This is a genomic window from Enterobacter cloacae complex sp. IR5458 (genome assembly GCF_049238025.1).
Classification (GTDB): Bacteria; Pseudomonadota; Gammaproteobacteria; order Enterobacterales; family Enterobacteriaceae; genus Enterobacter; species Enterobacter kobei.
On record NZ_JBMKIF010000014.1, the window covers coordinates 1 to 113512 of the forward strand.

Sequence of the window (113512 nt, forward strand, 5' to 3'; positions counted from 1 at the left end):
CGGACTATATCGTTGGATATTACAGCGCACTAAGACCGCACGAATATAATGGTGGGTTAACGCCAAACGAATCAGAAAACCGATACTGGAAAAACTCTAACGCGGTGGCCAGTTTTTGTTGACCACTTCATATTTGTCTTTCTCTTCTGTTGAGGAAGCTGGAGTTGAAGGTTTGTTCGAAGATAAGGAAAGCTCAATCCCTAAAACAGTAAACACTCTGAATAGCCTTTCAAAACTGGCACTCGATGGATTGGATTCGAAACGTGCATAAGCTTGCTGTGACACTCCTAATCGCTCTGAAATAGCTTTCTGTGTGAGTCCATTAACTTTGCGAAAACCAATCAATATTGGACGTAAATGATCAAGATGCTTTATCGGATAGGCTTTATTCATTTTGAGATAACCACGCGTTGTTGCGTCTGAAACATGCTTCTGGAGTCTCATTTAACAACGTACAGGGTGTTAAAACAAGAATACAAACTATAGATTGTTAAACAAACATGTAGTAGCGCTTAAACCCTTATTGAAAGGGCTTTCTGCATGATGCTCGACTCAGAGAACATTATGAGTATGTTGCAGGATCTCTAAAGGTGAATCGTTCGTTTGCGAGAACTTAAGCTGTATGGAGGAAGAGGTCCTGAAAGAAGGCGTGGAGTGCGATCACTCGTGAAAATGGATAGCGCCTGCGTCCTTGTTGCCTAAGGATGGAGAATAGCGCAAGTCAGCCGCGCCTTGTGCGTATCGCGTGGGCAGTTCTCACTACCAGTTAAACTTTCTGCCGGTTAGCAGGGCAAGCGCTGTGACCGGCGTAACGACGAAGCACTTCCCCTATGGATAGACAGATAAGTTCTCTGATAGAAAGCAATTTATTATATTTAAAACACCATCCAATAATTTACAAAATAAACATTAAAAGACTCTCTAAATTAAATTCAGAGTCTCGTCATGAGATTTACAAATACATGATTGAAATGAATCGCTTTGAAACTGGCTGTTCAGACCTGATTAAACCTGCAAATTGTTTTTGCTCAGGGTGTCCCTAAGTGAAAAACTACTCACAAGTACATGAACAGGCTCTGTTTTTTATTATCTGGATAATTTGCCATTTCCTTTCAAAAGTTAGAAATCAAACCCAAATAACTCTTCCTTTTTTTATCCAGAAATGAGATTGACAACCATCTTTTAGCCATACAGAAGGATACAGGGAAGGTAAACTGTTATCGTCAAGAGCATAATCCCATCTGGGGTTGGCTTCTTCTATAACCAGTAACTCAATGGTTCGCTCACATCCACAGGGACACTTAAATCCAATACACCAATCCTCCGTGCCCTCTCTGGCGAGAATTATGGAACGAAGAGGCATCTTATCCGGTAATGAATCCTCATTAACGATGATCAGTTGCCTTGCCGGAAGTAAATATTCAAACTTGCGTAGAAAATAATAAAGAACCTTGTTGAAAAAAGACATTACATATCTCCCAGTTCAGGAATACCCAAAAGTGGTTCTTTCCTGCCAGCGGCTATACGGGGATTGGGAGCCCTGGCAATTGCATCTTCATCGATATAGTCCTCTTCAACGCCAGAAAGACTGAACAACGTTCGCGCATATCCCTTGTTAGGGTATTCACGAAAAGGGAAACATCTGGCGATATATTCCAGTACACATGCTGCCGCTGCCCTCATGTTCAGTGTTATTACAGCTGGAGCCTCTTCCTGTAGCCCTGTGATGTAACCTCTTTCGACTTGCTCGTCATACTCTTCTTCGCTCAGGTTTTCACGGTAGATAAGCTCCGGGGTGTATACATGCCGATCAGATAACGTAGAGCCACCGGGTTTTACATAGTCTATCCGTCCCGTGACATCCGTAATTTTTCTTCCATCCTCAGGATCAACATGCGTTGGTATTTTTACACCCACATCAAGCAGTGGGATTAAAAATGACGAAGCAATGCGATCTGCAATCATCCGAGCCTGGAAAGTATCAACACAGCAAAAAATCACATCTGCATTTGCCGCTGACAGAACGGCTTCTCGCGAGAAGATGGTGTCCTGAATGGGTTGGGCAATATCTTTTCCTCGTATATTGCGAATAGCTTGCGCAAACATATCAACCTTCGACCGGCCGCTCAGGGCATCATCAAGAGTCGAGTTCAGGATCCTGTTCAGATTTTTCTTTTCAATATGATCATGATCAATAAGAACTATTTCCCCAAATCCTAGCCGGGCAACCTGTTCGGCCACAATTGAACCTGTGCCAGATACACCAATGATAGCTGCGGTAAGTTTGTTAAAGGTGTCAGTCATACCCGATGTAAAAGCTATCGGTTGCTGGCTTAACTCATAAATACCATCCCACCAGTAGTGAATATCATCACCTGCGACAGTTACTAAATCCACATTCTCAGCGTATTTCCCCTTACGATAGAGCCGTGCACGCATGCTTCCTTCAGAGACCATAATTGCTGAACCATGAACAGTGTCAACGCCCTGATAAAGAGAAAGCATCGTCTGAGCATCACTTGCATCATCCGTATCCGAGAATTCAAGCAAACCGCCGGGATGTGAATGTACAAGAATAACTGTCATTAAAGTTTCTTCAGCGGCATCAATGGCTTTCTCCAGATAGCTACCAGGCCATGATATAAAGTCACTCGTCCTGGATACGCACTCTTCATATGGAACCGGAATTAGCTCCTTTGCCATGAGCTTCAGACGAACTCCTTCATAACGGTTACACACCAGGATTGCAGCCGCCTCTTTTCCGTCTCCTGGAAAAAGATGTTTCTTCAGAGAAGTATGGAGTTCCTGAGTTAAGATTAGACGACTTCCGTGGCTCATTGCTCCACCTCCTTTTGCAGACAACCATCAGCCATGGCCAGTTGAGAAATAACTGAATCGGTCTCAGGATCCCATGAGCGATGGCGAGACCATCGCTGATACGCAACACTATCAATAACCGCCGTAGCTTCCGTAGCCGGAATGTTGACGCCATTGACCCGAGCCAATGGTGGATAGACATAAAACATATCCAACATGTTTACGGGATAGCCAGATGTTATCGACAGTGCCAGATTTACCTGTTGATGATTATATCCTTCCGGCACCTCAAAACCGTGAATAATCAGCCATCGTGCATTGCCGTTCAGGCTGGTCTCCCAAAAATACCCCATTTCGTTAAGATAGCGCTCATCACTGGGCAGAAGACTGAACTCACGGCGCTTGGCAGGGGACTCTTCGCCATTGTTCACATCTTTCGGCGTAAGTCGCAGTTTCTCTATCCCGGGCGTGCGCAAATCGATGATATCATCAATATTCTTCTCAACTTTTGGCTGCCCTTCAACTTTGAGAAAGATATGCCATGCCTGATTGGGATTCAGCCCTGCCCGGATAACAGCATCCCGGATGACAACGGTCGGGGTATCAAAAGTAAATTCCTTACCCTGAACATTCAGCTTCCACGTTGCCTTTCTGCTGATGAAATGCTCAATCCCATCACCATCCAGATCGATAATCTGGTCATTTTGTATTTCAAGATCGGCTTCGTCTTCACGTTCAAGAAGAAGTTTTTTATTGTCGTCAATGTTTCCGAGCTTACGGACGTTATAACCAGTGATTAAGCGGCATGGCCACTCAAGACGTGCCCCGTCAATTGTAAAAAAATACGTGCGATCTGATTCAATAACGATGAAACGGCGAACATCAGAGCCAAGATGGACAACTTCATCAGGACGGATATCTTCCAGTGAACCATTCGGAAGAAACATCAGGACAACAGGCATTTGATCTGGTTTAAAACCTGATGCAGCAGAAATCTGTGAACCGTTTGGTGTACGGTCCTCAAGCGCGACCTGACGGAAAACGAGATGTTCATCTGCCACCTCAATGAAGTGGTCGTGGGGGTATTGGGAACGAATCTCTTGCATAAATATCTCCAGGAGTTCTTCAGCAGTAGCGCTTCAGAATCTCATTAAATAAAGCTGTTTAACCAGGTGTCAGAAAAAAACTGAACCACTGCGAAAACTATACATGCAGCAATCTGGTTAAATCAAGCTGTTTAAGCGGAAATATTTGGACCGGAGTATATAAACTCAATGCCTCCTGTTGGTGAGGACACTTCAGACCTCATGATAACCCCTTCACTGGAAAGTTTTTTAAGCCTTGTGCTCGCATTTTGAACTGATATGTTGAGAGACTTAGCGACATTTGCCGTACTAACGCCATTACGTCCTAACACGACGTCAAGCAACGCCTTTGTCGAGCTTTTCGCTTCAGGGCCAATAACCCGCACTCCGCCAGCCAAAACCACTATCATAGACTGTTGCTTTGCAATGGCAGCATAGTCCCAGTTATCGATGAGATCTGTTGAGCTGACATCGGTGATAAAGAAATACTTTTCCCCACAAAGCTGCTTTGCAAGCGCAATGACACTTTCACGTGGAAAAGAGGAATCGGTAGCCACAATTCCTTCAAGAGAGATTTCAAAAGACTTGCAGCCAGGGTTTGAGTCAACGACATTTTGAAGTCGCTTAAACACTTCCCGCCCCAAAACATTTCCAAATGGATGGTTATTGTTTTCAGTGAGTTCCAGCAGTTTGACTTTCATACAATCCTGCTTCTTATGGTTAATTTAAGGAGATGATACTAATCATAGCCCAGGAAAAAATCAAAGCAAACTTGTGTGCCCTTAATCAACGCGAGCCTTTTTTTGCTGGTAATTTCAGTTATAACACCATTCTTGTAGGTAATTCTCAACTCAAAGTCAGGTTGTCGGACAAGAACAACAGCATCATATTTTGCGGCCAGATCCTGAGAACGCTTCAGACCCAGTCCCCGAGCTGCCTCGTCAGGTGCAGACCCAAATTGGCTCAACCCACCATTTTTAAGCGCATGGGTAACCAAGAATAAATCAGCATCTTCGCCTGATGACTCCAGTTCCTCGAAAATTTCAGGATAATGTTTTTTAAGATTACGTTTCAATGTCGTGGCAATACCCAAACCACTATCTGAAATGACGGTCTGAATGTGGCGCCGCTTACCTTTATATAACTGTAACGCTGCAAACCCAGGAATCGGGCTCTCACTGTGATCCCGGACATTACCAATCAGCTCTGAAAATATGGTGAACACCGCCATGTAGTACTTTTGGCCGGCATGGACTACAAACTTCTTAGTTAACTTTACAGGGATAGAGTTATCAAAATCATCAAGGTCTATAGAGGCTATCTCAACCAGATTGTCACTGTTTCCCTGATAGCGTTGTGCCCTTGAATTCGTTGGTCTCTCAGGCTTGACTAACACATCAGGATGCAAATGATCAAAAAAACCTAACCGGTTCAGGTAGTTTTTCGCAGAAGGGCATTTGCTAAAATCGAGTTCTATGGATTTTCCAGAATATGCAGCCTGATTTGCCAATGCAATTATCCTTGCTCCAGCCGCCAATAAAATAGAGCAACTTTCCGGGAAGCTTATGCTGCATCTGCGCGCAGAGGCGCTCAACAGACATCCCGAAGCTGATAAGTTAGCTTCAAAAATATTTTCATCGATCCAAGCGTCGCCATCCAGAACCAGAACATATTCATCGTCAACATACCATTTCCATTCGACCCGTTTGAGTCCCTCTGCATGGCTATATAAAAATGAATTCAGGGCTGACTTGTCAGCATATCCGAGAGTTTTAGCTATCTGTTTGCCTGTCAGGCCGGGAGATTCCCGAAGCAGCTCTTTGATTTTCTCTGTATCGAACAGCATTCGATAAAATCCTTAAAGAGAAATTATTCCTTTCCCTGTCCGGCAACTACCGGCCCCCTGTAAAGATTCACAGGCTGAGAAAGAGCAGAGGGGTGCATCTGATGTAACAAAGCGATAATTATATGTGGTGCTCCGGTTCGAGGTAAACAGCCGACAGGATAAAAATGCAGATCCTGCGAGTCCTTTACATCTCAGCGCCTGGAGTATCTGTCGAAACACTTCATATCAATATCAACTGATGAGTAGACGAGGGATGCCTGTTTAGTGACCTGAGTGCATTTTACGCATGGGATCTGAATAAATGTGATGAAGAATTGCGAGCAATAGAGCAGAAAATTTGAGGGAGATATGCATATAAAAAATCATTATTAGGCAACACGTCGGACTGAGTTATTGTCGCCTAATAATAATGATATTCATTTAGCTTGAATGTGAATAGCTACATTATTAAGACACAATAGTAAGGTGTATGAGGCAGCAGGACCGCCACCTTTGAAATTTTTAGGAAGAAAATCGTACACACCGCTATACACAGTGTGTACATCTTAAGATGTAGGCCAAAACATTAATATGTAATCATTATTTTCAAGTCACAATCAATAAACACCCTATTAACTGTATACTCAAGTATGCTGGCTTTTTTTTGTTTGGAACCGCTTACACACAACTCCATGCACCTCGCTTTCGGAATAATCTCTTTGCGTGATGGCATTTCTTGTGCTGTTACATTTCCTTTCAGTTAAGTCTGAAATGTATTCTTTCGCGATGCATATCACCTCATTTACCTCTATATTTTCAAAGCTTTAATAATTTTTACGGTTACACACCAGTGTAACCGATTACACCAATGTGATTAATCTCACATATTTTTACGGGTCACTCACCTACCCTTAACATCAATAAAACTGATAACCCAACTGGAGGGCATAATGCCTGACAATAAAAAACAGGGGCGTACGTCCAACAAGGCGATGACATTCTTCGTCTGCTTCCTCGCCGCCCTGGCAGGTTTACTTTTTGGCCTGGATATCGGCGTGATTGCTGGCGCCCTTCCCTTCATCGCAGACGAATTCCAGATTAACGCGCATACCCAGGAATGGGTGGTCAGCTCGATGATGTTTGGCGCAGCGGTTGGTGCTGTCGGCAGCGGCTGGCTCTCCTTCAAGCTCGGACGTAAAAAGAGCCTAATGATTGGTGCCATTCTCTTCGTCGCCGGTTCACTCTTCTCTGCTGCCGCCCCTAACGTTGAAGTGCTTATTCTTTCCCGCGTACTGCTGGGGCTGGCCGTCGGCGTCGCGTCCTACACCGCCCCGCTCTATCTCTCTGAAATTGCGCCAGAGAAAATTCGCGGCAGTATGATTTCGATGTACCAGCTGATGATTACCATCGGTATTCTCGGGGCTTATCTTTCCGATACCGCGTTCAGCTACAGCGGGGCATGGCGCTGGATGCTTGGCGTGATCATCATCCCGGCCATTTTGCTGCTGATTGGCGTCTTCTTCCTGCCGGACAGCCCACGCTGGTTTGCCGCAAAGCGCCGCTTCGTTGATGCCGAACGGGTGCTGCTGCGCCTGCGCGACACCAGTGCGGAGGCGAAAAACGAGCTGGAAGAGATCCGCGAAAGCCTGAAGGTGAAGCAATCTGGCTGGGCGCTGTTTAAAGAGAACAGCAACTTCCGTCGCGCAGTATTCCTCGGCGTGCTGCTGCAGGTGATGCAACAGTTCACCGGGATGAACGTCATCATGTATTACGCGCCAAAAATCTTTGAGCTGGCGGGTTATACCAACACCACCGAGCAGATGTGGGGCACCGTCATCGTCGGCCTGACCAACGTGCTGGCGACCTTTATCGCGATCGGCCTGGTGGACCGCTGGGGACGTAAACCTACCCTGACGCTGGGCTTCCTGGTCATGGCGATCGGTATGGGCGTGCTGGGCACCATGATGCACGTCGGCATCCACTCCCCAACCGCACAGTATTTTGCGGTAGGCATGCTGCTGATGTTTATCGTCGGGTTCGCGATGAGCGCCGGTCCGCTGATTTGGGTACTGTGTTCTGAGATCCAGCCGCTGAAAGGGCGTGATTTTGGTATCACCTGCTCAACTGCAACCAACTGGATTGCCAACATGATCGTCGGCGCGACGTTCCTGACCATGCTCAATACCCTGGGCAATGCCAACACCTTCTGGGTCTACGCCGGTCTGAACATCTTCTTTATTGTGTTGACCATCTGGCTGGTTCCAGAAACCAAACATGTTTCACTGGAACATATTGAACGTAACCTGATGAAAGGTCGTCCACTGCGCGAAATCGGCGCACACGACTAATCCTCTTGCGGGAGGCGCCTCTTGCGCCTCCCCGCTTCGCGCTTTATGCTCTGCCCCTATGAAAGCTCCCCGTCTCCCCATCGCCCTTCAGCAAGCCGTTATGCGCAGCCTGCGGGAAAAACTCGCCCAGGCGAACCTGAAGCTCGGTCGGAATTACCCTGAACCGAAGCTGGTCTATCAGCAGCGTGGCACCGCGGCGGGTACTGCCTGGCTGGAATCGTATGAGATCCGCCTGAACCCGGTGTTGATGATGGAAAACCAGCAGGCGTTTATTGAGGAAGTGGTGCCGCATGAGCTGGCTCACCTCCTGGTGTGGAAACATTTTGGTCGCGTCGCGCCGCACGGAAAAGAGTGGAAGTGGATGATGGAGGCAGTACTGGGCGTTCCGGCGCGCAGAACTCATCAGTTCGAGCTGGAATCTGTACGTCGCAATACGTTCCCCTACCGCTGCCAGTGTCAGCAGCATCAGCTTACCGTCCGCCGCCATAATCGCGTGGTCCGCGGCGAGGCGACCTACCGCTGCGTCAAATGCGGCGAACCGCTGATTGCGGAGTAATCATTTGAACATTCAGGAACTTTCCTGATCTGACTGATTGCATACAGGAAAAACATTCGTTACGTTGCGGGCTCGTTTTGACACGGAGTGTAAGATGTCCCGTAATTTTTCTCTCGCGGTCGCCTTTCTGACGACAGCGTTCTCAGGCCATGCTCTGGCCGATGGTATCAACAGTTTTTCCCAGGCCAAGGCAGCAGGCGTGAAGGTGAACGCCGATGTGCCGGGCGATTTCTACTGCGGCTGTAAAATTAACTGGCAGGGTAAAAAAGGGGTCGTGGACCTGGAGTCCTGCGGCTATAAGGTGCGTAAAAACGAAAACCGCGCCAGCCGCATCGAATGGGAACATGTCGTTCCGGCATGGCAGTTTGGCCACCAGCGCCAGTGCTGGCAGGATGGCGGTCGTAAAAACTGTTCTAAAGATCCTGTCTACCGCCAGATGGAAAGCGATATGCATAACCTGCAGCCCGCCGTGGGTGAAGTGAACGGTGACCGCGGCAACTTTATGTACAGCCAGTGGAACGGTGGCGAAGGCCAATATGGCCAGTGCGGCATGAAGGTGGATTTTAAAGAAAAAGTCGCCGAGCCGCCTGCCCGCGCGCGCGGCAGCATCGCCCGCACCTACTTCTACATGCGTGACCGCTACGACCTCAACCTCTCCCGTCAGCAGACGCAGCTGTTCAATGCGTGGGATAAGCAATATCCGGTGACTGAGTGGGAATGTCAGCGCGACGAACGCATCGCCAGAGTCCAGGGGAATCATAACCCGTACGTCCAGCGGGCTTGCCAGGCGCAAAAGAGCTAACCTACACTACGGCAATTCGCTTATCTCGCATGACATATGGAATTTCTGACTATGCGCATTCCTCGCATTTACCACCCTGAACTGATTACCGCAGGTCGCGAAATCGCCCTGTCTGACGACGCCGCCAACCACGTTGGCCGCGTGCTGCGCATGGGGGCTGGCCAGGCAATACAGCTTTTCGACGGCTCTAATCAGGTTTTCGAGGCGGAAATCACCCGGGCGGATAAAAAAAGCGTGCATGTGAATGTGTTGCGCGGTGAAGTGGACGATCGTGAATCGCCGCTGCACATCCACCTGGGCCAGGTGATGTCGCGCGGGGAAAAGATGGAATTCACCATTCAAAAATCCATTGAGCTGGGTGTAAGCCTCATTACGCCACTTTTTTCCGAGCGCTGTGGCGTTAAACTGGATGCGGAACGTCTGAACAAAAAGATCCAGCAGTGGCAGAAAATTGCCATTGCGGCGTGTGAACAGAGCGGCCGCAACCGCATACCGGAGATCCGCCCGGCAATGGACCTGGAGGACTGGTGTGCCGAAGAGGAGAGCGGACTGAAGCTCAATCTTCATCCGCGCGCCAGCGCCAGCATTAATACGCTGCCGCTGCCCGTTGAACGTGTACGCCTGCTGATTGGCCCCGAAGGCGGCCTGTCGGCGGAAGAAATTGCGATGACGGCGCGTTACCAGTTTACTGATATTCTGTTGGGACCTCGCGTTCTGCGCACTGAGACAACGGCACTCACGGCCATTACCGCGCTACAGGTACGGTTTGGCGATCTGGGTTGAAGTATAAACGGAGAAGAACATGATTAAGCTCGGCATCGTGATGGACCCCATCGCAAACATTAACATCAAGAAAGATTCCAGCTTCGCTATGTTGCTGGAAGCGCAGCGTCGCGGCTATGAGCTCCACTATATGGAGATGAACGATCTTTACCTGATCAACGGTGAAGCCCGCGCGCGTACCCGCATCGTTAACGTCGAGCAGAACTACGACAAATGGTACGAGTTTGGCACCGAGCAGGATATTGCCCTGGCCGATCTCAACGTTATTCTGATGCGTAAAGATCCGCCGTTCGACACCGAATACATCTACTCCACCTATATCCTTGAGCGTGCCGAAGAGAAAGGGACGCTGATCGTCAATAAGCCGCAGAGCCTGCGCGACTGCAACGAGAAGCTTTATACCGCCTGGTTCTCAGACCTGACGCCTGAAACGCTGGTGACCCGCAGTAAAGCTCAGCTGAAGGAATTCTGGCAAAAACACGGCGATATCATCATGAAGCCGCTGGACGGCATGGGCGGCGCGTCTATTTTCCGCGTGAAGGAAGGCGACCCGAACATTGGGGTGATTGCCGAAACCCTGACCGAACTGGGTACCCGCTACTGCATGGCCCAGAACTATTTGCCCGCCATTAAAGATGGCGACAAACGCGTTCTGGTCGTGGATGGCGAACCCGTACCTTACTGCCTGGCACGTATCCCACAGGGTGGCGAAACGCGCGGTAACCTGGCGGCCGGTGGACGCGGTGAGCCGCGCCCGTTGACCGAAAGCGACTGGGAAATTGCCCGCCGCGTTGGCCCAACGCTTAAAGCCAAAGGCCTGATCTTTGTTGGCCTGGACATCATTGGCGATCGCCTGACGGAAGTGAACGTCACCAGCCCAACCTGCATTCGCGAAATCGAAGCGGAGTTCCCGATCTCGATCACCGGAATGCTGATGGACGCTATCGAAAAACGTTTACAGAAATAATCTGTGACAGCGCCCGGCTTTATCCCCATACTGGGCGCTGTCGCTTTTTAAACCAGGAAACAGTACCTCTGACAATGAATTTACAGCATCACTTTCTTATTGCCATGCCTGCTCTCCAGGATCCGATTTTTCGCCGCGCCGTGGTTTATATTTGTGAATACAATGAAGACGGCGCGATGGGCATTATCATCAATAAGCCGCTGGAAAACCTGCAGGTTGAAGGGATTCTGGACAAGCTGAAAATCCCGGCTGAAGCACGACTGCCGGAGATCCGGCTTGATAAGCCGGTGATGCTGGGTGGACCACTTGCAGAAGATCGCGGCTTTATCCTGCATACCCCGCCGGTATTCTCTTCCAGTATCCGCATCTCCGATAACACCGTGATCACCACCTCGCGCGACGTGCTCGAAACGCTGGGTACCGCAGAACAGCCTTCCGAAGTGCTGGTGGCGCTGGGTTACTCGTCGTGGGAGAAAGGCCAGCTTGAGCAGGAAATCCTCGATAACGCCTGGCTTACCGCACCAGCGGACATGAATATTCTGTTTAAAACCCCGATAGCCGATCGCTGGCGCGATGCGGCAAAACTGATTGGCATTGATATTCTGACCATGCCTGGTGTCGCGGGGCACGCCTGATGAGCGGAACACTTTTGGCCTTTGATTTTGGTACCAAAAGCATTGGCGTCGCTGTGGGTCAGCGCATCACCGGTACCGCGCGTCCACTCACGGCCCTGAAGGCCAACGACGGCACGCCTGACTGGAATCTTATCGAACGTCTGCTGAAAGAGTGGCAACCGGATGATGTTATCGTTGGGCTGCCGCTGAATATGGACGGCACCGAACAACCCCTTACCGCCCGCGCACGTAAGTTCGCCAATAAAATCCATGGCCGCTTTGGCGTCTCCGTGAAGCTTCACGACGAGCGTCTTAGCACCGTCGAAGCGCGTGCTGGCCTGTTTGAGCACGGCGGCTTCCGGGCGCTCAACAAAGGCAGCGTAGACTCCGCCTCTGCCGTCATCATCCTCGAAAGCTATTTCGAACAGGGCTATTAATCTCAGGGGCCTATAGCCGCCCCTGCGCCCGTCTCTCCGCCACGCTTTGATCAAAGTTCTGCATTCCCGCCTGCTGGCCTGTTTGAATGATACCGGGCAGTTGCCACGTTTTTCCTTCACGAATCAGATTTGCCGCCGCCGGGGTATTCACCAGCAGTTCATACAGCGCGACACGCCCACCCTGCAGGTCGGGAAGCAGCCTCTGTGCCAGCACCGCACGCAGGCTACCGGCCAGCTGGTTACGTACCGGGTCTTTCTCCTGCGCCGGGAAGGTGTCCACCAGCCGCTCAATGGCCTGCGAGGCACCCCGCGTATGCAGTGTCGCCAGCACCAGATGCCCGGTCTCCGCCGCCGTCAACGCGAGACGGATCGTCTCTGCATCACGCAGCTCCCCCAGCAAAATCACATCTGGATCCTCGCGTAACGCTCCGCGCAGCGCCTCGACAAAAGACGGGCAGTGCTGACCTATTTCCCGCTGCTGAATCAGGCAGCGTTCGCTCCGGTACAGATACTCCACCGGATCTTCAAGCGTGAGGATATGCCCGTCAGTATGGTGGTTGAGAAAATCGACCATCGCCGCCAGAGTGGTGGATTTGCCGCTGCCGGTCGCCCCCGTCACCAGAATCAACCCGTTGTCACTGGATAACAGTTCCGGAATGGCACGCGGCACGCCCAGCGAAGAGAGTGGCGAACAGGTGCGTGGCAGCAACCGCAGGGCGATGGACACCCCGTTAATCTGCTTAAACGCACTCCCGCGCAGACGCTGGCCTTCTGCCACCGTCACGGCAAAATCGACCTGACCGTGAGCCCACCAGCTTCCCTGCTGCTCATCATTCAGCCACGCTTTTAATAACGCCCCGACATCTGGCGGCGGAAACGGCGCGGGTTCAAGGCGTCCTGACCGGCGCCAGCGGGGTGGCGAATCACTGCACAGGTGTAGATCGGAGACGTTATGCTTTACACTAAGGGCCACCATTTCTTCCACATCCATATACTACTCCTCGGAAAATGAACGACATTGCGCATAACCTGGCACAGGTCCGGGACAAAATCTCAGCTGCCGCAACGCGTTGCGGCCGTGCTTCAGAAGAAATTACGCTCCTTGCAGTCAGCAAAACCAAGCCTGCGAGCGCCATCGCAGAAGCGATTGATGCAGGCCAGCGCGCATTTGGTGAGAACTACGTGCAGGAAGGCGTGGATAAAATTCGCGACTTCCGGGAAAAGGGGAATACGGATCTTCAGTGGCACTTTATTGGTCCACTGCAGTCGAACAAAAGCCGTCTGGTGGCTGAGCACTTCGACTGGTGCCATACGATTGACCGTCTGCGCATTGCCACACGCCTGAACGAACAACGCCCGGCAGAGATGCCAGCGCTTAACGTGCTGATACAAATCAACATCAGCGACGAAAACAGCAAGTCTGGCATTGCGATGAGCGAGCTGGATGCGCTGGCCGCAGACGTGGCCGCCCTGCCACGCTTAACCCTGCGTGGGCTGATGGCTATTCCGGCGCCAGAGTCAAGTTATGAAAGGCAGTTTGCCGTGGCACAGCAAATGGCTGTAGCATTTGAGGCGCTTAAAGTGCGCTACGACACGGTAGACACGCTTTCTCTGGGCATGTCGGATGATATGGAAGCCGCCATCGCGGCAGGCAGCACTATGGTGCGCATCGGTACCGCCATTTTCGGTGCGCGCGACTACTCCAAATAATAAGGAAACCTGAGGAACGCCATGAAGACGTTGACTTTCCTGCTCTCAACGGTCATTGAGCTGTATACGATGGCGCTTTTGCTGCGCGTCTGGATGCAGTGGGCCCGTTGTGATTTTTACAATCCGTTCTCCCAGTTTGTCGTGAAAATCACGCAACCTATTGTCGGGCCCCTGCGCCGTATTATCCCGGCCATGGGTCCCATCGACAGCGCTTCGCTGCTGGTAGCGTTTATTCTTAGCGTTATCAAAGCCATCGTGCTGTTTATGGTCATCACCTTCCAGCCGATTATCTGGATTGCCGCCGTGCTGATTCTGATCAAAACCGTCGGTCTGCTGATTTTCTGGGTGCTGCTGGTGATGGCCATCATGAGCTGGGTGAGCCAGGGGCGTAGCCCGGTAGAGTATGCCCTGATTCAGCTGGCCGAGCCGCTGCTGCGTCCGATCCGTAACTTACTTCCCTCTATGGGCGGCATCGACTTCTCCCCGATGATTCTGGTTCTGCTGCTCTATGTGATCAACATGGGGATCGCTGAACTGCTGCAGTCTACGGGCGACATGCTGTTGCCGGGGCTGTGGATGGCGCTATGAGTGCCGTAAGCACCTGCGCTGACGGGCTGGTTTTGCGGCTGTATATTCAGCCGAAAGCCAGCCGTGACAGTATTGTTGGACTGCATGGCGACGAGTTAAAAGTCGCCATCACCGCCCCGCCGGTTGACGGTCAGGCAAACGCGCATCTGACCAAATATCTGGCAAAACAGTTTCGCGTGGCCAAAAGCCAGGTCATCATTGAAAAAGGCGAACTGGGGCGGCATAAACAGGTAAAAATCCTCAACCCGCAATCCATCCCGACGGAAGTCGCGGCTTTGACAGAACAGGACTAAACCATGCAGAAAGTTGTTCTCGCGACCGGCAACGCCGGTAAAGTGCGCGAGTTGGCCTCGCTATTAAATGATTTTGGGCTGGATGTGGTCGCTCAGACCGATCTTGGCGTAGATTCTGCCGAAGAGACGGGGCTGACGTTTATTGAAAATGCGATCCTGAAAGCACGCCATGCCGCGCAGATTACCGGTCTGCCCGCCATTGCCGATGACTCCGGTCTGGCCGTCGATTTCCTTGGCGGCGCGCCGGGGATTTACTCTGCTCGTTATTCCGGTGTTGATGCAACCGACCAGCAGAATCTGGAAAAGCTGCTTGTTGCCCTGAAAGACGTACCGGACGAACAGCGGACCGCACAGTTCCACTGCGTGCTGGTCTATCTGCGTCACGCAGAGGACCCGACGCCGATCGTCTGCCACGGTAGCTGGCCGGGCGTGATTACCCGTGAAGCTGCGGGCAACGGCGGTTTTGGCTACGACCCGATTTTCTTTGTCCCGTCCGAGGGCAAAACCGCAGCGGAACTGACCCGCGAAGAGAAAAGCGCGATTTCCCACCGTGGGCGCGCACTGAAACTGTTACTGGAAGCACTGCGTAATGGCTAATTTGCCACCTCTGAGTCTTTATATTCACATCCCGTGGTGCGTGCAGAAATGCCCGTACTGCGATTTCAACTCGCACGCGCTGAAAGGTGAAGTGCCGCACGATGACTACGTTGCGCATCTGCTGGCTGACCTGGACGCCGATGTACCTTACGCACAGGGACGTGAAGTTAAGACCATTTTCATTGGTGGCGGTACGCCGAGCCTGCTGTCAGGCCCGGCGATGCAGACGCTGCTGGACGGCGTGCGTGCGCGCCTGAGCCTGGCCGCGGATGCTGAAATTACGATGGAAGCCAACCCCGGTACCGTTGAGGCCGATCGTTTTGTCGAGTATCAGCGTGCAGGCGTGAACCGTATTTCCATCGGCGTGCAGAGCTTTAGCGAGCCAAAACTGAAGCGCCTGGGGCGCATTCACGGTCCTGAGGAAGCAAAGCGTGCGGCAAACCTGGCGACAGGACTGGGTCTGCGCAGCTTTAACCTCGATTTGATGCACGGCCTGCCGGACCAGTCGCTCGACGAAGCGCTGGACGATCTGCGCCAGGCGATTGAACTTAACCCGCCGCATCTGTCCTGGTATCAGCTCACCATTGAGCCCAACACGCTGTTTGGTTCCCGTCCTCCGGTTCTGCCGGATGACGACGCGCTGTGGGATATTTTCGAGCAAGGCCACCAGTTGTTAACCGCTGCGGGGTATCAGCAGTACGAGACGTCTGCGTATGCGAAACCGGGGTATCAGTGTCAGCACAACCTGAACTACTGGCGTTTTGGCGACTACTTGGGAATTGGCTGCGGCGCGCACGGCAAGGTGACTTTCCCGGACGGTCGCATTCTGCGTACCGCCAAAACCCGCCACCCGCGAGGGTATATGGAAGGCCGTTATCTCGAGCGCCAGCACGACGTTGAGGCGGCGGATAAACCGTTTGAGTTCTTTATGAACCGCTTCCGCCTGCTGGAAGCCGCGCCGCGCGCGGAATTTGCGCGTTACACCGGTCTGCCGGAGTCAGTGATTCGTCCTCAGATTGACGAGGCGCTGGCGCAGGGGTATCTGACTGAGTGTGAAGATTACTGGCAGATCACCGAGCACGGCAAACTGTTCTTAAATTCCCTTCTTGAGCTGTTCCTCGCCGACGATTCCTGAAGGCTAATTCAGGTTTTTGCATCCCGTTCTGCCGGCTGAAGGAAAAGCTGGCAGAGTGTGGGGATGGAAATTACGCGATCATACGCTAAACAGCTCAGACGCGAGCTGACGAAGGAAGAAAGACGGCTTTGGTATTTATTACGAAGCCGCCGTTTCGAAAATTATAAATTTCGCCGACAGCATCCGGCAGGAAACTACATCCTGGATTTCGCATGCTGTGCGGCTCGCCTGGCCATTGAACTGGATGGCGGACAGCATGATGAAAATCAGGAATACGATCGTCAAAGGTCGAAGTGGTTACACCAAAAGGGCTGGTATGTCATTCGCTTCTGGAACAACGAACTCTGGAAAAACGAAGAGGCTGTATTAGAAAAGATCCTTGAAACACTGCAAATGCTGCAACCCTCACCCCGGCCCTCTCCCTGAAAGGGAGAGGGAGCAAACCATCCCCTCGCCCCTTTGGGGAGAGGGTTAGGGTGAGGGGCCCAGCGCACAGAGGATTACTTCAACGTCCCCACCAGCGCCTTCCGGCTATCTTCCAGCGACACCACGCGTTTACACACGTCTTTGCCGAACTGCTGGAAATCATCTTCCTGGTTCTTCCACTCGTTCTGAATTGAGGTCTGCAAGCCACCCAGACTGCCCAGCACGCCCTGCAGCGGGTTACCGCCGCCCTTCAGGACCGCTTTAGCCCCCATCTCGTTGATGCTGTCCTGCAGGATGCCGCCCATCGCCTGGTTCACCAGCTGCTGTCCGTCAGCACGGACCTGATCAATCGCCTTGTAGTGGAACGTCAGGCCATCAGAGCGCGTCTCGATAATCCGGTTCATCTGCTCTTTGAGCTGCTTATCGAGCTTCGTCAGGCGGGAGCGCATATTGCTGCTCTCCCCCACCTCTTTGGTAATGATCTTATCCAGTGCAACACGGCTTTTTTCGACGCGCGTCAGGGCTCCTTCATTAATCCATGGCAGCGCGGTACGCAAATCGGCCTGATAGTCTTTCGCCTGCTCACGCTGTGCGGCTGTCAGATTGTACTCTTTGCCGTTAAAGGTGACGTTCCCTTGCGGCGTAATCACCAGATTGCCGTTCTCGCCTTTGACCTGCACGGTTTGCGGGCTTAACACCACGTCATCACGCGGGGTGACGCTACATTTATACTCCGCATGGGCGGTGAATCCGGTTGCCATCAAAGCAACAGCCAGCAACGTTTTGCGCATCTTAAACACTCCCTCAGACAAAATGGGCCAGCTAATGCTGGCCCCGTACTTGCTTTATTAGTCCCACCAAACGTCGAAAAGTTCGCTGACGCGGACATCTTCCAGCTTGTGGTCTTCAAGCCATTTACGAACCAGCGCCTGATGTTCTTCGGTGCATTTACCCACTTCCTGGGTGCAGATCAGACCTTCCCACGCCAGGTAACCGCTACCGTCGAAGGCCAGCTTGTTGGGCTCAATCACGTCGTTGATGAAGGCATCCACGTCCTGATCGATCTGTTCTACACTGGTGCCTTCCGGGAAACGCCACGCAACGGAGAAACCCACTTCCTGGAATTCTTCGATGTGCATTTTTTTACGCAGACGACGGCTACGATTCTTTGCCATTATTTCACCCTCTCGAACATTAAGTCCCATACACCGTGACCAAGACGATGGCCACGCTGTTCAAATTTCGTTACCGGACGTGAATCCGGACGCGGAACATAGTCGTTGCTTTCAGACTGGTTTTTATACCCGTCCAGAGACGACATCACTTCCAGCATATGTTCCGCATAAGGTTCCCAGTCGGTCGCCATATGGAAGACGCCGCCCAGTTTCAGCTTGCTTTTCACCAGCTCGGCAAACGGTGCCTGAACGATACGGCGTTTATTATGACGTGCTTTGTGCCACGGGTCAGGGAAAAAGAGCTGAACCATGGTTAAAGAATTGTCAGGAATCATTTTGTGCAGCACTTCCACCGCGTCATGACACATTACGCGCAGGTTCTCTACACCCTCTTCATGGGCAGTTGCGAGACACGCGCCGACGCCCGGGGAGTGCACTTCAATACCGAGGAAGTTCTGCTCCGGGCGAGCTTGCGCCATGGTCACCAGAGAGGTGCCCATACCAAAACCAATCTCCAGCGTGACTGGCGCTTCGCGGCCAAACAGCCCGGCAAAGTCCAGCGGCTGCTCGCTGAACTCAACGCCCATCACCGGCCAGTAGTTGTCCAGCGCATGTTGCTGCCCTTTTGTCAGGCGGCCCTGACGACGGACAAAGCTGCGAATACGGCGCAGCGGGCGACCGTTTTCATCAAATTCCGGTGAAATGACGTCGTTTTTCATAAAAGAGTTGTCTGCTTGTGAGAATGTTCGGGAAACGGGCATTATCCAAAGTTAAGGCGTCTATGCAAGCATGGGAAAGATCCGGTTTACAGCAGATTGACGCTGTGCTGCAATCTGCGTCCCTGATTATGTGAATCGATGACCATGCAAGCCTCTCAATTTTCAGCCCAGGTGCTGGACTGGTACGACAAATACGGGCGTAAAACCCTGCCCTGGCAAATTGAAAAAACGCCTTACAAAGTATGGCTCTCCGAAGTGATGTTGCAACAAACGCAGGTCGCCACGGTGATCCCATACTTTGAGCGTTTTATGGCACGCTTCCCGACGGTGACAGACCTGGCGAATGCCCCGCTGGACGAGGTATTGCACCTGTGGACAGGCCTGGGCTATTACGCCCGCGCGCGTAATCTGCACAAGGCCGCGCAGCAGGTCGCCACGCGCCACAACGGTAAATTCCCGGAAACTTTCGATGAAGTGGCAGATTTACCCGGCGTCGGGCGTTCTACGGCGGGAGCCATTCTCTCTCTCTCTTTGGGTAAGCATTTCCCGATCCTCGACGGCAACGTGAAGCGCGTGCTGGCACGTTGCTATGCCGTGGACGGCTGGCCCGGTAAAAAAGAGGTTGAGAAACGTCTGTGGGAGATCAGTGAAGCGGTTACCCCGGCCAACGGCGTCGAACGTTTTAACCAGGCGATGATGGATCTGGGTGCGATGGTTTGCACGCGCTCAAAACCCAAGTGCGAACTCTGCCCGCTCAATACTCTCTGCGTGGCCTACGCTAACCATTCGTGGTCGCAATACCCGGGGAAAAAACCGAAGCAGACGCTACCGGAGCGCACCGGTTACATGCTGCTGATGCAGCACGGCGACGAGGTGTTCCTGGCCCAGCGTCCACCGAGCGGCCTGTGGGGCGGTCTATACTGCTTCCCACAGTTTGAAGATGAAGATTTGCTGCGTGAATGGCTTAAACAGCGCGGTATTGCTGCCGATAACCTGACGCAGCTGACCGCGTTTCGCCATACCTTCAGCCATTTCCACCTGGATATTGTGCCGATGTGGCTTCCCGTGTCCTCATTTGCCTCGTGCATGGATGAAGGCACCGCTCTCTGGTATAACTTAGCGCAACCGCCATCAGTCGGGCTGGCGGCTCCCGTGGAGCGCCTGTTACAGCAATTACGTGCCGGTGCAATGGTTTAGCATCGACAAGAAAAAGAGGAATGAGTATGGCCAGAACGATTTTTTGTACTTTCCTGCAGCGTGACGCTGAAGGCCAGGATTTCCAGCTTTATCCGGGTGATCTGGGTAAACGCATTTATAACGAGATCTCCAAAGAAGCCTGGGGACAGTGGCAGAAAAAGCAGACCATGCTGATTAACGAGAAAAAGCTCAGCATGATGAACCCGGAACACCGCAAGCTGCTGGAACAGGAGATGGTGAACTTCCTGTTTGAAGGCAAAGACGTGCACATCGAAGGCTATACGCCCCCAGAAAAATAATATTGAGCGGCTGTTGCCGGGTGGCGCTTCGCTTACCCGGCCTACAAAACCGTAGGCCCGTGCAAGCGAAGCGCCGCCGGGCAATAGCAACGACTAAGCAAACACAACACGCACGCCCGGAATGATGAAAAAACTTTTAGCGCTAGCCCTTGTTGCGCCGTTGCTGGTCTCCTGTTCGTCAAAAAAAGGCGATGATTACAACGAAGCCTGGATCAAGGACACCAACGGTTTTGACATTTTGATGGGGCAGTTTGCCCACAACATCGAAAACATATGGGGATTTAACGAAGTTCTTATTGCCGGACCGAAGGACTACGTTAAGTACACCGACGCCTATCTGACCCGTAGCCACATCAACTTTGATGAGGGTACGATCACCATTGAAACCATCGCGGGTACTGACCCTGCGGCACGACTGCGTCAGGCGATTATCAAAACCCTGCTGATGGGTGACGACCCGGGATCTATCGATCTCTACTCCGATGCCGACGATATCACCATCTCGAAAGAGCCGTTCCTGTACGGTCAGGTTGTCGATCAAACCGGCCAGCCAATCCGCTGGGAAGGTCGCGCCACGAAATTTGCCGACTATCTGCTGCAGACGCGACTGAAGAGCCGCTCTAACGGCCTGAAGATAATTTATAGCGTCACCATCAACCTCGTGCCGAACCACCTCGACAAGCGTGCGCATAAGTATCTTGGCATGGTGCGTCAGGCATCACGTAAGTACGGCGTGGATGAGTCGCTGATCCTGGCGATTATGCAGACCGAATCGTCGTTCAACCCTTACGCAGTTAGCCGTTCCGACGCCCTGGGGCTGATGCAGGTAGTCCAGCACAGCGCCGGTAAAGATGTCTTCCGCGCGCAGGGCAAATCCGGCACGCCGAGCCGTAGCTATCTGTTCGATCCCCAGAGCAACATTGATACCGGCACGGCCTATCTGGCGATGCTGAACAATGTCTATCTCGGCGGCATCGATAACCCGACCTCACGCCGCTATGCCGTAATCACCGCCTATAACGGCGGCGCGGGCAGCGTGCTGCGCGTCTTCTCGAACGACAAAGTGCAGGCCGCAAACATCATCAACAGCATGGCGCCGGGGGATGTTTACTCAACCCTCACCACCCGCCACCCATCAGCGGAGTCCCGCCGCTATCTGTATAAGGTCAATACGGCGCAGAAGAACTATCGTCGTCGCTAAAAAACTCCCCCTCACCCTAACCCTCTCCCCAAAAGGGAGAGGGGACTTGAACACCCATACGAAAATGTTATTTGCATCACAATCCAAACTGCAAATTAATGTGGATTGCATTTTTTTGCGGGAGGTAACAAAACATATCGTTGCCAACTGATAGAATTGCATCAAATAACAACCCTGAATGTTCCAAAAACAACATATCTCCCGCTCACTTGTGAGGAAAGTAACATGAACCTTAAGCTGCAGCTTAAAATATTGTCGTTTCTGCAGTTCTGCCTGTGGGGTAGCTGGCTGACTACACTCGGCTCCTATATGTTTGTGACGCTCAAGTTCGATGGTGCGTCAATCGGTGCCGTCTACAGCTCGCTGGGTATCGCGGCGGTCTTCATGCCAACACTGCTCGGTATCGTGGCGGATAAATGGTTAAGTGCGAAATGGCTGTACATGCTTTGCCATCTGGTGGGCGCGGGGACGCTGTTTATGGCGGCCGAAGTGACCACGCCAGGGGCAATGTTTATGGTGATCCTGCTTAACTCGCTGGCCTATATGCCAACGCTTGGGCTGATCAACACCATCTCTTACTACCGCCTGAAATCTGCCGGGATGGATATCGTGACCGATTTCCCGCCAATCCGTATCTGGGGCACCATCGGCTTTATCATGGCAATGTGGGGCGTGAGCTTCGCAGGCTTTGAACTGAGCCATATGCAGCTCTACATCGGTGCCGCGCTCTCCGTGCTGCTGGCGATCTTCACCCTGACGCTGCCAACCATTCCGGTTTCAAACCAGCAGAAAAACCAGAGCTGGAGCACCATGCTCGGTCTGGACGCGTTCGCGCTGTTTAAAAACAAACGGATGGCGATCTTCTTTATCTTCTCCATGCTGCTGGGCGCAGAGCTGCAGATCACCAACATGTTCGGCAACACCTTCCTGCACAGCTTCGATAACAATCCGCTGTTTGCCGGAAGCTTTATCGTTGAGCATGCGTCGGTGATGATGTCGATCTCTCAGATCTCTGAGACGCTGTTCATCCTGACCATCCCGTTCTTCCTGAGCCGCTACGGCATCAAGAACGTCATGCTGATCAGTATCGCGGCATGGATGTTGCGCTTTGGTCTGTTCGCCTACGGCGACCCGAGCGCATTCGGCACCGTACTGCTGGTGCTGTCGATGATTGTTTACGGTTGTGCCTTCGACTTCTTCAACATTTCCGGTTCCGTATTCGTGGAAAAAGAAGTGAAGCCTGAAATCCGCGCCAGCGCTCAGGGCATGTTCCTGATGATGACCAACGGCTTCGGCTGTATTCTGGGCGGCGTGGTGAGCGGTAAAGTGGTAGAGATGTACACCACCAACGGCATCACCAACTGGCAGCCGGTGTGGCTGATCTTCGCCGCATACTCGCTGGTGCTGTTCTTCGCGTTCATCGCGCTGTTCAAGTACAAGCACGTGCGTGTGCCGAACGGTGCGCAGCCGATCGCGCACTAATCTTTGGTGTGTTGTGCCCGGTGGCGCTAACGCTTACCGGGCCTACAAAACCCAACCGTAGGCCGGGTAAGGCGAAGCCTCCACCCGGCTATTTTATTCCAGACAGCACCCACCCCACCGACAGCAAATCCGCGCTGCCGCCCGGACTCAGATTGCGTTCTATCAATGCGATATCCATTTTAAGCAACGCTTCGCGGTCCCAGCCGTTAGCCAGCAATTCCCGCGCGTAGTCCTGAACGTAGCGCAGCCCTTCCATGCCACCGCGCGACACCAGATTGCTGTCCTGATTGACTGACATCAGGCGTAACAGCAGGCTGTGAAGCGACCGTCCGTTCCACTGAGCCAACGCCTTACGCACCGTGGCAAAGCCGCTTTCCGCCTCACCGCGCGCGCCGGTTAAGCCGTACTGCTGAAACTGCCGCTCGCCCGCCGTCGCCTGCCCGCTGCGCGCGGCCAACTCTCGCGACACCAGCCCGCGGCAGATGTTACCCACCTCACAACAGAGGCTGTCCGCAGAAAGATTGTTCACACGCCCGGCGGCGAAGCACAGTAAACCCAGGGCAAAAATCCCGCCCTTGTGGGTGTTCACTCCGTTCGTCGCGGCGTACATCGCCTGCTCGCAGGCCATCCCCATTGGGCGGATAATCCGTAGCTGTGCGTCAGCAGGTTTATCCACATGCGCACTACCCAGCTCGGCAAAACGCGCAAACCACGGCGTAATCGCCGCAATGCTGCGGGCAAACAGCGCGTGGTCCATATCGCGGTGGGAACCGTTATTGAGCTTGTCCACCAGCCCCGGTTTGGGCGTCAGCTCCAGCTCCTGCCACAGTGCCGCTTCGGCAAGCGCGGGCACGTCCGCAATGCGGGGTTTAGTCGCGAGCAAACCAGTCATCAATCATCTTCTCCACCCGGGAAACCACCTGCTCAACGGGATGGTTCCGCGAGCGGGAACAGGCATGCGCAGGTTCGTCGCAGATCAGGCAGCGTCTGAGATTTGCCCCCAGCGAATGACGCCCGACGTGGCCATGCTGAGGGCAGATAACATCCAGATCCCACAGCCTGCCGAGCGGGTGCGTCTGCTCCAGATCCGCGCAGTGCGCTTTAATTTCCGCTGCCGGATGAGCCACGCACCACAGGGCCTCGGGCCCGGTCGGAAGCCACAGCACCTGACGGTCCAGCACCTGCCAGCGGTTCTCCCATAGCAGCTGGTCGCACGTCTGGAGCGCTACGCCCATGGTGTTGCGATAGCGCAGGCTGTCTTTAATTTCCCCTGGCGTGACCAGCGTGAGGGAAATCACCGGTTGTTGATAGTGCTCAAGCATGTCAGCCTGACGCGCTGCGCGGCGCTCTTTCGCCGCCAGCAGTTCGTCCAGGCTGACACCCGTCCGCACGGGTGTCGCTACTGTCATAATCACTCCTTCACCTGTCGCACTGTGTCGATCACGCTGCCGTCGCGGTAGCGGATCACCCCGACGATTTTGTCGGTAAACTCAATCGGCTTCGGTACGCCCGTCAGCGATATCGCCCGTTCATAGAGCGCGTTGATATCCACAATCTTCAGCCCGGCAGCCATCAGCCGCTCACGCACCTCCGGGCGCGCCGGGTTAACCGCAATGCCGTGATCGGTGACCAGCACGTCGATGCTCTCACCCGGCGTGAGGCGCGTGGTGACGCGCTTCACGACCGTCGGAATGCGGCTGCGCAGCAGCGGCGCAACGACGATGGTGAGGTTCGCCGCAGCGGCCACGTCGCAGTGTCCGCCGGACGCGCCGCGCATCACGCCGTCGGAGCCGGTGATGACGTTGGCGTTGAAATCAACGTCGATTTCGAGGGCGCTGAGGATCACCACGTCGAGCTGGTCGCAGCTTGCCGCCTTGCTGCCGGGGTTGGCGTAAACATTGGTGGAGATCTCCACGTGGTTCGGGTTGCGCGCCAGAGACGCCGCCGCCTGGCCGTCAAAGCACTGGGTGTCGAGCAGCTTTTCGATGAGCCCCTTCTCGTGCAAATCCACCAGGCTGCCGGTGATGCCGCCAAGCGCGAAGCGCGCCTTCACGCCGCTGCGCTCCATTTTCTCTTCCATAAAACGCGTGCAGGCGGTCGCCGCCGCGCCGGAGCCGGTCTGCATTGAGAAGCCCGGGTTAAAGTAGCCGGAATGTTCAATCACGTCCGCCGCATAGCGGGCGATCATCAGCTCGCGCGGGTTGCTGGTGACGCGCGCCGCGCCAACGCTGATTTTCGCCGGGTCACCGACGCTCTCAACCTGCACGATGTAGTCCACCTGGTCCTGCACCAGGCTGGCAGGCATATTGGGGAACGGCACCAGTTCTTCGGTCAGCAGCACCACCTTGCGGGCAAAGTGCGCATCCACCATGGCGTAGCCCAGCGAGCCGCAGCAGGATTTACCGTGGGTGCCGTTGGCGTTGCCAAACTCATCGCTGCACGGCACGCCGAGAAACGCCACGTCGATATTCAGCTCGCCGTCCTGCAAGAGCTTTACGCGCCCGCCGTGGGAGTGAATTTGCACCGGCTCGTCCATCAGCCCGTGGGAGATGGCATCCGCCAGCCTGCCGCGCATTCCGGAGGTGTAAATCCGGGTGATGACGCCGCTTTCAATATGCTCGATCAGCGCGTCATTGCAGGTCATCAGCGAGCTGGAGGCCAGCGTCAGGTTTTTGAAACCCATTCGCGCCAGCAGCGCCACGACGGTGTTGATCACCCGGTCGCCTTCGCGAAACGCGTGGTGGAAAGAGATGGTCATCCCGTCCTGCAGGCCGCAGCGCTTCACCGCCTCTTCAACGGAGGCGCAGAGTTTGCGGCTGTGCTTCGCGTCAGCATCCGCCAGCCACGGCGTCGCGCTGTGGGCGGTATCAAACGGTTTTAAGCCCCGCAGATGGGGGAAATTCATATGGAGAAGTTCAGTCTGGTTCATTCTGTCATCCTTACCGACGCACGCCGGAGGCCGCCGCGCGCTCCAGCACCACCTGCGCGTGGTTAATAATCGGTGCATCCACCATTTTGCCGTTGAGCGACACCACGCCCAGGCCGTTACGCTCGCCCTCTTCTGCCGCCTCAATCACTCGCTTCGCGTGTTCCACCTCTTCCTGCGTCGGGGCGTAAGCGTTATGCAGCAGGTCAATCTGGCGCGGGTTAATCAGCGATTTGCCGTTAAAGCCCATCTTGCGGATCAGATCGACCTCGCGCAGGAACCCGGCCTCGTCGTTAACGTCTGACCACACCACGTCGAAGGCGTCGATGCCCGCCGCACGGGCGGCGTGCAATACGGCGCAGCGGGCGTAGAACAGCTCGGTGCCGTCGCCGCGCTCGGTCTGCATATCCATCACATAATCAAAGGCGGCCAGCGCGATGCCGATGAGGCGCGGGGAGCTGCGGGCAATCGCCACGGCATTTATCACGCCAATGGCCGATTCAATCGCCGCCATGACGCGGGTAGAGCCGACTTCGCGGCCGCACTCGCGTTCAATACGCGCCAGGTGCCCCTCCAGCTCGTAGATATCGTCCGGGGTGTCCGTTTTCGGCAGGCGAATCACGTCCACGCCCGCCCGCACGGCGGCTTCCAGATCCAGCAGGCCAAACGGCGTGCTCAGCGGGTTAATGCGCACCACGGTTTCGATATCCTGATACATCGGGTGCTGTAGCGCGTGGAACACCAGCATGCGCGCGGTGTCTTTCTCGCGCAGGGCAACGGCGTCTTCCAGGTCAAACATGATGGAATCAGGCCGGTAGATAAAGGCGGTGGAAAGCATGGCGGCGTTGGCGCCCGGCAGGAACAGCATACTGCGGCGGAGTTTGCTCATTTCAGCGCCCCCCAGTTGATGGTTTGATCATCGGCGGCACGCATCAGCGCGCTTTGCAGGCGGGCGCGAATAACACAGTCCAGCGCCCCTTTATCTTCAATAATGATGAGTCCCTGGTGCACGTTCATGGCGCGCAATGTGTCGTTGACCACTTGGCGAATCTGCTCGCCAAACTGCTTAATCACTTCACTGTGGATGACTATCTCCAGCTCGCCGTGAGCGGGAGCGATTTTCACCATCAGGTCGCTGGACTCCTGCGTGCCGGCCAGCGCCTCCCTTACAATATTCATGATAAATTCCTGGTAGTTATGCGACTTCGGCACTCGCACGGTAATGCGTTTCGAGATGCGCGAAGGTGGAGTCCGGGACAATCTCCCGGATCCGGGAAAATTGCTGTGCCTTGAGTAAACGGCGCACTTCGGACGCGGAAATGGCGTTGCCGGTGGCCTTGATGCGCGGCATTTCCACCACCTCAATATGCGAGGCCAGCAGATCGTGCAGCGTCTGGTTGTACTGCCGGGTGATATCGCAAAAGGGCTCCGAGCCGATGAAGCGGTGAGTGATGCCCAGCGCCGGGGCAATAAAGTCGCGGAAAATCAGCACGTCGATTTCACTCCACGCCTGCTGCACTTTGCCGGTCTCCTTCAGGAAGTAGGCCGGGAAGGTGGCGCGGGAGATGATGTACTGCGAGCCTTCATGCACCACCACGTTCGGCAGTTGTGCCACGCCCGCCCGCACCATCTCAATGCGCGCGCTAAACGGGAAGAACGACGCATCTTCACGCACCACGAAGAGATGCAGCGCATCGCACTGCTGCGCCGCCTGCTCCACCAGATGGCGATGGCCGAGGGTGAAAGGATTGGCGTTCATCACTATCGCGCCAATGTTCTCCCCGCTTTTGCGCTTCGCGCGCAGGGAACGGCAGTAGCGTTCGATCCCCTGCGGGGTGTTCTCCATCAGCACCGCGTTGTTTCCGCTCTGGGCAATCGGCCAGAAGCCACTGCGGGCAAAGCGCTCCCGGTTGCACGGACGGGTGCAGAGGAAGAGATGAAAATGGCCGCGCTCCAGCGCCGCATTTTCCACCTCAGCCAGCAGCCGCGCGCTGAGGTTCTCGCCGCGAAGCTGCTCGTTGACCGCCACGCATTTGATGACGTTGGCGGCAAGCCCTGCGCAACCCACCAGCTGCGAGCCGGACCAGGCTTCGACAAACAGCGTGATGTCGTTGTCCAGGCCAAGGCCGCTGTCTGCCAGCAGGTAGCGGATCTGGCTTAAGCGTTCCGGATGCTTCGCCACCAGAGTGTGGCGAAAATCGATGGGTTGACTGTTCATGCCGTTTTACTCAGTGTGCTGCCGCAAGCCCGACGGCGGGCGCTTCTACGATCACGTTGCTCAGATGACCGATATGCTCGATCTCCACCTCAATGCGATCGCCCTCTTTCATAAACAGCGGCGGGTTACGCTTTTTCCCCACCCCGCCCGGGGATCCGGTGATGATCACATCGCCCGGGCTGAGGCGGGTGAAGGTGCTGATGTACTCGATCAGCTCCGCAACCTTGTGGATCATGCTGCTGGTGTTGTCTTCCTGCACCATGCGGCCGTTCAGCCAGGTGCGGATTGCCAGCTGGTGCGGATCCGGGATCTCATCCGCCGTCGCCATCCAGGGGCCAAACGCACCGGTCTGACGCCAGTTTTTTCCGGCGGTAAACCAGGTGTGCTGCCAGTCACGGGCGGAGCCGTCCATGTAGCAGCTGTAGCCCGCCACGTGGCGCAGCGCGTCGTCGCGGCTGATGTTCTCCCCACCTTTGCCGATGATCACCGCCAGCTCGCCTTCGTAGTCGAATTCACTGGAGTGGCGCGGCTTCAGCACCGGTTCGTTATGGCCGGTCTGTGAATCCGGGAAGCGGACAAACAGCGTCGGGGCCGGGTTATGCTGGTCAAACTCCTTGCGCTTGTCGGCGTAGTTCATGCCCACGCAGAGAATTTTTTCCGGCTGCTCAATCACCGGTAAGAAGGTGATAGCGCTCATCGGCACGTCCACCGCGTCGTTCAGGTAGCGGGTGGCCTGTGCCAGCCCGTTGCCCTGCAGCAGCGCCTTGAGGTCGCTGTAGCGGTCGCCGAGACGGCGGCCTAAATCAATCACGCCGTCGGCCTGGACGATGCCGTAGCTGCGTTTTCCCTGGTATAAAAAGCTTGCGAGTTTCATTGTTCTTTCCTGAAAACTTAAACGAGGAAGTTGCCCAGAATCAGCAGAGAGATAGAGACGTTAATCGCTCCGCCGATACGGGTAGCAATCTGGGCGAACGGCATCAGGCTCATGCGGTTGCCTGCGGTCAGGATCGCCACGTCGCCGGTACCGCCCTGCCCGCTCTGGCAGCAGGAGACGATGGCGACATCAATCGGATGCATACCGATCTTTTTGCCGACGAAGAAGCCGGTCGCCACCAGCGCAGAAACGGTGCTGACAATCACCAGCAGGTTGCTGACGGTGAACGCCGCCACCAGTTCGTGCCACGGGGTAATAGCCACGCCGACGGCGAAGAGGATGGGGTAGGTCACGGAAGTCTGGAAGAATTTGTAGACGACCTGCGAACCTTCCAGCAGGCGCGGAGAGGCGCCGTTGCAGAGCTTCACCAGCACCGCCATAAACAGCATGCCGACCGGGGCTGGCAGGCCAATGAGCTTGTGGCCGAGCATGCCCAGCATGTAGAGCAGCACCGCCAGCAGAGCGCCAGAGGCGATTGTGGTCACGTCCGCTTTACCAGAGAACGCAGGCTGAGAGACGGTGGTATCGGCATTGGCGCGGTTAGGCATCAGCTGGCCTTCACCGGTCAGGTGCGGGTAGCGCTTACCAAGCTGGTTCAGGCAACCGGAGATAATGATCGCGGTCAGACCGCCGAGCATCACCATCGGCAGCACGCGGCCGAGCGCTACGCCCTGGTCCATGTGCAGCAGGGTGGCATAACCGATGGAAAGCGGAATTGCGCCTTCCCCGACACCGCCCGCCATAATGGGCAGAATGATAAAGAAGAAGATCTGGAACGGCTCCAGGCCCAGCGCGAGACCAACGCCCATCCCCACCAGCATGCCGACAATTTCACCGCACAGCATCGGGAAGAAGATGCGCAGGAAGCCCTGAATCAGCACTGTGCGGTTCATGCTCATGATGCTGCCGACGATAATGCAGCAGATGTAAAGATAGAGAATATTGGTGGATTTATAGAACTTCGTGGTGGACTCGACCACCACATCCGGCAGCAGGCCGTAATAGACCAGCGCGGAAGGGATAAAGGTGGCGCAAATCGCCGCCGCACCGAGCTTGCCGACAATCGGCAGGCGCTTGCCAAACTCACCGCAGGCAAAGCCGAAGAAGGCCAGGGTCGCTACCATCACCACGATGTCGCTCGGCAGCTTTCCGCCCAGACAATCAATCGCAATCAGTGCGCCCGCCAGAACAAACAGCGGCAGAGGGATAATCCCGATTTTCCAGGTATCCATAATATGCCACCAACGCTCTTTGAGCGAGGGTCGCTGAATTTCAATCGGGTCGTGGGTAACAGAGAAAGAATCGTCAGTTGTGCTCATAATAAGCCCCTTGGTTATTTTGTGCGTTCAGCTTAGAGTCACAAAGGCTTACTTTATGTGAGGGATGACATATTAAAAGCGAAGTTTTAATGGCCACTATGGTTTTAATGGTTTCTTTTATTTAATGTGATTTATGCCTTATTTATTATCGTGGTTTTTATGGTTTCTTTTCTGAATTGAACAAACAAATAACATTTATTCATATAGCCTGAACGAGGTAAGCCCTCAGGATAAATCTTTTACAGCACCCGCTGTGCAAGGGATCACAAGTTTTCGGCAAAGCGCAGGCAGCCACAGAAAAAAAGATGATATATTGGCGTTCTTTGTCGCTACCTTGCGTGATAGTTATGAAAGTCTCTTTCCAGATTAAGTTGTTTATTTCGCTGGTTGCCTTTTTCTCAGTGCTTTTTGCGTTGCTGGGCGGATATTATTATGCCGATGTCGGTAAGCAGCTTTATCAGGAAATGAGTGCGCGCGCAAAAATACAGGCGGAGGAGATTGCGCTTATTCCGTCATTACGCAATGAAGTTGAACAAAAAGATATCACCGCGATCCATGATTTTATGCAGAAAATGGCTGCCCATAGCGATGCCAGCTTTATTGTCATTGGAGATAACACGGGAAAGCACCTTTTTCATTCCGTCTTTGCCGACAGAGTGGGCACGACGCTGGTTGGCGGCGACAATGAGGCCGTCCTGCAGGGGAAAAGCACGACAACCATCCGTAAAGGCGGACTGGGTATTTCGCTGCGCAGTAAAGCCCCTATCTTCAACGATGCCGGGCAGGTGGTTGGCATTGTTTCCGTGGGCTATCTCACCAGCTACCTGGATACCATTACCGTCAGTAAAGTGGTCAATATCCTGATTGCCGCCGTGCTGCTGCTTTTGGCCCTCTTTATCTTCTCCTGGTTCTTTACCCGCAGTATAAAGAAGCAGATCTTCTCCCTCGAACCGCGAGAAATCGGCCTGCTGGTACGTCAGCAAAAGGCGATGATGGAATCTATCTACGAAGGGGTGATTGCCATTGATAACGAACGGCGCATAGAAGTGATCAACCAGGCGGCGCGCAAACTGCTGGGGCTGAGCCAGCCGGCGCGTGAACTGCGCGGGCAGTTGATAAGCCAGGTGATCGACCCGGTCCCGTTCTTCGACACGCAGACGATGCTGGCTAAAGATACCCACGATGAGATTTGCCGTTTTAACGATCTCACGGTGATTGCCAGCCGGGTTCACATCATGCTTGAGGGCTCGCTGCAGGGCTGGGTGATCACCTTCCGCGATCGCAACGAAATCGACTCTCTGAGCGCCCAGCTCAGCCAGGTAAAACGCTATGTCGATAACCTGCGCATTATGCGCCACGAGCAGTTAAACCGGATGACCACCCTCTCCGGCCTGCTGCATATGGGCCGCTATGAGGAGGCGATTGGCTACATACAGGCGCAGTCGGAACATGCCCAGGAGCTGCTGGACTTTATCTCGTCGCGCTTCAGTTCCCCCACCCTGTGTGGCCTGCTGCTGGGAAAAGCCGCCCGCGCGCGGGAAAAAGGCGTCGAGCTGAGTTTCGACCCGGCCTGTCGGCTGGATAAGCCGTTCCTGCCGCTTGGGGAGCAAGAGTTGATTTCGATTATTGGTAACCTGCTGGATAACGCCATCGAAGCAACACAGCGCTCGCCGCTTCCCCATACGCCGGTGGAAGTGCTGATAAAACTCAGCGAGCAGGAGCTGATTATTGAAGTCGCCGACCAGGGCGTAGGCATTAAACCGGAGATCCGTGAGCGGATCTTTGAACGCGGCATCACCACCAAAACACGCGGCGATCATGGGATTGGTCTGTATCTGATCGAAAGCTACGTTACGCAGGCTGGCGGCGCGATAGAAGTTGCCGATAATACCCCACGCGGCGCCATTTTCTCATTGTTTATCCCGGCCTCGGGAACCGTCCGGCAACTGGAAGACACCGACTATGCAACATGAACTTATCGACGTACTGATTGTTGAAGACGAGAACGAACTGGCACAGCTGCACGCGGAGCTCATCAGCAAACACCCGCGTCTGAGACTGGTGGGGATTGCCTCGTCACTGGCCGACGCGCAGGTTCAGCTTGAGCGTAAACAGCCTCAGCTGATGCTGCTGGATAACTATCTGCCGGACGGCAAAGGCATCACCCTTATCAGTAACCCGATGCTGACCCGCGCCAACTGCTCGGTGATTTTCATCACCGCCGCCAGCGATATGGACACCTGCAGCCAGGCCATCCGCAACGGCGCGTTTGACTATATCCTTAAGCCGGTTTCCTGGAAGCGCCTCAGCCAGTCGCTGGAGCGCTTTGTGCAATTTGCCGAACAGCAGCGCGTCTGGAAGATTGTCGATCAGCAAAACGTCGATTCACTGTATCAACTCCAGGCGAAGAACTACCGCCAGGACAACGGCAGCAAAGGGATTGAGGAGAATACGCTGGCCCGGGTGCAGGCGCTGTTCAACGACAAGGCGACGCACTGCTTTACCGTGGATGAGGTGGTGAGCGAAACGGGGTTGAGTAAAACCACTACCCGGCGCTATCTGGAGCACTGCGTGGAGGCGGGGTTTCTGAGCGTGGAGATGCTGTACGGGAAGATTGGGCATCCAAGGAGGATGTACAAGCGTAGTGCGGTTTGATGAAACGTTCCCTCTCCCTGTGGGAGAGGGTTAGGGTGAGGGCAGCAGCCCGCACTACCTCAACACATACCCATACAGCCGTTTAATCCCGTCCGCATCCTTCTCGCTGTATACCCCCTGCAGCTCCGGCGAGAAGCCCGGCAGCAGGTTGATGCCCTCTTCCAGCGCCAGGAAGTAACGCTGTACCGCCCCGCCCCAGACTTCACCCGGCACCACGCACAGCACGCCAGGCGGATAGGGCAGCGCCCCTTCGGCAGCAATCCGCCCTTCGGCATCCCGTATGCGCACCAGCTCCACGTTACCGCGAATGTAGGCCTGGTTCGCGTCCTGTGGATTCATCACCACCTCAGGCAGGCTTTCTTTGCGGAACATCGCCTTCTGCAGATCTTTTACGTCAAAGCTGACATAAAGATCGTGCATCTCCTGACACAACTGGCGGAGGGTGTAATCCCGGTAGCGCACCGGGTATTTCTGGTAGATAGTCGGCAGTACGTCCGCCAGCGGCGTATCGTCTTCAATATGCTGCTCGAACTGTCCCAGCATTGCCACCAGCTGCGCCAGCTTCTCGCTGCTTTCAGCTGGCGTCAGCAGGAACAGGATTGAGTTGAGATCGCATTTCTCCGGCACGATGCCGTTTTCGCGCAGGTAGTGCGCAAGAATGGTCGCCGGAATGCCGAACCCGGTATATTCCCCGGTTTCCGCATCAATACCCGGCGTGGTCAGCAGCAGCTTGCACGGGTCGACAAAGTACTGCTCGCGGGCATAGCCCTCAAACCCGTGCCATTTCGCCCCCGGCTCGAAGCTGAAGAAGCGGCGCTCGCTGGCAATGGCGTGCGTCGGATGATCCTGCCACGGCCGCCCCGCCACCACCGGCGGGATAAACGGCTTAATCATATGGCAGTTGGCAATGATCGCCTTGCGCGCCTCAATGCCCAGCTCAACACACTCCGCCCACAGCCTGCGCCCACTCTCGCCTTCATGAATTTTGGCATTCACATCCAGCGCTGCAAACAGCGGATAAAACGGACTGGTGGAGGCGTGAAGCATAAATGCATTGTTCAGCCGCTTATGGGGGCAAAACCGCGCCTGGCCACGAATGTGGTTATCCTTTTTATGGATCTGCGACGTTTGCGAGAACCCGGCCTGCTGCTTATGCACCGACTGGGTCACAAAAATGCCAGGATCGTTCTCGTTCAGCTCCAGCAACAGCGGAGACGTTTCCGCCATCATCGGAATAAATTGCTCGTAGCCCACCCAGGCAGAGTCAAACAGGATGTAATCACACAGATGGCCGATCTTGTCGATCACCTGACGGGCGTTGTAGATCGTGCCGTCATAGGTGCCAAGCTGGATGATCGCCAGGCGGAACGGACGCGCCTCGTCGGCTTTCTCCGGCGCAGCCTCGCGGATAAGATCGCGCAGGTACGCGTCATCAAAACAGTGCTCGTCAATCCCGCCAATAAAGCCAAATGGATTACGCGCAGCCTCAAGATAAACCGGCGTGGCCCCAGCCTGAATCAGCGCCCCGTGGTGGTTAGATTTATGGTTATTGCGATCGAACAGCACCAGGTCGCCGCGGGTCAGAAGCGCGTTGGTCACCACCTTGTTGGCCGCCGACGTGCCGTTCAGCACGAAGTAGGTTTTATCGGCATTGAACACTTTCGCCGCGAACTTTTGCGCATGCTTGGCGGACCCTTCGTGGATCAGTAAATCCCCGAGTTTTACGTCAGCATTGCACATGTCGGCACGAAACACGTTCTCACCGAAGAAATCAAAGAACTGTCGTCCCGCCGGATGCTTTTTGAAAAACGCCCCGTGCTGGTGACCAGGACAGGCGAAGGTGCTGTTACCCATCTCCACGTACTGGCTCAGGGTGTCGAAAAACGGCGGCAACAGATTCTCTTCGTAACGGCTGGCAGCAGTCTCCAGTTCCAGAAACTCCTGCGCTTTCCCCGAGATGACCGCGGTAGCACCGTCAGGCACGTCCGTTTGCTCCTGCGAGAAAATAAACACCGGTAACTGAAAGCCCGTGCGTTTCAGCAACGCGAGAATACCGCTGCGACTTTCAGCAGTTGTCATGACGACTGCCGCCACATCGGTAAAATCCGTGTTATCCAGCGTCACCTTTTCACGGTGGGTTGAGACAGTGGAGAGCAGCTCGCGGCTGACGGCAATTTTCATGGTTTTCATAGGCGCTAGTTACCCTCACCGAACGGTGAGACAGGGAGGAGAAAATTCGCGCAATAATGTCACCTTTTATTTTGAGGTGCAAGAAGGAATCAATATGCACAAAACCTTCCAAAGCTAAGCGTAATGCCCGCTTTGCGTGTCATAATCATGCAATACCAATGATTAAGTAACAGGAGTTAGCGGTGGTAATTGGACCCTTTATCAACGCCGGCGCAGTGCTGCTGGGCGGCATACTTGGCGGCGTGTTAAGCCAGCGGCTACCGGAGCGTATTCGTACCTCCATGCCGTCTATTTTTGGCCTGGCCTCGCTGGGCATCGGCATCCTTTTAGTCATCAAATGCGCCAACCTGCCCGTCATGGTGCTGGCAACGCTGCTCGGTGCGCTGATTGGCGAATTTTGCTATCTGGAAAAAGGCATCAATAACGCGGTAGGCAAAGCCAAAAACCTGATTGCCCGACCCGGTAAGGCGAAAAACGGTTCGCACGAGTCGTTTATTCAGAACTACGTTGCGATCATTATTCTGTTTTGTGCCAGCGGCACCGGGATTTTCGGTTCGATGCAGGAAGGGATGACGGGCGATCCGAGCATATTAATTGCGAAAGCGTTTCTCGATTTCTTCACCGCCACCATTTTTGCCACCACGCTCGGTATCGCCGTCGCGGCAATTTGCGTCCCGATGCTGCTGATTCAGCTGGCTCTCGCCACCTGCGCCGCGCTGATACTCCCGCTGACTACGCCGGCAATGATGGCGGACTTTACTGCCGTCGGCGGCCTGCTGTTGCTGGCGACCGGGTTACGCATCTGCGGGATTAAGATGTTTGCCGTGGTGAATATGCTGCCCGCGCTGCTGATCGCCATGCCGCTCTCAGCGCTCTGGACGCGCTTTTTCGCTTAAGAGTGCGGCGAAATGGCGAGAGATTGCGCAGTCCGTAACGAAAACAACATTTTTCGTTGACGGCAGGAAGCAGATCAGGTTTAATGCGCCCCGTTGCCCGGATAGCTCAGTCGGTAGAGCAGGGGATTGAAAATCCCCGTGTCCTTGGTTCGATTCCGAGTCCGGGCACCAAATTTATATCAACGGACCTCCACGGAGGTCCGTTTTTGCATTCTAAGCCCGCCAAAATCAATACTTCTACACTCTCTTTTATCCATGACACCCGGACCACTGCGTCAGCAGCGCATGCAGTTTCGCCGGCTCCAGCGGCTTGCGCAGCACCAGGTACCCTTCCTGCTCAGCTTCCAGCAGAACCGGTGAATTAAATTCGCCGCTGACTATCGCGCCGCTCATATCCGGCAGACGTTCAAAAAGCGCTTTCAGGATGTCGAACCCGCTTTCGCCGGATCGCAGGCGCTGGTCGCACAGCACGGCGAACGGCGTGAAGCCGTCGTCGATTATGGCGAATGCCTCTTCAGCGGAGGCCGCACAGCGCACGTTGATTCCCCAGATGCTCATCAGGCTCTCCCAGGCTGATGTCACCAGCGGGTCGTCATCGACGACCAGGCAGGAACCCTGCAGCGGCGCATAGCGCACCGACGTGGCTGCGTGGTCATAAGCGGGCGAGGAGTCCGGTGCGATCTCTTCACCAGCAAATTGGGTGAAACGCATCCAGAATCGTGAGCCTTTACCTTCAATGGATTGCATCCCGTACTTCACCTTCATCAGCTTGGCACAACGAGCAACGACGGCCAGCCCCAACCCGTGTCCGGCGCTGTCGATCTTCCAGGCCAGCTCGGGGCGGTAGTAGGGTGAAAAGATTTTGCCCTTCTCATCATCGGCGATACCGACCCCCGTATCCCACACCTCCACCATACACTCGTCACCGCGCGGTCGAATGGCGACCAGCACGCCGCCCCGTAGCGTGTAGCGAAGGGCGTTTTGAATCAGGTTAATCAGGGATTGTCGCACCAGCAGCGGATCGCCCATCACGTAAATGCGACGTTTTGGTCGCCAGGTGTACAGTCGCAGGGCTCGGCTGTTGGCCTCTTCGCGAAACAGTGTGATCACCGAGTCGAGCAGAACGCCGATATCCACTTTGGCAGGAGCAGAGAGTACATTCCCGGATTCAATTTTGCTGAGATCGAGCAGGGAATTGAGCATCAAATGTACGGAACGAATGCTCTGCTGCAGGTCAAGGAGTTGCGGCGTCAGGCTGTCGTCGCGGTTTCGGTGGAGGATGGCTTCAATCAGAAAACCCATGGCGTGTACGGGCTGGCGAAGATCGTGGCTGGCGGTTGTCAGAAACTGATTTTTATCCAGTAGAGCCTGCTCCGCGTCCTCTTTGGCCTGACGAAACTGTTCCGCCAGGCGTGAGCTTTTTTCCTCAAGCAGCGCCTGCTGAATAAAGAACGCATGTGAAGTTAACGCATGGCGGTAAATCGCAAAGCCGTAAAGCAGGTTCAGCATCAGTACGATGAACATCAGCTCATCCAGTCGCCAGATAATACCGAGGTTCAGTACCCCCCACGAGGCGAAGAAAAAGCGCGTAAAGGTGCTAATAACCGGGGTCAGATGCGTCGCATTGGCCGCGACGATAGCGGCGATGCTGATATTCAGTAGCAGGAAAAAGTCAAAGTTCTGCGTTTTAGGAGTAATTAAATAGAGTGATGAAATTCCCAGTCCGTGAATAAAGGCGACATTATTAATGCGCGGAAGCCAGCGTTGCAGGAGGTCCTTTTCAACATATTCTTTCGCTTCGCGCTGATAGCGTCGATGCAATATTCGTATCGCCACAGCGCATATCAGATAAATAATAATCCAGGTTATCGTTGGGCCAAGGTCATCCCCAAGCATATAAATCCAGATGGCAAAAGGAATACCGACAAAGGGCACTGCGCTAAAACTGAATACCAGCCGCAGAAAGGTATTGTTTAACAAACGGATCTGCGCAGCAGGAGAGATCCCATCGTTTTGTAAGCTCAGGAAAAATCTCATTCCGACGGTTCCTGTTTGCCATGCAGAAGCGTGATGGCTTCGACCCGACTGTTAACACCAATCTTTTTCAAAATATTGCTGATGTGTTCTTTGACTGTGGGTTCTGAAATTGAAAGCTGTGCGGCGATGCGTTTATTCGGCAGACCGCGCATAATCATATTTAACACATCTATTTGCCGCGGCGTTAAGTTAAATTTATTGAGTTTTTCATTATTCTTATTCACGGAAAATTCGTTTCCCTCAGGAAACCAGGTCTGATTATCAGCGAGTGCAAAAACAGCCTGTGAGAAAATTTCAGGAGGCTCACTTTTCAATACAAAACCATGTCCCCCGGCAGCGTGAATTTTCCGCCAGAGATCATTATTGTCGTCCCCGCTAACCACCAGGAGCCGCACCTGTGGGTAAAGTTGTTTTATCTCTTTGAGTAATTTCAATGCTGTTCCGGACGAAAGCCAAAAATCGATTACCAGCAAACGGGGCGGGCCATTATCCCTAATTTGACGGTAGCAATCCTCCTCATTCGTCACCACATACGCCTGCTTAAATCGGCATTGTGTAATCAGAAAATTGGCGATGCCGCTTGCTACCAATGGATGGTCATCAACGACCAACGCATAATTCTGTCCCAAAGGGTCCTCCTTTTACCTTCGCATCTCTGAGAGTACGGATGAATTATTATCTACCCACCCTACTTTAGGAGGGTTTTTTCGATTAGGAAAGGGAAATATATTATTCGCTGATTTGGGTAATAGAAAACATAAATACAATCAGTGAAATTAACTGATTGGATATAAAGGATAATTTATGAAAAAACCACTAATATTTTTAACCGTTACGTTGATGCTGGCCGGTTGTTCCACGCTGAAAACCGATCAGGCCATTCCACTGCTGCAGGCAGAGACCGCTAAAATGCTGGGTCTGGGCTCATCGGATGAAATAACAGTGACCAATGTTAATGGCGCCCAACCTGACGCACTGGGAGGGCAAAAACTATCTTATCGCGCTACGACGGAAAAAGGGCGTATTTTCGATTGCTCATCGATGATGATGCCCGGGATTTTGGGATCCGCACCGACGCTGAGCGCGCCAACCTGTACACCTGTTGTCACACATAAATAATTAACCCCAAATTAAAAGGCGTACATAAATAACGCCTTTTACATTTTCTCACGTATCTGAGTTTTCATATAAAAACGATTTTCCCGACATCACGCTAATGAGTACGGAGATAGCCCGTGAATAACTCTACATCGCATCTGCTAGCGGTTAAGACGCCGCTTTCCAGACTTTACCTCGCTCTATTTTCCGCTCCGCTGTTACTGCTTTCACCTGCCGATTTCGCACGTGCAGCGGATGCAATTTTTGATGGCGACTCGCGTATTACCGACACGCTGGGTTATACCGGAGATGTTTACGTTGGACGTAATCAACGCGGAAACCTGCTGATCGATAATGGCAAAATCACCGCCTATAACATCAATATCGGTCGGCTGTTCGACGGGCAAATTTATGAAAGCATGGTCACGGTCCGTGGGCCAAACGCAGAACTTAACGCAGTGAACGATCAATACGTCCTGCGCGGCGACCTCAATCTTGGCCTCGGCACCCTCCGCGTCGAAGAGGGCGCGCTCGCCAGCGCAAAGGAGATCGTTGTCGGCACCACCCGCGGCTACGATAGCCACCTTATCGCCACGGGCGCCGGGTCTCGTGTGACCAGTAACTTTCTTAGCGTAGGCACCGATTTGGGTGCACGATCCACGCTGTTGATTGAAGACGGCGCCGCGCTCAGTACCGCCTATGATGCGCGCATTGGGAATGGTACCGGGCCGGATGAAACCGACACGCTGAGCCCGAAAGCCACCGTCACGGGGAGCGGTTCCCAGTGGAATGTTGGCCGTACGCTGTCGCTTTATGGCGATCTGGACGTGCTGAACGGCGGGGCAGTTACCGTTGGAGGCGTGCAGGTGGCGGGCGTATCCGGGGCCAGGAAGACTGCTGAGCTGGTTATTGCGGGCAAAGACTCGCGTTTTACCAGCGACAGTAATGTGAGCGTGGGTGATTATGGCAATGGCGTGCTGTCGGTTATAGACGGTGGTTCATTTTCCGCTGGCAGCAATACGCTGATCGTGGGGGAATCGGGTTCTGGCTCGAACCGGGGCGCGCTAATCATCGGCAGCCGAGGCAACATGGACACCGGCACGGGTTTGACTGAGCCAACACTTGGCACAGCCGGCGGCGCGGGTACCCTCGATTCGAACACGGCGATCAGCCTACGGGGCGGGCTATTCGGCAGCTATGTCTACTTCAACCATACCAACGAAAATTACGTCTTCAGCAACAAAATGAGCGGCGAAGGTGAGGTGATCAATACTTCCGGGCAGACAACGCTGAACGGCGATCTTTCGGCCCTTCAGGCGAACGTGACCGCGCGTGGTGGCAAAGTCATTATTGCCAGCAACATCAACACCCAGCCAGAAGACGATATTTTTGATGTTCAGACCCTTAGCGCCGAGAACGGCGGTACGCTGATCCTCAACGCGACGGCAGGATCCGACGTTAACAACGGGCAGGGTTACAGCAGCGCCGCGTCAATCAAGGCCGGCGGCACACTGGGGGGGAACGGCACGCTGGGCCAGACCGAGATCCTGTCCGGCGGGCATATCTCTCCAGGGGATGGCGACATCGGCACGTTGACGCTGAAACGGTATCTGAATTTTGTGGGCGAGTCTTTCTATGACGTCGATATCGCCGGTGATGGCCGCAGCGACCAACTACTGGTATCAGGCAAAACGACCATCAGCGATCAGGCTAAAGTACAGGTCACCGCGCTGGATCCTCAAACCAGCTACAAAACAGGCCAAAGCTATCGTATTTTAACCTCCGACGCGGGAATTGACGGTCAGTTTGCCGGAGCGATTTCCAAATCCGCCTTCCTGGACGTGGCGCTCAAGCAGAGCACCGACGCCGTTGATCTGACCATCGCGCAGAAAGAGACCGGCGGCGAGAATCCTGGAGGCGAAAACCCCGGCGGTGAGAACCCGGGCGGTGAAAATCCTGGCAGCGGCAAGCCGGGAATTTTCCAGACCGTGGCCAAAAGCAGCAACCAGTGGAATACCGCTGGCGCGCTCTCCACGCTGACGCAAAGCGGCTCGTCGCTGGCGCTTTATAACTCTCTCCTGGTGCTGAGCGCGCCGGAAGCGCGCGAGGCGTTCAACCAGCTTTCCGGTGAAGTTTATCCGTCAATGCAGTCCAATCTCATCGCCGGCAGCACGCAGGTGTTTAACGTGTTAAACCAGCGTATGCAGCGCGCGTTTGATAACGATAGCCTGCCGATACCGCCGTTAGCGATGTCGCTGGTGCAGCAGCCGGAACCGCAAAACAATGGCGTCTGGGGCCAGACCTTCAGCTCCTGGAGCCGAAACAGCGGCGACGGTAATGTGGGCAAGCTGGACGGCAACACTACTGGCTTCCTGCTGGGGGCGGACCGCAAGCTGGCGGACCATAACGTACGTGTCGGTGGCTACTTCGGCTACAGCCGCGGTGATTACGACGTCGACAGCCGTCGTTCCTCAACGAATACCGACAATTATCACCTTGGTCTTTATGCGGCAGGTCAACAGGATGCGTTCTCTCTTCGCGGTGCGCTGGGCTACACCTGGCACAAGATCGAAGGCGAGCGAAATGTTTATTTTAGCGGCTTCTCGGATCGGCTGAAGTCGGATTACGACGCCAACTCACTGCTGGCGTTCACCGAAGCGGGCTACCGTTTCGGCCAGCCAGCGATGAATGTTGAACCCTTTATTAACCTGTCCTGGATTCGACTGCATACTGACAGTTTCAGGGAAGACGGCGGTGCTGCCGCGCTGAGCGTAAATAACGAAACGATGAACACCTTCTATTCTACCCTCGGGGTGCGTGGCGTGACCGAGCTGCCGAATAACGTTAACCTCTACGGTTCGTTAGGCTGGCAGCACGCATATGGCGATAAGAATACCTCTTCGCGCATGGCGTTTGCGGGCAGCGACGCGTTCATTACACAGGGGCAGGCCGTGGATGAGGACGTGATGGTGGGCGATATCGGCGTGAGCGTACAACTATCGCGTGCTGCGACCCTGGATGTGGGTTATCAGGGGCAATATGGTGCGGATACCCGCGTCAATTCGGTTAACGCGAATCTGCGCTGGTCGTTCTGAATTATATCCATTCAATGAACCCGCCCTCGTGGCGGGTGTTTGCTTTTAGCTTCTGACGCATTCAGGGATCGTTCCCAATCACATCCAGCAGTTTATTTTTAAAGATAAACAAACACGCCTCATTGAAGTTCTCCGCCCCCAGCCGTTCCGAAAGCGCCGTTCGTTTGCGGTAGAGGCTTTTCACCGACGTATTCAGCTCATCGGCAACGGCTTCCATCGACATCCCTGCCCTCAGCAACCGCAGCATGATCGCCTCGTGCGTGCTAAGCCGTAAGTTAAGCAGCCATTTGGTTGTCAGACGCCTGCCCTTCATGTTGAGCACCAGATTAAACAGCGACGCCATATCCGGCGCGGTGAGCGACGTGTTCATAAACAACTTCATACTGAGTAGATTCTCTTCGCGATGTCGCATATCCAGCATAACGCAGCAGATCGTTTTCCTTGTTCTGGCCGGATGGCGTATCAGGTAATCATATAAACGGAGCGGAGAACGACTATCAATCAATACAGAGTATTCGTCGGCACCATTATCAAATATGTTTCTGTCAATCGAGTCGAGCAGGATAATATCTGGAAAAAAAAGCCTCATGCCCCTGACAAGATAGCGATCCTGAGTCACTAACACTATTGAAGTTGCCACTAACCATCCCTTTTAGATTAAAGCAAGAACGCTCCTTCCGAGAGAAGGCCGCCTTCGTTTTATAGCGCTGTTATATTAACGACAAATGTATTCTGGCTTTGAGCATCCCTCAATACACACATTGATGAGTAAGACTTCCTGTAGACCATCATTCAATGTCTGACATTAATTATAAATAAAAAACAATCTCAGAAAAGACACTTCGCTAAACATTAAGAATTTTTGTCATGAAACTTCCCAAACATGCACAAGAAAGTACTTTAATTGATGCTTCCAGGCCTCATTAAAAATATAAACAAATTTGTCACAATAAAAATAAAATACTTAAATATCATAATGTTATAAATACAAAATCCCTTCAATATAATCTTAAAAAACCGCTCACTACAGAATTATCTCAAAACCACCCACCCTCTATTCACCATATTTATCCGGCAACATATCAGGTGTACATTACCGTTTACCCAATCCACCGAGATAAGGATCCATAATTACCTTTAAGTAAGTACCCCATAACGTTACTGCATTCAGATTTAATGTTCTCATTTATCGCCTTTAACGCACAGTTAAAAGGCAGCCGTGTTATGCAATGGATTCATGATAAACAAATGGCAAATAGATATGGAAAGATCGCTTCGCTTCAATACGTTATTCTTTTATCGCACCCCAGGATTATTGTTACTGTTATTACTCTTTCCTGTTCTGGTTCAGGCAACGGAATCCGTTTATGAACAACAGATTCAACAGGCGCGTAACGGTAATTACACGCCGTTTCTTGATTATCTGCAGCATTATCAGCAACAGCACGCCCTGACGCCTGAACAGGTCGCAGACTGGTTACAGGTGGCATCCTGGGCAGGTCATGATGATGAGGTGATTGAGGTCTGGCAGCGTTATGGCATTTATATGCCGCTGCCCGCTCGCGGCGTTGCTGCCGTTGCCCAGGCCAGGAGAAATCAAAAAGCGTGGCAGCCAGCCTTATCGCTCTGGAAAGAGGCGTGCAGCCTTGCGCCGAATAACGATGATTATCGTATCGGCTATATCAAAACCCTGGCCGATGCCCGCATGGATGCACTCGCGCTGCAGGAAGCCCGGCAGCTGGTCACCCAAAACCCCACTCAGGCGCATCTTCAGACGCTCTCGTATGTCTGGTTACGTCAGGGAAAAAGCTGGGATCGGCTTCTGGCGGACACGCGCGCACTGGCTACCGTGCCAGAGAATAATGTCCTGCTCAGCGAGCTTGTCGACGCCCTGACGGATAACCGCGTGAATACCCCCGCGCTCGTACTTTCACAGCGGGTGCCGCTGTCCCCGGCGGAGCGTCGCCGTCTTGAACGTAACGCCGCCGCCGAAAGGGTTCGCCTTGCCGATGTGCCAGGCAGAACAGAAAAGGAGCGCCTGCAGCTTGCGCAATCTGCGCTGAATCGTTACGACATTCTGCTTTCTCGCTGGAAAAGCGAGCCGCAGGCGGCGGAAGATGTCATCCTTGCGCGTATAGACCGGCTCGGCGCGCTGTACGCCCATGCTGATTATCCGCGGGTCATCAGCGAGTATCAGGATCTTACGGCAGCGCAGCACCCGGTGCCGGACTGGGCAATCGGCTGGGTTATCTCCGCGTATCTGCAGGAGAAAAACGCCGATGCCGCCTTCTCGCTTCTGCAACGCTATCCGCAATACGCCGCCGATCCGCAGGACGAAGAGCACGCGCTTTTCTACGCCTGGCTGGATACCGGGCAGTATCGGGCCGCCCGCCAGTATGTAGAGCGCCAGACCCGTAACGTCCCCTGGACCCGCTACGATTTCGGTTCCCCTACCCCTCAGCCGAACGATCGATGGCTCACCGGGCAGTCTCTCCGTTTTAACTATCTGCTGGCGACCCACGCCCTGCCTGAAGCCGAAAAGCTATCTCAGCGTCTGGCGACAACGGCGCCGGGCAACCAGGGATTGCAGATTGACTACGCCACTTTGCTACAGGCGCGGGGCCTGCCGCGTGCGGCCGAGCAGAAGCTGAAAATGGCGGAGGCACTGGAGCCATCAAATCTGGAGCTTGAGCAACAGCAGGCTTACGTCGCCATGGATCTACAGGAGTGGCAAGAGATGGATTTACTGGCCGACGACGTGCTTGCTCGCGCACCGGTCGATCGCAGTGCCCGTCGTCTGGACAGGCTCAGAACGGTTCATCATATGTCCGAGCTTCGCCTCAATGCGAGCAAGGGTTTGCACTCCGATAACCCCGTCAGCGGTACGCACGACCTGAACTGGGACGCCACGCTCTATGGCCCGCCAGTTGCGGATAACTGGCGGCTGTTTGCCGGCACCCGCTATGCAGAGGGTAATTTCGATGAAGGCAAAGGCACCAGCCGCCACCTCCTGGGCGGCGTGGAATGGCGGCCTCGTGACCTCCAGCTCGAAGCCGAGCTCTCCAGCAACCGCTATCACGGCGCGAACAAGCCGGGGGCTCGCCTTTCCACAACTTACTTTCTCACCGATAACTGGCAGCTCAGCGGCAGCCTTGAACGCGTATCTCGCACCACGCCCTTACGGGCATTACGCAACGGGATTAGCGCCAACCGGGGGGAAGGCGGCGTGCGCTGGTATCAAAACGAGCGACGTGAGTATCAGTTTAGCGCCGCCGTCAGCCGCTTCTCAGACCACAACCACCGTCAGGAATACACCCTTACGGGTAAGGAGCGTCTCTGGCAAACCCCGTCCCTGACGCTGGATCTCGAACCGGGGATCGCCGCCAGTAAAAACAGCCTGCGGGACACGCTCTATTACAACCCGGCGCGGGATCTGTCCGTAACGGCCGCTCTGTCCGTCGATCATGAGATGTATCGCCATTACGACACCCTCTGGAGCCAGCAGTTCGTGGCAGGCGGCGGCAGCTACTGGCAGAAAAACCAGTCCGCCGGGGCCATCACCCTGCTGGGCTACGGACAACGCATCCAGTGGAACAACGTCATCGATACCGGCGTGATGCTGAACTGGGATAAACGCCCTTACGACGGCAAGCGCGAGAGCAATCTCTCCGTCACGTTTGATGCGACTTTACGCTTTTAAGGATGAATATGCTGTACATACGTTTTTCCGTGAGTGTGATACTCATTGGCTGGTTCTGCCTCAGCGCGAGCATTTGCGCCCAGGCACTCCCGTTTATTGCCCCCAAAGAGAGACCCCAGCTGGAGGCGAGCAAGCCCTGGCCAACGAATCGATTTCTGGTGCTGGCCTACCACGACGTCGAAGATGATGCCGCCGATCAGCGCTACCTCTCCGTTCGCACCAGCGCGTTAAACGAGCAAATAAGCTGGCTTTTGCATAACGGCTATCACGCCATCAGCGTGCAGGACATTCTGGATGCCCATGACGGAAAAAAAACGCTGCCGCCGAAAGCCGTTTTGCTCAGTTTTGACGACGGCTACAGCAGCTTTTATACCCGCGTCTGGCCACTGCTTCAGGCCTGGAACGTCCCTGCCCTGTGGGCACCGGTAGGCAGTTGGGTGGACACGCCAGCAAATCAAAAGGTCAATTTTGGTGGTCTGATGACGCCCCGCGATCGCTTCGCAACGTGGGACATGGTGCGCGAGCTCAGCCAGTCTCCGCTGATTGAGATCGGCTCACATACCTGGGCCTCCCATTACGGTATCGTGGCTAACCCTCAGGGAAGCCGCGAGCCTGCCATCGCCAATCGCTTTTACGATAAGGCGACGGGCCGCTATGAAACCGATCGGCAGTTCAGCCAGCGGATCGGCGACGACGTGCATAAAGTGACCGAGAAAATCACGCAGGTGACGGGCAAAGCACCGCGCGCCTGGGTCTGGCCTTACGGTGCCGCCAACGGTACGTCGCTCGCCATCGCCAGACAACAGGGTTACCAGCTGGCCTTTACGCTGGAAGACGGTCTGGGGGACGTAAATGACCCTGGCAACATTCCCCGTCTGCTGATCGCCGGTAATCCTTCGCTAAAAACCTTTGCCAGTTCGGTCAGCCAGATCCAGGAACACGATCCCGTTCGCGTCATGCACGTCGACCTCGACTACGTTTACGATCCCGATCCGGCCCAGCAAACCCAAAATATCAACAGGCTGATCCAGCGAGTTTACGACATGAAAATCAGCCATGTTTTCCTGCAGGCGTTTGCCGACCCGCAGGGCGATGGCCGGATCAACGCGCTCTATTTTCCCAACCGTCGGCTTCCGGTCCGCGCCGATCTGTTCAATTTTGTCTCCTGGCAGCTCCAGACCCGTGCGGGGGTGAAAGTCTTCGCGTGGATGCCGGTGCTCTCGTTCGATCTCGATCCCTCCCTGCCGCGCGTGCAGCGTCGGGATCGTCAAACGGGCCAGCTGCACGAGGCCACTGAACCTTATATCCGGCTCTCCCCGTGGAACCCGCAGGTTCGCCAGCAGGTGACGGACATCTATGAAGATCTGGCCCGCTATAGCACCTTCAATGGGATTTTGTTCCATGACGATGCGGTGCTGACGGACGTTGACGATGCCGGACAAGACGCCGCTCAGGACACAACGCGTCAGAAAAGCCGTCTGCTGATGGGCTTTACCCGTGCGCTGGGCCAGGCGGTGAAGCACATCCGGGGACCGCAGATCAAAACCGCACGCAATATGTTCGTCTTACCCATCCTTGAGCCTGAAAGCGAAGCCTGGTTTGCACAGAATTTTGATGATTTTCTGGCGGCCTATGACTGGACGGTGCCGATGGCCATGCCGCTGATGGAGTCCGTTCCGGCGAACGAAAGCGACGCCTGGCTGACGCGTCTGGTTAACGTGGTCGCCGCTCGTCCCGGCGCGCTCGATAAAACCATTTTCGAACTGCAGGCCAGAGACTGGGAGCAAAAACCGCAGCGTGCCGTTTCCGATAAACAGCTTGTCCAGTGGATGCGCGTTCTCCAGCTGAACGGCGTCAAAAACTACGGCTACTACCCCGACGATTTCATCAACAATCAGCCTGATATCTCCCGCATCAGGCCTGAATTTTCTTCCTACTGGTACCCTGACAATGACTGATCGCATCATCGCTTTTTCTATTTTGTGTCTGGTATTCGGGTTGCCTTTAGGCGTGGCCGCCCTCTTTACCGGCGAACTGATTCTGGATTTTGTGTTCTTCTGGCCGCTGTTCATGTCCGTGCTCTGGGTCACCGGCGGACTCTATTTCTGGTTTCAGCTTGAACGCCACTGGTCGTGGGATAAAGAGACCCCGCCACCCTCGCTCGCTGGCGAGCCGCTTATTTCCATTCTGATCCCCTGTTTCAATGAGGAAAGGAACGCCAGAGAGACCATCAGCGCCGCGCTGGATCAGCGGTATAAGAATATAGAGGTTATCGCCATTAACGATGGCTCTTCTGATAACACGGCGGACGTGCTGCAGCAGCTGGCGCAGGAGCAGCCGCGCCTGCGGGTAATTAACCTCGCGGAGAACCAGGGAAAAGCCGTCGCGCTAAAAGCGGGTGCCGCGGCAGCCCGGGGCGATCTGCTGGTCTGCATTGATGGCGACGCCCTGCTCGACCGCGACACTGCGGTTTATCTGGTAGCCCCGCTGATTCAGTATCCTCACGTCGGCGCGGTCACCGGCAATCCGCGCATTCGCACGCGATCCTCGCTGATTGGGCGCATTCAGGTGGGCGAGTTCTCGTCCATTATTGGCCTTATCAAACGCACGCAGCGGATCTATGGCCGGGTCTTTACCGTGTCCGGCGTCATCGCCGCCTTTCGCCGCCAGGCGCTGGCGGACGTCGGGTACTGGAGCCCGGATATGATCACGGAAGACATCGACATAAGCTGGAAGCTTCAGCTACGCCACTGGGATATCTTTTTCGAGCCGCGGGCACTGTGCTGGATCCTGATGCCGGAGACGCTCAAAGGCCTGTGGAAACAGCGCCTGCGCTGGGCTCAGGGCGGCGCGGAGGTGTTTCTGGTCAACCTTCGCAAGGTTGTGCGCTGGGAGCATCATCGCATGTGGCCCCTGTTTCTGGAGTACGCGCTGTCCACGCTGTGGGCGTTCGCTTACGCGATGACGGTACTGCTGTTCATTATCAGCCAGGTCGCGCCGATTCCCGCCAGGCTGACCGTTGAGACCCTGTTCCCACCCGCGTTCACCGGTCTGCTGTTGGGCGTCATGTGCCTGCTGCAGTTCCTGGTCAGTTTGTTCATCGAGCGGCGATACGAGCGGAAGGTGGCAAGCTCGCTTTTCTGGGTGATTTGGTTCCCGATGATGTACTGGATGATTGGCCTGTTCACTACCCTCGTCGCGTTTCCGAAAGTCATGCTTAAACGTCAGCGTGCCCGCGCGCGCTGGATCAGTCCGGACCGGGGAAAAGGAAGCATTCAATGAACGAAAATACCTTAATTTTGACTGAACATCGGCTGTTACCACGTCTTTTCGATGCCGCGTTAACTCTGGTGGCGTGGGGAGGATTTCTGTTTTTCCTGTATGCCAGGCTGTGGATGCAGTTAACCGAAGAGAGTGAACACCGGTGGAGCGTCATTATTGCCTCCTTTAATACGGTGTTGATCTATTTGCTGTTCGCCGCGCTTAACGGATGGCTGCTGATTTTGTGGTATCAGTACAACCGCCGCCGCACGCATGTGAGGCGTCGTCAGCCGGGCTATTTTCACCAGGAGGAGCTGGCCCGCAGCTTTAATGTCTCACCACAGATCATCTCCGAGATGAGCCAGTACAACCTGCTGACGGTCTATCACGATCGGATTGGCCGTATTATTGATCTAAAGATCAGTCAACAGGACGAGGAAGAAGAGTGAAGAAACGTCCCCGCAGAATGGTCTGCGGGGAGCTATTTCGAGCGGTTCTGAGTTACTTATCCTTCACCACAATCAGCGGTTCAATATCGCTCTCTTTCTTCACCACCAGCGAGTCATCTCCGCGCAGACAGGTGCCGCCGTAGTTCCCGCCGACGGTAAAGGTGCAGACCTGAATGTACTTGCCGTCAACGTTTGGCAGGCACCACAGCTGCTGGTAAATGTTTTTGCGATCGATAAACTTGCCGCTGGATTTATCCAGCAGTTCGTCCTGGGCGCTAATGAGATCGATATTGCTGCCGCAGCGTCCGGCAATCGGCTTGACGGCATAACCGGTCTGTTTCAGCAGGTCGTTAACCTCAAAATTGGTGTCGAGCAGGTAACGGTGGTTCGGGAAAAGCTGCCACAGTACCGGCAGAATGGCTTTGTTACCCGGTATCACCGTCCACAGCGGCTCAAAGACCAGCACTTCCGGACGCAGCAGGACGTCGATCAGGCGCACTTCACCCTCGGGATGTCCGGTCCGAATCGGCACGGCGGCATATTCGGTTTCGCTGACCTCGCGGATTTGCTCTATCGCCGTTTCCCACGCCCAGGTTTTCCACACGCAGTTGACGTGGCGACCTTCGTCGTCAATCAGCTGCCCGGCAGCATCCCAGCTCAGCGCCCCCAGCCCGTGCAGAATTTTGGTTTCAAACCCGGCCTGCAACAGTGAACGCTGAATAAAGAGCGCGTGATAATCCTCTTCGACATCGTTGTCCTGCATGATGTGCACGAACGGACGCGCGTGGCTGTGTTTCCACGCGCCGGTCAGCTCTTCCAGCAACCCTTCTGCCGGGTTATGACCGTGGCCGCGATAACCGTTTTTCACCCACTCTTCGAGAATCAACCCGCCCTCGGTATGGCAGGACGCGGAGTCGGCATTGTACTCGTAGACCTTAATCCCGCGCTCATCCATGCAAAAATCCATACGGCCGGTGATCATATGGTGACGACGCCACTGCCAGGAGAGGCGCAGGCGCGGCCAGAGGATTTTGGGAATGTCGAAAAGCGCCAGCAAATTGTCGTCTTTCAGCACCTTGTCCGTCGCGTGCAGGTACATCAGGTGCAGTTCGTTGGTGGCCTTGATCAGCTCCTGCTCGGCGCTTTCGGTGATGGTGAAGTACTGGCAGGGATCTTTATTGATCACATGACCGTTCGCGCGGATATACGCCTGCTGCAGCGCGTCATTTTCGTTGAGCCATTTTCCGTCGAACTGACGTTTGTTTTTCAGCCGCGCACCGCGAATTTTCAGCAGTTCGCCGTCGATTTCCGGCTGGGGAATGCTGTGTTCCGTGTCGTCGGTCTGGATCATCCAGCCGAGAATTTCCGTGTCGCTGAAGGTGTCATGGATTGTGTAACATCCGTTCTCCACGCTCAGCCGCAGCTCGCGCGTCCACTGCTGCCCGAGCGGCAGCGGGGAGTGCAGGACGTTCTGCTCTGCAATGCGCACCTTGTCGTCCAGAAGCTGGGTGATTACCGCCACGTGGCCGGTCTCATGAAACTCTCCGCCCTTTTGCCAGATCAGCAGCGCCCCGGCGCGCGGCGCACGCTTCGAGCCATTGGCAAACGCCTGAAGGGGCAGAATGTTATCGTTCACTACCTGACGCAAAAAGCGCAGGGAGAAGATCTCCCACGCCATGTCGACGTCGGTAAACACGAAACCATAGTTGAGGAACAGGAAACGGCGGGCAAACTCAACACACTGCCATTTGTGGCCCATGTATTCGTTGCCGATATAACTGCGAAAATCCGCATCTTCCGGGTATTTTCGCGGGTCCAGACTGCCGTAATTTGAGGAGTAAATCGCCACACCACCCGGCGCATAGCCTAACAACGTCCCGAATGGCGCATCACTGCTTAACTTTCCTTTACGCATGTATCCAACCTAAAACAGGCAGGCGGCAATTTTTTGAAGGGTTGTCGTCGTCTGCACGTTGTAATTAACCTGACAGAGGTGGAATTATCATACACCTGCCCTGTCCATTACGCTCGCATCGTTAAACGGTTCCCCTGCCACCTGCTAAACTGCCTCAACACAACACCAAAGAGGCAGGCCAACATGTCAGACGAAAACACCTATCAGCCACCGAAAGTGTGGGAATGGAAAAAGAACGGCGGCGGCGCGTTCGCCAATATTAACCGCCCGATTTCGGGCGCGACGCATGAGAAAGATCTCCCCGTGGGCTCCCATCCGCTGCAACTTTATTCGCTGGGAACACCTAACGGCCAGAAAGTGACCATCATGCTTGAAGAGCTGCTGGCGCTGGGCGTGACGGGCGCGGAGTATGACGCCTGGTTGATCCGCATCGGCGAGGGCGATCAGTTCTCCAGCGGGTTCGTTGAAGTGAACCCGAACTCGAAAATACCGGCGCTGCGGGATCACTCCACGACCCCACCAACGCGCGTCTTTGAATCCGGCAATATCCTGCTCTATCTGGCAGAGAAGTTTGGTCACTTCCTGCCGAAAGATCCGGCGGGACGCACCGAAACGCTGAACTGGTTGTTCTGGCTGCAGGGCGCGGCGCCATTCCTGGGCGGCGGTTTTGGTCACTTCTACAACTACGCGCCAGTGAAAATTGAGTACGCGATCGATCGCTTTACCATGGAAGCCAAACGCCTGTTCGACGTGCTGGATAAACAGCTGGCGCGCGGCCGTTACGTGGCGGGCGAGGAGTACACCATCGCGGATATGGCGATCTGGCCATGGTTTGGCTGCGTGGCCCTGGGTAGCGTCTATAACGCCGCCGAGTTCCTGGATGCCGAAAAGTACACCAACGTCCAGCGTTGGGCGAAAGACGTGGCGAACCGCAATGCCGTGAAGCGTGGACGCATCGTTAACCGCACCAGCGGCGAGCTGAACGAGCAACTGCACGAACGCCACGCGGCGAGCGACTTCGATACCAACACGGAAGACAAGCGTCAGGCGTAATGCTTTGCCGGGCGGGCCACCGCCCGGCAGATGAGATCCTTGCCAGGGGCATGATTAGCCTAAAGGTTGAGCCGCAATTGCTGGCACTATCTGGACGTTTTTCTCGCGCAGATGTGAGAAACGACGTATCAACCGACAGCAGTCACAAAGGATCTGTTATGAAACTTATTAAAACAACGCTGGTCATCAGCGCTCTCCTTTTTTCCACCTCGGGAATGGCCATCGACAAAACCGCCGCTGGCGCGGTAGCGGGCGCCGCCATTGGCGCGGCCACAGGCAAAGATCTGAAATCCACCGTCGGCGGTGCCGTTGTTGGCGCAGGTACAGGTGCCATGTTCAAAAACGGCGAAAAAGGTAAAGACGCACGTAAGGGGGGTGCCGTGGGTGCCGTCGTTGGCGCAGGAGCGGCTGCCGTGACGGGCAAGAGTGTGCTGAAAGGAGCGGCCGTGGGTGCGGGCACGGGTGCACTGATTGGCGAAGCGACCCACTGATAAGTATTGCCGGGCAGCGCTGCGTTTGCCCGGCCACAGCGTTGTTCAATAATCCCCCCCTGCCAAATCTCTCGTTTTTGCGATCCGCTTTCTGAAAATTATCTTCCCACTCAGTTATTACGATGCAAACAATTGCCTGTCGTAGCCTGAAGATTACAATGCTTTGCTTATCGTAAACTACAGGCTACAATAACGGCTAACGTTAAACACTACATTACAGCTGATGGATATGATCCTTTTGATGCATATCTGCGAAGTTTGAAAGATCCCATAGCAAAAGCCATGATTGCCACGCGTGTCGCCAGAATGTCGACGGGTAACTATGGCGATTGCAAACCATGCAGAGAGAGTGTGTCAGAGCTCAGAATTGACCGGGGACCCGGCTATCGTGTCTATTTTAGTGAAGTCTCCGATCCGGCAGATGGCGCAGTAAGTCTGGTGCTATTGACTGGAACGAAAAAAAAGCAAAATGCAGACATTGAAAGGGCCGTTGAGTACCTCAACGACTACAAGCGCAGAATATAAGAGGAAATCGCAATGGCTAAATCAGTACTTCATGATGACGCAATGGTACAACTCCTGAAAGATTCTCCGGATTTCGCGCCCGTCTATCTTCACCAGGCTTTCATTGAAATTGACGAGCCAGGAGGCTATGAGGCGTTCATGCTCGCCTTACGGCATGTGATCGAAGCCTCTGGCGGGATGACTGTTATTGCAAAACGTGCTGGCATTTCTCGCGAATCACTTTATAAATCACTCTCACCAAACGGTAACCCCTCATTTAAGCGTATCGCAGAAGTGGCATCTGCAACGGGATATCCGATTTCTCGAATTGCAACAGCAGGGTTAAACGATAATACAAGGCCGCATCAGGCGGCCTTGTAACGTTGTGTTATGCCGTCAGGCGGAACTTCTGCACCGAACGCTGAAGCTCTTCGGTCTGACGTTCCAGCGCGGCGGCTGCCGCGGAAACCTCTTCCACCAGCGAGGCGTTTTGCTGGGTGACGCCGTCCATCTGCGTAATGGCAATCCCGACCTGCGAAATGCCCTTGCTTTGCTCTTCAGAAGCGGAAGCGATTTGCTTCATAATGGTCGTCACTTCCGTCACGTCGCGTAAGATGGCATCCATGGTCGTGCCCGTGTCGCCCACCAGCTGTGCCCCCTGTTCTACGCGATTAACCGAATCAGCAATCAGCCCCTCAATTTCCTTGGCCGCGTTGGCGCTGCGGCTTGCCAGATTACGGACTTCCCCCGCGACGACGGCGAAACCGCGGCCCTGCTCGCCCGCGCGTGCCGCTTCAACGGCTGCGTTGAGCGCCAGGATATTGGTCTGGAAGGCAATACTGTTGATGACGTTGGTGATTTCAGCAATTTTCTTCGAGCTTTCGGAAATACCGCTCATGGTGGTAACCACCTCTTCCACCAGCGAACCGCCGCGGCTGGCAGTGCTTGAAGCCACATCGGCAAGCTGGCTGGCCTGACGCGCGCTTTCCGCGTTCAGTTTCACGGTGGCGGTCAGCTGTTCCATGCTGGCCGCCGTCTCTTCCAGTGCGGCAGCCTGCTCTTCGGTACGCGAAGAGAGATCGTTATTGCCGCTGGAGATTTCCGTCGCCCCGCGCCAGATATTTTCACTGCCCGAGCGAATCGTACTGACGGCTTCACGCAGGCTGTCCTGCATGGCACTCAGCAGGGGAACCAGTTGTCCCACACAGTTGCGGCCGAACGGCGCAATGGGCTGGCTGAGATCGCCCTGAGCAATCTGGCGGAACTGCTGGCGGATACGCTCCAGCGGTTTTACCAGCATCGCCACCAGGTAACGGTCGGTAAAGAGCAGAATCAGCAGACCGATAATCGTGGCGACGATAATCACCGTGCGGGTCATACTGGTCAGGCCGTCCACCACCACGCGGGTACTGTCGAGCGTGTTCGCAGCGGCATTGTTGAACGCCTCGGCAGCCGCACCGAACGCACGGCTCAGCGGTGGCGTGACGTTGTTGGCCTGCTGGCGGTAGCCTTCCAGAGCCCCCTGCTTCGCCTGCGCCATTTGCGGCGTCACGCCCTGGTCGAGCAGCGCCTGCCAGGAGCCGATCACCCGGGATGCGATCGCCTCATCCATCGGGCCGGGTGACATCGCTTTCATCTCGGCCAGTTTCTTGCCCATGTTATCCAGCGCCTGTTGGGCGGAGGACAAATCGGGCGTGCCGCCAGCGGCTTTGACTTCCATTGCGCGGCTCAGGCGGGTCACGAAGCGGAAAACCTGATCGTTGCCCTGGCTCAGTACCGTCATCTGTTTCACCAGATGGCGATCAACTTCATTGCCCTCTGAAACGCGTGACAAAGACCAGGTGCTGTACAGCCCAACGCCCGCCCACATTAAACAAAAGATCCCGAGAATCGTCAGCATGACGAAGCGGATCGTGAAATTACGTAGCATATTCATAAGATTTCCTTGCCGTGAGGGTGAATTCGCCCAGAGGCGAGTACTCCTCTCTTTATCGGCAGGCAGCGCGGAAATTATAACCTTTTGTGATTATTTTTAATTAGCGCGGCTTCACAGGTCACACAGCCAGGGTTAATTATTACCTTTCAATATGAAGGGGTTAAACCCTGTCATCGCTTCTGTGAACAATTTATGATTTGATAAACGCAGAATAAAAACGCTGTTTCGAAAAATTCATTAAATAAGAAAGGAGACATCATGTCCTGGCACCCTTCCCCTGACCGCTACGAGAACATGCAGTACCGCTATTGTGGAAAGAGCGGCCTGCGCCTGCCAGCGCTGTCGCTGGGTCTGTGGCATAGCTTTGGCCACGTCCAGCCTCTCGATGCCCAGCGCGCACTGCTACGTAAAGCCTTCGATCTCGGCATTACCCATTTCGATCTTGCCAACAACTACGGCCCACCGGCAGGGAGCGCAGAGGAGAACTTTGGGCGCCTGCTGCGAGAGGACTTTGCCGCGTACCGCGACGAGCTCATCATCTCCACTAAAGCCGGTTACGACATGTGGCCGGGGCCGTACGGTTCAGGCGGTTCACGCAAATACCTGCTCGCCAGCCTCGATCAAAGCCTGAAACGCATGGGGGTCGAGTACGTTGATATTTTCTACTCCCACCGCGTGGATGAAAATACGCCGATGGAAGAGACGGCCTCAGCGCTGGCTCACGCCGTGCAGAGCGGTAAAGCGCTGTACGTCGGGATCTCGTCCTACTCAACGGAGCGCACTCAAAAAATGGCCGGGTTACTGCGCGAGTGGAAGATCCCACTGCTCATCCACCAGCCGTCCTATAACCTGCTTAACCGCTGGGTCGATAAGACCGGATTGCTGGATGCGCTGGAAGCAAACGGTACGGGGTGCATTGCCTTTACCCCGCTGGCGCAGGGTCTGCTGACCGGGAAATACCTGAACGGCATTCCGGAAGGTTCACGCATGCAGCGAGAAGGGCATAAGGTGCGCGGGCTGACAGAGAAGATGCTGACCGACGCCAACCTGAGCAGTCTTCGTCTGCTCAATGAGATGGCACAGGCGCGTGGCCAGACCATGGCGCAAATGGCGTTGAGCTGGTTACTGAAAGATGCGCGCGTGACGTCAGTGCTGATTGGTGCCAGCCGTCCGGAACAGCTTGAGGAGAACGTCCGGGCGCTGGATAACCTGCGCTTTACAGAGGACGAGCTCACGCGGATTGACCAGCATGTTGCGGATGGGGAGTTGAATCTGTGGCAGGCGTCGTCGGATAAATAGTGCAGATTGATGCCCTCTCCCCTCTGGGGAGAGGGATATGCACTTTATTTCTTACTGATCTTATCCAGATACCCCATCACAAACGCCGACAGCACAAACGTCAGGTGGATAATCACGTACCACATCAGTTTATTATCCGGGACATTCTTCGCGTCCATAAACACGCGCAACAGGTGGATAGAGGAGATCGCCACAATCGACGCTGCCACTTTATTCTTCAGCGACGAGGCATCCATTTTGCCCAGCCAGTTGAGCTTCTCCTTGCGCTCGTCGATATCAAGCTGGGAGACAAAATTCTCGTAGCCGGAAAACATCACCATCACCAGCAATCCCCCCACCAGGGTCATATCCACCAGCGACAGCAGAACCAGAATCAGGTCCGCTTCGGCAATGGAAAAAATGTTCGGCAGAACATGCAGGATTTCCTGAAAAAACTTAATCGTCAGCGCGATAAGTGCCAGCGAAAGGCCAAAATAGACGGGAGCCAGTATCCAGCGGGAGGCGTACATGGCATTTTCAAAGAAGCGTTCCATAAAGTCCTGTTTGCAAAAGAAACCAGCTCCCAGTATATCTCAACGGCGCTGGCTATTTGCAAGAACTCAACTGTTCATGACTTAGACGTTGTCCGGATTAACCTCCGGACGCGCATACTCCGGCCAGACCAGCACCACAAGTTCGGGGTAGGCTTCCAGACTGAACTCACGAAAACACTGGCGAAGGTTTAATACGTCCAGGTCTGAATACGAGACCTTCTCTCCGTTAAGACAGCGCTTTTTGATATTGTCGTAATATTTATAAACCGCTGAATTCAGGTCGCTGCAACGACGCTGCGCCTCAAACAGACCGGGCGTGTCATTAATTTCGGACATTTTCATACGCTTAATTGTCGCGTGTAAAAAGTCGATATATTCGTGATTTACCCGCCAGTACCAGACAGGCGTAACAGAGTTCATCAAAACAGAGAAATGGTCTTCACCTTCCTCTTTTGTCATCAGTTCAGGCTGTGGAGGTTCACTGGTGTCTTTCGACACTTTCGTTTTATTGAACTCCTGCATCAATAAAAGCACACCAGCGGTCAGTAATAGTAATGTGATGACCGTAAAAAAGATGCTGTTCATGGGTTGGCTCCATTTTTTTTGATTTTAAAATTGCCTCATGATATTGTCAACGAATCTCACGCCTTTACCAACCCCACCCTGTTGAAAATAAAGGAAATTAAAAAATGCTGCCCGACTATCTCGTCCCGGCTAAGTACCACATTACGCCTGTGGAACAGCAACCGACGGAAGAAGAAAAAAAGGCCAGTTCCACTCAGGGGAAAAGAAAGCTCTCCGATTTCGAGCCTGATATATTAATTGGTGTTTCCCGCACTGGCAAATCCCGTAATATGTTGCTGGAGGAGCACGATCGCCATATAAAAGACCGCTTATTTCGCGCTATAAAAATTGAGGCCTTCGTCCACCTGCTGAATGACCTCCAGGCTGAAGGCGAAATAGATGCCCAGAAACTAAGTCAAATAATGGCTGAAAAAACAAAAGAAATAAATGAAGCGGGCAATGAAATTTGGCTTAATCTAATTACGCGTGAAAAAAACAACCCTATTTTTTATACCCTTGGGGAAGATTAACGTGAAAGAAGTTAAAGACAACGACGTTTATTTGACTTTAGATGATAAAAAAAGTGATGAATTTATCTTAAAGCAAAATCTCGACGCCCTGAGAAACACAAAAAATATCGAGATGACGCGTATTACGCAAGACCTGGTATCGATTCCGGCGACGCTGGTGCGGCTGAAATGGCAGAATCGCCGCGAGATTTACCCGCTACAGGTCAAAGAAGAGATTTACGGTGCGGTGATAAATAGCCTCATCGAGCAGCAACCCGAGCTGAAAGAGAAGCTGCTGGGCCGGCTCGAGGCCAACTATCAGTATCTGCTTGCCAGAGAAGTCGCCACCCTGCGCCTGACGCGCAAGCTGTCAGCCGGTGAGTACCGTACCTCAAACGTCACCTGCGTTGCGCTCGACGAAGACACGCTGGCAACCTCCTCTGCCGCGCAGACGGATAATAAAAACGCATAAACCGACAGACATAAAAAAAGCCGGCTTTCGCCAGCTTCTTTACTATTTTTTGGCCGCTTTCTCTTCGCCGACCAGTCCAATCTTCAGATAACCCGCCTGATGCAGCGTGTCCATCACCTTCATCATGGTTTCGTAGTCGACGGTTTTGTCCGCACGGAAGAAGACGGTGGTGTCTTTCTTGCCGCCGGTTAGCTGATCCAGCGCCGGAATAACCGAAGCATCCGTTACCGGGTCGTTACCCAGGAACATCGATTTATCCGCTTTCACAGAAAGATAGATGGGCTTTTCCGGACGCGGCTGCGGCTGGCTGGACGAGGCCGGCAGATTCACCTTCACGTCCACCGTCGCCAGCGGCGCAGCGACCATAAAGATAATCAGCAGAACCAGCATGACGTCGATAAATGGCGTCACGTTGATCTCATGCATTTCACCGTTATCGTCCAGATTTTCGTTTAGACGCATCGCCATAATATCAACCTACGCGCAGTTTAGACGCCGCATGCACCGGTTTCACGGCGCTGGCATTCAGGTCGAGATCGCGGCTTTGTAGCAGCAGAACCTGAGCGGCAACGTCACCGAGCGTGGCTTTGTAGCTGCCAATCATACGCGCGAAAATGTTATAGATAACGACTGCCGGAATCGCCGCGACCAGACCAATCGCCGTCGCCAGCAGCGCTTCTGCGATACCGGGCGCAACAACCGCCAGGTTGGTGGTTTGAGTCTGAGCGATACCGATAAAGCTGTTCATGATGCCCCAGACCGTACCGAAAAGACCGACGAACGGCGAAATTGCGCCGATGGTAGCCAGATAACCATTACCACGTCCCATGTGTCGGCCAACGGCCGCAACGCGACGCTCCAGACGGAAACCGGTACGCTCTTTAATGCCTTCGTTATCTTCACTGCCAGCGGAGAGTTCCAGCTCGTTCTGCGCTTCGTTCACTAACAGGGTGGTCAGGCTTTTTGCGTGGAAGGATGAGGTCATATCAGACGCCTGATCCAGAGAGCGGGCTTCTGCCAGCTGCTGCTGTTCCCGCTTGAGGCGACGCTTCTGCGAAAGCAGCTCGGCGCTTTTGCTGAAGAAGATAGCCCAGGTGACAACGGACGCCAGAATCAGGCCGATCATCACAATCTTAACCACGATGTCAGCATGTTGATACATGCCCCAAACGGAGAGATCCGTCTGCATCAAATTATTACCCACTCTGTATCTCCAGGACGCAAATCACAAAATCTGAACGTAATAATATCAAAACGTCGTCGAATTGATAGTAGTTCTCATTAGTATTTGCATGGTGCCGTAATTTTCGCTCACTTTCCTTGCGCTTACGCAGTAAAAATTTCTTATGCGGTTTTTTGCTAATATTTTCTGCTTATTCGATAAGCATGCGGGTGAAGTTTTTCACAATCGTGGTAGTCTGGACGTCCAGACGTATAAAAACAGGGTTAGCGAACATGACTAAGAAGCATCTTGATACCACGCTGGTACAGGCCGGACGCAGCAAAAAATATACGCAGGGTTCGGTTAACAGCGTGATTCAACGCGCCTCCTCCCTGGTGTTTGACACCGTTGAGGAGAAAAAAATCGCCACGCGTAACCGCGCAAAAGGCGGGCTGTTTTATGGCCGTCGCGGCACGCTAACCCATTTTTCTCTGCAGGAAGCGATGTGCGAGCTGGAAGGCGGTGCGGGCTGCGCGCTGTTCCCGTGCGGTGCGGCTGCGGTCGCCAATACCATTCTGGCGTTTGTGGAACAGGGCGACCATATCCTGATGACCAACACCGCCTATGAACCCAGCCAGGACTTCTGCACCAAAATCCTCAGTAAACTCGGCGTCACTACCGGGTGGTTCGATCCGCTGATTGGCGCAGGCATTGCCGAACTTATTCAGCCAAACACGCGCATCGTGTTCCTGGAGTCTCCCGGTTCAATCACCATGGAAGTGCACGACGTACCGGCTATCGTGAAGGCCGTGCGCAGCAAAGCGCCGGAGGCGATCATCATGATCGACAACACCTGGGCGGCGGGCGTGCTGTTTAAAGCGCTGGAATTCGACATTGATATCTCGATTCAGGCGGCGACGAAATACCTGATTGGCCATTCAGACGGGATGATTGGCACAGCAGTGTCTAACGCGCGCTGCTGGGATCAGCTGCGTGAAAATGCCTACCTGATGGGCCAGATGGTCGATGCAGATACGGCCTACATGACCAGCCGCGGTATCCGCACATTGGGGGTTCGCCTGCGTCAACACCATGAAAGCAGCCTGAAAGTGGCAGAGTGGCTGGCTCAGCATCCACAGGTTGAGCGCGTTAATCATCCTGCGCTTGCGGGCAGTAAAGGCCATGAATTCTGGCAACGTGACTTTACGGGCAGCAGCGGGTTGTTCTCGTTTGTGCTTAAAAAACGGCTAGATAATGACGAACTGGCAAACTATCTGGATCACTTTACCCTCTTCAGCATGGCCTACTCCTGGGGCGGTTTTGAGTCCCTGATCCTGCCTAATCAGCCGGAGCAAATCGCGGCTCTGCGCCCTGGCGGCGAAGTGGACTTCAGCGGCACCCTGATTCGCCTGCACATCGGTTTAGAAAATGTGGACGATTTAATTGCGGATTTATCAGCAGGGTTTGAACGTATCGTGTAGAGTGCTCGCTGAAAATGTACTCCCCGGACGCTTTTCTTAACACTGCAAGCAGAAAAGTCTGCATGAGTTGCGCCTGCGATCAATCCCGGCAGGTATAATTGGGAGTACAATAGCGTTATCTCTGCTGTTCCACAGGAAAGTCCATGGCTGTTATTCAAGATATTATCGCGGCGCTCTGGCAACATGATTTTGCCGCACTGGCGGATCCGCACGTTATAGGCGTCGTCTATTTCGTGATGTTCGCAACGCTGTTTCTGGAAAATGGATTACTGCCAGCCTCGTTTTTACCCGGTGACAGTTTGCTTTTGCTTGCCGGGGCATTGATCGGTAAAGGCGTTATGGACTTTACGCCAACGATGGTTATCCTCACCTCTGCCGCGAGCCTGGGCTGCTGGCTGAGCTATCTGCAGGGCCGCTGGCTGGGGAACACGCGCGTCGTAAAAGGCTGGCTGGCGCAGTTACCGCATAAATACCATCAGCGGGCGACCTGTATGTTTGACCGACACGGCCTGCTGGCGCTGCTGGCCGGACGTTTTCTGGCTTTTATTCGCACCCTGCTGCCCACCATGGCGGGTATTTCCGGCCTGTCGAACCGCCGTTTTCAGTTCTTCAACTGGCTGAGCGGCCTGCTGTGGGTGGGGGTCGTGACCACGTTAGGCTACGCGCTGAATATGATCCCCTTTGTGAAACACCATGAAGATCAGGTCATGACTTTCCTGATGGTGCTGCCGATTTTCCTGCTGGTAGCCGGCCTGGTGGGAACCATTGCGGTGGTGATTAAGAAAAAGTACTGCAGCGCATAAACAAAAGCCGGGTGGCGGCTACGCCTTACCCGGCCTACGTTTCTCGTCAGGCGCCCTGCATCATTCGTATACGCGACGCATCTTCTCCCGGCGTGACGCCGAAATAGCGCTTAAACTCCCGACTAAACTGCGACGCACTCTCATAGCCCACCCGCATTGCCGCCGCGCTGGCCTTCATGCCGTCGTGGATCATCAGCATCCGCGCCTTATGCAGCCGGTAGGTCTTGAGGTATTGCAGCGGCGAGGTGCTGGTCACCGATTTAAAGTTATGGTGAAACGCCGAGACACTCATGTTCGCTTCCGCGGCGAGCTGATCGACGCTGAGGTTTTCCGTGTACTGGCTCTCAATACGCTTGAGCACGCGGCTTATCAGACTGAAGTGGGTCTGTCGGCTCACCAGCGCCAGCAACGCTCCCCCGCCAGGGCCCAGCAGCACATGATAGAGAATTTCGCGAATGATCTGCTTGCCCAGGATACGCGCGTCCAGCGGCCGCTCCATGACGTCCAGCAGACGCTCGATGGCGCACAGGATCTCTTCAGACAGCGTGGCCGAGTTAATCCCGCTTGAAGCCATCGACGGCTGGAAGAGTTCATCTTCGCCTATCTCCATCAGCAGTTCCTGCAACTGAAGGATATCGACATTAACGCGAATACCCGCCAGCGGGACCTCCTCTGTCGCGAAAGTTTCACATTCAAAGGGTAAAGGTACTGTCAGAAGCAGATATTCATTGGTGTCGTAGCGGAACACGCGGTCATTGATATAACCAATTTTATGGCCCGAAAAGAGAAAAACGATGCCCGGCTGGTACATCACTGGCGTGCGCGTCCCGGGCTGCGTGCCATAGAGCAGACGAATATCAGGCAACGGATCGCTGACACTATTTTTATTATCTATCAGTCTCTTAATCTGCGCGGTAAGCTGAAGGCAGATCGCTTCACGGTTCATTTTTCGTTACTCCGGGTACGTTTTCCGACTTTCACAGTTTGCGCACTTTCCCGAGGTTTCTCCAGCGCTCTGTAGAAATGGGCAAGACATTGGCAGGAATGTGCATTGAGAGCCTAGTCCCGGAGCGCCACAATGTGCAGCATCAGGCAGGCATCAGTGCCGCCACGGTTTTTCACCCACTAAAGGGAACGAGCAATGAACAATTTTAATCTCCATACCCCAACCCGCATTCTGTTTGGCAAAGACGCAATCGCTGACCTGCGTGCGCAGATCCCCGCTGATGCGCGTGTCCTGATCACCTACGGTGGCGGCAGCGTGAAAAAAACCGGCGTGCTGGATCAGGTTTACAGCGCCCTGGACGGTCTGGACGTGCGTGAGTTCGGCGGCATCGAGCCAAACCCGTCTTACGAAACGCTGATGAATGCGGTAAAAATCGCCCGTGAAGAAAACATTACTTTCCTGCTGGCGGTCGGTGGCGGTTCCGTTCTGGATGGCACGAAGTTCATCGCGGCGGCAGCGCACTACGCTGACGGCGTTGACCCGTGGCACATCCTGGAAACCCGCGGCAGCGACATTAAAAGCGCAATCCCGATGGGCTCCGTGCTGACCCTGCCAGCCACCGGTTCCGAATCCAACAAAGGCGCAGTGATCTCCCGTAAAACCACCGGTGACAAACAGGCCTTTATGAACGAGCACGTGCAGCCTGTCTTCGCTATCCTCGACCCGGTTTACACCTATACCCTGCCTGCACGTCAGGTAGCGAACGGTGTGGTTGATGCCTTTGTTCACACCGTTGAGCAGTACGTGACCTACCCGGTGAATGCCAAAATTCAGGATCGTTTCGCGGAAGGCATTCTGCTGACGCTGGTTGAAGAAGGTCCGAAAGCGCTGAAAGAGCCGGAAAACTATGACGTTCGTGCCAACGTCATGTGGGCGGCAACGCAGGCGCTGAACGGTCTGATCGGCGCTGGCGTGCCGCAGGACTGGGCGACCCACATGCTGGGTCACGAACTGACGGCGATGCACGGTCTCGATCACGCTCAGACGCTGGCGGTGGTTCTGCCTGCGCTGTGGAACGAAAAACGGGATACCAAACGCGCCAAACTGCTGCAGTACGCAGAGCGCGTGTGGAACATCACCGAGGGTTCTGACGATGCGCGTATTGACGCGGCCATCGAAGCGACACGCAACTTCTTCGAAAGCCTGGGCGTACCAACGCGCCTGTCTGGCTACGGCCTGGATGGCAGTTCTATCCCTGCTCTGCTGGAGAAACTCGACGCGCACGGCATGACCCAACTGGGCGAGCACGGTGACATTACGCTGGACGTCAGCCGCCGTATCTACGAAGCGGCACGCTAAGCGTTTTTGTCCTCCCGACTTTCGTTTTTTGACATTTCGTCCAGACTTAATGCACACCCCATCGCCGGAGCCCCCCTCCGGCGATGCGCACCTGAAGGAGGAAAAATGGCAAACCAAACCGTAATCAAGCTGCAGGATGGCAACGTGATGCCCCAGTTGGGGCTAGGTGTATGGAAAGCCGGTAACGACGAGGTCGTCTCCGCCATTCATAAAGCCCTGGAAGTCGGCTATCGGTCAATTGATACCGCCGCCGCCTACAAAAACGAGGACGGCGTAGGCACTGCACTGGCCAGCGCCGGCGTCCCCCGCGATGAATTATTCATTACCACGAAACTGTGGAATGACGATCAAAAACGCCCTCGCGAAGCCCTGCAGGAGAGTCTGGAGAAACTTCAGCTCGATTTCGTCGATCTGTATCTGATGCACTGGCCGGTTCCCGCCATCGACCATTATGTTGATGCCTGGAAAGGGATGATTGAACTGCAAAAAGAGGGGCTGGTGAAAAGCATCGGCGTCTGTAACTTCCAGGTTCATCACCTGCAGCGCCTGATTGATGAGACAGGCATCGCACCGGTGATTAACCAGATCGAGCTGCACCCGCTGATGCAACAGCGCCAGCTTCACGCCTGGAATGCGACCCACAAGATCCAGACCGAATCCTGGAGCCCCCTGGCGCAGGGTGGCGAGGGGGTCTTCGATCAGAAAATCATCCGCGACCTGGCGGATAAATACGGCAAAACGCCCGCACAGATCGTCATTCGCTGGCATCTGGACAACGGCCTGGTCGTTATTCCGAAATCAGTCACGCCATCACGTATTGCCGAGAACTTCGACGTCTGGGATTTCCGCCTGGACAAAGATGAGCTGGGTGAGATTGCGAAGCTGGAGAAGGGCAAACGCTTAGGGCCGGACCCGGATCAGTTTGGCGGTTAAAAAAAGCCGGGTGGCGGCTTCGCCTTACCCGGCCTACGTGTCTACATAAAAAACCCCGGCTTGCCGGGGTTTTTTATTTACGCTTTGCGCTTCACGGGCTTCTTCGCATTCGAATTACCGTTCGAACGCTGATGCACAATCGGCGTGTGCTTGGTCAGCGCCGGGCGCGTATTGCGGTTCTGGCGACGCGCTTCGCGCATCTCATCCAGCGTCGGGGCCGGTACCAGACAGTCGCGGCGTGAACCGATCAGGTGTTTTTTACCCATCTCTTCCAGCGCCTGGCGGATCAGCGGCCAGTTTTTCGGGTCATGATAACGCAGCAGCGCTTTATGCAGACGACGCTGTTTATCCCCTTTTGGCACCACCACCTCTTCACTCTTGTAGCCAATCTTACTCAGCGGGTTCTTGCCGGTGTAATACATGGTCGTCGAGTTGGCGAGCGGTGACGGGTAGAAGTTCTGCACCTGATCCAGACGGAAGCGACGCTGCTTCAGCCACAGTGCCAGGTTCACCATATCCTCATCACGCGTGCCGGGGTGCGCGGAGATAAAGTACGGGATCAGGTACTGCTCTTTGCCCGCCTGCTTTGAATACGTGTCGAACAGCTCTTTAAAGCGGTCATAGCTGCCCATACCCGGCTTCATCATCTTCGACAGCGGACCTTCTTCGGTGTGCTCCGGTGCAATCTTCAGGTAGCCGCCCACATGGTGGGTCGCCAGCTCTTTGATGTAGCGCGGATCTTCCACGGCGATGTCGTAACGCACCCCCGAGGCAATCAGGATCTTCTTGATGCCCTTCAGGTCGCGGGCACGACGATAGAGATTGATCGTCGGCTCGTGGTTGGTATCCATATGCTCGCAGATGCTCGGATAGACGCAGGAGAGACGACGGCAGGTTTGCTCCGCGCGCGGCGACTTACAGCGCAGCATATACATGTTCGCGGTTGGACCGCCAAGGTCAGAGATCACACCGGTAAAGCCTGGCACCGTGTCGCGAATCGCTTCGATCTCATTGATGATCGAATCTTCAGAGCGGCTCTGAATAATACGGCCTTCGTGCTCGGTAATAGAGCAGAATGAACACCCGCCGAAGCAGCCGCGCATGATGTTGATCGAGAAACGGATCATCTCATACGCCGGGATACGGGCGTTGCCGTACGCCGGATGCGGCACGCGCTTGTACGGCAGCGCAAAGACGCTGTCCATCTCTTCGGTGGAGAGCGGGATCGCTGGCGGGTTGATCCAGATAAAGCGCTCGCCGTGCTTCTGCATTAACGCGCGGGCACAGCCCGGGTTGGTTTCGTGGTGCAAAATACGGGACGCATGGGCGTAGAGAACTTTGTCAGCCTTCACCTTCTCGTAAGACGGTAGCAGCACGTAGGTTTTTTCCCACGGTTTCGGGCGCGGCGGCTGCACGACAATCGCCTTTGCTTCCGCTTTCTTTGGCTCAACCGGTTTATTATCCGCACACGGCAAATCTTCGCCGTACGGGTGTGGGATAGGATCGATTTTGCCCGGCATATCAATGATGCGGGAATCCACCCCGCTCCAGCCCGGCAGCGCCTCTTTCACCATGATGGCGGTATTGCGCACGTCGCGGATGCTGCTCACCGGTTCACCCTGCGAGAGACGATGCGCCACTTCCACCAGCGGACGTTCACCGTTGCCGTAAATCAGCATATCGGCTTTGGAATCCACCAGCACCGAGCGGCGAACGGTATCTGACCAATAGTCGTAATGCGCGGTGCGGCGCAGACTCGCCTCAATGCCACCCAGGATCACCGGCACGTCTTTCCAGGCTTCTTTACAGCGCTGGGTGTAGACGAGGGTAGCGCGGTCCGGACGTTTGCCCGCCACGTTATCCGGCGTATAGGCATCGTCATGGCGCAGCTTACGGTCGGCGGTATAGCGGTTGATCATCGAATCCATGTTGCCCGCGGTCACGCCGAAGAACAGGTTCGGTTTACCCAGACGCATAAAGTCGTCTTTGCTGTTCCAGTCAGGCTGGGAGATGATCCCCACACGGAAGCCCTGCGCTTCGAGCATACGGCCGCAGATGGCCATGCCGAAACTCGGATGGTCAACATAGGCATCGCCTGTGACCAGAATGATATCGCAGCTGTCCCAGCCAAGTTGGTCCATCTCTTCCCGGGACATCGGCAGGAACGGCGCCGGTCCAAAGCAGGCCGCCCAGTACTGGGGCCAGGAGAAGAGGTCACGATCCGGCTGGATCAGGGAAATGGCGCTCATAATGCTTCCGAAGAAAAAATAGACAAAAGGAGCGGGATTATACGCTGTTCATCCATCCAATTTGAAGAAAAGGATGCAGGAAGCAGACATAAAATCGCGGAAGTCGTTAAAATACAGCGCACTGTTAATTTTGCATCATAATTACCCCTGACGCCTCCGGTTCTCTGCCGCCGGGAGGCATTCTGGCGTGGAGTTTCCGTGTGAAGTTCAACGATTCGTTACATGTGTCTCAACTGCGGGTTGTGCTCCACCTCTGCGGTTTCCTGGTTCTGCTGTACAGCCTTTCAATGCTGCCGCCGATGGTCATTGCCCTGCTGCACAAAGAGCGGACCTACTTTGCGTTTTTAACCACGTTTCTGACCTTTTTCAGCCTCGGGGGGTTAACCTGGCGGGCGACCCGTCACGCCGGCATACAGCTGCGCACCCGTGACGGTTTCGTGATCATTGTGCTGTTCTGGCTGCTGTTTTCAGTGATCAGCGCCATGCCGCTCTGGATGGATGATGGTCTACATCTCTCTTTTGCGGATGCGCTCTTCGAAGGGGTGTCCGGAATCACCACCACCGGGGCAACGGTGATCGGGGACGTCAGCGCCCTGCCTAAGTCGTACCTTTATTATCGCGCCCAGCTCAACTTCATTGGCGGGTTAGGCGTCATCGTGCTGGCCGTCGCAGTACTGCCGCTGCTGGGCATCGGGGGCATGAAGCTGTATCAGTCAGAAATGCCCGGGCCGTTCAAAGAGGAGCGCCTGACGCCCCGGCTTGCCGATACTGCGCGTACCCTGTGGCTGACCTATTTCGCGCTGGGCGTGACCTGCACGCTGGCCTACTGGCTGGCGGGGATGCCCGTTTTTGACGCCATCTGTCACGGGCTTTCAACTGTGTCACTGGGCGGGTTTTCTACCCGCAGCGAGAGCATTGGCTTTTATGACAGCCACGCAATTGAACTGGTTGCCGGGGCCTTTTCGCTGCTTTCTGCCTTTAACTTTACCCTCTGGTACGTCGCCATTGTCAGACGCACCCTGAAACCGATCCGCCGCAGCCCGGAGGTCAAATTCTTTCTCAGTGCCGCCGCGGTGATTATCCTCATTACCGCCTGGCAGGTCTGGCATGCGGGAATGTACAACCCCACGGATAGCCTGGTACACGCTTTCTTCCTTGCCAGCTCGATGATGACCGATAACGGTCTCGCGACGGCCGACTATGCCCAATGGCCTGCCCACACCATCTTTTTACTGTTGAGCGCCAGCTTCTTTGGTGGCTGCGTCGGCTCGACCTGCGGCGGGATCAAAGCGCTGCGTTTTCTCATTATGTTTAAGCAGAGTATTCAGGAGATGAATCAGTTGGCTCATCCGCGCGCGCTGCTGAGTATTAAGGTGGGCAAAAGCGTGGTGAATGAACGCGTTCTGCGTTCGGTATGGAGCTTCTTTTTTCTCTACGTGATGATTACCGGATTTTTTGTCTGGGCGCTTAATCTGATGGGCTATGACCTGTTTACGTCATTCGCCACGGTTGCCGCCTGTATCAACAATATGGGGCTGGGTTTTGGCGAGACAGCATCAACGTTTGGCACCTTAACCGAAGGGGCAAAACTGCTGATGTGCGCGGCGATGATCTTAGGGCGTCTGGAAATCTACCCGGTGCTGATTCTGTTCTCGCGCTTTTTCTGGCGGGCATAACACATTCCCGGCGAACCGGGAATGTCAGGGGGTTATGGCGCGGGGTTGATCAACATCTGCCCCACGGAGCCCCTGTCCATCATCTCCAGCGTCTGGCTATGGAACAGGAACGGGAAGTGCGGCCACGAAGGCTGGCCATAGTAGACAAGCAGTTCGACCTGACCATCCACCCAGACGGTATCTTTCCAGCCGCGATCTTCCGGGAACGGCATCGCACCGTTGACGTTACGGATCAGGAATGACACCCCTTCAATATGGAACGACTGCGGCATATCTGAACGGACCGTCCAGCGCTCCCAGGTGCCCTGCTGGGCGGTGATGTCGATACGGTTGACGTCCCACAGCGCGCCGTTGATGCCCGGATCGTCGCCCAGGCTGATATCACGGCTGCGCACCGGCGAACCGCCCATGATCTCCTGCGGCAGCAAACGCATCGGCAGGCTATCGGTGACCAGCGGCAGCAGGCCGGTTGGACGCAGGGTTAACACCAGCGTGGAGACCAGAATGCTCGACGGCTCGAAGAACCCGCGAATACGGTCAACAATGCTCGCGGCTTCGCCACAGGTGACAGAGACTTCATCCCCGTTGGTCATATCCACCAGAATTTCCCGACGTTCCCCCGGCGCCAGCGCCAGTTGCTTAACGGAGACCGGCGCAGGTAAAAAACCCTGGTCGCCGGAGATCACGTGGAGCGGGCGGCCATCGCTCATCTGCAGCTGATAACGACGGGAGTTAGAGGCATTAAGCAAACGCAGACGCACCCAACCGCGGGAAACTTCGACATACGGGCTTTGCGCACCGTTTACCAGCAGCGTATCGCCAACAAAGCCACCGCTCCCCGGCTCGCTGTACTCCGGCGTGCCAAAGTTATCCAGGCGCTTGTCCTGAATAATGATCGGGAAATCATCCACGCCGTAGTGGTTCGGGATCGGCAGCGACTTGCTGACCTCATCTTCCACCAGCCACATCCCGGCCAGACCGTTATAGACCTGCTGCGCCGTGCGGTTAGGCGTGTTGGCGTGATACCACAGCGTTGCCGCGCTCTGACGGATCGGCAGGACGGGTGCCCAGTCGGCGTTGGGAGACATCATGCGCGCCGCGCCACCGATCAGCGGGCCTGGAACCTGTAAACCGCTGATGGTCATGGCAACATTTTCAGTGGTGCGGTTGCTGTAAATGAGCTTAACGTCATCGCCGTTCCACACGCGAACGGTTGGCCCGAGGTAGCGCCCGTTAATGCCCCATACCTGCGCGCGCGTGCCCTGGGTAAAGGACCAGTGGCTGCGCTGTAGCGTCAGAAATAGCGGCTGGCCGCGACGGGATTCAATCAACGGCGGAATGGGCAGCGGCTGTTGCTGCCCGGCGGCGCTGGCTGTCAGCGGCATCGCACCCGCACAGAGGGCAATCCCCGAAGCCTGAATAAACTGACGCCGACTGAGTGACATATAAGCTCCATCTGAAACGACTAACAACGCGGGAATTCGTTTTCCCTTTAACGCCGGATTAAATCTTACCGGCGGCTTCTCTTTCTGCGACTTCTTTGTCCAGCTGCGCAATACGCTGAGCCATCAGCTCGCGGCAATGTGCTGCCAGCTCGCGTACCTGGTCTTTACCGTATTTGCTGGTATCGACAGGCGGCAACATTTCGACAATCACCAGACCATTATTCAGGCGGTTAAGATTAATCTTATTCGAAGTATTGGAAACGCACACAGGAATAATTGGAACACCCGCCGCAATTGCGGCATGAAAAGCGCCCGTTTTAAACGGCAGCAGGCCACGCCCACGGCTACGCGTCCCTTCCGGGAACATCCAGATGGATATTTTGCGCTTTTTAAAATGATTCACCACTTCCGCAATGGTGCTGTGTGCTTTTGCGCGGTTATTACGGTCGATCAGCAGGTTACCGGTCAGCCAGTACAACTGGCCAAAAAACGGGATCCACAGCAGGCTCTTTTTCCCCACCGTCACGGTCGGCGGCAGAACGATATTGGAGGCCGTCACCATATCGTAGTTGTTTTGATGGTTGGCGATATAGATGGCATTACCGAAGTTCTCTGCCCCTTCAGGCAGGCGTTTTTCAACCTTCAGACCAAACAACGGTGCAAGGCGGCCGAACATATGGCCGAAGGTGGCAACGTGCTTAGGATTGCGCGGGCTGAACAGGCAATAAATTGAGCCGAAAACACAGACCAGAATACAGTAGATAACGGTAAGAATAAGACGAACAATATATAGCATAGCGACCTCTGAAGCCCCAACAGCTGACAATTATACTTCACCTGTGGCCAGGTAAGGACTTTATTACGAGCGCGTATTGTTAATCGCAACGCACGAATTAACAACGATTTTACGGGAAATTTTATTGAACTTCCCCCTCCGGACGGAGGGGGATATCACGAGACTACTCTTCGCTGTCACCCGCGCTGCTGCGCGCCGGTGAATCTATCTCCACACGGTCGATACGCTGCAGGCCGCGCATCAGCGAACCGCGACGACCGCGTTCGCCCACCACTTTCTGCAGCTCTTCCGGGCGCAGTTTGATCTTACGCTTGCCAACATGAATGGTCAGCGTGCTCTGCGGCGGCAGCAGGAAGAGGTGCGCCAGACCATCTTCACCTTTCGCGGCTTCCGCCGACGGGATGTTGATGATCTTGTTGCCCTTCCCTTTCGACAGCTCCGGCAGGTCGCTGACCGGGAACATCAGCATGCGTCCGGCGGAGGTGATCGCCAGCAGCATATCGCTTTCGTTCTCGATCACCAGCGGCGTCATCACGCGAGCGTTGTCCGGCAGGCTAATCAGCGCTTTACCGGCACGGTTACGCGACACAAGATCGTTAAAGGTACAGATAAAGCCATAACCCGCGTCAGACGCCATCAGCAGCTTCTGGTCATCGGCTTCCATCAGCATATGATCAACCGTCGCCCCCGGCGGCAGCGTCAGCTTACCGGTAAGCGGTTCGCCCTGGCCGCGCGCGGAAGGCAGCGTGATAGGGTCGATGGCGTAGCTGCGACCGGTGGAGTCGATAAACGCCACCGGCTGGTTACTCTTGCCTTTCACCGCCGCTTTAAAGCTGTCTCCGGCTTTGTAGCTGAGACCCGGCGCGTCGATATCATGGCCTTTGGCGCTGCGCACCCAGCCGCTTTGCGACAGCACAATGGTCACCGGCTCGGAAGGCTGCATGTCATGCTCGTTCATTGCCTTCGCTTCTTCGCGCTCGTGCAGCGGAGAACGACGATCGTCGCCGAAGGCATCAGCATCCGCCTGCAGCTCTTTCTTCAGCAGGTTATTCATCTTGCGCTCGGACGCGAGGATCGCCTGCAGCTGATCGCGCTCTTTTTCCAGCTCGTTCTGTTCACCGCGGATCTTCATCTCTTCCAGTTTGGCGAGATGGCGCAGTTTCAGTTCGAGGATCGCTTCCGCCTGCGTCTCGCTGATGCCAAAGCGCGACATCAGGGCCGGCTTCGGCTCGTCCTCGGTACGGATGATCTCAATGACTTCGTCGATATTGAGGAACGCCACCAGCAAACCTTCGAGGATATGCAGGCGCTTCAGCACTTTCTCCAGACGATGGTTAAGACGACGGCGGACCGTATCGCGACGGAACGTTAGCCATTCGGAGAGGATCTCCAGCAGGTTTTTCACCGCCGGGCGTCCGTCAAGACCGATCATGTTCAGGTTGATGCGGTAGCTTTTTTCCAGATCGGTGGTGGCAAACAGGTGGTTCATCACCTGCTCCATGTCCACGCGGGTGGAGCGCGGCACGATCACCAGACGGGTCGGGTTCTCGTGGTCAGATTCGTCGCGCAGGTCGTCCACCATCGGCAGCTTTTTATTGCGCATCTGGGAGGCGATCTGCTCCAGCACTTTCGCGCCGGAAACCTGGTGCGGCAGCGCGGTGATCACCACAGCGCCGTCTTCTTTATTCCACACCGCGCGCATGCGCACGGAGCCGCGACCGTTCTGGTAGATTTTGCGAATTTCCGCACGCGAGGTGATGATTTCCGCTTCAGTCGGATAATCCGGCCCCTGAACGATATCCAGCAGCTCGTCGAGCGACGTTTTAGGCTGCTCAATCAGGGTGATGGCGGCTTTCGCCACTTCACGCAGGTTGTGGGGCGGAATATCTGTCGCCATACCGACCGCAATACCGGTGGTACCGTTCAGCAGGATGTTTGGCAGACGCGCAGGCAGCATCTTCGGCTCCTGCATCGTACCGTCGAAGTTTGGCACCCAGTCAACGGTTCCCTGACCCAGCTCGCCCAGCAGCACTTCGGCATATTTAGAGAGACGAGATTCGGTATAACGCATCGCCGCGAAGGATTTCGGATCGTCCGGTGCCCCCCAGTTCCCCTGACCATCCACCAGCGGATAGCGGTAAGAGAACGGCTGCGCCATCAGGACCATCGCTTCATAACAGGCGCTGTCGCCGTGCGGATGGTATTTACCCAGCACGTCACCGACGGTACGGGCGGATTTCTTGAACTTGGCGGTGGCGTTCAGCCCCAGTTCGGACATCGCATAGACGATGCGGCGCTGAACCGGCTTCAGGCCATCCCCGATAAACGGCAACGCCCTGTCCATGATGACGTACATGGAGTAGTTCAGGTAGGCGTTTTCCGTGAATTCATGTAGCGCGAGGCGCTCTGCCATATCGCTCATTACGTGTGATTCCTCAACTCAGAAACCGATGGGTTTCAGGCAATATTGCCGCAGATACTACCCTATCTGACGAGTTGAGTCACAAAGAAAAAGGGCCGGGTGAGCGGCCCTTTTCGGGTTATTTGTTCAGCTTGATAACCTGCTTCACATCGATTTCAAACTCGTTCCAGTCTTTATCGACTTTACCCTGCAGCTCCACTTTATCCTGCGGGGTCACGGTCACGCCGTTCCAGCGCTTGTGATCAATTTCGACCACCACGGTACCGGACTCATCGCGGAAGGTGTAGCGGTCATCGGACAGGCGCTCGGTAATGTTCCCGCGCAGCTTCACCCAGGCATCGTCCTTCAGATCTTTCACTTTAGCCGCGGTGGTGAGGTTGGCGTTGTTATCGACAAAACCGCCCTGCTGAGTTTGCGTCTGGGCCGGCGTGGCGGATGGGCCACTAAAACCGCCCTGAGCAGCAAAGACCGGCGCGGTGGTCATCATCATGATGGCAGCAATTGCAGCGAATTTTTTCATCGTAATCTCTCCCTTTAATGTCGTTTCGCAGTCCATTAAACAGGGTAATCCTTAACAACTTCTTAAGGGGAAAATTTATTTATTTTTACTGTACACCAGCCGCTTAGAGAGGGTTTACTGGCGGCATCAAGGAGGGAACATGCGCATTTTACTGGTAGAAGATGACAAGCTCATCGGCGATGGCATCAAAGCGGGCTTAAGCAAACTGGGCTTTAGTGTGGACTGGTTTACCGAGGGGAAAACCGGGCAGGCCGCGCTCGCTTCCGCGCCCTATGATGCCGTGGTGCTGGACCTGACGCTGCCGGAAATTGACGGTCTGGACATTCTGCGCGCCTGGCGTGAAGGCGGACACAGCGAGCCGGTACTGATCCTGACGGCGCGGGATGCGCTGAACCAGCGTGTTGAAGGGCTGCGCCTCGGGGCGGACGATTATCTCTGTAAGCCTTTTGCCCTGATCGAAGTGGCTGCCCGCCTTGAAGCGCTGGTGCGCCGCAGCCACGGCCAGACGCGCAGCGAACTGCGCCACGGCAAGGTCACGCTCGATCCAGCGAGCCTTATCGCCACGCTGGATGGCGAAACGTTAACGCTTAAGCCTAAAGAGTTCGCGCTGCTGGAGCTGTTAATGCGTAACGCAGGCCGGGTACTGCCGCGCAAGCTGATCGAGGAAAAACTCTATACCTGGGACGATGACGTCTCCAGCAATGCCGTCGAAGTCCATGTTCATCATTTACGCCGCAAGCTCGGAAGCGACTTTATCCGCACCGTACACGGCATCGGTTATACCCTGGGTGACGCATGAAATTGAGCCTGAAGCTGCGCCTGATGCTGCTGTTTTTAGTCCTCTCTCTAACGGCATGGTTCGCCGCCAGCCTGGTGGCCTGGCAGCAGACCACCCACAAGCTGGATAAGCTGTTCGATACGCAGCAGATGCTGTTTGCCAAACGACTGCTGACGATGGAACTGGACGAGCTTCATGCGCCGGCGCGCATGCGAGAGGTGCCGAAAAAAGCCAAACACGGGCATCTTGACGACGACGCGCTGGCCTTTGCGATTTACGCTTCAGACGGCACGATGATCCTGAACGACGGCGAAAACGGCCGCGATATCCCGTATCACTATCGCCGTGACGGCTTTGACGACGGACGGCTTCAGGACGATAACGACGAATGGCGCTTTTTATGGCTGACCTCGCCAGACGGGAAATACCGCGTGGTGGTCGGCCAGGAGTGGGAGTACCGGCAGGATATGGCGCTCGACGTCGTCAGCTCACAGCTGACGCCTTGGCTGGTGGCGCTGCCGGTAATGCTGCTGTTGCTTATTGTCCTGCTGAGTCGGGAACTGAAACCGCTGAAAAAGCTGGCACAGACCCTGCGCGCTCGCTCGCCGGATGCCACCGATGCCCTGCCCATCCAGGGCGTACCGGCGGAAGTGCGCCCCCTGCTCGACTCGCTGAATCATCTCTTTGCGCGTACCCAGGAGATGATGACCCGCGAGCGCCGTTTTACCTCCGATGCCGCCCATGAATTACGCAGCCCGCTGGCGGCGCTGAAGGTGCAAACCGACGTGGCGCAGCTCTCTCAGGACGATCCGCAGGCGCAGGAAAAAGCGCTGACGCAGCTGCACGCGGGCATCGATCGCGCGTCCCGTCTGGTGGATCAGCTCCTCACGCTGTCGCGTCTGGACTCGCTGGACAGCCTGGACGGTGTAGAACAGATAGCGATGGCCGATTTGCTGCAGTCCGCGGTAATGGATATCTACCCTCCGGCGCAGCAGGCGGGCATTGATATTCGTCTGAACATTAACGCGCCAGAGGTGACGCGCACGGGTCAGCAACTGCTCCTGAGCCTGCTGGTACGTAACCTGCTGGATAACGCCACCCGTTACAGTCCGCGCGGCAGCGTGGTGGATGTGACGCTGGATGCGCGTCGCTTTACCGTGCGCGACAACGGCCCGGGTATTTCCCCCGATGCGCTGGCGCGTCTCGGCGAGCGCTTTTACCGTCCGCCAGGTCAGGATGCCACCGGAAGCGGGCTGGGGTTATCCATTGTGAAACGCATCGCCGCCCTGCACGGGATGCACGTCGCGCTGGGCAACGCCCCTGAAGGCGGCTTCGAAGTGAACGTCAGCTGGTAAAAGATTATTGCATTTAACGCAAAAGACTTTGCACATTTTGCTCATTTTTCCGCTCCGTCCTCGCGCGTAGAATACCCGGCATACTCTCAGCCACGAGGACAAATAATGAGCAACATTTTGATTATCAACGGCGCAAAAGAATTTGCGCACTCTAAAGGCCAACTGAATGACACCCTGACCGAGGTCGCGGATGGTTTCCTGCGCGACGCCGGGCATGATGTTAAGGTCGTGCGTGCGGACAGCGAGTATGACGTGAAGGCGGAAGTGCAGAACTTCCTGTGGGCCGACGTAGTGATTTGGCAGATGCCGGGCTGGTGGATGGGCGCACCGTGGACGGTGAAAAAGTACATGGACGACGTCTTCACCGAAGGTCACGGTTCACTGTATGCCAGCGACGGCCGCACCCGTTCAGACGCGTCGAAAAAATACGGTTCCGGCGGTCTGATTCAGGGCAAAAAATATATGCTTTCCCTGACCTGGAACGCTCCTCTGGAAGCCTTCACCGAAAAAGATCAGTTCTTTGAAGGCGTGGGGGTCGACGGTGCGTATCTGCCGTTCCACAAGGCGAACCAGTTCCTGGGGATGGATCCGCTGCCGACCTTTATCGTCAACGACGTGATTAAAATGCCGGACGTCCCGAGCTATATCGCAGAATATCGCAAGCATCTCGCGAAAATTTTTGCTTAACTGGTAGCCTGGAATTAAAGGAGTAGTAACCATGCTTACAGTAATCGCAGAAATCCGTACTCGTCCAGGTCAACATCACCGTCAGGCGGTGCTGGATCAGTTCGCGAAAATTATCCCAACCGTACTGAAAGAAGAAGGCTGCCACGGCTACGCGCCGATGGTGGACGCCGCTACCGACGCAAGCTTCCAGGCCACCGCGCCAGACTCCATTATCATGGTTGAGCAGTGGGAAACCGTCGCCCATCTTGAAGCGCATTTGCAGACCGCACATATGAAAGCGTGGAGCGATGCGGTGAAAGGTGACGTTTTGGAGACCCACATCCGTATTCTGGAGCAAGGGGTTTAAGTTCGTGGAATTTGCCGGGTGGCACTGCGTTTACCCGGCCTACAAAACCTGAACCGTAGGCCCGGTAAGCGTTAGCGCCACCGGGCTTTTTTAGCACCTTAAACCTCAACTGCTATGCTTATTCTGACTTCATGATTAACAGGAGGATGGAATGGGTCTTTTTAACTTCGTAAAAGAAGCAGGCGAAAAGCTGTGGGATAACCTGACCGATCATAAAGGCCAGGGCGACAAAATCACCGAGCACCTCAAGAAACTCAACATTCCCGGTTCAGACAAAGTCCAGGTTAACGTTACCGACGGCAAAGCCAGCGTAACGGGCGACGGGCTAACCCAGGAGCAGAAAGAGAAAATCCAGGTCGCCGTCGGGAACATCGCGGGCGTCAGCGAGGTGGAGAACAATATCACCGCGACCGATGCCAAAGATGAAGCCACCTACTACACGGTAAAATCCGGCGATACCCTGAGCGCCATCTCCAAAACCGTGTACGGCGATGCCCACCAGTACAACAAGATTTTCGAGGCCAATCGCCCGATGCTCTCCAGCCCGGATAAAATCTACCCGGGCCAGACGCTGCGTATTCCTAAAGCGTGATCCACGAGTCGGGGGGGGCCCCCGACTGTTTTTAACCGCTTTTCTTCCCCGGCTTTAACCCACGATGCAACTCATTGATACGCTTCATCGACTTAATGGTGCGCTGCGGCTCGGTGGAGGCAACGGATAAAACAATCATCTCCAGACACAGCAGCACCGTGCCATGAAGCGGGATTTTACCCTTCTCTCCGCCACGCGGGACGTGGATCACCACGCTGGCCTCTTTACTAAATTGCGAGTCGGTGGCATTGGTCAGCAAAACGGTGGGGATCCCCAGGCGTTTCGCTTCGCGCAGCGTGGTTTGTCCTTCCCGATGCGCAGATTTTTGCGCCATCATGATCAGCACATCGCCGCGCTGGAGCCCAATCAACTGTTCCGCAAGCCCTATCCCGGTACGGTTGAGCGGCATGGCGGGGAGTCCCATCCGGCTGAACAATCTGGCGGTGTATTCGGCCAGAATCCCGGACGCGCCAATACCAAATAGGGCAACCTGCCTCGCCTGAGCCAGCAGTGAGACCGCCTGCGCCATCGCGAGGCGGTTGTGGGGTTCAGACAAGACGTTACAGGTATGCTGGTGCCCCTCCAGCACGAAATCAATGCTCGCATTGACGTCGCTGGTAAGCGTATTCACCGTGGTGGAGATCTTTTCGCTGGAGGTCACCACCGGACCAAACCACTGCTCCAGCGTCTGCTTGAGATCGCGCAATCCACCAAAACCGAGTGCCTGGATGGCGCGGACGACGGTTGCATCCGACGTTTTAAGCAGCGTCGCGATCTCCATCGCCGTCTGTTCCATCACCGCTTCACGATTTTCATTGATATAGCGCGCCACCAGCAGCAGCCGCGGCGTAAGCTGGTGCGCCCGCGAGCGGAGGCGGTCGCCGAAAACATCGACTTTTCGGCTCATCGTGACGCCTCCGGCAAAGGACGTCCGGCAATCTGCGACTGCACCTGCGCGGCCATGAGCCCTAACGAGGCGAACGAGTTCGAGATGGCCTCTTCGCGCGAGATCAGTACGTAGTGGCCGGTTCGGCAGGCATTCAGGAACTGACACCAGCCGGGCATGACCGCATCCATTGCTGCCAGCTCATCCTGCGGTTTGCCGCCCGTATCCCCGCGCCAGGTAGCGAAAACGAAATCAGCATCCAGCTCCGGCAGCCGTTCAGCACTGACGTCAATCCGTCCGCCCTCCGGGATGGACTCAATCAGCGGCGGGAAGGTAAACCCGGCATCACGCAGGACGCGCCCCAGCGAATGGTAGCTGTGCATGGCGTTGATTTTCCCCTGATTAGCCTGAATCACCGACACGCTGATTTTGCGTGTGTCGATAGTCGCCTTCAGCGCCTTGATTTGTTCCTGATAACGGCGTTCAAGAACCTTGAGCCGCGCCTGCGTGCCCGTCAGCTGCGCCAGTTTGCGGTAGATCTCCGGCGCGCCGCCATCGAGATGATCGATACTCACCGTCGGGGCAATCTTTTCCAGCTGCTCTACCGGCGTGTTGCGGGTCGGCTCGGTAATGATCAGGTCCGGTTTTGCCGCGGCGATGGCCTCAATGTCGATATCGGCAGTGCCGATAAATTTGATGTCGGAATTATCGAAGTCGACGCCGGTCAACATGCCGCTGGACCGCAGAAAGTGGCTACCGTCCGGTCGCGTGCGGCCATGGCTCGCCACGGGCGGTACGCCAAGCTCAATCAGTGGAATGGTGATATCCAGATCGTGTAACGAGACGATCCGTTTCGGATGTACCGGTACCACCACTTTCCGGTTCAGATCGTCCGTAAACGTCTGGGTCGGCTCGGCCGCACTCACCGCAAAGCCCACCAGCAACAGCATCGCAAACAGTACGCGCATCATCGTCTCCTAAAATCTGTCCCGACGCTGCCAGAGCAGCAGCAGGAAAAAGGGTCCACCAATCAGTGAAATCACAATGCCCGCAGGCAGCTGCAGCGGGAGGAATGCCAGCCGCCCGACGTTATCCGCCAGCAGCACCAGCAGCGCCCCCAGCACGGCGCTTCCCGTCAGGAACGCGGTTTGCCCGCCGCGCAGCAGCAGGCGCGCCATATGTGGCGCAATAAGCCCGACAAAACCAATACTGCCCACGCAGGAGACGCAGGCCGCCGTCAGCACCACCGGGGCGAGAACGCGCAGCAGCGCCAGTCGGTTCGTGCGCACCCCCAGCCCCGCCGCCGCGTGGTTGCCGAGCAGCGCCACGTCGGCAGCGCGGGCGGTTAATAACAGCAGCGCAAATGCCGGAAGCGACCAGGCCGCCGCAATGCTGACCAGCGTCCAGTTTGCCGCGTGCAGGCTTCCCGCCAGCCATAGCATCGCCGTCTGCACGTCGCGCACGTCCGCCGTGGTCATAAAGACGCCCATTGCCGCGGCGAAGGCCCATGAAACGCCGATGCCGATCAGAATGAATCGTGGACGCGAAATATCACGCGCCAGGGCCACCACCAGCAGCGCAGTGAGTAGGCCTCCGGCTATGCCGACCAGCGGCCGCCAGCCTAGTCCCAGCGCCGGAAACTGAAAAATCAGCAGCAGTACCGCCGCGCTACAGCCCTCTTTCACGCCGATAAGCCCCGGGTCCGCCAGGCCATTGCGGGTAATGGACTGCATTGCTGCGCCAGCCATGCCGAGCATCGCGCCGCACAGTACCGCCATCAGCAGGCGCGGCAGACGGATATCCATCACGATGTAGTGCGTCTCTGGGGTCAGGCTTTCGGGATAAAACAGCGCCCGCCCAATGGCGGATGCGGGGACGGGAAGCGAGCCGTGCGTCAGGCCAAAAGCGGTTAGCACGCAGGCTGCCAGTGTCAGCACGGCCAGGCACGCCAGCGCTTTTGGACGAACCAGCGCCGAGAAAGCCCCCACGCGTAACGCGCGCAATCCAGCCCGGTTCATTTGAACATCCTTGCAGCCATGAAGATAAAGACGGGCGCGCCGACCAGGGCAGTCATGATGCCGGTTGCCAGCTCCCAGGGCGTAAACAGCGTGCGGGCGGCAATGTCCGCCAGCAGCAGAACCAGTGCCCCGCACAAGGCAGAGAGCGGCACCATCACGCGCAGATCGACCGACACCACACGGCGAATGAGCTGCGGCACCACAAGGCCGATAAAGCCAATCGGCCCGGCGAGGGAGACCGCCGCCCCGCAGAGCAGCGCGATAGAAAGCAGAGCGAGCAGGCGGGTTTTCAGCAGCGACACGCCCAGCCCCTGCGCCATCCTGTCGCCCATCGCCAGCATATTGAGCGAGGGCGATAACCCGAGCGCCAGCACAAACCCCATGGCCGCCACCCACAGGGCAGCGGCGATCGTTTCACCGCTAAGCCCTGCTAAATCTCCCGCCAGCCAGGTCCGCATGGCGAGCAGCGTCTGTTCATCCAGTATGAGCACCGTGGCGGTAATCGACGCGGCAAACGCCGACATCGCCACGCCGCACAGGGTCACCTTCATCGGTGTGAGTCCGGCGCGGCCGGACGAGGAGAACATCAGTACCAGCAGAAACAGCGCAGCGGCGCCAGCGGCGGCAATCAGCGGGCGTCCAAACGGCAGCGTGAGCCCAAGCGCGCTCGTCAGTACCACCGCCAGTGCCGCCCCGGCATTGAGCCCCAGAATATGCGGTTCGCCGAGCGGGTTGCGGATCACGGATTGCAGCAGCACGCCCGCGACGCCGAGGGCAGCACCTGTTACCATCGCGCCGCAGAGACGCAGCAGCCGCAGTTTGATAATGATGTTATGGTCGAAATTACGCGGGTCGAAATGGAAGAAGGCCTCCACCACCGTCTTCGGGGCGATAAAACGCGCACCGATACCCAGATGCGCAATCGCGCCCATCGCCAGCAGCAAGGTGAAAAGCAGGAAAGCCAGAGAGGTGCGCATCATGGCTGTTCCGTGACCTGGCGGAACGGCATAAAGAACGGTTTGCCGGTCAGCGGATTGATGGACATATGCACGTCGACATCAAATACCGCTTTAATCAACGCCGGCGTGCAGACGTCGCCCTCATGTAATACGCCCTCCACTTTTCCCTGGCGTAAAAAGACCAGTGAATCACCATAATTCACGGCGAAGTTAAGGTCGTGCAGCACCACTACCACGGTACGTCCATGCGCGCGCGTCAGCGTATGCAGCAGCTCCAGGATCTCCACCTGGTAACGGAGATCGAGGAAGGTGGTCGGTTCATCCAGCAGGATATACGGCGTCTGCTGCGCCAGCGCCATGGCGATCCAGCAGCGCTGACGCTGGCCGCCGGACAGGCTTTCGACGGGCATATGGGCAAACTCCGCCGTGCCGGTCAGGCGCAGCGCCTCTTCCACCGCCCGCTCGTCTTCATCGCTCCACTGGCGCATAAAATTCTGCCACGGGAAACGCCCGCGCGAGACCAGCTCGAAAACGGTTAACCCTTCCGGCAGCAGCGGCGACTGCGGCAGGATGCCAAGCTGGCGGGCGACCGCTTTTGTCGGCTGCGCGTGGATTGCCTTGCCGTCGAGAACGGCCGCGCCGCCCAGCGGCTGGAGTAAGCGCGCAATCGTACTCAGCAGCGTCGATTTTCCGCAGCCGTTCGCGCCCACCAGAACGGTTATTTTCTGCTGCGGAATCGCAAGGGAGATATCATCAACGATGATTTTTTTCTGGTAACCGGCAGAAAGATTCTCCAGAACCAGTCCCGGTTTTTGGGTGTTGTGAGCCACGTGAATGCCAACGTAATGAAAAACAGCAATAAATATAAATAAAAATCATTCTCTTTTGAGAGTTTGCCGCCGCGTCATGTAGTAGTCAAGTGAAGAAATACCCTTAAAAAACCAGGGGTAACGGGGCATTTACACGCGACACAAAACTCAAATAAGTATCTATTTTTCAATCAATTAAATGGTTAACCCTTTGTATTTCCGTCACGTTTCGCCTGTGTAGCCAATTTTTACCTTTTTTCATTTACTACTACATTTCTGCATGGTTGAATGATTCTCAATTACATGTTCGATGCCGGTTCTGGCTAACGAGCAGACCATTAAGGGCAATGACTCACACATTCTTCCGTGAAGGTGATTCACGGATATTTCGGGATAACAGATGTAATGGCTACGTTCACACCTTCACTCTCTGGGGTAAAAGGGCGCGCGCTCTTTTCTCTGCTGTTTATCGCACCGCTGGTACAGGCCGCAGACGCTAATACGGCTAAAGACGGCGAAACACTTACCGTTATCGCCGATCCCACTGCCGTGGCGGAGGCCACCAACGGCTACCAGCCGCTGAACACCTCCACCGCGACGCTGACCACCATGCCCATGCTGGATATCCCGCAGGTAGTGAATACCGTCAGCGATAAAGTGCTTGCGGATCAGCACGCTACCACGCTCGATGAAGCGCTGTATAACGTCAGCAACGTGGTTCAGACCAACACCCTGGGCGGTACGCAGGATGCCTTTGTGCGCCGTGGATTTGGCGCGAACCGCGACGGCTCGATCATGACCAACGGTCTGCGTACCGTCCTGCCGCGTAGCTTCAACGCCGCTACCGAACGCGTGGAGGTGCTGAAAGGCCCGGCCTCAACGCTTTATGGCATTCTCGATCCGGGCGGCCTGATTAATGTCGTCACTAAGCGCCCGGAGAAAACCTTCGGCGGCGCAATTTCTGCCACCTCCTCCAGCTTTGGCGGCGGCACCGGACAGGTTGACGTGACCGGCCCGATTGACGGGACCCGTATGGCGTACCGCCTGACGGGGGAGTACCAGGACGAGGACTACTGGCGCAATTTCGGTAACGAACGCAGCACCTTTATCGCCCCCTCCCTGACCTGGTTTGGCGATGATGCCACGGTGACCGTGCTCTATTCCCACCGCGACTATAAAACGCCGTTCGATCGCGGCACGATCTTCGACCTCAACACCAAACAGCCGGTGAACGTCGATCGCAATACCCGTTTTGACGAGCCGTTTAACATCACTGACGGGCAGTCCGATCTCGCTCAGCTTAACGCGGAATACCGCCTTAATAGCCAGTGGACCGCGAAGTTCGACTACAGCTACAGCCAGGATAAATACAGCGATAACCAGGCCCGCGTAATGGCCTACGATGCCAAAACCGGTAACCTGACCCGTCGCGTGGATGCGACCCAGGGCTCAACCCAGCGCATGCACAGCACCCGCGCGGATTTGCAGGGCAACGTGGATATCGCGGGCTTTTACAATGAGATCCTGACCGGCGTGTCGTATGAAAATTACGATCTGCTGCGTACGGACATGATGCGCTGTAAGAACGTCAAAGGATTCAATATTTACCATCCGGTTTACGGCAAACTCGACAAGTGTACAACCGTCTCCGCCGCTGACAGCGACCAGACGCTGAAGCAGGAGAGTTACTCTGCCTACGCGCAGGATGCCCTGTACCTGACCGATAAATGGATCGCCGTCGCCGGGATGCGCTATCAGTATTACACCCAGTACGCCGGTAAAGGCCGTCCTTTCAACGTTAACACCGACAGTCGCGACGAACAGTGGACGCCAAAGCTGGGGCTGGTTTACAAACTCACGCCGTCCGTTTCGCTGTTTGCTAACTACTCCCAGACGTTTATGCCGCAGTCGTCCATAGCGAGCTATATTGGCGACCTGCCGCCGGAAACGTCGAATGCCTACGAAGTGGGCGCAAAGTTCGACCTGTTCGACGGGGTTACTGCCAACATCGCGCTGTTTGATATTCACAAACGCAACGTGCTGTATACCGAAAGCATCGGAGGCGAAACCATCGCCAAAACCGCGGGCCGCGTGCGTTCTCAGGGCGTAGAGGTGGATCTCGCCGGGTCGCTGACGGAGAACACCAACATTATCGCCAGCTACGGCTATACCGACGCGAAAGTGCTGGAAGACCCGGACTATGCGGGTAAACCGCTGCCAAACGTACCGCGCCATACCGGGTCCCTGTTCCTGACCTACGATATTCATAATGCGTTTGCCGGGAATACGCTGACCCTCGGCGGCGGCGGACATGGCGTGAGCCGTCGCTCAGCGACCAACGGTGCGGATTATTATCTGCCGGGCTATTTCGTGGCGGATGCGTTTGCGGCGTACAGGATGAAGCTGCAGTATCCGGTGACGCTGCAGGTCAACGTGAAGAACCTGTTTAATAAGACCTACTACACGTCATCTATCGCGACCAATAATCTGGGCAACCAAATCGGCGATCCGCGTGAAGTGCAGTTTACGGTGAAGATGGAGTTTTGATGTAAAAAAGCCCGTTGGCGCTCACGCTTACCGGGCCTACGATCCATTCCCTCTCCCTGTGGTAGAGGGTTAGGGTGTGGGCATCAGGCCTCAATATCCGCCATATCACCCTTCTCCTGCAGCCAGTTACGTCGGTCTTCCGAACGTTTCTTGGCAAGGAGCATATCCATCATGGCATTCGTTTGCTGTTCGTCTTCGTCGCTGATGGTCAGCTGCACCAGACGGCGCGTATTCGGATCCAGCGTCGTTTCACGCAGCTGCATTGGGTTCATCTCACCCAGCCCTTTAAAGCGCTGGACGTTAGGCTTGCCCTTCTTACGCTTCAGCTGTTCCAGCACGCCCGCCTTCTCTTCTTCCGTCAGCGCGTAATAAACCTCTTTGCCGAGGTCGATACGGTACAGCGGCGGCAGCGCCACGTGGACGTGACCGTTTTTCACCAGCGTGCGGAAGTGCTTCACGAACAGCGCGCACAGCAGCGTGGCAATGTGCAGACCATCGGAGTCCGCATCCGCGAGGATACAGATCTTGCCGTAACGAAGCTGGCTCAGATCGTCGCTGTCAGGATCGATACCGATCGCTACGGAAATATCATGCACTTCCTGCGAAGCCAGCACTTCATCTGAAGAGACTTCCCAGGTGTTCAGGATCTTACCCTTAAGCGGCATGATCGCCTGATATTCACGATCGCGCGCCTGCTTGGCCGACCCGCCCGCCGAGTCCCCTTCCACGAGGAACAGCTCGGTACGGTTGAGGTCCTGTGCGGTACAGTCCGCCAGCTTGCCCGGCAGCGCAGGGCCGCTGGTCAGCTTTTTACGTACCACTTTCTTCGCCGCACGCAGACGGCGCTGGGCGCTGGAAATCGCCATTTCAGCCAGCATCTCTGCCGCCTGAACGTTCTGGTTCAGCCACAGGGTAAAGGCATCTTTCACCACGCCGGAGACGAACGCCGCACACTGACGTGACGACAGACGCTCTTTGGTCTGGCCGGCAAACTGCGGATCCTGCATCTTCACGGAGAGCACGTAGGCGCAGCGATCCCAGATATCTTCCGCCGACAGCTTCACGCCGCGCGGCAGAATGTTGCGGTATTCGCAGAACTCGCGCATCGCATCCAGCAGGCCCTGACGCAGGCCGTTGACGTGCGTACCGCCAAGCATGGTTGGAATCAGGTTGACGTAGCTTTCCGTCAGCAGCTCGCCGCCTTCCGGCAGCCACAGCAGCGCCCAGTCCACCGCTTCGGTGTCACCGCTAAAGTTACCGACGAACGGTTTTTCCGGCAGCGTCGGCAGGCCGTTTACCGCTTCGCACAGATAGTCATTAAGACCATCGGCGTAGCACCAGGTCTGCTCGGTGTTGTTGACGTGATCGGTAAAGGTGATTTCTACGCCCGGACACAGCACCGCTTTCGCTTTCAGCAGGTGCGTCAGGCGAGAAACGGAAAAACGCGGGCTGTCGAAGAAGCTTTCGTCTGGCCAGAAGTGGACGCTGGTACCGGTGTTGCGTTTGCCGCACGTGCCGACAACCTGCAAATCCTGCACCTTTTCGCCGTTTTCAAACGCGATGTTATAGACCTGACCGTCGCGACGGACGTTCACTTCCACCCGTTTGGACAGGGCGTTAACCACGGAGATCCCCACGCCGTGCAAACCGCCGGAGAACTGGTAGTTTTTGTTGGAGAACTTACCGCCCGCGTGCAGACGACACAGGATCAGCTCAACGGCAGGCACCCCCTCTTCCGGGTGGATGTCCACCGGCATGCCGCGCCCGTCGTCGATAACTTCCAGCGACTGATCGGCATGCAGGATGACGTCAACGCGTTTGGCATGGCCCGCCAGCGCTTCGTCCACACTGTTATCAATAACTTCCTGGCCCAGATGGTTTGGGCGCGTTGTATCGGTGTACATCCCCGGGCGGCGGCGAACCGGCTCAAGCCCGGTGAGGACCTCAATGGCATCAGCGTTATAGGTTTGCGTCATGATTTAAACTAGCAATTCGCATTGATTGTCAGTGGCTGTGCAGTCCAAGAAAATCGACAATCTGGGTGAAATGATTCTCAAAGCCCGTGAAAGCATGGTTTCCGCCTTCTTCTATAGTCTGGCGGCAGGATGCGTAATACGCCACTGCCTGGCGGTAATCCAGCACTTCATCACCCGTCTGTTGCAGCAGCCAGATGAGATCCGGCGCTTCAAGCGGGTCGACCTGCATAACTTTGAGATCGTAAATATGGCGTGACTCTAGCACATATTGCTGCCCGGTGTAGGGGTTCTCGTTTTCACCAAGAAAGTCCCTCAGCAGCTCAAATGGCCGTACCGCCGGATTCACCACAACGGCCGGCAGCATAAAGCATTGCGAGAGCCAGGTGGCGTAGTACCCGCCCAGCGATGAGCCGACCACACCAAACGATTCACCGCCGTGTTCAAGCACGATGGATTCGAGCATTTCCGCCGCCTCCGCCGGATAAGGCGGCAGCTGCGGGATAATCATCTCAACATGGGGGTGATGCTCGCTCAGCCACTGGCGAAACTGTGTCGCTTTTGCGGAGCGCGGCGAGCTGTTGAATCCGTGCAGATAAAGGAGAGTAGACATCAATAGCCTTCTGAAGCGGTATCTGGTCGGAATTGCGCGCCTGCCAGACGGCAGACTTCCGTGGTCAGCGTGCCGTCGGCATGCAGTTCCAGCCAGCGCCAGCCTGGCGCGATAGTATCCAGCGTAAAGTTGGCACAGTGCGGTTTAAACTGCACGCAGGTCGACGGCGTCGCCAGCATGCGGCGCCCGTTCCAGTCGAGATCCTGTTCCTGATGAATGTGTCCGCACAGCAGATGTTTCACGCGGGGGAACTTCGTCAGCACGCGATCCAGCTCGGCGGAGTTACGCAGGCTGTGTTGATCGAGCCAGCTGCAGCCCGCCGGGAGCGGATGATGATGCAGCAACAGCAGGGTATGACGTTCAGATTCGGCAGCCAGTTTGGTCTCCAGCCAGTCGAGTTGAAACTCGCTTAACTCACCGTGCGGGACGCCAAATACCTGGCTGTCCAGCAGCAGGATCTGCCACTTTTCACCCGCAAAAACACACTTCGCCGGAGAAATCCCCGCGTCCTGGAGCGAGCTGTACATCGCGGGCTGGAAATCGTGGTTTCCCGGCAGCCAGACGCAAGGCACGCTAAAGCTCGCGATGCCTTCAGCAAAATGCTGGTAGGCCGCGGAGGATTGGTCCTGCGCCAGATCGCCTGTTGCAACTATCAGATCGCAGTCGCGATGTTCAGCGTGAATGGCGCTAAGTACTGCCTGATAGCTCTCCCAGGTATTCACCCCGAGCAGCGTCTCATGCTTTTCGGCAAAAAGGTGGGTATCGGTGATTTGTAATATCCTGACTGGCGCCCCACCAGCAACAGTCAGGTTCAACAGGCTTTCCAAATGGTGTCCTTAGGTAGGTTTATGACGCTAACAAACCGGAATCGCCATTGCTCCATGTGCTAAACAATATCTTAGCCAGTCGGCTAAAAACTGGTTAATTTGATGCTTTTCGTCGCGTTGATGCAACTTTTTATTCGGGTAATCATACCGCGCCTTGAAGCGAAAGATCTGCTGACTCGAACACACTTCAGCGACCATCGCATCATGATAGAGGCGCACCGTCATTGACGGCAGGCTCCAGTAGCTAATGCTGGGCGCCGTTTGTTCAATTTCGACCAGCGTAGTGTAGCGCGTTGATTCTGTTATCGTTAACCGATACTGCGCATTGCTCACCTGATAGCTTACCGTTTCGCCGGGTGCGTCATTTCTCGGCAGCAGGCGGCGCAATTGTGCGAAATTGGTTTCGCACAGGCGCATCATTTCTGGGAAGTCAGGTGTATAGCGCTTCATTTTTTCCACTCGTTTCGTAATGTCTGATAATGCAGTTGCAGCCATTGCAGGGCAATGACAGACGCTGCGTTGTCGATTTTCCCCTCTTCTACCCACTGATAAGCCTGTTCCCGGCTCACCACATGAACCCGAATATCTTCGTTTTCATCAGCCAGACCGTGGATCCCTTCCGCCGTCGTGGCGTCCACTTCGCCCACCATGATGGACAAGCGCTCGCTGGTGCCCCCCGGGCTCGCCAGATAACTCAACACCGGTTTTGTACGACCAACCACCAGCCCGGCCTCTTCCAGCGCCTCGCGGCGGGCGACGTCTTCAACCGTCTCGCCCTCTTCGATCATCCCGGCCACCATCTCCAGCAGCCACGGGCTCTCACTGACGTCATACGCGGCGATGCGGATCTGCTCCACCAGCACAACTTCGTCACGCACTGGGTCAAAGGGTAGCAAGACAGCCGCATGCCCGCGCTCAAAAATTTCGCGTCTGATTTCGCCGCTCATTTCACCGTTAAACAGGCGATGCCTGAAACGGTAAAGATCCATTGAAAAAAAACCGCTATAAAGCGTTTCTCGTGCAATAATTTCTACATCGTTTTTGGCGAATGTCACGGGCAACTTTTCTGGTTTTTGCATGAGTCGAGTCCTGGTAGCAATGGTGATGAAATTGTGAATTTCAAGGCTGTTTGGCTGCCGTTTGTAAGGCTATATGGTAGATTGGTGCAAATTACCGCCAGATGGCACGTAACGCCAACCTTTTGGTGTGGATGATTCTGTTAGAATCGGCAATTATTTTTTAATTAGATCAGCGCTAATACTGCTTCACAACAAGGAATGCAAATGAAGAAATTGCTCCCCATCCTTATCGGCCTGAGCCTGACGGGCTTCAGTGCAATGAGCCAGGCGGAAAACCTGTTACAGGTCTACCAGCAGGCACGTCTGGGCAACCCTGATTTACGTAAATCAGCGGCCGATCGTGATGCTGCGTTTGAAAAGATTAACGAAGCGCGTAGCCCACTGCTGCCGCAGTTAGGTTTAGGTGCAGATTATACCTACAGCAACGGTTTCCGCGACGCTAACGGCGTTAACTCCAATGCTACCAGCGCCTCACTGCAATTAACACAGACGCTGTTTGATATGTCCAAATGGCGTGCCCTGACCCTGCAGGAAAAGAGCGCGGGTATTCAGGACGTCACCTATCAGACCGATCAGCAGACGCTGATCCTGAACACGGCCACCGCGTATTTCAACGTGCTGAGCGCCATCGACGCGCTCTCCTACACTGAAGCGCAGAAACAGGCGATTTACCGTCAGTTGGATCAAACCACCCAGCGCTTCAACGTGGGTCTGGTAGCGATCACCGACGTACAGAACGCCCGTTCACAGTACGACACCGTGCTGGCTAACGAAGTGACCGCGCGTAATAACCTCGACAACGCGCTCGAAGCGCTGCGTCAGGTCACCGGCAACTACTATCCTGAGCTGGCCTCTCTGAACGTGGACAGCTTTAAGACGGATAAACCGCAGGCGGTTAACGCGCTGCTGAAAGAGGCGGAAAACCGCAACCTGAGCTTGCTGCAGGCGCGTCTGAGCCAGGATCTGGCCCGCGAGCAAATTCGTCAGGCGCAGGACGGCCACCTGCCAACCCTGAGCCTGAGCGCGTCTACCGGCGTCTCTGATACCAGCTACAGCGGCTCTAAAACCAATACGTCACAGTATGACGACAGCAATATGGGCCAGAACAAAGTGGGCCTGAGCTTCTCCCTGCCGCTGTACCAGGGTGGTCAGGTTAACTCGCAGGTGAAACAGGCGCAGTACAACTTTGTTGGCGCGAGCGAGCAGCTGGAAAGCGCGCACCGCAACGTGGTGCAGACCGTTCGCTCTTCCTTCAACAACGTGAACGCCTCTATCAGCAGCATCAATGCCTATAAACAGGCCGTGGTGTCTGCACAGAGCTCCCTGGACGCGATGGAAGCCGGTTACTCCGTGGGTACACGTACGATTGTTGACGTGCTCGACGCGACCACCACGTTGTACAACGCGAAACAGCAGCTCTCCAGCGCACGTTACCAGTACCTGATTAACCAGCTGAACATCAAACAGGCTCTGGGTACGCTGAACGAGCAGGATCTGCAGATGCTGAACAGCACGTTGGGCAAACCGGTTTCAACGTCGCCAGAAAGCGTCGCGCCTGAGAACCCGGATCAGGTTGCCGCCGTTGATAACTTCAACGCTAACGGTAGCACCCCTGCGGCACAGCCAGCCGCCGCGCGTAGCACGGCCCCCGCAAGCAGCGGTTCTAACCCGTTCCGTCATTAAGCATTGCCCGATGGCGCTTCGCTTATCGGGCCTACTTAATCGTAGGCCGGGTAAGCGAAGCGCCACCCGGCGCAAAATCACACCCGAACGTAAGCCAACGTAAAGATCCCCCTGATTCCGCCTCTCTTCGCTTCATTTTCAACCACTCATCCTCTATCCTGAGCGTTATTACCACTGGGTCCTGGAAGACAAATATGAAACGGACAAAAACGATTAATCACGCGTCGTTCCGCAAAAGCTGGAATGCGCGCCACCTCACTCCCGTTGCGCTGGCGGTTACGGCTGTCTTTATGCTGGCAGGCTGTGAGAAAAACGACGAAACGGTTTCGCTGTATCAAAACGCAGATGACTGTTCCGCTGCAACCGGTCAGGCCGCAGAATGTAAGACGGCGTACACCAACGCGCTGAAAGAAGCGGAACGCACTGCGCCGAAGTATGCCTCACGTGAAGACTGTGTGGCGGAGTTTGGTGAAGGCCAGTGCCAGCAGACGCCAGCTCAGGCAGGTATGGCGCCGGAAAATCAGGCGCAGGCGCAGTCCAGCGGCAGCTTCTGGATGCCATTAATGGCAGGTTACATGATGGGCCGCCTGATGGGTGGCGGCGCGGGTTACCAGCAGCAGCCGCTGTTTAGCTCGAAAAACCCGGCCAGCCCGGCCTATGGTCAATATACCGATGCCAGCGGCAAAGGCTACGGCGCAGCAACCCCGGGCCGTACCGTGACCGTTCCGAAAACCGCAATGGCGCCGAAACCTGCGACCACCAACACCATCACTCGCGGTGGGTTTGGTGAGTCTGTGGCGAAACAGACCAGCATGCAGCGCAGTGCGTCAGGCACCTCTAGTCGCTCAATGGGCGGCTGATCATGGAACGAGTCAGTATTACCGAACGCCCGGACTGGCGCGAAAAAGCGACCGAGTACGGGTTTAACTTCCACACCATGTACGGGGAACCGTACTGGTGTGAAGATGCTTACTACAAGCTCACGCTCGCTCAGGTGGAAAAGCTTGAAGACGTGACCGCAGAACTGCACCAGATGTGCCTGAAAGTGGTGGAGAAAGTCATCGACAGCGACGAGCTGATGACCAAATTCCGCATTCCAAAGCACACCTGGAGCTTTGTCCGTCAGTCATGGAAAACGAATCAGCCTTCGCTCTACTCTCGCCTCGATCTGGCATGGGACGGCGTGGGCGAGCCTAAGCTTCTGGAAAACAACGCGGATACGCCAACCTCTCTGTACGAGGCGGCATTCTTCCAGTGGATTTGGCTGGAAGATCAGATGAACGCCGGAAACCTGCCGGCAGGCAGCGACCAGTTCAACAGCCTGCAGGAGAAGCTTATCGCGCGTTTCGCCGAGCTGCGCGAGCAGTTTGGCTTCAACCTGCTGCACCTCGCCTGCTGCCGCGACACGGAAGAAGACCGTGGAACGGTGCAGTATCTGCAGGACTGTGCCGCCGAAGCCGACGTGGCGACTGAATTCCTTTATATCGAAGATATCGGTTTGGGAGAAAAAGGTCAGTTTACGGATATGCAGGATCAGGTGATCAGCAACCTCTTCAAGCTCTATCCGTGGGAATACATGCTGCGCGAAATGTTCTCCACCAAGCTGGAAGATGCGGGCGTGCGCTGGCTGGAGCCGGCATGGAAAAGCATTATCTCTAACAAAGCTCTGCTGCCGATGCTGTGGGAAATGTTCCCGAACCACCCAAACCTGCTGCCAGCGTATTTTGCAGAAGATGATTTCCCGCCGATGGAGAAATACGTCGTTAAGCCGATTTTCTCCCGCGAAGGCGCGAACGTGTCGATTATCGAAAACGGCAAAACGGTGGAAGCGGTTGAAGGACCGTACGGCGAAGAAGGGATGATCGTCCAGGCATTCTATCAACTGCCGAAGTTTGGCGACAGCTATACGCTGATTGGCAGCTGGCTGATTAACGACCAGCCCGCCGGGATTGGCATTCGCGAAGATCGCGCGCTGATCACGCAGGATCTGTCACGGTTCTATCCGCATATTTTTGTAGAGTAAGATCTGCCGGGTGGCGGCTTCGCCTGACCCGGCCTACGGTTTTGTAGGCCCGGTAAGCGTAGCGCCACCGGGCATGTTTTCACCCTACCTGCACCGACAGCATACTCAAACTACCCATCTCAATACCATCGACCGGGAGTGTCACCGGCTCCTGACCATCCCACGCGCCAAGAACGTACAGCAGCGGCAGGAAGTGTTCCGGCGTCGGGTTAGAGAGCGAACCGCCTTCGTGATCCAGATAGTTCACTAACGGGTGCTCTTCACCCGGCCCCTGCCAGGTCAGATTGGCTTTCACGTAATCGTTGAAAGCAGTAGCCCACGGGTACGGCGTATTTTCACCGTGCCAGCGTGCCGTGCGCAGGTTATGCACCACGTTGCCGCTCGCCACCAGCATGATGCCTTCGTCACGCAGCGTCGCCAGCTTACGCCCCATTTCCAGATGCCAGGCGGCCGGTTTGGTGCTGTCGATGCTGAGCTGCACCATCGGGATATCCGCATCAGGATACATTTTAATCAGCACGCCCCACGAGCCGTGGTCAAAACCCCAGGCCTCTTTATCCAGCGCTACAGGAACAGGCGCCAGCAGTTCGACCAGACGTTCTGCCAGTGCAGGCGAGCCCGGTGCCGGATAGTGCGTGTCATAAAGGGCCTGCGGGAAGCCGCCAAAATCATGTATGGTTTTTGGCGTTTCCATGGCGGTCACGCCCGTTCCCCGGGTGAACCAGTGTGCAGATACCACCACAATCGCTTTCGGCCGCGGCAACGTCTCCCCCAGCTGACGCCAGGCGCGGGTATAGACGTTGTCTTCGAGAACATTCATTGGGCTTCCGTGGCCTATAAACAGGGCGGGCATACGGGAAGAAGTCATGATGATATCCTTACAGAAGGTGTTAATTTAATGGTGCTACATTACGCGCAATCTGGCGCAGATGAACGCAGATAAGCATGAAGATCATCATCAGGAAATTTGAACATCCGGAACAACATAAGAAAAGATGAATGTCAGCGATGGGATTGAGCCTGGTTCTGCGCCAGGCAGCAGGCATCGGCGGTGGCAAACATACTAAAAATTAATAAATTCAATGAAAAAATAGTACTCACTGATAGTCTCTTTTTTTTACACGTATTTTTACATTTATTTATTTCCTGAAAGTCAAATTTTAAATAAGACATTATTATCGCTAATATGACCTTTGTTTCACGCGACTGAAAAATCCATTTTTCGCTGTTAATCCGATACTAAAGATCACTTCAGATTATATTTTAATGTTGACTACATTTATTTTTAAGAGCAATTAATCGCACTCACTCTTTTTTCACAGGTATAATCTCATGGTAATTTTCTGAAAATTAATATTCAGAGTATGAATTCATTGGAAAAGGATATTTTCATGCATGCAGGTAAAAAAGCACTGTTAGCCGTTGCGATGGCAACAATTGTCTCTGGTTCAGCATTTGCCGCCGATCAGGGCTCCGGGAAAATTAAATTTAAAGGCGTTGTTATTGACGCGCCTTGCAGCATTGCACCAGACAGCGTTGATAAAGAGGTGGATCTCGGCGAAGTGACCACCGCCGTCATCAATGCAAACAAGAAGTCCACCCCCGTAGCGGTAGATATTAACCTGCAGAACTGCGTTCTGTCAGATCCCGACGATGAGACGGCGACGCCAATAACCAAAGTGGAAGTGACGTTCAGCAGCACCGCCACCTACGCATCAGATACCAGCCTTCTGAGCAACACCTATGCAAGCGGTGCTGAAAACGTCGGTGTCCGTCTGCTGGACAACGACGAAGCAAACATCACCCTTGGCTCGGCAAAAACGGTGGATCTGCTGCCTAATTCAGACACCCAGACGCTGCACTTTAAAGCGCGCATGGAAGTGCCGACAGGTACCACTGCAACCGCGGGCCAGGTTGAAGCTAACGCCAACTATGTGCTGATGTATAAATAACGATTAAACATGATCCGTTATACCGACTGGTGATGTTTACCAGTCGGCTTTTTTATTTATTCGAGTAACAGAATGATGAAAAATAAATCACAATCGATAATCATCATTACTGCCATCTTGCTTGCGCACGCCGCCTCTGCCACTGAATTTAATATTAATGCTATCGATAAAGATTTACGGTCGGGCATTGATCTTTCTCGCTTTAAAGAAGAGACGTCCGTTACGCCAGGACGTTATTTTGTCACCGTCGCGATCAACGATATTCCACTGGCAAACGGCTGGGAACTGACCTGGAAAGAGGTTGATAACAAAGCCCAAGTCTGTATTCCCGCAGAACTGGCAGACACCTTTGGCCTTCAGGACACTGTTCGTAAGACCCTAACGCTTAAACAGGGCTGCGTGGATTTTACCCCGCAGGCGAATATTAAATTCCGCTTCGAGCAATCAACCCAAACGCTGCACGTCACCGTACCTCAGGCCATGATGCAATTTCGTCCGAACGACTGGATGCCCCCCTCCACCTGGGACAACGGCGTGGCCGGCGTGCTGCTGGACTACAACCTCTTTGCCAGCCATTATCAGCCGCAGGAAGGTAGCAGCACGGATAACGCGAACGCCTACGGTACCGCAGGTGCCAACCTGGGTGCATGGCGGCTACGTAGCGATTATCAGTACAATCAAACGCATGCCGAGGGAGGATCAACCCATAACGGCCGCTTCTCACGCGTCTATATGTTCCGTCCTCTGCCGACGCTTGGCGCGAAACTGACGCTGGGTGAGACAGACTTTCAGTCCGCTATCTTTGATGCCTTTACCTATACCGGGGCGTCGCTGATCAGCGATGAGCGCATGCTGCCCTGGTCTCTTCGCGGCTATGCACCGCAAATCGCCGGGATTGCGCAAACTAATGCCACCGTCACGGTGAGTCTCGCTGACCGCGTGATTTATCAAACTAAGGTGCCACCCGGCCCGTTTGTCATTCAGGATTTGAACCAATCCGTCCAGGGCACGCTGGACGTTAAAATTACCGAAGACGACGGCCGCGTGAGCACGTTTCAGGTGTCCGCCGCCTCCGTGCCCTTCCTGACGCGCAAGGGCCAGGTTCGCTACAAACTTGCCGTGGGCAAACCCCGCGAAGATGCATCGCATGCCCTTGAAGACAGTGCCTTTATGAGCGGCGAGTTCTCGTGGGGCCTGTTCTCCAACACCTCACTGTACGGCGGCACGCTCGCCGATGGCGATAACTATCGCTCCATCGCAGCGGGCATCGGGCAAAACCTCGCGCTGATCGGGGCCCTCTCCTTCGATGTGACCCAGGCGACCAGCCAGCTCCCGAACAAGCCCTCTCAGACGGGTTACAGCTATCGCTTCAACTACAGCAAACGCTTTGATACCACGGGAAGCCAGCTTACCCTGGCCAGCTACCGCTACTCCGACCCGCAGTTCCTCAGCTACGCACGCTTCCTGGACAGTGAAAATAATGACAGCCAGTCGGAAAAACAGACGTTTAGCATCACGGCCAGCCAGTACATTCCCGCGCTGTCACTCAATCTCTACCTTAGCCTGCTCCGACAGACCTGGTGGGACGAAGCGCCATCCAATACGGGCAGCCTGACCGCGGGGTATAACTTCGATCTGGGCCGCTGGAAAAACCTTGGCGTTTCGGCATCGTTCAGCAAAACCCACTATGAAGATCGCGAGGACGACAATCAGTTCTACCTGTCTCTCAGCGTGCCGCTGGATCCTGACCATCGCCTCAGCTATGACTTGCGCAACAGCGACAACCTGAGCCAGACCCTCTCTTGGTACGACACCTCTGACAAGAACAACACCTGGGGCGTTTCTGCCGGTACCGAAAGTCAGCAGACCGATGCAGGCGCGCAGTTCAGCGGAAACTACCAGCACTACTCCCCGCTCGGCGATCTCAACGTTTCCGGAAGTTATAAGGCGAATGACTACAGCTCCCTCAGCGCCAGCTGGAATGGGTCCTTCACCGGTACGGCAAAAGGCATGGCCCTGCACCGCCGCAGCTACGGCAACGAACCGCGTGTCATGGTGAGCACGGACGGCATCAGCAATATTCCGCTCAACATGTCGCGGGACCAGACCAACGCCTTCGGGATCGGGGTGCTTCCTTCGTTCTCCAGCTACTCACCGTCGAGCGTGCAGGTCAACCTGAACGATCTCCCCGAAGGCGTAGACGTGGATAACCGCGTCATGACCTCGACCTGGACAGAAGGGGCCATCGGCTACCGCCAGATCGCCACCCGAGCGGGAAATGATGTTCTGGGCATCCTGCGAACCGCATCGGGCATGCCGCCGCTGGGCGCGCGCGTCCAGATGGCGGATAGCGGTAAAGACGTGGGTATCGTCGCCGACGAGGGCCATGTCTGGCTGGGTGCCGTACAGCCCGAGCAGCAATTCCTGGTAACCTGGGGCGACGCCAGCCAGTGTCGCTTCACGCTACCTTCACACCTCACTAACCTTTCGCAGCTTATGCTGCCGTGTCAGTAAATTATGATGAAACTCACTCCACTGAAAAGCCTGTGCCTGATGTTGATCGGTACAGCATTCGCCACCCAGGCGGCCATCAATCTGGATCGTACCCGCATCGTCTTTCCCGAAACCGACAAGGCCAGCAGCCTGAAGGTCGATAACCAGAGCAAAACGCTCCCCTATCTTGCGCTCTCCTGGATCGAAGACGAAAACGGTCGTAAGGAAGACAGCCACTTTATGGCGCTTCCTCCGATCCAGCGCATTGAACCCGGATCGTCATCCCAGGTCAGGATCGTGAAGCAGGCGGCCACCAACGCGCTGCCAAAAGATCGGGAATCGCTCTTCTACTTCAACCTGCGCGAAGTGCCACCAAAAAGCGACAGCCTCGACGATGATCGCAGCGTCATGCAGGTCGCCATGCAGAGCCGTATCAAGCTGTTCTGGCGCCCGAAGGCTATCGTGAAAAAAGCAGGCGATCGTTCTGAAATGCGCATGGAGGTGACGGCAACGGCAAAAGGGCTGACAATTCATAACCCTACACCTTATTACCTCACCCTCGCCTGGCTAAGCAAAAATGGTAAAACCATGCTGCCCGGCTTTGACAGCCTGATGCTGGCACCCTTTGCCAGCGCCTCTGTCACCACCGGTGGCTATCACGGCAGCTATTACAGCATTGGTTATATCGACGATTACGGCGCACTGCGAAAGCTTGACGCGACCTGTCAGGGGACGTCGATCTGCCAACTTAAGGATGCGAAGGCCACAAGCGATGCGAAAGCTCACTAATGTTTTGATCGCGATGCTGCTGGCGCTGCTGCCCTTAAAAGCCGCGCTGGCGCTCGATTGCTATCTGGGCGCTCAGGGCGGCCCGGTGGAAGAGACAAAAACGATCAGTCCGTTTGCTATCCCCAGCAATGCACAGGTGGGGCAAAAGATCTGGGAATCTGACGACATTAAAATCCCGGTCACCTGTAACCACGATGTGGCCGGCAGCTTCGAAAAAGAGGACGTCTATGCCTGGGTCAACCCCTATCCAGCCGCTTCCGACCCTTACTACGAGCTGGGGGTCACCTATGAAGGCATGGATTATGACGCGACGGGGCAGCCAAACGGCGTAGATACCCGCCAGTGCCTTGATAATAACAACATCACCATGTACACCCCGGAACAAATTAAGCAAATGGGGTGGGAGAACCGACTATGCTCAGGCAATGCCAATGATATTCACACCACGCGCACGTTCATTGCCCGACTGCGCCTTTACGTTCGTATTAAGGCCGTTCCGCCGCACGGCTACAAAAGTTCGCTGGGGGACTACGTCGTGGTGCAGTTTGACGGAAAAGGCGGGGTTAACCAGATGGCCGATGCAAAAAACCTCAAGTACCACATTAACGGGTTAGAAAACATTACCGTCCTCGACTGCGGCGCAACCTTCAGTATTTATCCTGAGAACCAGGAGATTGATTTCGGTACCTTCAGTGCTCGCGACATCGTGAATCAGCAAACGCGCAACCGCACCTTTACGGTTAAAACCACGAAAGTGCAGGACGCCCAGTGTTCAGATGGCTTTAAAATGGACTCATCGTTTTACACGACGGAGTCGCTCTCCGAAAACGACACTGCCCTGTTGATTGGAAATGGCTTAAAGCTACGTATCCTCAATGGAACGCAGCCTTATACCTTCAACCACTACGAAGAGTATGCGGATTTCACCGGGAGTACGTTGAACTATGAACAAACCTATACCGCGGAGCTCTCCCCCGACGCGGGAAAAGCCATTCAATCAGGTCCGTTCGAAACGGTGGTGCTGTTTAAAATTAACTACCACTAGCCACAAAAAAGCCGGGTTTCCCCGGCTTTTTCACATCAGCGGTTTCAGCTGGCTTTGCGCTCGTGCGCCTGGCGGTACTCCACCAGATCTTCAATCGTGACTACCGGCATGTTGTGCAGACGCGCAAAGGTAATGCACTCCGGCGCGCGCGCCATGGTGCCATCATCGTTGGTCAATTCACACAGCACGCCAGCAGGTTTAAAGCCTGCTAGGGTCACCAGATCGATAGTTGCTTCGGTATGACCACCGCGGGTCAGCACGCCGCCCGGCTGCGCACGCAGCGGGAAGACGTGGCCAGGACGGTGCAGATCGGAGGGTTTCGCCCCATCCGCAATGGCTGCACGCACGGTGGTCAAACGGTCAGCCGCCGACACACCAGTGGTTACGCCATGTGCAGCTTCAATGGTCACGGTAAAACCGGTCCCGAAGGCGCTGGTGTTGTTTTCAACCATCATTGGCAGATCAAGCTGCTGGCGGCGTTCTTCGTTGATACACAGGCATACGATGCCGCTACCGTGACGGATGGTCAGCGCCATCTGCTCAACGGTCATGTTTTCGGCAGCGAAAATCATGTCGCCTTCGTTTTCACGGTTTTCATCGTCAAGCACCATCACACCGCGGCCTTCGCGCAGTGCATCCAGTGCATGTTCAACACGTTGAATTGAAGTGCCAAAAGAGGAAAGTAGCGTCTGATTCATGGTAAAAAAACCTCATTAACATTATGGTTACCAGAATCAGGGCAGTCTTAGGAGCGCCGAACAAGCGGCAAAAAGATAACGTGAGCGGGCCCATGCCCGACTGGATCGTTACTCTCTCCCATCCGGACTCTAACCGTCGGCCCCGGAATTACACCGGATCTGCTGACCTTTGAGTAGTCACCCAAAGCGCTCGCGGGCTTTCAGCGTGAAGCTGATTTACCGCCGGTGGGGAATTTCGCCCCGCCCTGAGAATAAGCGAGATAACTATAACGCTATTGATTATGCTGGGCAATGCATAAGCATCAAACAATTTTGTTTACCCCGGGCATGACGCGCTACAATGGACACTGACACCTTTCCATCAAGGGAAACGACAATGATTGACCCAAAGAAAATTGAGCAAATTGCGCGTCAGGTTCATGAATCCATGCCAAAAGGCATTCGTGAATTTGGTGATGACGTTGAGAAGAAAATCCGCCAGACGCTGCAGGCGCAGTTGGTTCGCCTTGATTTAGTTAGCCGCGAAGAGTTCGACGTGCAGACGCAGGTTCTGCTGCGCACCCGCGAGAAGCTGGCGCTGCTGGAACAGCGTCTGAGCGAGCTGGAAAACCGTCATGCACCGGAAGAAGTGAAGCCGGCACCGGCGATTCCACCGGTGGATGATCAGGCATAAGTGCGGCCTGTTGTGCCCGGTGGCGCTTCGCTTACCGGGCCTACATGATCCCGGCGCAGCCGCCACGCGACATGAAAAAAACGGGCCAACTGGCCCGTTTTTTTACTGACTGTCTTTCTGGATCTTCCTGATGATGTTGGTGGTTGAACATCCGTCCTCAAAGTTGAGCACCATCACTTCACCACCGTTGGCCCAGACCTCTTCGCTACCTGCGATTTGCTCCGGCTTGTAATCACCGCCTTTGACCAGCAGGTCCGGCAGAATGCCAGCAATCAGGCGCTGCGGGGTATCTTCTTCAAACGACACCACCCAGTCCACCGCTTCCAGCGCGCCGAGCACAATCATGCGCTGCTCCAGCGGGTTCACCGGACGTGTTTCGCCTTTCAGACGTTTGGTCGACGCATCGCTGTTGACCGCCACAATCAGACGATCGCCCAGCTTGCGCGCATTCGCCAGATAAGAGACGTGACCCGCATGAAGAATGTCGAACACGCCGTTGGTCATCACCACTTTCTCGCCGCGTTTACGCGCAGCGGCAACAGCCACTTTCAGCTCGTCTTCGGTCATGACGCCAAAACCGGTGTCGGCACGCCCGCGCACCGCGTTTTCCAGCTCGATAGGGGAAACGGTTGAGGTCCCGAGTTTGCCGACGACCACACCCGCCGCAGCGTTCGCGAAGTAGCAGGCCTCTTCCAGGGAGTTACCCGCTGCCAGCGTCGCCGCCAGCACGCCGATCACCGTATCACCGGCACCGGTCACGTCGTACACTTCCTGCGCCTGGGTTGGCATATGTAGCGGCGCTTTGCCCGGCTGCAGCAGCGTCATCCCCTGCTCGGAGCGGGTCACCAGCAGCGCAGACAGCTCGAAGTCAGCAATGATCTTCATGCCGCGTTCAACCAGTTCTTCTTCGGTTTTGCACTTGCCCGCCACCGCTTCGAACTCAGAGAGGTTTGGCGTCAGCAGCGTCGCGCCGCGATAGCGCTCAAAATCGGTGCCTTTCGGGTCAATCAGCACCGGCACGTTAGCCTTACGCGCCAGCTGAATCATCGTCTGCACGCTCGCCAGCGCACCTTTCGCGTAGTCGGAAAGCACCAGCGCACCGATATTACCCAGCGCCTGGTTAATGCGCTCGTGCAGCGGCTCAGGATCAACGCCTTCAAACCCTTCTTCAAAGTCGAGGCGGATCAGCTGCTGGTTGCGCGACAGCACGCGCAGCTTGGTAATCGTTGGGTGGGTCGGAACAGAAACGAAGTCGCACTTCACGTTCACGTCCGCCAGCGACTTGCTCAGCGCACGCGCCGCATCGTCGATGCCGGTCAGGCCAACCAGACGCGACTGTGCGCCCAGGGAGGCAATGTTCATCGCCACGTTTGCCGCGCCGCCGGGACGCTCTTCAATGGTGTCGACCTTAACCACCGGTACCGGCGCTTCCGGAGAGATACGGCTGGTTGGCCCATACCAGTAGCGATCCAGCATCACATCCCCGACAACCATTACTCCAGCACGTTCAAACTCTGGCAGTGTTACTTTCATTCCTGACTCCAGAAAAGATTCACAATTTGCGCGCGATAATATCACACTTGATTTGTTACGCACGGCTCCACCAGCCATTTCTGCCAGCTTGCCGTCACCTGGGCGCGCTCTGCGGCAAAACAGTCCAGCGCGACATGTCCCGGCTGCTCCTGCAACGCCAGGTGATGAAGTTCATCGCGCAGCGTGGTGTAGGCGCGGGTTAAGGCCTGCGCCTCTTGCTCGTCCATAATGTCGTTTTGCGCCAGCAGTTCCAGAATGCGCACGTTATCCGACCAGCGCGTCAGCTTCGGCTTATCGTGTGCGTGCAGCAGCACCAGATACTGAGTGATAAATTCAATATCGGTAATACCACCCTCGTCGGCTTTAATATCAAAGCGATCGCGATGCTTATTGCCCAAATGCGCGCGCATTTTCTCGCGCATCTCGCGCACCTCGGTCTGCAACGTACTGCCCTCGCGCGGGGTGGTCATGACCGCCCTGCGAATCGCATCGAACTGCGCGTGCAGCTGCGGATCGCCATAGACCACGCGGGCGCGCACCAGCGCCTGATGCTCCCACGTCCAGGCTTCGTTTTTCTGATAATCGGCGAAGGATTCCGTTGAGGTCACCAGCATGCCCGCCGCGCCGGACGGGCGCAGGCGCGCATCTACTTCATACAGAATGCCGGACGAAGTGCGGGTGCTGAACAGGTGCATAATGCGCTGGGCCAGGCGCAGATAGAACTGACGCCCGTCGATTTCGCGCTCGCCGTCGGTCATCACGTCCACCGGGCAATCATGCAGGAAGATCAAATCCAGATCGGAACTGTATCCCAGCTCCCAGCCGCCGAGCTTGCCGTAACCCACCACCGCGAAGCCGCGCCCTTCTCGATCGGCCAGATGTTTTGGCTGACCGTAGCGGGCTACCATCTGCCCCCACGCCTGATGGACAACCGCGTCAATAATCGCTTCCGCAAGCCAGGTTAAGTGATCGCTCACTTTCATCACCGGCAGCGTTCCGGCAATATCGGCCGCCGCCACGCGCAGCATCTGTGCCTGTTTAAACTGGCGCAGCGCCTCCAGCTGTTGCTCTTCGTCCTCTTCAGGCACGCGCAGCAAATACTGGCGCAGCTCGTCACGATACGCATCCGTCGCCGTCGGCTGATAGAGCGTGTTCGGGTCGAGCAGTTCGTCCAGCAGCAGCGGGTAACGCGCCAGCTTGTTCGCCACCATCGGCGACGCGGCGCAGAGCGTTATCAGGTGCTTCAGCGCGCCCGGAAACTCGCTCAGTAACTCAAGATAGGTGGTACGCGTGATAATCCCGCTCAGCAGCGGCATCATGCGCGACAGCGGCACCGGCGCGTCTTCTCGCGAGCAGACCTCGCTCAGCAGATGCGGCATCAGATGATCCAGCACCTGACGACCGCGCGGCCCGATGGCGCGTTTGTTCAGTTCGAGACGGAAATCGGCAATTAAGGCCACCACACGATGGCGGGCATCATCGCTTAAGTGCGTCAGCACCGGCGTGGTGTCATCTTCCTGGAGCGCATCCTGCCACAGCTCGCGCCAGTGCTCGGAGAGCGCATCATCCGGGGATTCACTTTCATCGTCGCCAATCAGATCGTTAAAGATGCGGCGCACGCCTGCCATGTGTGCGTCCAGCGTTTCGGTCAGTGCCGCCCAGTCGTCCACACCCATGCCCCAGGCCAGACGCGCCCGGTTCAGCTCATCGCCCGGCAATGTCTGCGTCTGCTCGTCATTGATGCTTTGCAGCAAATTTTCCAGACGGCGCAGGAAAAGATAGGCTTCGCGCAGGGTTTGCGCGTCGCCGTCCGGCAGCAGGTGCAGTTGCTCAATGGCGCTCAGCGTCGGCAGGAGCGAGCGCGACTGCAGCGACGGCTCTCGCCCGCCGCGAATGAGCTGGAAGACCTGAACGATAAATTCAATTTCACGAATGCCGCCCGCGCCGAGCTTAATATTGTCCTTCAGCCCACGGCGGCGGACCTCGCGGGCAATCATCCCTTTCATATTACGCAGGGACTGGATCACGCTGAAATCAATGTAGCGGCGGAAAACGAACGGGCGCAGCATGGCGCGAAGTTCGTTAGCATAAGCGTCGTCGCTGTCGCCCATGATCCGCGCTTTGACCATTGCGTAACGCTCCCAGTCGCGCCCCTGCTCCTGGTAATAATCCTCCAGCGCGGCAAAGCTCAGCACCAGTGGACCGCTGTCGCCAAACGGGCGCAGGCGCATGTCCACGCGGTAGACAAAGCCGTCCTGCGTCGGCTGGTCCAGTGCCTTGATCAGACGCTGGCCGAGGCGGGTAAAGAACTGGGCGTTGTCCAGCTCGCGGCGCCCGCCGCGCGTCGAGCCGTTTTCCGGCCAGGCAAAAATCAGGTCGATATCTGAGGAAAAGTTCAGCTCGCAACCGCCCAGCTTCCCCATCCCCAGAATCAACAGCGGCTGCGGAACCCCTTCTTCACTGCACGGCGTGCCCCACTCTTTACAGCAGGCGGCGTAGAGCCAGTCTCGCGCGGCGACGATCAGCGTTTGCGCCAGCTCGCTCAACTGCTGCAACGTACTCTCTTCGCTCACCAGCGCCAGCGACTGCGCCCAGGCAATGCGTACCATCACCCGGCGACGGAACTGACGCAGAACGCGCATCAGCGTCGCTTCATCAGCCACATCTGCCAGCGCGGCTTGCAGCCAGCTGGCATACTGCCGCCACTCGTTCGCCTGCGGCGGTGCGCTCTCCAGCTCTGCCAGCCAGTCCGGGTTGGCACTCACACTTTCCTGAACAAAATCACTGAACGTGAGCACGCTTTTGGCCTGCTCGCTTAACGATGACGCCGGTAAAGACTCGGGCAGACGTTCGCAAACGGTCTGCCAGTGCTGCTGTAACTGCGAAGAAAGCGGCATATCAGGGGTTCCTTGCCAGAATTAACGTTTTCCGCTGTGCAGCCAGTACGGATCCTGCGAAATGGCCTCGTTGCGGAAATGCTCGATCTCAATCTGCTGACGGGTTTCAATGGCATGCTTGAGCCCCTGCCAGTTTTCCAGCCAGGCCTGCGCCTTCACGCCCTCATACGCCCCCGACAGCAGCAACATGCTGTCGATATTACGCGCCAGACGGGGAAGCTGATCGCCGTACTGGTCACCCAGCGGATGTGCAAAGGTCGTTCTCAGCTCGGCAGCGTGACGGGATAGATGGATATCCGCGAAGCGTTTAAAATTATCCGCGATTTTGGTCTGCGCTTTTGCATCCAGGAAGCTGCGCCAGCCGCGCGTCACCAGAAACTCGGTCAGCGCCAGTTTTGCCGCGGCGTTTTGCGGGCTGTAGATCACCGTTTGCGCGGAGACATCGGAATGCATCAGTGTTTCAGTTTGGGTCAGCAGGTCACGTAAGTGAGCACTTGCTTTACGCGGTACGATACCGCCAAACAGTGCCAGGGCATGACGCACCAGCCCAATGGCGGCCAGCACCTGTTTGCTGGCATTTTTCACGTTACGCGCCCAGAGTTCCTCATGGTACTGCCATTGAGAGAGGGCCAGCTCCAGCGCCGCTTCCATGCCCTGTTCAATGCTGGCCTTCGGAACAACACGCAGAATCGGGGTCTCTTTCAGCAGGCGTGGCGCATTCCCGGCCGCCAAATGGTAACCGCGCGCCGCTTTACTCAGGCTGCCCTGACGTAAACCCGGCTGGCTCACCAGCTTGCGCGCCAGTTTCAGCACGTCGCTGGCATCCCCTTCCAGCAGTTCCAGCTCCAGCTCGCAAATAGGCTCCTGGCACTCACCCGCCTTCACTTCGCCTAAATCCAGCGCGATTTCAATGCGGCTCTTACCTTCCGTCACCAGCCATTTCTCACGGCAAAAATCGGTGCGGAACAGCGGCTGTACCTGCTCTGCCAGCGTGGCAGGCCGTTCACCTTCCGGCCAGACCTCCGCCGGGAAACGATCCAGCTCAAGTTCTGGCTTACTGATGTCGATATTGTATTCCGGGCGCTGGTGCAAACCGCCGACCACGCGGCCGGCGATTTTCATCGTCATCTCGTAGCGCCCGTTTGCGCCGCGGATGCGCAGCCCCATATCGTGGCTACGCAGCCAGTTGTCCGGCGTTTCGTAGTAGATGTTGAGCAACTGTACGGGTTCATGGTGCTCGCCGGAGAGCGTATGCAGATGCTGGCGGAGCGCGTCAACGCTGTCTTTTTCGACGATAAATTTTAATTCGATTTCCTGAGCCATAGCCTTGTACTTTTGCGGGCGTCACAGACGCGTCAATGAGGGCGAACTTCCTCGCCATTTGTTTGTCAGTACATAGTATTTTGCGCCAAATTGCCATGCAATGAGCAATTTGACGGGCGTAAATGTGTAGAGTCGTGACACAGATGATTCTGATTGCTGACGAATGCTTTGCGTAGAGACACTGTTGCCACTACTATCGTTCCACTATTTATGAAAATAACGACTAATGATGCTTAAATTACGCCTGATTGGACTTACTTTACTCGCTTTTAGCGCCGCAACCGCAGTGCACGCTGAAGAGAAGCGTTACGTTTCTGACGAACTGAACACCTGGGTACGCAGTGGCCCCGGAGATAATTATCGCCTCGTGGGCACGGTGAATGCCGGCGAGGAAGTCACCCTGTTACAGACCAACGCGGACACCAACTATGGTCAGGTTCGCGACAGTACCGGTCGTACTTCCTGGATCCCGCTGAAAGAGCTGAGCACCGTACCAAGCCTGCGCACGCGCGTTCCGGATCTGGAAAACCAGGTGAAGACCCTGACCGACAAGCTGAACAACATCGACGGTACCTGGAACCAGCGCACCGCAGAGATGCAGCAGAAAGTGGCACAGAGCGACAGCGTGATTAACGGTCTGAAAGAAGAGAATCAAAAACTCAAAAACGAGCTGATCGTCGCGCAGAAAAAGGTAAACGCCGCGAATCTGCAGCTTGATGACAAGCAGCGCACCATCATCATGCAGTGGTTTATGTATGGCGGCGGCGTGCTGGGCGTGGGTCTGGTGCTGGGTCTGGTCCTGCCGCATCTTATCCCAAGCCGCAAGCGTAAAGACCGCTGGATGAACTAATTCGTCTTCTCTGCCAGACTTACGTATCATTCTGGAAAAGAGAAAACGGGAGAGTTGGGCGTGAAGAGTTATCTGGTCGGTGGTGCGGTACGTGATGCGTTGTTAGGTCTGCCGGTCAAAGATAAAGACTGGGTTGTCGTTGGCGCCACCCCGGAAGAGATGCTCGACGCGGGCTACCAGCAGGTAGGCCGCGATTTTCCCGTGTTTCTTCATCCGAAAAGCCGCGAAGAGTACGCTCTGGCGCGTACCGAACGGAAATCCGGCTCCGGCTATACGGGTTTCACCTGCTACGCCGCGCCGGATGTGACGCTGGAGCAGGATTTGCTGCGCCGCGATCTCACCATTAACGCCCTGGCACAGGACGAAAACGGCCATATCATAGATGCCTACGGCGGGCAGGATGACCTGCGCAACCGTCTTTTACGTCACGTCTCCCCGGCATTTTCTGAAGATCCGCTCCGCGTTCTGCGCGTGGCGCGCTTTGCCGCGCGTTACGCCCATCTGAGCTTCCGCATTGCGGATGAGACGATGGCGCTGATGACGGCCATGACCGAGGCGGGCGAATTAGAACACCTGACGCCGGAGCGCGTCTGGAAAGAGACGGAAAATGCCCTGACCACCCGCAACCCACAGGTCTTTTTCCAGGTCCTGCGTGACTGCGGCGCACTGAAGGTGCTGTTCCCTGAAATCGACGCGCTGTTTGGCGTACCCGCGCCGGCAAAATGGCATCCGGAAATTGATACCGGCGTGCACACGCTGATGACGCTGAGCATGGCGGCCATGCTCAGTCCTGAAGTAGACGTGCGTTTTTCCACCCTCTGCCACGATCTCGGCAAAGGCTTAACGCCGAAAGAATTTTGGCCACGGCATCATGGTCACGGCCCGGCAGGCGTAAAGCTGGTAGAAGGGCTTTGCCAGCGCCTGCGCGTGCCGAATGAGATCCGTGACCTGGCAAAACTGGTCGCGGAATTCCACGACCTGATCCACACCTTCCCGATCCTGAAACCCGCCACTATCGTGAAGCTGTTCGATAATATCGACGCCTGGCGCAAGCCGCAGCGCGTGGAGCAGATCGCACTCACCAGCGAAGCCGACGTTCGCGGCCGCACCGGGTTTGAAGCATCCGATTACCCTCAGGGGCGACTGCTGCGCGAAGCGTGGATTGTGGCAAAAGCGGTGCCGACGAAAGACGTTGTCGAGGCAGGATTTAAAGGCCCGGAAATTCGTGAAGAGCTGACGAAACGGCGAATTGAGGCCGTAACGGCGTGGAAGGAAAAACGTTGCCCTCAGCCGAAAGACTGAGGGCAGTGGGTCATCAGAAGAAGACCACGTAAACGGCAGCCGCGACAATAAAGCGGTAGATCGCGAACGGAATGAACGAGATACGCTTAATCAGCTGCAGGAAGGTTTTGATGGCAATCAGCGCCACGATAAAGGCGGTGATAAAGCCCACGGCAAACATCGGAATGTCACCCGTGGTCAGGAAGCCAATGCTTTTGTAGAGATCCAGCGCGGTGGCGCCCATCATCATTGGCACCGCCAGCAGGAACGAGAACTCCGACGCCGCGTAACGGCTCACGCCCATCAACATCCCGCCGGAAATCGTTGCCCCAGAACGGGAGAAGCCCGGCCACAGCGCCAGACACTGGAAGCAACCAATGATAAATGCCTGACGATACGTCATATCGTCCAGCCCTTCCGCACGCGGGGTTTTAGGCTTCAGCACTTCGGCAGCAATCAGCAGGAAGCCACCGACCACCAGCGCGTACATCACGTTAATAGGGTTAAACAGCGATTTGATGGCATCGTGGAAAACCAGGCCCAGCACCACTGCGGGGATCATCCCGAGCAGAATATGAATGAGCGTCAGGCGCCCCGAGCCTTCGCCTTCACGCTGCGGCAGACGGCCAAAGTGGATGCCGATCAGGCCAAACAGGCGACGCCAGAACATCACGACCACCGCCAGAATAGAACCGAGCTGAATGACGACTTCAAACGTCTTTGCGGTATCGCCTTCAAAGCCCAGCAGATGGCCAACGATAATCATATGGCCCGTACTGGAAACTGGCAAAAACTCCGTCAATCCTTCGACCACACCCAGTATTGCCGCCACCAGCAGCGAGTGCATATCGCTCATCTATAAACCCCTAAAAAGATATAAAAAAACGGTCGCCCCAACGGCTCCCGTGAAAGATACAGCTATAAGACCGATATAACCTAAAATGGTTTAGCAATTATGACGTTAAATCTTGCCTTTCAGATTTGTGCCACGCTCGATAATCACGCCCACATTGGCCGCACGCGCTACCGCTCCCGGCTTGCTCAGCTTGATGCGCACCCACGGTGAGTTGAATTTGGTCAGCAGCAGTTCCGCCACCTCTTCCGCCACACGTTCCACCAGCGCAAAACGCTGTCCTTCCACATGGCCGATGACCGTTTCACTGATGTCGGCGTAGCTCAGACAGTCATTCACATCATCGCTTTTTGCTGACTTGCGGTTGTCCCAGCCCATTTCGATATCGAACACTAACTTCTGCTCGATGGTCTGTTCCCAGTCGTAAACACCAATTGTGGTGATTACCGAAAGTTGCTCTATAAATACAATATCCATCACGACCTGCCTGCTTTTTGGCTAAACCGGATACCACTTCCGGCGAATTATGCGTATTATCCACAGATGCTGAGAATACAGATACATTTTCAAAACGGAACAGCGTTATGAGTGCAATCGCGCCTGGAATGATCCTCCTCGCCTATCTTTGCGGCTCAATCTCCAGCGCCATTCTGGTCTGCCGCATTGCCGGGTTACCTGACCCGCGTGAAAGTGGTTCCGGGAATCCGGGAGCGACCAACGTACTTAGAATTGGCGGCAAGGGAGCAGCCGTAGCGGTTTTGATTTTTGATGTTCTGAAAGGGATGCTACCCGTCTGGGGCGCTTATGCGCTGGGCGTTACGCCGTTCTGGCTGGGGCTCATTGCGATTGCGGCCTGCGTCGGCCACATCTGGCCCGTTTTCTTCGGTTTTAAAGGTGGTAAAGGCGTTGCAACCGCCTTTGGCGCTATCGCCCCTATCGGCTGGGATCTTACCGGCGTAATGGCGGGCACCTGGCTGCTCACCATCTTGCTGAGCGGTTATTCCTCGCTCGGCGCCATCGTCAGCGCGCTCATTGCCCCGTTTTACGTCTGGTGGTTCAAACCCCAGTTCACCTTCCCGGTGTCAATGCTCTCCTGCCTGATCCTGCTGCGTCATCACGATAATATTCAGCGTCTGTGGCGTCGTCAGGAGACCAAAATCTGGACGAAGCTCAAGCGAAAGAAAAAAGATCCGGAGTAAAACGCGCAACGCCGGCAGCAGAAAACGTATCCATAAGCGACTCATATGACAGCCTTCATTTCCGCCAGGGCATACTGAAACGTATCCCGATGGTGTGGAAATGGATGCAGCATGTTAGCAGCTCAGGTCACTGATAATACGTATAAAGGCTGGCAGGCATCGCTTGCCCTGCTGTTTTGTCACACCCCTGAGAAAACCCTCCTGCATGCCGCCCACCACGTCGGGCCGCTCACCGTTCAACGCCCGTTTTATCCCGAAGGGGAAACCTGTCACCTCTATTTACTGCATCCGCCCGGCGGCATTGTGGGCGGCGATACGCTGGACATTTCCGTTCGGCTGGACGCCAAAAGCCACGCGCTTATCACCATGCCCGGCGCCAGTAAGTTCTATCGCAGCAGCGGCCCGCAGGCCTGTCTGAATCAACACTTTTATCTCGATGATGGATCCACGCTGGAGTGGCTGCCGCAGGATACCATCCTCTTTCCCGGTGCCAATGCCGCACTGCGCTCCGTCTTCCACCTGAAGGCCTCCAGCACGCTGCTGGCGTGGGAGTTGTATTGCCTGGGTCGCCCGGTAATCGGTGAAACCTTCAGCCACGGCACGCTGGAGAGCCGCCTTGAGGTCTGGGTGGACGATGAACCGCGCCTGATTGAGCGCCAGCACCTGAGCGACGGCGATCTTGCGCCCGTTGCCGGACATCCGTGGCTCGGAACGCTGCTGTTCTATCCGGCCGGGGAAACGCATCTTGATACGGTCCGCGAGCGCCTCGCACCGCTGGGAAATTATGCAGGTGCAACGCTTACCGACGATCTGCTGTCGGTGCGTTTCCTCTCCCACGATAACCTGATATGCCAGCGGGTGATGCGCGACATCTGGCAGTCGCTTCGCCCGCTTCTCACCCCTAAAAATGCCTGTTCGCCGCGTATCTGGCAGACATAAGAGAAACGTTATGGAACTGACCCCCAGAGAAAAAGACAAGCTGTTGCTGTTCACCGCCGCGCTGGTTGCCGAACGCCGCCTTGCGCGCGGGGTTAAGCTCAATTATCCGGAATCGGTCGCGCTGATCAGCGCCTTTATTATGGAAGGCGCGCGCGATGGCGAAACCGTCGCCTCGCTGATGGAAGCGGGTCGTCACGTACTGACGCGCGACCAGGTAATGGAGGGCGTACCGGAGATGATCCCGGATATTCAGGTGGAGGCCACCTTCCCGGACGGCTCCAAGCTCGTCACCGTCCACAATCCGATCGTCTAAGGAGCACGTCATGATCCCTGGCGAATACCAGATCCAGCCCGGCACGGTTACCCTCAACGTCGGGCGTGAAACCCAACAAGTGATTGTTGAAAACCACGGCGACAGGCCGATACAGGTCGGATCGCACTATCACTTTTACGAGGTCAACCCGGCGCTGAAGTTCGACCGGGAAGCCACCAGAGGCTACCGGCTGAATATTCCGGCAGGCACCGCCGTGCGTTTCGAGCCCGGCCAGAAGCGGGAAGTCACGCTGGTACAGGTGACGGGCGCGCAGCGTATTTTCGGGTTTCGCGGCGAGGTGATGGGGGAGGTGAAAAATGGCTGACATTTCACGCCGGGCGTATGCCGATATGTTCGGCCCCACCACCGGCGATAAAGTGCGGCTGGCCGACAGCGAGCTATGGATCGAAGTGGAAGACGATCTCACGGTCTACGGTGAAGAGGTCAAATTCGGCGGCGGAAAGGTGATCCGCGACGGTATGGGCCAGGGGCAGATGACCGCCGACGACTGCGTGGATCTGGTGCTCACCAACGCGTTGATCATCGATCACTGGGGGATCGTGAAAGCCGATATCGGCGTCAAAAACGGGCGGATCT

110 protein-coding genes, 1 tRNA gene, 1 pseudogene and 1 riboswitch (1 of these 113 cut by a window edge) are annotated in these 113512 nt (G+C 55.4%); of the genes and pseudogenes, 61 read left to right on the plus strand and 51 right to left on the minus strand.

Annotated elements, in window-relative coordinates:
* Nucleotides 1-122, plus strand: a pseudogene (locus tag ACOTYN_RS12970) (IS3 family transposase); the annotation flags it as partial.
* On the opposite strand, the gene ACOTYN_RS12975 reads toward ACOTYN_RS12970, so the two are convergent.
* The 6 genes from ACOTYN_RS12975 to ACOTYN_RS13000 all read right to left on the minus strand — a co-directional run bounded on the left by ACOTYN_RS12975 (nt 97) and on the right by ACOTYN_RS13000 (nt 5748).
* Nucleotides 97-393, minus strand: coding sequence for a helix-turn-helix domain-containing protein (locus ACOTYN_RS12975; protein WP_166182120.1), 297 nt, complete (start codon nt 391-393; stop codon nt 97-99). The pseudogene ACOTYN_RS12970 and the gene ACOTYN_RS12975 overlap by 26 nt on opposite strands.
* Before the next feature lie 733 nt (nt 394-1126).
* Complete coding sequence (locus ACOTYN_RS12980; RefSeq protein WP_032622073.1) at nt 1127-1468, minus strand: DUF6527 family protein; 342 nt, start codon at nt 1466-1468, stop codon at nt 1127-1129.
* Complete coding sequence (locus ACOTYN_RS12985; RefSeq protein WP_032622075.1) at nt 1468-2838, minus strand: ThiF family adenylyltransferase; 1371 nt, start codon at nt 2836-2838, stop codon at nt 1468-1470. The genes ACOTYN_RS12980 and ACOTYN_RS12985 overlap by 1 nt, the downstream gene beginning before the upstream one ends.
* The gene (locus tag ACOTYN_RS12990; protein WP_032622076.1) at nt 2835-3923 is read right to left on the minus strand and encodes a multiubiquitin domain-containing protein; all 1089 of its coding nucleotides are present in this window, start codon (nt 3921-3923) and stop codon (nt 2835-2837) included. The genes ACOTYN_RS12985 and ACOTYN_RS12990 overlap by 4 nt, the downstream gene beginning before the upstream one ends.
* Before the next feature lie 131 nt (nt 3924-4054).
* Entirely contained in the window at nt 4055-4603 is a 549-nt protein-coding gene (locus ACOTYN_RS12995; protein WP_001567865.1) for a winged helix-turn-helix domain-containing protein, read from the minus strand.
* A gap of 38 nt (nt 4604-4641) precedes the next feature.
* A complete protein-coding gene (locus ACOTYN_RS13000) occupies nt 4642-5748 on the minus strand; it encodes a hypothetical protein (protein WP_001567866.1) in 1107 nt (368 codons plus the stop codon).
* A 929-nt stretch (nt 5749-6677) separates the two neighbouring features.
* On the opposite strand from ACOTYN_RS13000, the gene galP reads away from it, so the two are divergent.
* The 7 genes from galP to ruvX all read left to right on the plus strand — a co-directional run bounded on the left by galP (nt 6678) and on the right by ruvX (nt 12234).
* Nucleotides 6678-8075: a galactose/proton symporter gene (gene galP, locus ACOTYN_RS13005; protein WP_045134809.1), complete on the plus strand. Its 1398-nt coding sequence runs from the start codon at nt 6678-6680 to the stop codon at nt 8073-8075.
* 58 nt (nt 8076-8133) lie between these two features.
* Complete coding sequence (locus ACOTYN_RS13010) at nt 8134-8631, plus strand: SprT family zinc-dependent metalloprotease (RefSeq protein WP_014885186.1); 498 nt, start codon at nt 8134-8136, stop codon at nt 8629-8631.
* 94 nt (nt 8632-8725) lie between these two features.
* Nucleotides 8726-9433 carry a deoxyribonuclease I gene (gene endA / locus ACOTYN_RS13015; protein WP_014885187.1) on the plus strand — a complete coding sequence of 236 codons (708 nt, stop codon included), beginning with the start codon at nt 8726-8728 and terminating at the stop codon, nt 9431-9433.
* Nucleotides 9434-9484: 51 nt separating this feature from the next.
* The gene (gene rsmE, locus ACOTYN_RS13020) at nt 9485-10216 is read left to right on the plus strand and encodes a 16S rRNA (uracil(1498)-N(3))-methyltransferase (protein WP_045134811.1); all 732 of its coding nucleotides are present in this window, start codon (nt 9485-9487) and stop codon (nt 10214-10216) included.
* A gap of 19 nt (nt 10217-10235) precedes the next feature.
* Entirely contained in the window at nt 10236-11183 is a 948-nt protein-coding gene (gshB, locus tag ACOTYN_RS13025) for a glutathione synthase (RefSeq protein ID WP_023331278.1), read from the plus strand.
* Between the two features lie 74 nt (nt 11184-11257).
* Nucleotides 11258-11818 (plus strand): YqgE/AlgH family protein, encoded by a 561-nt coding sequence (locus ACOTYN_RS13030; protein WP_008499752.1) that lies wholly within the window; start codon nt 11258-11260, stop codon nt 11816-11818.
* On the plus strand, nt 11818-12234 hold the full coding sequence (gene ruvX / locus ACOTYN_RS13035) for a Holliday junction resolvase RuvX (protein WP_006811925.1): 417 nt from the start codon (nt 11818-11820) through the stop codon (nt 12232-12234). Before ACOTYN_RS13030 ends, ruvX begins: the two co-directional genes overlap by 1 nt.
* Before the next feature lie 10 nt (nt 12235-12244).
* Here ruvX and ACOTYN_RS13040 read toward each other — a convergent pair whose 3' ends face one another.
* The gene (locus ACOTYN_RS13040; protein ID WP_032635579.1) at nt 12245-13225 is read right to left on the minus strand and encodes a type IV pilus twitching motility protein PilT; all 981 of its coding nucleotides are present in this window, start codon (nt 13223-13225) and stop codon (nt 12245-12247) included.
* Nucleotides 13226-13242: 17 nt separating this feature from the next.
* Between ACOTYN_RS13040 and ACOTYN_RS13045 the strand changes: the two genes are divergently transcribed.
* From ACOTYN_RS13045 to ACOTYN_RS13070, 6 genes are all read left to right on the plus strand, one after another.
* Nucleotides 13243-13944: a YggS family pyridoxal phosphate-dependent enzyme gene (locus ACOTYN_RS13045; RefSeq protein ID WP_332957989.1), complete on the plus strand. Its 702-nt coding sequence runs from the start codon at nt 13243-13245 to the stop codon at nt 13942-13944.
* A gap of 21 nt (nt 13945-13965) precedes the next feature.
* On the plus strand, nt 13966-14532 hold the full coding sequence (locus ACOTYN_RS13050; protein WP_014885192.1) for a YggT family protein: 567 nt from the start codon (nt 13966-13968) through the stop codon (nt 14530-14532).
* On the plus strand, nt 14529-14825 hold the full coding sequence (gene yggU, locus ACOTYN_RS13055) for a DUF167 family protein YggU (protein WP_014885193.1): 297 nt from the start codon (nt 14529-14531) through the stop codon (nt 14823-14825). Before ACOTYN_RS13050 ends, yggU begins: the two co-directional genes overlap by 4 nt.
* Before the next feature lie 3 nt (nt 14826-14828).
* The gene (locus ACOTYN_RS13060) at nt 14829-15422 is read left to right on the plus strand and encodes an XTP/dITP diphosphatase (RefSeq protein ID WP_023331280.1); all 594 of its coding nucleotides are present in this window, start codon (nt 14829-14831) and stop codon (nt 15420-15422) included.
* Nucleotides 15415-16557 carry a radical SAM family heme chaperone HemW gene (gene hemW, locus ACOTYN_RS13065; protein WP_023338778.1) on the plus strand — a complete coding sequence of 381 codons (1143 nt, stop codon included), beginning with the start codon at nt 15415-15417 and terminating at the stop codon, nt 16555-16557. The genes ACOTYN_RS13060 and hemW overlap by 8 nt, the downstream gene beginning before the upstream one ends.
* A gap of 63 nt (nt 16558-16620) precedes the next feature.
* Complete coding sequence (locus ACOTYN_RS13070) at nt 16621-16983, plus strand: endonuclease domain-containing protein (RefSeq protein ID WP_014885196.1); 363 nt, start codon at nt 16621-16623, stop codon at nt 16981-16983.
* A 74-nt stretch (nt 16984-17057) separates the two neighbouring features.
* Here ACOTYN_RS13070 and ACOTYN_RS13075 read toward each other — a convergent pair whose 3' ends face one another.
* The 3 genes from ACOTYN_RS13075 to trmB are packed head-to-tail and all read right to left on the minus strand — an operon-like array spanning nt 17058 to nt 18877.
* Nucleotides 17058-17774 (minus strand): DUF2884 domain-containing protein, encoded by a 717-nt coding sequence (locus ACOTYN_RS13075; protein ID WP_014885197.1) that lies wholly within the window; start codon nt 17772-17774, stop codon nt 17058-17060.
* A 57-nt stretch (nt 17775-17831) separates the two neighbouring features.
* A complete protein-coding gene (locus ACOTYN_RS13080) occupies nt 17832-18158 on the minus strand; it encodes a YggL family protein (protein ID WP_014885198.1) in 327 nt (108 codons plus the stop codon).
* Complete coding sequence (trmB, locus tag ACOTYN_RS13085; protein WP_014885199.1) at nt 18158-18877, minus strand: tRNA (guanosine(46)-N7)-methyltransferase TrmB; 720 nt, start codon at nt 18875-18877, stop codon at nt 18158-18160. The genes ACOTYN_RS13080 and trmB overlap by 1 nt, the downstream gene beginning before the upstream one ends.
* A 144-nt stretch (nt 18878-19021) precedes the next feature.
* On the opposite strand from trmB, the gene mutY reads away from it, so the two are divergent.
* The 4 genes from mutY (at nt 19022) to ACOTYN_RS13105 (ending at nt 23056) form a co-directional block, all read left to right on the plus strand.
* Entirely contained in the window at nt 19022-20074 is a 1053-nt protein-coding gene (mutY, locus tag ACOTYN_RS13090) for an A/G-specific adenine glycosylase (protein ID WP_014885200.1), read from the plus strand.
* Between the two features lie 26 nt (nt 20075-20100).
* Entirely contained in the window at nt 20101-20373 is a 273-nt protein-coding gene (locus ACOTYN_RS13095) for an oxidative damage protection protein (RefSeq protein ID WP_003862425.1), read from the plus strand.
* A gap of 124 nt (nt 20374-20497) precedes the next feature.
* On the plus strand, nt 20498-21574 hold the full coding sequence (gene mltC / locus ACOTYN_RS13100; RefSeq protein ID WP_014885201.1) for a membrane-bound lytic murein transglycosylase MltC: 1077 nt from the start codon (nt 20498-20500) through the stop codon (nt 21572-21574).
* A 225-nt stretch (nt 21575-21799) separates the two neighbouring features.
* Nucleotides 21800-23056 carry a nucleoside permease gene (locus ACOTYN_RS13105; RefSeq protein WP_014885202.1) on the plus strand — a complete coding sequence of 419 codons (1257 nt, stop codon included), beginning with the start codon at nt 21800-21802 and terminating at the stop codon, nt 23054-23056.
* An 88-nt stretch (nt 23057-23144) separates the two neighbouring features.
* Here ACOTYN_RS13105 and citG read toward each other — a convergent pair whose 3' ends face one another.
* Genes citG through ACOTYN_RS13145 form a run of 8 tightly spaced genes read right to left on the minus strand, consistent with a single transcriptional unit; the run spans nt 23145 to nt 30453 of the window.
* The gene (gene citG, locus ACOTYN_RS13110) at nt 23145-23948 is read right to left on the minus strand and encodes a triphosphoribosyl-dephospho-CoA synthase CitG (protein ID WP_332957992.1); all 804 of its coding nucleotides are present in this window, start codon (nt 23946-23948) and stop codon (nt 23145-23147) included.
* On the minus strand, nt 23926-24465 hold the full coding sequence (citX, locus tag ACOTYN_RS13115) for a citrate lyase holo-[acyl-carrier protein] synthase (RefSeq protein WP_023338783.1): 540 nt from the start codon (nt 24463-24465) through the stop codon (nt 23926-23928). Before citX ends, citG begins: the two co-directional genes overlap by 23 nt.
* A 2-nt stretch (nt 24466-24467) precedes the next feature.
* Nucleotides 24468-25985: a citrate lyase subunit alpha gene (citF, locus tag ACOTYN_RS13120; RefSeq protein ID WP_332957996.1), complete on the minus strand. Its 1518-nt coding sequence runs from the start codon at nt 25983-25985 to the stop codon at nt 24468-24470.
* 10 nt (nt 25986-25995) lie between these two features.
* The gene (gene citE, locus ACOTYN_RS13125; RefSeq protein ID WP_014885206.1) at nt 25996-26871 is read right to left on the minus strand and encodes a citrate (pro-3S)-lyase subunit beta; all 876 of its coding nucleotides are present in this window, start codon (nt 26869-26871) and stop codon (nt 25996-25998) included.
* The gene (citD, locus tag ACOTYN_RS13130; protein WP_014885207.1) at nt 26868-27161 is read right to left on the minus strand and encodes a citrate lyase acyl carrier protein; all 294 of its coding nucleotides are present in this window, start codon (nt 27159-27161) and stop codon (nt 26868-26870) included. Before citD ends, citE begins: the two co-directional genes overlap by 4 nt.
* 16 nt (nt 27162-27177) lie before the next feature.
* Nucleotides 27178-28200, minus strand: a complete 1023-nt coding sequence (citC, locus tag ACOTYN_RS13135; protein ID WP_047028062.1) for a [citrate (pro-3S)-lyase] ligase — start codon at nt 28198-28200, stop codon at nt 27178-27180.
* Nucleotides 28201-28210: 10 nt separating this feature from the next.
* Nucleotides 28211-29074 (minus strand): fumarylacetoacetate hydrolase family protein, encoded by an 864-nt coding sequence (locus tag ACOTYN_RS13140; protein ID WP_045134818.1) that lies wholly within the window; start codon nt 29072-29074, stop codon nt 28211-28213.
* Nucleotides 29075-29091: 17 nt separating this feature from the next.
* Nucleotides 29092-30453, minus strand: coding sequence for a 2-hydroxycarboxylate transporter family protein (locus tag ACOTYN_RS13145; protein WP_014885210.1), 1362 nt, complete (start codon nt 30451-30453; stop codon nt 29092-29094).
* Between the two features lie 347 nt (nt 30454-30800).
* Here ACOTYN_RS13145 and ACOTYN_RS13150 point away from each other — a divergent pair, with 347 nt between their 5' ends.
* Together ACOTYN_RS13150 and ACOTYN_RS13155 are read left to right on the plus strand one after the other, a co-directional pair.
* Complete coding sequence (locus ACOTYN_RS13150) at nt 30801-32426, plus strand: ATP-binding protein (RefSeq protein WP_071922899.1); 1626 nt, start codon at nt 30801-30803, stop codon at nt 32424-32426.
* Nucleotides 32416-33108, plus strand: a complete 693-nt coding sequence (locus tag ACOTYN_RS13155) for a response regulator (protein WP_023337769.1) — start codon at nt 32416-32418, stop codon at nt 33106-33108. Before ACOTYN_RS13150 ends, ACOTYN_RS13155 begins: the two co-directional genes overlap by 11 nt.
* A 54-nt stretch (nt 33109-33162) precedes the next feature.
* On the opposite strand, the gene ACOTYN_RS13160 is transcribed toward ACOTYN_RS13155, so the two are convergent.
* Nucleotides 33163-35298: an ornithine decarboxylase gene (locus ACOTYN_RS13160; RefSeq protein ID WP_332958006.1), complete on the minus strand. Its 2136-nt coding sequence runs from the start codon at nt 35296-35298 to the stop codon at nt 33163-33165.
* A 182-nt stretch (nt 35299-35480) separates the two neighbouring features.
* On the opposite strand from ACOTYN_RS13160, the gene ACOTYN_RS13165 reads away from it, so the two are divergent.
* Both ACOTYN_RS13165 and ACOTYN_RS13170 read left to right on the plus strand, forming a co-directional pair.
* On the plus strand, nt 35481-36194 hold the full coding sequence (locus tag ACOTYN_RS13165) for a DUF554 domain-containing protein (RefSeq protein ID WP_023331294.1): 714 nt from the start codon (nt 35481-35483) through the stop codon (nt 36192-36194).
* 95 nt (nt 36195-36289) lie between these two features.
* Nucleotides 36290-36365 (plus strand) — tRNA-Phe (locus ACOTYN_RS13170).
* Nucleotides 36366-36443: 78 nt separating this feature from the next.
* Here ACOTYN_RS13170 and ACOTYN_RS13175 read toward each other — a convergent pair.
* Both ACOTYN_RS13175 and ACOTYN_RS13180 read right to left on the minus strand, forming a co-directional pair.
* Entirely contained in the window at nt 36444-38231 is a 1788-nt protein-coding gene (locus ACOTYN_RS13175) for a hybrid sensor histidine kinase/response regulator (protein ID WP_071922898.1), read from the minus strand.
* Nucleotides 38228-38860: a LuxR C-terminal-related transcriptional regulator gene (locus ACOTYN_RS13180; RefSeq protein ID WP_047344502.1), complete on the minus strand. Its 633-nt coding sequence runs from the start codon at nt 38858-38860 to the stop codon at nt 38228-38230. The genes ACOTYN_RS13175 and ACOTYN_RS13180 overlap by 4 nt, the downstream gene beginning before the upstream one ends.
* 175 nt (nt 38861-39035) lie before the next feature.
* On the opposite strand from ACOTYN_RS13180, the gene ACOTYN_RS13185 reads away from it, so the two are divergent.
* Nucleotides 39036-39350 (plus strand): lipoprotein, encoded by a 315-nt coding sequence (locus tag ACOTYN_RS13185; protein ID WP_047344503.1) that lies wholly within the window; start codon nt 39036-39038, stop codon nt 39348-39350.
* A 116-nt stretch (nt 39351-39466) separates the two neighbouring features.
* Nucleotides 39467-42424 (plus strand): autotransporter outer membrane beta-barrel domain-containing protein, encoded by a 2958-nt coding sequence (locus ACOTYN_RS13190; RefSeq protein WP_071922897.1) that lies wholly within the window; start codon nt 39467-39469, stop codon nt 42422-42424.
* 61 nt (nt 42425-42485) lie between these two features.
* On the opposite strand, the gene ACOTYN_RS13195 is transcribed toward ACOTYN_RS13190, so the two are convergent.
* A complete protein-coding gene (locus ACOTYN_RS13195; protein WP_045134821.1) occupies nt 42486-43013 on the minus strand; it encodes a helix-turn-helix domain-containing protein in 528 nt (175 codons plus the stop codon).
* Between the two features lie 672 nt (nt 43014-43685).
* On the opposite strand from ACOTYN_RS13195, the gene pgaA reads away from it, so the two are divergent.
* The 4 genes from pgaA to pgaD are packed head-to-tail and all read left to right on the plus strand — an operon-like array spanning nt 43686 to nt 49834.
* On the plus strand, nt 43686-46124 hold the full coding sequence (gene pgaA / locus ACOTYN_RS13200) for a poly-beta-1,6 N-acetyl-D-glucosamine export porin PgaA (protein WP_332958012.1): 2439 nt from the start codon (nt 43686-43688) through the stop codon (nt 46122-46124).
* 8 nt (nt 46125-46132) lie between these two features.
* Nucleotides 46133-48082, plus strand: coding sequence for a poly-beta-1,6-N-acetyl-D-glucosamine N-deacetylase PgaB (gene pgaB / locus ACOTYN_RS13205; RefSeq protein WP_332958014.1), 1950 nt, complete (start codon nt 46133-46135; stop codon nt 48080-48082).
* On the plus strand, nt 48075-49406 hold the full coding sequence (gene pgaC / locus ACOTYN_RS13210; RefSeq protein WP_047027894.1) for a poly-beta-1,6-N-acetyl-D-glucosamine synthase: 1332 nt from the start codon (nt 48075-48077) through the stop codon (nt 49404-49406). Before pgaB ends, pgaC begins: the two co-directional genes overlap by 8 nt.
* A complete protein-coding gene (gene pgaD, locus ACOTYN_RS13215; protein ID WP_014885222.1) occupies nt 49403-49834 on the plus strand; it encodes a poly-beta-1,6-N-acetyl-D-glucosamine biosynthesis protein PgaD in 432 nt (143 codons plus the stop codon). Before pgaC ends, pgaD begins: the two co-directional genes overlap by 4 nt.
* Before the next feature lie 52 nt (nt 49835-49886).
* Here the strand turns inward: pgaD and gss are convergent, their stop codons facing one another.
* A complete protein-coding gene (gene gss / locus ACOTYN_RS13220; protein ID WP_332958017.1) occupies nt 49887-51749 on the minus strand; it encodes a bifunctional glutathionylspermidine amidase/synthase in 1863 nt (620 codons plus the stop codon).
* Between the two features lie 183 nt (nt 51750-51932).
* Between gss and yghU the strand changes: the two genes are divergently transcribed.
* From yghU to ACOTYN_RS13240, 4 genes are all read left to right on the plus strand, one after another.
* On the plus strand, nt 51933-52802 hold the full coding sequence (yghU, locus tag ACOTYN_RS13225; protein WP_087530185.1) for a glutathione-dependent disulfide-bond oxidoreductase: 870 nt from the start codon (nt 51933-51935) through the stop codon (nt 52800-52802).
* Nucleotides 52803-52960: 158 nt separating this feature from the next.
* Entirely contained in the window at nt 52961-53293 is a 333-nt protein-coding gene (locus ACOTYN_RS13230) for a YMGG-like glycine zipper-containing protein (RefSeq protein ID WP_014885225.1), read from the plus strand.
* A gap of 189 nt (nt 53294-53482) precedes the next feature.
* Nucleotides 53483-53818: a type II toxin-antitoxin system RelE/ParE family toxin gene (locus tag ACOTYN_RS13235; protein WP_100124881.1), complete on the plus strand. Its 336-nt coding sequence runs from the start codon at nt 53483-53485 to the stop codon at nt 53816-53818.
* A 12-nt stretch (nt 53819-53830) separates the two neighbouring features.
* On the plus strand, nt 53831-54178 hold the full coding sequence (locus ACOTYN_RS13240) for a DNA-binding protein (RefSeq protein ID WP_014885227.1): 348 nt from the start codon (nt 53831-53833) through the stop codon (nt 54176-54178).
* A 7-nt stretch (nt 54179-54185) separates the two neighbouring features.
* On the opposite strand, the gene ACOTYN_RS13245 is transcribed toward ACOTYN_RS13240, so the two are convergent.
* Entirely contained in the window at nt 54186-55733 is a 1548-nt protein-coding gene (locus ACOTYN_RS13245) for a methyl-accepting chemotaxis protein (RefSeq protein ID WP_332958019.1), read from the minus strand.
* A 258-nt stretch (nt 55734-55991) separates the two neighbouring features.
* Between ACOTYN_RS13245 and ACOTYN_RS13250 the strand changes: the two genes are divergently transcribed.
* A complete protein-coding gene (locus ACOTYN_RS13250; protein WP_023331302.1) occupies nt 55992-57032 on the plus strand; it encodes an aldo/keto reductase in 1041 nt (346 codons plus the stop codon).
* Nucleotides 57033-57076: 44 nt separating this feature from the next.
* On the opposite strand, the gene ACOTYN_RS13255 is transcribed toward ACOTYN_RS13250, so the two are convergent.
* Both ACOTYN_RS13255 and ACOTYN_RS13260 read right to left on the minus strand, forming a co-directional pair.
* The gene (locus ACOTYN_RS13255; protein WP_014171606.1) at nt 57077-57565 is read right to left on the minus strand and encodes a TIGR00645 family protein; all 489 of its coding nucleotides are present in this window, start codon (nt 57563-57565) and stop codon (nt 57077-57079) included.
* An 81-nt stretch (nt 57566-57646) separates the two neighbouring features.
* On the minus strand, nt 57647-58150 hold the full coding sequence (locus tag ACOTYN_RS13260; protein WP_008499806.1) for an ESA_00282 family adhesion-associated protein: 504 nt from the start codon (nt 58148-58150) through the stop codon (nt 57647-57649).
* A gap of 104 nt (nt 58151-58254) precedes the next feature.
* Between ACOTYN_RS13260 and ACOTYN_RS13265 the strand changes: the two genes are divergently transcribed.
* Both ACOTYN_RS13265 and ACOTYN_RS13270 read left to right on the plus strand, forming a co-directional pair.
* On the plus strand, nt 58255-58659 hold the full coding sequence (locus ACOTYN_RS13265; protein WP_332958021.1) for a hypothetical protein: 405 nt from the start codon (nt 58255-58257) through the stop codon (nt 58657-58659).
* 1 nt (nt 58660) lies between these two features.
* Entirely contained in the window at nt 58661-59110 is a 450-nt protein-coding gene (locus ACOTYN_RS13270) for a hypothetical protein (protein WP_014885231.1), read from the plus strand.
* Nucleotides 59111-59152: 42 nt separating this feature from the next.
* Here ACOTYN_RS13270 and exbD read toward each other — a convergent pair whose 3' ends face one another.
* A complete protein-coding gene (gene exbD, locus ACOTYN_RS13275; protein ID WP_014885232.1) occupies nt 59153-59578 on the minus strand; it encodes a TonB system transport protein ExbD in 426 nt (141 codons plus the stop codon).
* 4 nt (nt 59579-59582) lie between these two features.
* Nucleotides 59583-60314 carry a tol-pal system-associated acyl-CoA thioesterase gene (exbB, locus tag ACOTYN_RS13280; RefSeq protein WP_014885233.1) on the minus strand — a complete coding sequence of 244 codons (732 nt, stop codon included), beginning with the start codon at nt 60312-60314 and terminating at the stop codon, nt 59583-59585.
* A gap of 251 nt (nt 60315-60565) precedes the next feature.
* On the opposite strand from exbB, the gene metC reads away from it, so the two are divergent.
* Nucleotides 60566-61753: a cystathionine beta-lyase gene (gene metC, locus ACOTYN_RS13285; RefSeq protein ID WP_014885234.1), complete on the plus strand. Its 1188-nt coding sequence runs from the start codon at nt 60566-60568 to the stop codon at nt 61751-61753.
* Nucleotides 61754-61896: 143 nt separating this feature from the next.
* A complete protein-coding gene (yghB, locus tag ACOTYN_RS13290; RefSeq protein ID WP_014885235.1) occupies nt 61897-62556 on the plus strand; it encodes a DedA family general envelope maintenance protein YghB in 660 nt (219 codons plus the stop codon).
* A gap of 46 nt (nt 62557-62602) precedes the next feature.
* On the opposite strand, the gene ACOTYN_RS13295 is transcribed toward yghB, so the two are convergent.
* The gene (locus ACOTYN_RS13295) at nt 62603-63502 is read right to left on the minus strand and encodes an AraC family transcriptional regulator (RefSeq protein WP_332958024.1); all 900 of its coding nucleotides are present in this window, start codon (nt 63500-63502) and stop codon (nt 62603-62605) included.
* A gap of 195 nt (nt 63503-63697) precedes the next feature.
* On the opposite strand from ACOTYN_RS13295, the gene yqhD reads away from it, so the two are divergent.
* Both yqhD and dkgA read left to right on the plus strand, forming a co-directional pair.
* The gene (gene yqhD, locus ACOTYN_RS13300; RefSeq protein ID WP_023331305.1) at nt 63698-64861 is read left to right on the plus strand and encodes an alcohol dehydrogenase; all 1164 of its coding nucleotides are present in this window, start codon (nt 63698-63700) and stop codon (nt 64859-64861) included.
* Between the two features lie 105 nt (nt 64862-64966).
* Nucleotides 64967-65794: a 2,5-didehydrogluconate reductase DkgA gene (gene dkgA / locus ACOTYN_RS13305; RefSeq protein ID WP_014885238.1), complete on the plus strand. Its 828-nt coding sequence runs from the start codon at nt 64967-64969 to the stop codon at nt 65792-65794.
* A 77-nt stretch (nt 65795-65871) separates the two neighbouring features.
* On the opposite strand, the gene ACOTYN_RS13310 is transcribed toward dkgA, so the two are convergent.
* Nucleotides 65872-68043, minus strand: a complete 2172-nt coding sequence (locus ACOTYN_RS13310) for a YgiQ family radical SAM protein (RefSeq protein WP_023338788.1) — start codon at nt 68041-68043, stop codon at nt 65872-65874.
* Between the two features lie 200 nt (nt 68044-68243).
* Between ACOTYN_RS13310 and ACOTYN_RS13315 the strand changes: the two genes are divergently transcribed.
* Nucleotides 68244-69719, plus strand: coding sequence for a TrkH family potassium uptake protein (locus tag ACOTYN_RS13315; RefSeq protein WP_014885240.1), 1476 nt, complete (start codon nt 68244-68246; stop codon nt 69717-69719).
* 32 nt (nt 69720-69751) lie between these two features.
* Here the strand turns inward: ACOTYN_RS13315 and ftsP are convergent, their stop codons facing one another.
* The 4 genes from ftsP to ACOTYN_RS13335 all read right to left on the minus strand — a co-directional run bounded on the left by ftsP (nt 69752) and on the right by ACOTYN_RS13335 (nt 74902).
* Complete coding sequence (ftsP, locus tag ACOTYN_RS13320) at nt 69752-71164, minus strand: cell division protein FtsP (protein WP_023331309.1); 1413 nt, start codon at nt 71162-71164, stop codon at nt 69752-69754.
* A gap of 58 nt (nt 71165-71222) precedes the next feature.
* A complete protein-coding gene (gene plsC / locus ACOTYN_RS13325; protein WP_014885242.1) occupies nt 71223-71960 on the minus strand; it encodes a 1-acylglycerol-3-phosphate O-acyltransferase in 738 nt (245 codons plus the stop codon).
* A 163-nt stretch (nt 71961-72123) separates the two neighbouring features.
* On the minus strand, nt 72124-74382 hold the full coding sequence (gene parC / locus ACOTYN_RS13330) for a DNA topoisomerase IV subunit A (RefSeq protein ID WP_048996877.1): 2259 nt from the start codon (nt 74380-74382) through the stop codon (nt 72124-72126).
* A 118-nt stretch (nt 74383-74500) separates the two neighbouring features.
* Nucleotides 74501-74902, minus strand: a complete 402-nt coding sequence (locus ACOTYN_RS13335; protein ID WP_014885244.1) for a YgiW/YdeI family stress tolerance OB fold protein — start codon at nt 74900-74902, stop codon at nt 74501-74503.
* Nucleotides 74903-75041: 139 nt separating this feature from the next.
* On the opposite strand from ACOTYN_RS13335, the gene qseB reads away from it, so the two are divergent.
* From qseB to lysM, 5 genes are all read left to right on the plus strand, one after another.
* On the plus strand, nt 75042-75701 hold the full coding sequence (qseB, locus tag ACOTYN_RS13340; protein WP_014885245.1) for a quorum sensing response regulator transcription factor QseB: 660 nt from the start codon (nt 75042-75044) through the stop codon (nt 75699-75701).
* Entirely contained in the window at nt 75698-77035 is a 1338-nt protein-coding gene (qseC, locus tag ACOTYN_RS13345) for a quorum sensing histidine kinase QseC (RefSeq protein WP_332958028.1), read from the plus strand. Before qseB ends, qseC begins: the two co-directional genes overlap by 4 nt.
* Nucleotides 77036-77140: 105 nt before the next feature.
* Nucleotides 77141-77722 (plus strand): NAD(P)H-dependent oxidoreductase, encoded by a 582-nt coding sequence (locus tag ACOTYN_RS13350; RefSeq protein WP_014885247.1) that lies wholly within the window; start codon nt 77141-77143, stop codon nt 77720-77722.
* 31 nt (nt 77723-77753) lie between these two features.
* Complete coding sequence (locus ACOTYN_RS13355) at nt 77754-78068, plus strand: putative quinol monooxygenase (RefSeq protein WP_008502984.1); 315 nt, start codon at nt 77754-77756, stop codon at nt 78066-78068.
* A gap of 151 nt (nt 78069-78219) precedes the next feature.
* Entirely contained in the window at nt 78220-78660 is a 441-nt protein-coding gene (gene lysM / locus ACOTYN_RS13360; protein WP_332958030.1) for a peptidoglycan-binding protein LysM, read from the plus strand.
* A gap of 31 nt (nt 78661-78691) precedes the next feature.
* On the opposite strand, the gene ACOTYN_RS13365 is transcribed toward lysM, so the two are convergent.
* Genes ACOTYN_RS13365 through ACOTYN_RS13385 form a run of 5 tightly spaced genes read right to left on the minus strand, consistent with a single transcriptional unit; the run spans nt 78692 to nt 83353 of the window.
* The gene (locus tag ACOTYN_RS13365; protein WP_014885250.1) at nt 78692-79567 is read right to left on the minus strand and encodes a MurR/RpiR family transcriptional regulator; all 876 of its coding nucleotides are present in this window, start codon (nt 79565-79567) and stop codon (nt 78692-78694) included.
* On the minus strand, nt 79564-80514 hold the full coding sequence (locus tag ACOTYN_RS13370; RefSeq protein ID WP_332958032.1) for an iron-siderophore ABC transporter substrate-binding protein: 951 nt from the start codon (nt 80512-80514) through the stop codon (nt 79564-79566). The genes ACOTYN_RS13365 and ACOTYN_RS13370 overlap by 4 nt, the downstream gene beginning before the upstream one ends.
* Nucleotides 80515-80523: 9 nt before the next feature.
* Nucleotides 80524-81564, minus strand: coding sequence for an iron ABC transporter permease (locus tag ACOTYN_RS13375; protein WP_332958034.1), 1041 nt, complete (start codon nt 81562-81564; stop codon nt 80524-80526).
* Nucleotides 81561-82544, minus strand: a complete 984-nt coding sequence (locus ACOTYN_RS13380) for a FecCD family ABC transporter permease (RefSeq protein WP_014885253.1) — start codon at nt 82542-82544, stop codon at nt 81561-81563. The genes ACOTYN_RS13375 and ACOTYN_RS13380 overlap by 4 nt, the downstream gene beginning before the upstream one ends.
* A complete protein-coding gene (locus tag ACOTYN_RS13385; RefSeq protein WP_023331315.1) occupies nt 82541-83353 on the minus strand; it encodes an ABC transporter ATP-binding protein in 813 nt (270 codons plus the stop codon). Before ACOTYN_RS13385 ends, ACOTYN_RS13380 begins: the two co-directional genes overlap by 4 nt.
* 384 nt (nt 83354-83737) lie before the next feature.
* Between ACOTYN_RS13385 and ACOTYN_RS13390 the strand changes: the two genes are divergently transcribed.
* Nucleotides 83738-85879: a TonB-dependent siderophore receptor gene (locus ACOTYN_RS13390; RefSeq protein ID WP_332958038.1), complete on the plus strand. Its 2142-nt coding sequence runs from the start codon at nt 83738-83740 to the stop codon at nt 85877-85879.
* An 83-nt stretch (nt 85880-85962) separates the two neighbouring features.
* Here the strand turns inward: ACOTYN_RS13390 and parE are convergent, their stop codons facing one another.
* Genes parE through nudF form a run of 5 tightly spaced genes read right to left on the minus strand, consistent with a single transcriptional unit; the run spans nt 85963 to nt 90371 of the window.
* Nucleotides 85963-87855: a DNA topoisomerase IV subunit B gene (parE, locus tag ACOTYN_RS13395; protein ID WP_014885256.1), complete on the minus strand. Its 1893-nt coding sequence runs from the start codon at nt 87853-87855 to the stop codon at nt 85963-85965.
* A gap of 28 nt (nt 87856-87883) precedes the next feature.
* Nucleotides 87884-88465: an esterase YqiA gene (yqiA, locus tag ACOTYN_RS13400; protein ID WP_023331317.1), complete on the minus strand. Its 582-nt coding sequence runs from the start codon at nt 88463-88465 to the stop codon at nt 87884-87886.
* Entirely contained in the window at nt 88465-89292 is an 828-nt protein-coding gene (gene cpdA / locus ACOTYN_RS13405; protein WP_332958041.1) for a 3',5'-cyclic-AMP phosphodiesterase, read from the minus strand. The genes yqiA and cpdA overlap by 1 nt, the downstream gene beginning before the upstream one ends.
* 27 nt (nt 89293-89319) lie before the next feature.
* Nucleotides 89320-89742 carry a DUF1249 family protein gene (locus ACOTYN_RS13410; protein WP_003862516.1) on the minus strand — a complete coding sequence of 141 codons (423 nt, stop codon included), beginning with the start codon at nt 89740-89742 and terminating at the stop codon, nt 89320-89322.
* Nucleotides 89739-90371, minus strand: a complete 633-nt coding sequence (gene nudF / locus ACOTYN_RS13415) for an ADP-ribose diphosphatase (RefSeq protein WP_008502974.1) — start codon at nt 90369-90371, stop codon at nt 89739-89741. The genes ACOTYN_RS13410 and nudF overlap by 4 nt, the downstream gene beginning before the upstream one ends.
* A 198-nt stretch (nt 90372-90569) precedes the next feature.
* On the opposite strand from nudF, the gene tolC reads away from it, so the two are divergent.
* The 3 genes from tolC (at nt 90570) to ACOTYN_RS13430 (ending at nt 94077) form a co-directional block, all read left to right on the plus strand.
* On the plus strand, nt 90570-92054 hold the full coding sequence (gene tolC, locus ACOTYN_RS13420; RefSeq protein ID WP_086527700.1) for an outer membrane channel protein TolC: 1485 nt from the start codon (nt 90570-90572) through the stop codon (nt 92052-92054).
* A gap of 194 nt (nt 92055-92248) precedes the next feature.
* A complete protein-coding gene (locus ACOTYN_RS13425; protein ID WP_014885260.1) occupies nt 92249-92914 on the plus strand; it encodes a DUF1190 family protein in 666 nt (221 codons plus the stop codon).
* 2 nt (nt 92915-92916) lie between these two features.
* Entirely contained in the window at nt 92917-94077 is a 1161-nt protein-coding gene (locus tag ACOTYN_RS13430; RefSeq protein WP_023337808.1) for a glutathionylspermidine synthase family protein, read from the plus strand.
* A gap of 79 nt (nt 94078-94156) precedes the next feature.
* On the opposite strand, the gene ygiD is transcribed toward ACOTYN_RS13430, so the two are convergent.
* A complete protein-coding gene (gene ygiD / locus ACOTYN_RS13435; protein ID WP_014885262.1) occupies nt 94157-94945 on the minus strand; it encodes a 4,5-DOPA dioxygenase extradiol in 789 nt (262 codons plus the stop codon).
* A 523-nt stretch (nt 94946-95468) separates the two neighbouring features.
* On the opposite strand from ygiD, the gene ACOTYN_RS13440 reads away from it, so the two are divergent.
* From ACOTYN_RS13440 to ACOTYN_RS13455, 4 genes are all read left to right on the plus strand, one after another.
* Nucleotides 95469-96029: a fimbrial protein gene (locus ACOTYN_RS13440; protein WP_014885263.1), complete on the plus strand. Its 561-nt coding sequence runs from the start codon at nt 95469-95471 to the stop codon at nt 96027-96029.
* A gap of 75 nt (nt 96030-96104) precedes the next feature.
* Complete coding sequence (locus ACOTYN_RS13445; protein ID WP_332958044.1) at nt 96105-98543, plus strand: fimbria/pilus outer membrane usher protein; 2439 nt, start codon at nt 96105-96107, stop codon at nt 98541-98543.
* A gap of 6 nt (nt 98544-98549) precedes the next feature.
* Nucleotides 98550-99311: a fimbrial biogenesis chaperone gene (locus ACOTYN_RS13450; protein ID WP_032645305.1), complete on the plus strand. Its 762-nt coding sequence runs from the start codon at nt 98550-98552 to the stop codon at nt 99309-99311.
* Nucleotides 99295-100356, plus strand: a complete 1062-nt coding sequence (locus ACOTYN_RS13455) for a type 1 fimbrial protein (RefSeq protein ID WP_014885266.1) — start codon at nt 99295-99297, stop codon at nt 100354-100356. Before ACOTYN_RS13450 ends, ACOTYN_RS13455 begins: the two co-directional genes overlap by 17 nt.
* Nucleotides 100357-100400: 44 nt before the next feature.
* On the opposite strand, the gene ribB is transcribed toward ACOTYN_RS13455, so the two are convergent.
* On the minus strand, nt 100401-101054 hold the full coding sequence (gene ribB, locus ACOTYN_RS13460) for a 3,4-dihydroxy-2-butanone-4-phosphate synthase (RefSeq protein ID WP_014885267.1): 654 nt from the start codon (nt 101052-101054) through the stop codon (nt 100401-100403).
* Nucleotides 101055-101160: 106 nt separating this feature from the next.
* Nucleotides 101161-101311: riboswitch (FMN riboswitch) on the minus strand.
* 119 nt (nt 101312-101430) lie between these two features.
* Here ribB and ubiK point away from each other — a divergent pair.
* Complete coding sequence (ubiK, locus tag ACOTYN_RS13465) at nt 101431-101727, plus strand: ubiquinone biosynthesis accessory factor UbiK (protein ID WP_014885268.1); 297 nt, start codon at nt 101431-101433, stop codon at nt 101725-101727.
* Between the two features lie 102 nt (nt 101728-101829).
* Here the strand turns inward: ubiK and hldE are convergent, their stop codons facing one another.
* From hldE to ACOTYN_RS13480, 3 genes are read right to left on the minus strand one after another with little or no spacing between them, the layout of a single operon-like run.
* On the minus strand, nt 101830-103260 hold the full coding sequence (hldE, locus tag ACOTYN_RS13470) for a bifunctional D-glycero-beta-D-manno-heptose-7-phosphate kinase/D-glycero-beta-D-manno-heptose 1-phosphate adenylyltransferase HldE (RefSeq protein WP_023337812.1): 1431 nt from the start codon (nt 103258-103260) through the stop codon (nt 101830-101832).
* A gap of 41 nt (nt 103261-103301) precedes the next feature.
* Nucleotides 103302-106157: a bifunctional [glutamate--ammonia ligase]-adenylyl-L-tyrosine phosphorylase/[glutamate--ammonia-ligase] adenylyltransferase gene (gene glnE, locus ACOTYN_RS13475; protein WP_248217353.1), complete on the minus strand. Its 2856-nt coding sequence runs from the start codon at nt 106155-106157 to the stop codon at nt 103302-103304.
* Nucleotides 106158-106178: 21 nt separating this feature from the next.
* On the minus strand, nt 106179-107480 hold the full coding sequence (locus ACOTYN_RS13480) for an inorganic triphosphatase (RefSeq protein WP_332958049.1): 1302 nt from the start codon (nt 107478-107480) through the stop codon (nt 106179-106181).
* A gap of 229 nt (nt 107481-107709) precedes the next feature.
* Here ACOTYN_RS13480 and ACOTYN_RS13485 point away from each other — a divergent pair, with 229 nt between their 5' ends.
* Nucleotides 107710-108330: a TIGR04211 family SH3 domain-containing protein gene (locus ACOTYN_RS13485; protein ID WP_014885272.1), complete on the plus strand. Its 621-nt coding sequence runs from the start codon at nt 107710-107712 to the stop codon at nt 108328-108330.
* 60 nt (nt 108331-108390) lie between these two features.
* Nucleotides 108391-109632, plus strand: a complete 1242-nt coding sequence (locus tag ACOTYN_RS13490; RefSeq protein ID WP_014885273.1) for a multifunctional CCA addition/repair protein — start codon at nt 108391-108393, stop codon at nt 109630-109632.
* Nucleotides 109633-109645: 13 nt separating this feature from the next.
* Here the strand turns inward: ACOTYN_RS13490 and bacA are convergent, their stop codons facing one another.
* Together bacA and folB are read right to left on the minus strand one after the other, a co-directional pair.
* Nucleotides 109646-110467, minus strand: a complete 822-nt coding sequence (gene bacA / locus ACOTYN_RS13495) for an undecaprenyl-diphosphate phosphatase (RefSeq protein WP_023337815.1) — start codon at nt 110465-110467, stop codon at nt 109646-109648.
* Between the two features lie 105 nt (nt 110468-110572).
* Complete coding sequence (gene folB / locus ACOTYN_RS13500; RefSeq protein WP_014885275.1) at nt 110573-110941, minus strand: bifunctional dihydroneopterin aldolase/7,8-dihydroneopterin epimerase; 369 nt, start codon at nt 110939-110941, stop codon at nt 110573-110575.
* Nucleotides 110942-111048: 107 nt separating this feature from the next.
* Between folB and plsY the strand changes: the two genes are divergently transcribed.
* The 5 genes from plsY to ureC form a co-directional block, all read left to right on the plus strand.
* Nucleotides 111049-111663: a glycerol-3-phosphate 1-O-acyltransferase PlsY gene (gene plsY / locus ACOTYN_RS13505; RefSeq protein WP_014833311.1), complete on the plus strand. Its 615-nt coding sequence runs from the start codon at nt 111049-111051 to the stop codon at nt 111661-111663.
* Nucleotides 111664-111774: 111 nt separating this feature from the next.
* Nucleotides 111775-112602, plus strand: a complete 828-nt coding sequence (locus ACOTYN_RS13510) for an urease accessory protein UreD (RefSeq protein WP_023338794.1) — start codon at nt 111775-111777, stop codon at nt 112600-112602.
* A gap of 10 nt (nt 112603-112612) precedes the next feature.
* Nucleotides 112613-112915, plus strand: coding sequence for an urease subunit gamma (locus ACOTYN_RS13515; protein ID WP_003862556.1), 303 nt, complete (start codon nt 112613-112615; stop codon nt 112913-112915).
* A 10-nt stretch (nt 112916-112925) separates the two neighbouring features.
* Entirely contained in the window at nt 112926-113240 is a 315-nt protein-coding gene (locus ACOTYN_RS13520; RefSeq protein ID WP_063614105.1) for an urease subunit beta, read from the plus strand.
* Nucleotides 113233-113512 carry the beginning of an urease subunit alpha gene (gene ureC, locus ACOTYN_RS13525; protein ID WP_071922888.1) on the plus strand. Its footprint extends 1424 nt past the window's final position, so only the first 280 of its 1704 coding nucleotides appear in the window; the start codon lies at nt 113233-113235; its stop codon lies beyond the right edge, outside the window. The genes ACOTYN_RS13520 and ureC overlap by 8 nt, the downstream gene beginning before the upstream one ends.

What these genes read in the sequence shown, in the direction of transcription:
- ACOTYN_RS12975 (WP_166182120.1), bottom strand. Translation starts at nt 393, where the DNA reads ATGAATAAAGCCTATCCGATAAAGCATCTTGATCATTTACGTCCAATA.
- ACOTYN_RS12980 (WP_032622073.1), bottom strand. Translation starts at nt 1,468, where the DNA reads ATGTCTTTTTTCAACAAGGTTCTTTATTATTTTCTACGCAAGTTTGAA.
- ACOTYN_RS12985 (WP_032622075.1), bottom strand. Translation starts at nt 2,838, where the DNA reads ATGAGCCACGGAAGTCGTCTAATCTTAACTCAGGAACTCCATACTTCT.
- ACOTYN_RS12990 (WP_032622076.1), bottom strand. Translation starts at nt 3,923, where the DNA reads ATGCAAGAGATTCGTTCCCAATACCCCCACGACCACTTCATTGAGGTG.
- ACOTYN_RS12995 (WP_001567865.1), bottom strand. Translation starts at nt 4,603, where the DNA reads ATGAAAGTCAAACTGCTGGAACTCACTGAAAACAATAACCATCCATTT.
- ACOTYN_RS13000 (WP_001567866.1), bottom strand. Translation starts at nt 5,748, where the DNA reads ATGCTGTTCGATACAGAGAAAATCAAAGAGCTGCTTCGGGAATCTCCC.
- galP (WP_045134809.1), top strand. Translation starts at nt 6,678, where the DNA reads ATGCCTGACAATAAAAAACAGGGGCGTACGTCCAACAAGGCGATGACA.
- ACOTYN_RS13010 (WP_014885186.1), top strand. Translation starts at nt 8,134, where the DNA reads ATGAAAGCTCCCCGTCTCCCCATCGCCCTTCAGCAAGCCGTTATGCGC.
- endA (WP_014885187.1), top strand. Translation starts at nt 8,726, where the DNA reads ATGTCCCGTAATTTTTCTCTCGCGGTCGCCTTTCTGACGACAGCGTTC.
- rsmE (WP_045134811.1), top strand. Translation starts at nt 9,485, where the DNA reads ATGCGCATTCCTCGCATTTACCACCCTGAACTGATTACCGCAGGTCGC.
- gshB (WP_023331278.1), top strand. Translation starts at nt 10,236, where the DNA reads ATGATTAAGCTCGGCATCGTGATGGACCCCATCGCAAACATTAACATC.
- ACOTYN_RS13030 (WP_008499752.1), top strand. Translation starts at nt 11,258, where the DNA reads ATGAATTTACAGCATCACTTTCTTATTGCCATGCCTGCTCTCCAGGAT.
- ruvX (WP_006811925.1), top strand. Translation starts at nt 11,818, where the DNA reads ATGAGCGGAACACTTTTGGCCTTTGATTTTGGTACCAAAAGCATTGGC.
- ACOTYN_RS13040 (WP_032635579.1), bottom strand. Translation starts at nt 13,225, where the DNA reads ATGGATGTGGAAGAAATGGTGGCCCTTAGTGTAAAGCATAACGTCTCC.
- ACOTYN_RS13045 (WP_332957989.1), top strand. Translation starts at nt 13,243, where the DNA reads ATGAACGACATTGCGCATAACCTGGCACAGGTCCGGGACAAAATCTCA.
- ACOTYN_RS13050 (WP_014885192.1), top strand. Translation starts at nt 13,966, where the DNA reads ATGAAGACGTTGACTTTCCTGCTCTCAACGGTCATTGAGCTGTATACG.
- yggU (WP_014885193.1), top strand. Translation starts at nt 14,529, where the DNA reads ATGAGTGCCGTAAGCACCTGCGCTGACGGGCTGGTTTTGCGGCTGTAT.
- ACOTYN_RS13060 (WP_023331280.1), top strand. Translation starts at nt 14,829, where the DNA reads ATGCAGAAAGTTGTTCTCGCGACCGGCAACGCCGGTAAAGTGCGCGAG.
- hemW (WP_023338778.1), top strand. Translation starts at nt 15,415, where the DNA reads ATGGCTAATTTGCCACCTCTGAGTCTTTATATTCACATCCCGTGGTGC.
- ACOTYN_RS13070 (WP_014885196.1), top strand. Translation starts at nt 16,621, where the DNA reads ATGGAAATTACGCGATCATACGCTAAACAGCTCAGACGCGAGCTGACG.
- ACOTYN_RS13075 (WP_014885197.1), bottom strand. Translation starts at nt 17,774, where the DNA reads ATGCGCAAAACGTTGCTGGCTGTTGCTTTGATGGCAACCGGATTCACC.
- ACOTYN_RS13080 (WP_014885198.1), bottom strand. Translation starts at nt 18,158, where the DNA reads ATGGCAAAGAATCGTAGCCGTCGTCTGCGTAAAAAAATGCACATCGAA.
- trmB (WP_014885199.1), bottom strand. Translation starts at nt 18,877, where the DNA reads ATGAAAAACGACGTCATTTCACCGGAATTTGATGAAAACGGTCGCCCG.
- mutY (WP_014885200.1), top strand. Translation starts at nt 19,022, where the DNA reads ATGCAAGCCTCTCAATTTTCAGCCCAGGTGCTGGACTGGTACGACAAA.
- ACOTYN_RS13095 (WP_003862425.1), top strand. Translation starts at nt 20,101, where the DNA reads ATGGCCAGAACGATTTTTTGTACTTTCCTGCAGCGTGACGCTGAAGGC.
- mltC (WP_014885201.1), top strand. Translation starts at nt 20,498, where the DNA reads ATGAAAAAACTTTTAGCGCTAGCCCTTGTTGCGCCGTTGCTGGTCTCC.
- ACOTYN_RS13105 (WP_014885202.1), top strand. Translation starts at nt 21,800, where the DNA reads ATGAACCTTAAGCTGCAGCTTAAAATATTGTCGTTTCTGCAGTTCTGC.
- citG (WP_332957992.1), bottom strand. Translation starts at nt 23,948, where the DNA reads ATGACTGGTTTGCTCGCGACTAAACCCCGCATTGCGGACGTGCCCGCG.
- citX (WP_023338783.1), bottom strand. Translation starts at nt 24,465, where the DNA reads ATGACAGTAGCGACACCCGTGCGGACGGGTGTCAGCCTGGACGAACTG.
- citF (WP_332957996.1), bottom strand. Translation starts at nt 25,985, where the DNA reads ATGAACCAGACTGAACTTCTCCATATGAATTTCCCCCATCTGCGGGGC.
- citE (WP_014885206.1), bottom strand. Translation starts at nt 26,871, where the DNA reads ATGAGCAAACTCCGCCGCAGTATGCTGTTCCTGCCGGGCGCCAACGCC.
- citD (WP_014885207.1), bottom strand. Translation starts at nt 27,161, where the DNA reads ATGAATATTGTAAGGGAGGCGCTGGCCGGCACGCAGGAGTCCAGCGAC.
- citC (WP_047028062.1), bottom strand. Translation starts at nt 28,200, where the DNA reads ATGAACAGTCAACCCATCGATTTTCGCCACACTCTGGTGGCGAAGCAT.
- ACOTYN_RS13140 (WP_045134818.1), bottom strand. Translation starts at nt 29,074, where the DNA reads ATGAAACTCGCAAGCTTTTTATACCAGGGAAAACGCAGCTACGGCATC.
- ACOTYN_RS13145 (WP_014885210.1), bottom strand. Translation starts at nt 30,453, where the DNA reads ATGAGCACAACTGACGATTCTTTCTCTGTTACCCACGACCCGATTGAA.
- ACOTYN_RS13150 (WP_071922899.1), top strand. Translation starts at nt 30,801, where the DNA reads ATGAAAGTCTCTTTCCAGATTAAGTTGTTTATTTCGCTGGTTGCCTTT.
- ACOTYN_RS13155 (WP_023337769.1), top strand. Translation starts at nt 32,416, where the DNA reads ATGCAACATGAACTTATCGACGTACTGATTGTTGAAGACGAGAACGAA.
- ACOTYN_RS13160 (WP_332958006.1), bottom strand. Translation starts at nt 35,298, where the DNA reads ATGAAAACCATGAAAATTGCCGTCAGCCGCGAGCTGCTCTCCACTGTC.
- ACOTYN_RS13175 (WP_071922898.1), bottom strand. Translation starts at nt 38,231, where the DNA reads ATGAGATTTTTCCTGAGCTTACAAAACGATGGGATCTCTCCTGCTGCG.
- ACOTYN_RS13185 (WP_047344503.1), top strand. Translation starts at nt 39,036, where the DNA reads ATGAAAAAACCACTAATATTTTTAACCGTTACGTTGATGCTGGCCGGT.
- ACOTYN_RS13195 (WP_045134821.1), bottom strand. Translation starts at nt 43,013, where the DNA reads ATGAGGCTTTTTTTTCCAGATATTATCCTGCTCGACTCGATTGACAGA.
- pgaA (WP_332958012.1), top strand. Translation starts at nt 43,686, where the DNA reads ATGGAAAGATCGCTTCGCTTCAATACGTTATTCTTTTATCGCACCCCA.
- pgaB (WP_332958014.1), top strand. Translation starts at nt 46,133, where the DNA reads ATGCTGTACATACGTTTTTCCGTGAGTGTGATACTCATTGGCTGGTTC.
- pgaC (WP_047027894.1), top strand. Translation starts at nt 48,075, where the DNA reads ATGACTGATCGCATCATCGCTTTTTCTATTTTGTGTCTGGTATTCGGG.
- pgaD (WP_014885222.1), top strand. Translation starts at nt 49,403, where the DNA reads ATGAACGAAAATACCTTAATTTTGACTGAACATCGGCTGTTACCACGT.
- gss (WP_332958017.1), bottom strand. Translation starts at nt 51,749, where the DNA reads ATGCGTAAAGGAAAGTTAAGCAGTGATGCGCCATTCGGGACGTTGTTA.
- yghU (WP_087530185.1), top strand. Translation starts at nt 51,933, where the DNA reads ATGTCAGACGAAAACACCTATCAGCCACCGAAAGTGTGGGAATGGAAA.
- ACOTYN_RS13230 (WP_014885225.1), top strand. Translation starts at nt 52,961, where the DNA reads ATGAAACTTATTAAAACAACGCTGGTCATCAGCGCTCTCCTTTTTTCC.
- ACOTYN_RS13240 (WP_014885227.1), top strand. Translation starts at nt 53,831, where the DNA reads ATGGCTAAATCAGTACTTCATGATGACGCAATGGTACAACTCCTGAAA.
- ACOTYN_RS13245 (WP_332958019.1), bottom strand. Translation starts at nt 55,733, where the DNA reads ATGAATATGCTACGTAATTTCACGATCCGCTTCGTCATGCTGACGATT.
- ACOTYN_RS13250 (WP_023331302.1), top strand. Translation starts at nt 55,992, where the DNA reads ATGTCCTGGCACCCTTCCCCTGACCGCTACGAGAACATGCAGTACCGC.
- ACOTYN_RS13255 (WP_014171606.1), bottom strand. Translation starts at nt 57,565, where the DNA reads ATGGAACGCTTCTTTGAAAATGCCATGTACGCCTCCCGCTGGATACTG.
- ACOTYN_RS13260 (WP_008499806.1), bottom strand. Translation starts at nt 58,150, where the DNA reads ATGAACAGCATCTTTTTTACGGTCATCACATTACTATTACTGACCGCT.
- ACOTYN_RS13265 (WP_332958021.1), top strand. Translation starts at nt 58,255, where the DNA reads ATGCTGCCCGACTATCTCGTCCCGGCTAAGTACCACATTACGCCTGTG.
- exbD (WP_014885232.1), bottom strand. Translation starts at nt 59,578, where the DNA reads ATGGCGATGCGTCTAAACGAAAATCTGGACGATAACGGTGAAATGCAT.
- metC (WP_014885234.1), top strand. Translation starts at nt 60,566, where the DNA reads ATGACTAAGAAGCATCTTGATACCACGCTGGTACAGGCCGGACGCAGC.
- yghB (WP_014885235.1), top strand. Translation starts at nt 61,897, where the DNA reads ATGGCTGTTATTCAAGATATTATCGCGGCGCTCTGGCAACATGATTTT.
- ACOTYN_RS13295 (WP_332958024.1), bottom strand. Translation starts at nt 63,502, where the DNA reads ATGAACCGTGAAGCGATCTGCCTTCAGCTTACCGCGCAGATTAAGAGA.
- yqhD (WP_023331305.1), top strand. Translation starts at nt 63,698, where the DNA reads ATGAACAATTTTAATCTCCATACCCCAACCCGCATTCTGTTTGGCAAA.
- dkgA (WP_014885238.1), top strand. Translation starts at nt 64,967, where the DNA reads ATGGCAAACCAAACCGTAATCAAGCTGCAGGATGGCAACGTGATGCCC.
- ACOTYN_RS13310 (WP_023338788.1), bottom strand. Translation starts at nt 68,043, where the DNA reads ATGAGCGCCATTTCCCTGATCCAGCCGGATCGTGACCTCTTCTCCTGG.
- ftsP (WP_023331309.1), bottom strand. Translation starts at nt 71,164, where the DNA reads ATGTCACTCAGTCGGCGTCAGTTTATTCAGGCTTCGGGGATTGCCCTC.
- plsC (WP_014885242.1), bottom strand. Translation starts at nt 71,960, where the DNA reads ATGCTATATATTGTTCGTCTTATTCTTACCGTTATCTACTGTATTCTG.
- parC (WP_048996877.1), bottom strand. Translation starts at nt 74,382, where the DNA reads ATGAGCGATATGGCAGAGCGCCTCGCGCTACATGAATTCACGGAAAAC.
- ACOTYN_RS13335 (WP_014885244.1), bottom strand. Translation starts at nt 74,902, where the DNA reads ATGAAAAAATTCGCTGCAATTGCTGCCATCATGATGATGACCACCGCG.
- qseB (WP_014885245.1), top strand. Translation starts at nt 75,042, where the DNA reads ATGCGCATTTTACTGGTAGAAGATGACAAGCTCATCGGCGATGGCATC.
- qseC (WP_332958028.1), top strand. Translation starts at nt 75,698, where the DNA reads ATGAAATTGAGCCTGAAGCTGCGCCTGATGCTGCTGTTTTTAGTCCTC.
- ACOTYN_RS13350 (WP_014885247.1), top strand. Translation starts at nt 77,141, where the DNA reads ATGAGCAACATTTTGATTATCAACGGCGCAAAAGAATTTGCGCACTCT.
- ACOTYN_RS13355 (WP_008502984.1), top strand. Translation starts at nt 77,754, where the DNA reads ATGCTTACAGTAATCGCAGAAATCCGTACTCGTCCAGGTCAACATCAC.
- lysM (WP_332958030.1), top strand. Translation starts at nt 78,220, where the DNA reads ATGGGTCTTTTTAACTTCGTAAAAGAAGCAGGCGAAAAGCTGTGGGAT.
- ACOTYN_RS13365 (WP_014885250.1), bottom strand. Translation starts at nt 79,567, where the DNA reads ATGAGCCGAAAAGTCGATGTTTTCGGCGACCGCCTCCGCTCGCGGGCG.
- ACOTYN_RS13370 (WP_332958032.1), bottom strand. Translation starts at nt 80,514, where the DNA reads ATGCGCGTACTGTTTGCGATGCTGTTGCTGGTGGGCTTTGCGGTGAGT.
- ACOTYN_RS13375 (WP_332958034.1), bottom strand. Translation starts at nt 81,564, where the DNA reads ATGAACCGGGCTGGATTGCGCGCGTTACGCGTGGGGGCTTTCTCGGCG.
- ACOTYN_RS13380 (WP_014885253.1), bottom strand. Translation starts at nt 82,544, where the DNA reads ATGATGCGCACCTCTCTGGCTTTCCTGCTTTTCACCTTGCTGCTGGCG.
- ACOTYN_RS13390 (WP_332958038.1), top strand. Translation starts at nt 83,738, where the DNA reads ATGGCTACGTTCACACCTTCACTCTCTGGGGTAAAAGGGCGCGCGCTC.
- parE (WP_014885256.1), bottom strand. Translation starts at nt 87,855, where the DNA reads ATGACGCAAACCTATAACGCTGATGCCATTGAGGTCCTCACCGGGCTT.
- yqiA (WP_023331317.1), bottom strand. Translation starts at nt 88,465, where the DNA reads ATGTCTACTCTCCTTTATCTGCACGGATTCAACAGCTCGCCGCGCTCC.
- ACOTYN_RS13410 (WP_003862516.1), bottom strand. Translation starts at nt 89,742, where the DNA reads ATGAAGCGCTATACACCTGACTTCCCAGAAATGATGCGCCTGTGCGAA.
- nudF (WP_008502974.1), bottom strand. Translation starts at nt 90,371, where the DNA reads ATGCAAAAACCAGAAAAGTTGCCCGTGACATTCGCCAAAAACGATGTA.
- tolC (WP_086527700.1), top strand. Translation starts at nt 90,570, where the DNA reads ATGCAAATGAAGAAATTGCTCCCCATCCTTATCGGCCTGAGCCTGACG.
- ACOTYN_RS13425 (WP_014885260.1), top strand. Translation starts at nt 92,249, where the DNA reads ATGAAACGGACAAAAACGATTAATCACGCGTCGTTCCGCAAAAGCTGG.
- ACOTYN_RS13430 (WP_023337808.1), top strand. Translation starts at nt 92,917, where the DNA reads ATGGAACGAGTCAGTATTACCGAACGCCCGGACTGGCGCGAAAAAGCG.
- ygiD (WP_014885262.1), bottom strand. Translation starts at nt 94,945, where the DNA reads ATGACTTCTTCCCGTATGCCCGCCCTGTTTATAGGCCACGGAAGCCCA.
- ACOTYN_RS13440 (WP_014885263.1), top strand. Translation starts at nt 95,469, where the DNA reads ATGCATGCAGGTAAAAAAGCACTGTTAGCCGTTGCGATGGCAACAATT.
- ACOTYN_RS13445 (WP_332958044.1), top strand. Translation starts at nt 96,105, where the DNA reads ATGAAAAATAAATCACAATCGATAATCATCATTACTGCCATCTTGCTT.
- ACOTYN_RS13450 (WP_032645305.1), top strand. Translation starts at nt 98,550, where the DNA reads ATGAAACTCACTCCACTGAAAAGCCTGTGCCTGATGTTGATCGGTACA.
- ACOTYN_RS13455 (WP_014885266.1), top strand. Translation starts at nt 99,295, where the DNA reads ATGCGAAAGCTCACTAATGTTTTGATCGCGATGCTGCTGGCGCTGCTG.
- ribB (WP_014885267.1), bottom strand. Translation starts at nt 101,054, where the DNA reads ATGAATCAGACGCTACTTTCCTCTTTTGGCACTTCAATTCAACGTGTT.
- ubiK (WP_014885268.1), top strand. Translation starts at nt 101,431, where the DNA reads ATGATTGACCCAAAGAAAATTGAGCAAATTGCGCGTCAGGTTCATGAA.
- hldE (WP_023337812.1), bottom strand. Translation starts at nt 103,260, where the DNA reads ATGAAAGTAACACTGCCAGAGTTTGAACGTGCTGGAGTAATGGTTGTC.
- glnE (WP_248217353.1), bottom strand. Translation starts at nt 106,157, where the DNA reads ATGCCGCTTTCTTCGCAGTTACAGCAGCACTGGCAGACCGTTTGCGAA.
- ACOTYN_RS13480 (WP_332958049.1), bottom strand. Translation starts at nt 107,480, where the DNA reads ATGGCTCAGGAAATCGAATTAAAATTTATCGTCGAAAAAGACAGCGTT.
- ACOTYN_RS13485 (WP_014885272.1), top strand. Translation starts at nt 107,710, where the DNA reads ATGCTTAAATTACGCCTGATTGGACTTACTTTACTCGCTTTTAGCGCC.
- bacA (WP_023337815.1), bottom strand. Translation starts at nt 110,467, where the DNA reads ATGAGCGATATGCACTCGCTGCTGGTGGCGGCAATACTGGGTGTGGTC.
- folB (WP_014885275.1), bottom strand. Translation starts at nt 110,941, where the DNA reads ATGGATATTGTATTTATAGAGCAACTTTCGGTAATCACCACAATTGGT.
- plsY (WP_014833311.1), top strand. Translation starts at nt 111,049, where the DNA reads ATGAGTGCAATCGCGCCTGGAATGATCCTCCTCGCCTATCTTTGCGGC.
- ACOTYN_RS13510 (WP_023338794.1), top strand. Translation starts at nt 111,775, where the DNA reads ATGTTAGCAGCTCAGGTCACTGATAATACGTATAAAGGCTGGCAGGCA.
- ACOTYN_RS13515 (WP_003862556.1), top strand. Translation starts at nt 112,613, where the DNA reads ATGGAACTGACCCCCAGAGAAAAAGACAAGCTGTTGCTGTTCACCGCC.
- ACOTYN_RS13520 (WP_063614105.1), top strand. Translation starts at nt 112,926, where the DNA reads ATGATCCCTGGCGAATACCAGATCCAGCCCGGCACGGTTACCCTCAAC.